This window comes from Gordonia sp. KTR9, assembly GCF_000143885.2.
Classification (GTDB): Bacteria; Actinomycetota; Actinomycetes; order Mycobacteriales; family Mycobacteriaceae; genus Gordonia.
Genome location: NC_018581.1, coordinates 4,188,638 through 4,303,980, shown reverse-complemented (window position 1 = coordinate 4,303,980; position 115,343 = coordinate 4,188,638). Strand labels below are relative to the sequence as shown.

Sequence of the window (115,343 nt, the reverse complement as noted above, 5' to 3'; positions counted from 1 at the left end):
CGAGTTGTAGACCTCGGTGTGCACGTTGTGATGCGGGAAATCAGCGTCGGCGAGGCCCTTGTGCACGGCATCCATGAAGGGCCCCGGCCCGCACATGTAGGCGACGTGCGAGGCCGCGTACGGGGCGAAGGCCGTCGACAGCGCGGCGGCACTCGGCAGGCCCTGCAGTGACTCGAGCCAGTGGATGACGGTGAGCCGGCCGGGGTGGGCGGTGAGGAGTTCGCGGAGCTCGGCGGCGAAGATGACGTCGGCGACATCGCGATTGGCATAGAAGAAGACGATCGGCGCATCACCCTTCGCGAGGGCGGCCTTGAGGATCGACATCACCGGTGTCACGCCGCTGCCGGCAGCGATGAGCAGGAGCGGATCGTCGTAGGACCTGGGGGTGAACACCCCGGACGGTGGCAGCACCTCGACCTGGGTGCCGGGGGAGAGGTGGTCGCACACCCAATTCGATCCGTACCCGTCGGCCGTGCGCTTCACGGTCACCTTCGGCTGCGGGTCGGTGAACGGCGACGATGCGAGCGAGTAGCAGCGCGCGACCGATCCGGTCTGCTCGCTCGGAATCCGGAGCGTCAGGAACTGCCCCGGTTTGTAGTCGGTGAACGCCTTCGCCGAGGCCTCTGGCACCTCGAAGGCGATGGACTTGGCCTCGGCCGTCTCGTCGATCACCTCGGACACCGTGAGGATCACGCTGCGTGAACCGTGAGGGGTCAGGTCAGACATGTGCGCAGTCTCCGCCGTCGAGGACCGGCACTCCGGCCCAAATTAGAACACGTTCTACTTCAGCCTAGCGCAACTGCCTCGGGTCCCACGAGGGGCTCCGGCGACACCTGGGCGACCGTTGCCAGCGTAGTCATGCCAGGGAGGCAACGCCGTCGGCCATGGTCCGTGCGCCGGACTCGATGAGCGCCTCCAGGTCGGCGTCGGGGTCGTCGAGCCACTTCTCATATGCCGCGAGTGCGGCGCCCAGGCACAGCCAGCCGACGGTCTGCGGCAGGTGGTCGCCGACTCCCACGCCCAGCCGGGCGGCGCAGAACTCGGCGATGACCTGCCGCCAGTCGGCGTAGACGATCATCGAATGTGCTTGCAGTGCAGGCACGCCGAGCAGGAGTGACATGCGCCGGCGGTGATTGTCGAGTTCCTCGGCGGGTACCCGGTTGAACGAGACGAGCGCGTCGACGAGTGCTTGTGCGATGGGCGTCTCCGGCGGGGTTCCGGCGAGGAGCGCTCGGAGTCCGTCGAGGTGGTCGTCGAATTCGCCCCAGGGGATCTCGTTCTTCGACGAGTAGTAGCGGAACAGCGTGCGCCGGGCTATGCCGGCCGCCTCGGCGATGTCGTCGACGCTCGTGTCCTCGAAGCCCTGGATGGTGAAGAGATGAATCGCCAGTGCGCTGATCTGCGCGCGTGACGTGATCGGGCGCCGGCCCGGCGGCGTGCGTGCGGGCGGATCGTCGTGCGGCGTCGTCGTCATCGGAACCTCACCCTATGGGACCGGTGTCGTGTGGGGCGAGGCAACCGTTCACCTGGCCGTTCGGACAGTTGTCGCGCGTCCTCTGGATTTCTGCACCGAGTGCCACTATAGTCTGTCGTGATCCGCATCACTACCCGATCAACCAGGAGGTATGGATCATGGCAGATCAGTCCGCCGCGACAGCCCACGGCTCGAACGACACCGAGCTCCTCGCCGAGTCGCTCGTCGAAGAGGTCTCGATCGACGGGATGTGCGGGGTCTACTGATGTCAGCCCCGACATCGAATCCGATCTCCGGCGACCGTTCCGCGGTCGCCGGGGTCCGGTTCGACACCCCAGCCGACGCCCCGGGTTTCGACACGCTCGAGCCGTGGCAGCTCAATCCGAAGGTGGCGCTGCGGCCGGAACCGTTCGGCGCGCTGCTGTACCACTTCGGCACTCGCAAGCTGTCGTTCCTCAAGAACCTGACCGTCGTGGGCATCGTGAAATCCCTCGCCGACCACGACTCCGCAGAGGCCGCGCTCCTCGCCGCCGGGATCTCGCCGGCCCAGCGTCCCCTGTATCTGCAGGCGCTGACCGCGCTCGCCGACAGCGGCATGATCGTGCCGCGCCCCGCCTGACCCCGGCCAGTCGGACGACCCCCGCACGACGATGTCGACCGGCAGCAGCCCCGTTCGATCCGCATCGGTGCGACCGGTGCCCGCCCCGACCGCCCGGCCTGGCGCCCCAGCCCTGAACTGCCAGCCCCGAACGCAAGGACCTCAACGATGACGACCATCGAGATGCCGCCCACCGCAGTCGAATTCGCGAATTCGCTTCGCGCACCCGCACCGACAGCCGGCGAGGTGCCGAAAGTCGGTCGGCTCGTCGACCAGTTCGAGAAGGGCCTGGACGCGCCCATCTGCCTCACCTGGGAACTGACCTACGCGTGCAATCTCGCGTGTGTGCACTGCCTGTCGTCGTCGGGCAAGCGGGACCCGCGCGAGCTGTCCACCGAACAGTGCAAGGCGATCATCGACGAGCTGCAGCGCATGCAGGTCTTCTACGTCAACATCGGTGGCGGCGAACCGACGGTGCGTCCCGACTTCTGGGAACTCGTCGACTACGCGACCAGTCACCAGGTGGGAGTGAAGTTCTCGACCAACGGTCTGCGGATCGACAAGAAGGTGGCCGCGCGACTCGCGGCGTCGGACTACGTCGACGTCCAGATCTCGCTCGACGGTGCCACCGCGGAGGTCAACGACGCGGTCCGCGGTCCCGGTTCCTTCGACATGGCGGTCCGCGCGCTCGAGAACCTGTCCGAGGCCGGTTTCGCCGACGCCAAGATCAGTGTCGTCATGACACGGCAGAACGTCAGCCAGCTCGACGAGTTCAAGGCGCTGGCCGACCGCTACAACGCCACTCTGCGCATCACCCGACTGCGTCCCTCCGGCCGTGGCGCCGACGTGTGGGACGACCTGCACCCGCTGCCGCAACAGCAGCGCGAACTCTACGACTGGCTTGTCGCACACGGTGATCGGGTGCTCACGGGCGATTCGTTCTTCCACCTGTCGGCGTTCGGTTCGGACTCCGGCGGAGGCCTGCCGGGACTCAACCTCTGCGGTGCGGGACGCGTGGTCTGCCTGATCGATCCGGTCGGCGACGTGTACGCGTGCCCGTTCGCGATCCACGAGAACTTCCTCGCCGGCAACATCCTCTCCGACGGCGGCTTCCAGGAGATCTGGCAGCGGTCGGATCTGTTCACCGAGTTGCGCGAGCCGCAGAATGCCGGGGCGTGCACGAAGTGTGCGCATTTCGACGCCTGCCGCGGCGGGTGCATGGCGGCGAAGTTCTTCACCGGGTTGCCGCTGGCCGGACCCGACCCGGAGTGCGTCCAGGGATACGGCGAAGAACTCCTCGCCGGAGACCGCATGAAACCGACTGCGAACAAGGACCATTCGCGTGGAACGCCGCTGACCCTGATGACCCGTCGTCCCGACGGTGACCTGACGCCGGTGGCCTCGCGCCCCACGAAGTCCTGTGACGAGAACCCGCTCGCCGGGTTCACCCCTGCCGCGCGGTAGTCCGCCCGCGGTACACCACGGGCGCGCCGTCCTCACCGATCGGCGCCCCGTCTCCATGAGTGCCGGGTAGGCGCTCATGCCAGATGAATGAGTAGGAAAGATCATGGTTGCCAACCCCTGGGCGAGAAACCCCTGGTTCGAGACCGTCACCGAGGCACAACGACGGGCCAAGAAGCGTCTGCCGAAGTCGGTGTACTTGTCACTGGTCGCCGGCACCCAGGCCGGCATCACCGTCGACGACAACGTCCGTGCCTTCTCCGAACTCGGCTGGGCACCGCACGTCGTCGGCGCACAGGCCGAGCGTGAGATGACGACAACGGTCATGGGGCAGGAGATCTCGTTCCCGGTGATGATCTCGCCGACCGGTGTGCAGGCGGTCGACCCCGAGGGCGAGGTCGCGGTCTCCCGCGCCGCGGCCGCCCGGGGTACCGCGATGGGGTTGTCGAGCTTCGCGTCGCACTCGGTCGAGGAGGTGACCGCGGTCAACGACAAGGTCTTCTTCCAGATCTATTGGCTCGGCAGCCGGGACGACATCCTCGCCCGCGCGGAGCGCGCGAAGGCGGCAGGCGCCAAGGGCCTGATCGTCACGACCGACTGGGTGTTCAACGTCGGACGGGACTGGGGCAGCCCGGAGATCCCGGAGAAGGTGAACCTGAAGGCACTGGTGCGTCTGGGGCCGGAGATCGCGGTGAAGCCGCGCTATGCACTCGACTGGGTCAAGGGCGGCAAGATCAACATCCCCGATCTGTCCGCGCCCAACCTCACGCCGCAGGGTGTGCCGGGGCCGACCTTCTTCGGGGCGTACGGGTCCTGGATGAACACCCCGCCCCCCACGTGGGAAGACCTGCAGTGGCTGCGCGAGCAGTGGGATGGGCCGTTCATGGTCAAGGGCATCACCCGCCTCGACGACGCCAAGCGCGCCGTGGACATCGGTGCGACGGCACTGTCGGTCTCCAACCACGGCGGCAACAACCTCGACGGCACCCCGGCCACGATCCGTCTTCTGCCCGACATCGCGGCAGCGGTGGGCAACGACATCGAGGTCCTGCTCGACGGCGGCATCCGGCGCGGCAGTGACGTCGCCAAGGCGCTGGCGCTCGGCGCCCGCGCGGTCATGATCGGCCGTGCCTACCTCTGGGGTCTCGCGGCCAACGGCCAGGCCGGTGTCGAGAACGTGCTCGATCTCCTACGCATGGGACTCGACGGCGTACTGATGGGGCTGGGACACAAGAGCGTGCACGAGCTCTCGGCCGGCGATCTCGTCATCCCGGACGGGTTCAAGCGGTCGTTCGGCGACGCCTGAACCGTGCTCTGCGCGGCCGAGATCGTGCCGGTGAGAACGCTGGGGAACCATAACTAGAACGTGTTACAGTTCTGCCATGGGACAGTTCGACGGCAAGGTCGTCTACATCACCGGCATCGCCCGAGGTCAAGGTCGTAATCATGCGATCCGGTTCGCCCGCGAGGGGGCCGTGATCGTCGGCCTGGACATCGCGGGTCCGATCATCGATCACGCGACCTACCCCGCGGCCACCGCCGACGACCTCGCCGAGACAGTCCGTCTCGTCGAGGGCGTCGGCGGCAAGATCATTGCGCGGCAGGGTGACACGCGTGATCTCGCGTTCCAGCAGCAGCTCGTTTCCGACGCCGTCGAGCAGTTCGGTCGTCTCGACCACGTGGTCGCCAACGCCGGTGTGCTGACGTGGGGCAAGGTCTGGGAGCTCACCGAGGAACAGTTCACCGACGTCATCGACATCAACCTCGTCGGTGCGTGGAAGACGTTGAGGGCCACCATCCCGGCGATGCTCGAGGCGGGCAACGGGGGGTCGATCACCGTCATCAGCTCGGTTGCGGGCCTCAAGGCGATGCCGCTGCAGGCGTCGTACTCGGCGTCGAAGTACGGACTCGTCGGACTGACGCAGACGACGGCCAAAGAGCTCGGGCACCATCGCATCCGGGTGAACAGCGTGCATCCCTACGCGGTGGACACCCCGATGGGCGTGGCCGACACCGAGGCCCACCGGATCTTCGGGATCCCCTGGGTCAACCCGCATTTCACGTCGATCCTCGACTACCACCCGGTCGCCGCCCTCGACGAGATCTCCGACGCGGTGCTCTACCTGGCCTCCGACAGTGCCAAGGGCATCACCGCTGCCGAGTTCCAGATCGACATGGGGCACTCGAAGGTCTGACGCGCGCGGCCGCCAGGCCACCGAGTCTGCGACCGGTGAACCTCGACTCGACTGATGGACTTCGATCGAAGTCCATCGGTCGAGTTGAAGTTCACCGGTCGAAAATCAGTCGGCCCAGAGCGTCGACGGGTCGGTCGCCTCGGTGGTCGGGCCCGCCGGAGTCTCCGGCTTGGTGCGCGAGAAGCGCGGAGCCACCTGGGCCTGGGTCACGCCGTCGATGTCGACGAGGTTGGCACGCGCGGCCATGTGTGCGTCGGCGGGCGCCTCGGCGAAGGTGAGGACCGGCGACGTGCAGGCGTCGGTTCCCTCGAAGACCGCGGCCCAGTCGTCGCGGGTGCGGGACTTGAAGGTCTCGGTGAAGACCTCCTTCAGCTTGGGCCACTGGGCGATGTCGTTCTGCTCGGGCAGGTCGGCGTCGGCGAGTTCGAGCCCCTTGAGGAGTTCGGCGTAGAACTGCGGCTCGATCGCGCCGACCGCCATGTACTTGCCGTCGGAGGTCTCGTAGACCTCGTAGTACGGGGCGCCGGTGTCGAGGAGGTTCACGCCGCGGGTGTCGCTCCACAGGCCGGTACCGCGGAACGCCCAGATCATCTGTCCGAGAACGGAAGCGCCGTCGACCATGGCGGCGTCGACCACCTGTCCGCGGCCGGAGATCCCACGCTCGAGCAGCGCCGCGAGCACGCCGACGACGAGGAACATCGACCCGCCGCCGAAGTCGCCGGCCAGGTTGAGCGGCGGCACCGGACGATCGTCTGCGCGTCCGATGGCGTGCAGCATTCCGGTCAGCGAGATGTAGTTGATGTCGTGCCCGGCCAGCTCCGCGCGCGGCCCGTCCTGACCCCAGCCGGTCATGCGTCCGTAGACCAGTCCCGGGTTCACCTTCTCCAGATCATCGGGTCCGAGCCCGAGCCGCTCCATCACACCGGGGCGGAAACCCTCGACGATCACATCGGCCTTGGCGACGAGGCCGAGGATGGTCTCCCGGTCGTTCTCGTCCTTGAGGTTCGCCTCGACGACGCGTCGGCCACGAAGGAGGGCATCGGCGTTGCGGCCCGGCTTGGGCAGCGAACCGGGCCGCTGGACGCGCACGACGTCGGCGCCGAGATCGGCCAGCAGCATGGCGGCGTGCGGGCCGGGCCCGATACCGGCGAACTCGATGACCCGGATCGAACTCAGTGGGCCGGCCTTGCCGCTGTTGCGTGGTATGGCACTGCTCATGGGGTGTCGTCCTCCCGATCGTTGTACTGCGCACTGTGTCAGGTGTCACTGGATGCACCAAGCATTCCATAACCGATCGAACGCTCGTCAGAGTGGTCCTGGGCGGGATCCGGGCGCGTTTTTCGCTTCGTTTTTCGGGCGAGGCCGACATACGCGCAAGCACCATCGCTAGCATTGGTCGAATGACAGGGCCATCGATGTTGGGGCAGTGCAACTGGCCAGACCTCGATGGGCAGGTGGTCACCCTGCTGGTGCCCCTCGGCTCGGTCGAGCAACACGGTCCGCACCTACCGCTCGACACCGACACGCGCATCGCGGCTGCCATTGCGGACCGCGTGTGCGGGCGATCGGACCATCCCGGACTCCTGCGGGCCCCGGACCTCAACTACGGCGCCAGCGGCGAGCACGAGGGCTTCGCCGGCACCATCTCCATCGGGCACGAGGCGCTGCGCGGGCTCCTCGTCGAATACGGCCGCAGTGCGTGCCGCTGGGCGGCGCGTGTGGTGTTCGTCAACGGGCACGGCGGAAACACCCGGACCCTGATCGAGGCGGTGACCCGTCTGCGGTACGAAGGCCGGGACGTCGCCTGGTTCCCGTGCGCCTTCGACGGCGCCGATGCGCACGCAGGTTTCACCGAAACTTCTGTGCTGCTGCATGTCTCGCCGTCGGTTGTCGATCCCGACCGCGCTGTCGCGGGCAATCGGGAGCCGGTGGGCGCGCTGCTGGGTGCGATGCGGTCCGGTGGTGTCGCCGCCGTGAGTCCCAACGGTGTCCTCGGTGACCCGGGGGGCGCGAACCCCGACGACGGTGCGCGGCTGGTCGGCGACGTCACCGAACGTCTGTCGGCCGCCCTCGGGTCGTGGCAGGTCGACGATCAGGGGCGTCTGGGATGACGGCCCTCGACGACTCGGCTCCACGTCGGTGGGCCGAGAACCAGGACGCGGGCGCCGACGGCCCGGCCCCCGGCGACGACTCCGGCGCCGCCGACCGCGAGAGCGATGCGACCGCGGACGCCCCGGCGGTGACGCACACCGGTCTGCCCGACGGGTTCCAGGTGCAGATCGACCTCCGGTGCGCGAAGGCCGGTGACTTCCGCTACCTGGTCGGCGGATCGCCGACCCGACTGCTGCGCATGTCCGACACCGCACTCGGAATGACCTCCGAGGACGGACGAATCGAAGTGTGCGACAACGTGACCCGGCGTCTGGCGCGCGCCCTGCTGGACGCGGGGATCGCCAACCCCCGGCCGATGTTCGGCCCGCAGCCCGAGGACGTGACCGTCGTCATCCCGGTGCGGGACAATCAGAGTGGGGTCGACCGCCTCCTCGAGGCCCTCGATGGGCTGGCGGTCATCGTCGTCGACGACGGCTCCATGACGCCGATCGAGGTGGACCGGCCGACCGCCCGGGTCCTACGCTTCGACGACAATCGTGGCCCGTCCGCGGCGCGCAACGCGGGCGCGGCGGCGGCGACAACCGACTTCGTGGCGTTCCTCGACTCCGACGTCGTGCCCGACCCGGACTGGCTCACGATCCTGCTCACGCACTTCTCCGATCCGACCGTGGGTCTCGTCGCGCCGCGGATCGTCGGACTGCAGTCCGAGGCGATGACGGCATCGCTGGCCGAGCGATACGAAAACGGCTGGTCGTCGCTGGACATGGGGCCAGAGGAGTCCGCGGTGGCGCCGTCGACCAGGACTCCGTATGTGCCCAGTGCCGCGATGGTCGTGCGGCGCAGCGCTTTCTGCGGATTCGACGAGTCATTGCGCGTCGCCGAGGACGTCGACGCCTGCTGGCGGATGCATGCCGACGGGTGGCGGATTCGGTACGACCCGGTGGCACGTGTGGCCCACGAGCACCGCACCGACCTGCGCTCGGTGCTGTCGCGCCGTTGCTTCTACGGCACCGGTGCGGCGCACCTCGCCTCCCGGCACGGTGACCGCGCGGCGCCGATGAAGATGTCGGTCCCGATGGCCGCCGCGGTCGTCGCGCTGCTGTCCCGGACCCGCTTCGGTGCCGCGCTGGCGATGATCATCCTCACCCACCTCGCGGTCCGGATGCGGCGCCGGCTCGGTGACCTGCCCTCGGCGCCGCTGGTGTCCGCGCAGATGACCGGACGGGCGGCCGGGTTCGGGTTGCTGCAGGCCGCCGATGCGATCTGCCGTCACTACTGGCCGCTGGCGTTGGTGCTCGCCCTGGTGTCGAAGCGGTTCCGCGTTCTCGCCGTGCAGGTGGCGATCGTGGAGGGGGTGGTGTCCTGGGTCCGGGACCTGCTCGCCGATCCGACCAGTCCGCCCACGCTCGGCCCGCTGCGGTACATCCTCATGCACCGGCTCGACGACCTCGCCTACGGAGCCGGCCTCTGGCAGGGAGTCATCGCTCACCGAGACCCGGAAGCGTTGCGCCCGGTCATCTCTCGATGACAGCGGCCGAACGGCCGATCACCGCCGACGTCGTCATCGTCGGTGCCGGCAGCGCCGGATGCGTGCTCGCCGAGAGGCTCTCCCGCGAGCCCGGTCGCACGGTCGCCCTCCTGGAACGTGGGCCCGCGGGGCTGCCCACGCCGGCGGATCTGGACCTGCGGCGACTACCGATAGACGACGCCGCGCCGCATGCGGTCCGCCACGAGACCGACCTCGGGGTGTCCGCGGCCCGCGGGTCGGCGCTCGGCGGCTCGTCGGCGGTGAACGGCGGCTACTTTCTGAGGTGGCATCGAGACGACTTCGGCTCCTGGCCGGCCGGATGGGAGCCCGACGCCATCGCCGGCGCCTACGACGAACTGGACGCCCCGACGGGCACCATGGGTGTCGGACCCGTGCCCGACAGTGAACTCGGGGACGCCGGAAGCGCTTTCGAACACTACTGGTCGGTGCGGGCGCCGGTGCGTCCGATCGCGCAGCGGTGGCCGGTGGTGGGCCTGAACCGGGTGCTCACCAACCGGAGCGGACTCGCGCGCCGGTCGGCCGCGGACGCCTATCTCGTCCCCGCTCTGTCCCGCCCCAACCTGCGGGTGGTGACCGGATGTGCGGTCGACCGCCTGGTCGCGGTCCGGGGCGCGACGGTGACGGGAGTGCGTGCGGGACCGCTGGAGGTGAGCGCAGGAGAGGTGATCCTCGCTGCGGGCACGCTCGGGACCGCGGGAATCCTGCTCCGATCGGAACTCGGGGACCTGCCGTGGCCGGACGTGGCCGGCCGCTCGGATGTGCGGTCGCTGACCGCCGGGGAACATCGGGGTCTGGCGGTGTCGTACTCGAGACGATCGCCGGCGGATGCGGGCATGGTCCTGCCGACGGTGCTGCACACCGACGAAGGCCTCGAGATACGCTGCTACCGAGATGATTTCGCCACCTACATCCGCGGGATTCCCGCGGGTGGGCCGATTGTCGAGGTGACCGCGATGCGGCACTCGCCGGTACGTCTCGTCGCGGAGCGCGCCGGGGTGCGGATGGCGTTCGACGAACCCGACCCGGACACGGCCACGGCACTGAGGGCCGGAGCCGCCGGGGTCGTGGAGATGCTGCAGGCGCCCGAGTTCGCCGACATCGTCGTACCAGGGAGCGTGCGGATCGCCGATCGGGCCGGGTTCTCCCAGCACGCCTGGGGGACCATGCCGATGGGGGACCGGACCGATTGGCTGGGTGGCGTCTTCGGGGTCCGTGGACTGCGGATCGTCGACGGGTCCATCCTGCCGAGCAGCGGTCGCAGTGGTCCGCACGCGACGATCATGATGATGGCGTGCCGGATCGGTGGCGTGCTCGCGCAACGGTGACTCGACGAGGCCGAACGCTCGCGGTCCGGTCCCATCCTTATCTACGCTGAGAACATGTCTGCCCCCACGCTGTCCGATCCCGCCGTCCGCGCTTTTCTCACCGACGGCACCAAGACCGGGCACCTCGGATACACCGCCGCCGACGGACGACCGCTCGTCGTTCCGGTGTGGTTCGTGCTCGACGGTGACCGGATCGCCTTCAACACCGGTGCCACCACCGCCAAAGGCCGCGCGCTGCTTCGTGATCCACGGGTCGTGATGTCGATCGACCTGCCCGAGCCGCCCTTCGGCTTCGTGCAGGTGCAGGGCCTGGCGCGCATCACCGAGGACCTGGACGATGTGCGTCGCATCGCTTCGCTGTGCGGGGCCCGGTACATGGGCGCCGAGCGGGCCGAGGAGTTCGGGGCGCGCAACGGCGTGCCCGGCGAGCTGGGCATCTGGATCGAGCCGAGCAAGGTCATCGCGAGCCTCGATGTCACCGCGTGAGCGCAAGCCCGCGTTCCTGACGCCGACGCTGTCCAAACAGTGCTGGGGGTTCATGATCGGGTCGGCGCTGTTCGCGCTGGGCTCGGCTCCCGGGCTGGCGCACGTGGTGGGTGCCGGGTTCGCCAACGGCTGTTACTTCGTCGGCGCGTGGTTCTTCACCGGGGCAGGGTTCATCCAGCTGGTTCGCAGCGGAACCGTGGCCGAGCTGCAGTCCTCGGCGCCGGGGTCGGTGATCCGTGCCGAATGGCTGAGCGCGGCAACGCAGTCGGTCGGCACGATCCTCTTCAACGTGTCGACCACGGGAGCACTCCTTGCACACACGATCTGGGGAGACCGGCACCTCGTCTGGACCCCCGACGCCGGCGGTTCGGTCGCCTTCCTCATCAGCGGTGCGGTCGCCTTCGTCGGGTACTCCCGCGCCACGGGGCGCCGATGGGATGCCCGCGACCGCGACTGGTGGTCGGTGCTGATCAACTGGATCGGGTGCGTGGCCTTCGGGGTGTCGGCAGTCGGGGCGTTCGTGACCAAGGGCGGCGTCACCGCCGACGCCGTGGCGGCCACGGCCGGTACGTTCGTCGGTGCGATCTGCTTCTTCCTCGCGTCGCTCGTCGTACTCCCGAAGCGGCACAACGTCTCCCGCTGAGTGCGTCAGCCCGGGTTCAGTCCGGCTGCGGCGCGTCGGCGTCCGCACGTTCGTCGACGGCGTTCTGGTGGGCCGAGAGCTCCCGGTCCAGTGCCGTGTCGAGAGCGCGGTCGAGGGCGGCGTGCGCGTTCTCGGTCCCGACGCGGCGCATCACGCCCAGCAGGTTCACCGCCCAGGCCACGTCGTCGTCGTTCTCCGGCAGCCAGCCCGGGCCCTTGCGCCGGTCGACCTCGTCGTGAGCGGCCGCGAGCAGGATCTCGGCCGCCTCGTTGATCTTGCCGGTGAACCGTTCGTGGACGTCGGCAAGGGTGGAGATCTGCATGCCCCGTCGTACGAGCCTGGCCAGGTTCCCGATGATGCGTTGATCGACGGCCTCGTACACCCCGTCGCGCGCGGTCTCGGCGATCACCCCGGCGCTCACCAGCGCGGCGACCTCCGCGTCGTCCAGCAGGCCGAACCGATCGTCGAGCTCGGCGCGGGTGATCTCCGGACGCGACGTACTCGACCAGTGCTCGTCGAGGATCTCGTTGAGCTCCAACGCATCCCCGATGCGAGCACCCGGATTGGTCATGAACGTGGCGATGTGTTTGAGCGTGAACCCGCTGCCGAGCAGCTTGTTGATGGCCCGCAGATTGCGAAGGTGCTTCTCGGTGTAGATGGCGACGCGTCCGCGGCGGAGCGGCTGGGGGAGCAGCCCCCGTTCCTGGTAGCCACGGATGTTCCGGGTCGTGGTGCCGGACACGCGCGCCAGGTCGTCGATCCGGTACTCTGTCATCCCCTCACTGTAACGCTGCGGCGGCCGGAGTCCGAGCCCCCTCGTGGACGAGGATCCGGTAGTCGCGCAACTCGACGCGGCGCAGCTGGCCGACATACTGCGAGGCGAACCCCGGGTACATCGTCGCGTTGAACCCGTCCTCCGTCAGGTACCAGCTCTGGCAGCCCGAATTCCACGTCGTCGAGGTCAGCCGGCGCTGGATGTCCCGGTTGTATCGGTCCTGCGCCTCCGCGCGGACGTCGAGCGCCTTCCACCCGTTGTCGAGCAGTTGGGCGACGGCCCCGGTGATGTAGTCGATCTGTGCCTCCATGTAGACCAGTGCCGAGCTGTGGCCGGGACCGGAGTTGGGGCCGAACGTGAAGAACAGGTTGGGGTAGCCGGACACGGCGACGCTGCGGTAGGCGAATGCGCCCCGCTCCCACTCCGATGCCAGCTCGCGCCCGTCGAGACCGGTGATCGGGATCGGCGTCCCGGTCTTGGAAACGTCGAACCCGGTCGCGAACACGATGCAATCGAACTGATGCTCAACACCTTCCACGGTCCGGATGCCGCGTTCGGCGATCCGGGCGATCGGCCAGGTGACCAACTTGCAGTTGGGTCGCTGGAGGGCCGGGTAGTAGTCGCTGGTCATGAGCAGTCGCTTGCATCCCGCGGCGAAGTCCGGAGTGAGTTGCCTGCGCAGCCACGGGTCGTCGACCTGGGACCGCAGGTGCAGCCTGCTCACCGCCTCGACGACGCGGGTCAGGGGCGTGTTCCAGACGACCCCCAGTGCCACCGTCTCGTGACCCCAGAACCAGAGCGAACGCGCAAGACGCTGGGTGCCCGGAATCGAGCGATAGAGCCGTTTGGTGGCCTCGCGGGTCCGGGCGTCGGCACGGGGCAGGACCCAGCCCGGCGTGCGCTGGAAGACCTTCACCGAGGCAGCCCGGTCCACCAGCTCCGGAACGATCTGCACCGCGCTGGCCCCGGTGCCCACGACAGCGACCTTCTTCCCGGTGAACTCATAGTCATGATCCCAACGCGCGCTGTGGATCTTGTGGCCCGCGTAGTCCTCGATGCCGGGGATGTCGGGTAACGAGGCGTTCGCGAGCGGCCCGGAGGCGAGGACGACGGCGCGTGCCCGTACCGGCTCGTGTCCCTCGGCGAAGGTGACGGTCCACAGACCTTCCTCGGCGGAGTACTCCAGCCCCGACACCGTGTGGCCGAACCGGATGTGGCGGCCGATCCCGGAGTCGTCGACCATCGAGCGGATGTAGTCGAGGATCTCGGCACTCCGCGAGTAGGTGTGTGACCACTCCGGATTGGGGGCGAAGCTGTAGGAGTACAGGCGCGACGGGATGTCGCACGCTGCCCCCGGGTAGGTGTTGTCGCGCCAGGTACCGCCGACCCGGTCGTCGCGTTCGAAGATCGCGAAGTCGTCGATCCCGCGATCCCGGAGGCGGATTCCCGCGCCGATACCGGCGAAACCGGCGCCGATGACGGCCACCGAGGTGTGCATCGCCACCCCCTCAGGCCGTCGGCTCATAGGTCAGTTCCTGCGACCACGTCGGTGTTCGGTGGACCAGGCCGAACGGGATGCGGTCGGTCAGCTTCACCATCGAGTCGGCGAACAGGTGGTAGGGCACATTTCGCCGGTTGATCACCGCCGCGCCGTGGTATGCGACCACCTGGAACATGGGCAGACGCCGCACGTATTCACTTCGATCGCCCACTGCCCGATAGCGCTTCATCGCGCTGTAGAGCCTTTCCTCGTCGACCCCCATCGCGACGATGTTGTCGCGCATCTTGTTCAGCAGCGGAACGTAGCTGAGTGCCCCGATCAGGAACGTCGGCTTCACCCATCCGCCGACGAAGTCGATCGTCCGCTTGCGCAGCCCCGCATGCCCGAGGATCTCCATGACCTCGAAGTCGACTGCCAGATGGCGGGATTCGTCGGAGTTGATCCGCTTGAACACCTCCTGGGCCACCGGGTCCTTGACCTCGTCGGTGATGAACTTGATGAGGGCGCCGTCGAGCGCGACCTCGAGCATCGGGATCACGGTTCCCAGGAAGGACAGGGACATGTCGTCGGAGTGCCGGTCGAGCCAGTTGATCACCAACTGCACGTTCACATTCGGCGACGGGATCTCGTCGCCGTCCAGCATCCCCCACCGCCGCATCAGTGCCAGTTCGGCATTGGCGTGTTTCTGCTCCTCGGCGTGGAAATGCTCGTAGATGCTCTTGAGCGTCGGGGTCGGCGCCTTCTTCGCCATCGCCGCGAAGCCCCGCGCACCGACGTTCTCGATCCACATGAGGTCACTCATGAAGGGTTTGAGCTTGGCGTGCAGGTCCGGTTCGATGAGTTCGGCCCCCGGTGCATCCCAGTCGATGTCGGCCAGAGCCCATTGACGGTCCTTGATCTTCTGCAGCATGTTGTCGAGGTCGATGGCCATGACAGTCCTTTCGAGTGGTCGTTCGGCTGAGGTCTGACGCGTCAGGACGACGGCAGGAGACGGTTGAGGAGTCCGAGCCCGCGGACGTAGGACGCGGGGAAGTGTCGTTTGAGATGCCAGATGACCCGGGCATCCAGCTGAGGCAGGACGTACAGTCGGCCGAGATCGTGGGCATCGAGTGTCGACGCGGCCACCCCGGCCGCCGACACCCCGGTCCAGCGCATCAGCGCCCCTGCGAGATCCTGTGCGTCAGAGGTGATCCGGCCGTCCCGCGCCACATTGGTCTTCACGAAGGTCGGGCACAACACCGTCACACCGACGCCGGAGTGTGCCAGTTCCGCCGCGAGCGTCTCGCTCAACGAGACCACGCCTGCCTTCGACACGTTGTAGGGCGCCATCACGGGCGCTGCGGCGAAACCCGCCGCCGACGCGACGTTGATGATCCCGCCGCGGCCTGCCGCGCGCAGCATGGGTGCGAAGAGTTCGCATCCGTACACGACGCCCCAGAGGTTGATCCCGAGAGCCCAGTCCCAGTCGTCGAACCCGATGTCGCCGACCGGGCGGCCGCCGATGCCGACCCCCGCGTTGTTGATGACGAGTGTCGGCGGACCGTCGAAGGTGTCACGGGTGAACGCCACCAGTGAGCCCACCGCATTCCGGTCCGCGACGTCGCAACCGAAGGCGTGGGCCACGCGGCCGGTCCGGCTGGTGACGAGGGACGCGGTCTCGTCGGCGCTTCTCTCGTCGATGTCGGCGCAGATGACCTCGCCTCCGCGCCGGCCGAGTTCGAGTGCGAACGCGCGACCGATGCCGCTCCCGGCGCCGGTCACGACAGCTCTGGCATTCTGCGACAACGGGTTCCGGACGAATCGGTGCCGGATGCCGTCGACTGCGGTGATCATGACGCGTCCGACACGATGCGCACAGCCGAGGTGGCCGGCGCCGGTGCGTGCCGGTCCGCCGCTCGGTCGGTCAGGAACTCGCCGACCCGCCGCAGCGCGGCGTCGGCCTCGGGGCCCAGGCGAGGGAGGGCCTGGAAGACGTGCATCATGCCCGGCCAGATCTCCAGCCGGCTGTCACCGCCGTGCGCGCGGAGTTCATCGTGCAGGTGGCGCGCGTCGGCGCTGAGCATCTCGGCACCACCGGTCTGGACGAGAAACGGCGGAAGGTGTCGCGCCGGTGTGAAGTCGAGCGAGAGTCGTGGGTCGTCGGCGGCCGCGTCACCGGTGTAGAGGCCCACCAGGCGCGCCGCTGCCGCCGCGGTGATCGCCGGGTCCCGCCGGATACGCTCCTGATCGCGCGCCAGGCCGAAGGTGAGGTCGATGAGCGGAGAGAACAGGATGACCGCCGAGGGTTGCTCGACGTCGGCGACCGCCCGCCGGAGGGTCAGATCACAGGCCAGGTGTCCACCCGCGGAGTCGCCGGCGACGACGATGTCCCCAGGTGCGAAGCCCTGTCGAAGCAGCCAGTCGAATCCGTCGGCGACGTCGTCGGCGGCCGCGGGAAAGCGGTGCTCGGGTGCCAGTCGGTAGTCGACGACGAACACCGGCAGATCGGTGGCCAGCGACAGCCGCGCGGCGAGAGAGCGGTGCGTGCGTGCCGAACAGATCGTGAACGCGCTGCCGTGGATGTAGTAGATCGCGGCTCGCCCGCGTCGGACTCCCGGACCGAGGACCCATTCCCCGGAGATCCCGTTCTCCTCGACGTTCAGCACGGTCGTCCCGGACGGGGTACGCCCGAGCGTGCGCATGATCGCGGCGATGAGTCCACGCGAGAGCCGGATACCCAGCGGGTTCAGCGGGATCACCCCGGTGAACGTGCCCAGACCCCACCTCGTCGCGTGGGCGGTGAGCGTTGCCCGCGTGGAGGCCTCGCTCGGCAACGGGGTGGGCGTCGACGTGGTGTGCATCAGCTCACACCATCAGCAACTGTGCCATTTGTCAATGGCATGGTTGCTGATGGTGACGAGGTGGTGCCCGGTCGACATCACACGGACACCGACAAAAGACCGGGCCGCGCGATGTCCTCGCGCGGCCCGGTCGTTCACCAGTGCGTCAGCTGCGTGCGCTGCCCTCCGGAACGGCGGACGCGGACTCCGCGGCCACCGGGCCGTCGGGGGCGGCCTGCGTGTCGGTCACCTCGATGTCGCCGGTCATCCGCGCGATCGCCGCGCGTCCGTAGATCAGGTGCGCCGGCACGAATTTCATCCCGAGCCAGTAGAGGAGCATGCCCGCAGCGGCGCCCATGAACCAGGTGAAGCTGGCCTGGTACACCGTGCCGAAGATGACGACGCTGATGGGGAGCACCGACGCGATGATGGTGGCGCCCACGGCAACCGGGTTCCAGCCGTTGCGGTACCAGTAGGTGCCCTCGGGCTCCATCGTGAACAGATCGTCGACCTCGATCCGTTGCTTCTTGATGAGGTAGAAGTCGGCGATCAGGATGCCGAACAGCGGACCGATGACCGCGCCGAGGGTGTCCATCGTGTAGTGGATGGCGGTGGGATTGTTGAAGAGATTCCACGGGGTGATCAGCACCGAGCCGACCGCGGCGATCATGCCGCCGGTCCGCCAGCTGATCTTGGTGGGCGCCACATTCGAGAAGTCGAAGGCAGGCGAGACGAAGTTCGCGACGATGTTGATGCCGATCGTGGCGATGGCGAAGGTGAGCACGCCGAGCACCGCCGCGGTGGTGTTGTCGATGCGATCGACGATGTGGACCGGATCGGTGATGATGTTGCCGTCCTCGTCGGTACCGATGACGGTGACCGCGGCAGACACCGTGCACACCACCAGGAGTGAGAAGAAGAGGAAATTGACCGGGAGTCCCCAGAAGTTGCCCTTCTTGACCTCGCCGAAGGTGCGGCCGTAGCGCGAGAAGTCACCGAAGTTGAGCATCGGTCCGGAGAAGTACGAGACCACGAGCGCGAACGCGCTGATCATCATCGTGATCGACGACCAGCCGGAGAGCCCGTCGCCGACCGACAGGTCGAGGCTCACGTTGTCCCACCCGGCCTCGACGACGAGGTAGGCCGCCAGCGCGATCATCACGACATACACTGCGGGACCGCAGAAGTCGATGAACTTGCGGATCGTCTCCATGCCGTTCCAGAAGACGAGGGCCTGCAGGACCCACATGAGGATGAAGCCGGCCCAGCCCAGCGCGGACAGGCCCAGGAAGCCGTGCTGCTCGACGTCGCCCCAGGGTTCGAGGCCCGGCCAGAACTTCAGCGCCAGCAGGCCGAAGGCGACCGACGCCAGGTAGGTCTGGATGCCGTACCAGACGACCGCGATCACGCCGCGGATGATCGCCGGGATGTTCGCGCCCTTGACGCCGAAGGACACCCGGGTGGTCACGGGGTAGGGGACGCCGGCCAGCTGCGAGGGCTTGGCGACCAGGTTGCACAGGAGGTTGACGGCGATGATGCCCACCAGGAGTGCGACGAGGACCTGCCACGCCGCGATGCCCAGGGCGAAGAGGCTGCCCGCGAACACGTATCCACCGACGCTGTGCACGTCGGACATCCAGAAGGCGAAGATGTTGTACCACGTCCACTTCTGTTCTTTCAGTGGCGCGAGATCGGTGTTGGTGAGCCGGTCGTCATACGTGGACTTGATGACGCTCTCGCCGGCGGCGCCGGAGTGGGACGCAACCGACGGGGCCGCAGGCGACGGCCCGGGGTTCCCGGTGGGCGGTGTGGACATGGGTGCTCCTGGTCTTCCGATCAGCGGTGGGGGTCGGATGTCGTGCTGGCGGCGCTGATGGGAAGAATGTAGGAACGCTTTGTTACCCCACGATGAACTGGCAGATATATTCCGCCGGGGATGACCCGGGTGTCAGTCGTGGCGGACGTCGAGGAGTGCGGCGGTCTCGATGACGGCGCTCTCGAGGCGCTGGTGATGACGACGGGCGACGTCGAGGACCGACGCGGTGTCACGGTCGGCGAACGCCGCGAGCAGGTCGGCGTGGTCGGTGTTGAGTGCGTTCTGGGTATCGGCTGTCACCGATCTCATCACCTGGAACGGTTCGGTGAGGTTCCAGGTCGCCTCGAACATGTTGAGCAAGCGTGGCATCGCGCACGGCGCGGTCAGCGCGCGGTGGAACTCCCGAGAGATGTCGTGAAACGCCTTGCCGTCGTTGAACTTCACCGCGGCCAGCAATTCCGCGTGACGGGCGCGGGCGGTCTGCAACGACGACTCGTCGATGAGGCCGACCGATCGGGCGAGCGCGGCCTGTTCCAGGGTGCCACGGACGAAGTAGATCTCGCGCAGCTCCTCGGTGGACAGTTGACTCACGCGATATCCGACCCCCTGCCGGTGGACCACGAGGCCCTCGCCGACAAGGGTTTTCAGCGCCTCGCGGACCGGGATCGGGCTGACGTCGAAAGCGTCGGCGATCTCGCCGGGTGGGAGCTGGGTGCCAGGCGGCGCGCCGCCGGACAGGATCAACCGACGCATCTCCTCCAGCACGTTCGCACGTGCGTTGCCGGTGCGCGTCTCGGCGAGCTGATCCAGCAGCCGGTCGGTCATGCGCCGGTTCATCGCGACGATCCGGGGCGGGACGGGTGGCGCGCGATCCAGTCGGCCACCGCCTCGGTGAGCCGATGCTGATTGTGTCGCTTGACGATCTCGTGACCTTCGTCGTCGAACATCAGCATCTCGGCCACCGCCCCGCGTGCCTGGAGTTCGGCGACGATCTGCTGCGACTCGCTCACCGGGACGTTGGTGTCGTGCGCCCCGTGGACGACGAGCAGTGGTGCGCGGACCGCGTCGATCCGGTGGATCGGCGAGAGGTCGGCGAGAAGTTCCCGGTCGGACTCGGGATGCCCGTACTTGGTGTAGGCCGCGACCGCGATCCACGGTTCGGTGTTGCGGAAGAACGATTCGAGGTCACTCATGCCGCAGATCGCGATCCCGGCGGCGAACAGCTCGGGGTGGAACGTGAGGCATGCCAGCGTGAGATAGCCGCCGTAGGAACGACCCGAGCAGTACACCGCATCGGGGTCGGCGATTCCCTGTCGGCACAGGAACTCCGCGCAGTCCGCGGCGTCGTTGATCCCGGCGTACCGCCCGTACCGGTCGTCGGCATGGGCGAACAGCCGGCCGTATCCCGACGACCCGCGGACGTTCGCGGCGAAGACCGTGATCCCGGCGTCGACGAGCGGGCCGAACAGGAACTGGTAATCCGGTCGCGACTGCCCCTCGGGGCCGCCGTGGAAGTACAGGAGGGTGGGACCCGGCGTCACCGAACCCGTCTTGTCTCGCGCGCGGAACAGGAAGCCGGACAGCGGCATACCGTCGCGCGCGGAGAACTCGAGGAGTTCGGGCCGGAGCAGGCACGAGGGTCCCTCACCCGTGATGACGTCGTCGCGGACGGGATACACGGCCCGGTTGGCGACATCGACGAGGTGGACCAGGGGGGAATGTTGCGGACTCGACACCGTCACGGTCACCACCGAACCCGCCGCACTGATGGAGAGGTCGGAGGCCACCTCGCCGGGCAGGTCGATGGGTGGGTGCAGGGTCTGATCGGGCAGGGTCATGATCTGCAGCTCGCTGCGCCCCTGGACATTCCACAGCAGCGCGACGGTCGACTGGTCGTGGCTGACCGCGAACTCATCGAGTCCGATGTCGACGCGCTGGGCCATCACCCGGAACCGCACCCCGAACTTGCTGACCTCGACACCGAGGAGTCGTGGGAACTTGGCGTCGAAGTCGCTGCGCACCAGCGCCTGGACGCTGTCGAGGTCGCGTGTCGGTTCGTTCGGGGCGTGCACGAAGACCAGTGAAGAGTGGTCGAAACCCTGATCGAGGACGTAGCCCTGATCGGTGACCGCGCCTGGATCCTGCGGTAGGAGAGGGGTCATCGAGATCTCGTCGTCGCCCGAGTCGGGCTGACGGCGCAGCAGCAACATGTCGTGGTAACCGCGCGGACCGACCCGGACGAGGGTGGCGCCCTTCCACGAGTCGATGAGCACACTGCCGACGCGCTGATCCAGGGTGAGTGTCGTCGCGGTTCCCGGATGGACGCGTAGGGCGTGGGAGGTGCCGTCGGTGTCGATGGCCGTGATGAGAACCCAATCGGTGTCCCATCCGACGAGACCCACGGTGCCGAACGAGCGGCCGTCGGGCCGCGTCGCCGCGATGCGGTGGGCGGTGTCGTCGTCGGGATCTGTCGTGACGACCCAGACCTGGTGGTGCTCGCCGCCGCTGGGGGCGATCTCCACGGCCAGCCAGCGACCGTCGGTCGAGTGCACCACCTTCCGGACGGGCCCGGTGGACCGCAGCTTGACCCACCGCAACTCGCCGACACCGTCCCGGGAGAGCGAGCGCTGCGCGGCCCGTGGATACCCCGTCCCTTCGTCGACGATGTAGGCGAACGCGCTCCCGTCAGGCGAGAGCGAGGCGCCGTAGGTCTTCCATCCGCGGTCGTCGAAACGCAGCGAGGTCACCGTCGTGCGTTCGCTTCCATGGTCTGCAACCACATCTCGAGGAGCGCGACCTGCCACAGCTCGTTGCCGTCGAGCCTGGTGCGAATCCGGTTGGGGTCGGCGAAGAGTCGATCGAGCGCCGCCGGCCGGTACAACCCACGGTCGCGGGCGGCCTTGGATCGCAGCGTGTCCGAGACGAGGTCGAGGACACCGCCGGTGAGGTGGCGGATCCCCGGCACCGGGAAGTAACCCTTCGTGCGGTCGATGACGGCCGACGGCAGCAGCGCCCGGCTCGCCTCCTTGAGCACGCCCTTGCCGCCGTGCGCGAGCTTGAGATCGGGGGGACAGGTGGCGGCCAGTTCGACGAACTCGTGATCGAGGAACGGGACGCGGGCTTCGAGTCCCCACGCCATCGTCATCGTGTCGACGCGCTTCACCGGGTCGTCGACGAGCATGACGGTGGTGTCGAGGCGAAGCGCCGCGTCGACGGCGGTCGCGGCGCCCGGTGCGGACTGATGGGCCGAGGCGAACTCGAAGCTGGGGTCGTAACCGGCCTCGGGGAGATAGTCGTCGGCGAGGATGCCGCGGATGTCGACGTCGTCGCGGTCGAAGAAGACGTCGGCATAGGCGCGCGTCGTCTTCTCGCGGGTCACGTCGAGAAGTGGGGGATACCAGCTGTACCCGCCGAGGATCTCGTCGGCGCCCTGCCCGGACTGGACGACCTTGATGGACTTGCTGACCTCCTGCGAGAGGAGATAGAACGCGACGCAGTCGTGGCTGACCATCGGTTCACCCATGGCCGCGACCGTGTCCGGGATCGCGGGCAACAACCGGTCGGTCCCGATGTGGATCTTGTGGTGGTCGGTGCCGAAGGTGTCTGCGATGAGATCGGAATAGGCGTACTCGTCTCCCGATTCTCCGGCCGCGGAGTCGAATCCGATGCTGAAGGTGGCGAGGTCGGTCTGGCCCTGTTCGGCGAGCAGGGCGACGACGAGTGAGGAGTCGACGCCGCCGGACAGCAGCACCCCGACGGGTACGTCGGCGACCATGCGCCTGCGCACCGAGGTCCGCAGCGAGTCGAGCAGCTCGTGCTGCCACCGCTTCTCGTCCCAGTCCCGGCGGTCGGGGTGCGGCTCGAACGCCGGTTCCCAGTAGCGGCGTTCGGTACGCCGGCCGTCGGGCCGGATCGTCAGAACCGTCGCGGGCGGGAGCTTTCGGATGCCGTTGTAGATCGTGTGGGGCGCCGGCACGACGGCGTGGAAGCTGAAGTAATGGTGCAGCGCCACGCGATCGATCGAGGTGTCGACGTCACCGGCGCACAGCAGCGCCTGCACCGACGAGGCGAACCGGAGGCGCCCGGGGGTGTCGGCGAGGTAGAGCGGCTTGATGCCGAGCCGGTCGCGGCCGAGAGTGACCACGCCGGTGTCGGTGTCGACGATCGCGAAGGCGAACATGCCCATGAAGTGGTCGACGCAATCGGGACCCCAGGCGTGGAACGCCTTGAGGATGACCTCGCTGTCGGCGTGGGAGAAGAAGGTGTAACCCTTGCCCTCCAGTTCGGCGCGCAGTTCGTGGTGGTTGTAGATGCAGCCGTTGAACACCAGGGCGAGGCCGAGCGTCGGGTCGATCATCGGCTGACTGCCCTTCTCGGTCAGGTCGATGATCTTCAGGCGCCGATGGCCCAGCGCGACAGAACCTTTCGAGAAGACGCCGGAGCCGTCGGGGCCTCGGCGGGTCATCTCGCAGGTCATGGCATCGACAGCCGAGACATCCGGGGCCGTGCCGTCGAACCGGATCTCACCGCAGATTCCGCACATGGGTCGCTGGTCCTCCTCGTCGCTGCCGCACTCCGATGCCACTGGTGCTCTGGCGCACCGGGCGGAGGCATCCTCCCACCCTAGGAGGCCGGGGGCCCGACGGCACCCCGGGCGGGGGCCGCTACTTCGGGGTCACCCACGTGGTGATGTCGCAGTGCACGACCTCCACGCCCCTGGTGTCGACGATGCTCACCGACACGGTGACGTCGGTGCCGGCGGTGATGGCATCGAAGTCGACGGGCTCGGCGAGCCGCGCCTCGGCGGTCAAGCGCGTCGTCGCCTTGGTCAGGTAGCTCGTCTGCATCGCCTTGGGTATCCAGCGATGGGACGTCGGTGTGGTGGCCTCCATCAGCATCCCCATCGCGGCCTCGGCGAGATTGCAGGCGGCGATCGCGTGGAAGGTGCCGATGTGGTTGTGGACACCGAACCAGTTGGGCGCGGTGACCTTGCAGTAGCCGGGCTCCATCTCCTGGACGAGCGGTAGGACGGTGCCGAAGTAGGGGACCTTCGCGACCATCCCGAGGGAGAACAGAACGTTCCCGAGAGGATTGGCCGGCAGCCTCTTGCGCAGGGCGAAGGTGGGGTTCGTCGAACTCATGCCGGTATCTTACTCATGAGTCAGTTCATTCCCCGGTGTCGGCGTCCGGCGTGGATTTGATCGTGCTCCCGACCTGATGCATACTGTTCGGGTTGCCTTGACCGGCGGACGCAGGTTGTGCCGTGTGCCAGCCCAGCGGTCGCGGACAGGTGAATGACTCCCAGGCCCGGTCTACGGGGACTGGGCGTGTAACGCGTGCGCCGATATCGGTTCACGGTCCCGACACGCCCGACTGCGGGTGCCGGAGCAACCAGGCTCGTACAGGTACGAGCCAACGTACAACGACAGATGAACAGCGTCGATTGCCGTATCTCACACGGTGGTCATGTGCTCAGCCGGCGAGAGCTCGGTCCGGATCACGCGGTGTTTGTCTGTCGAGAACAACTGACGGAAGAGGACACAGCGTGGCGGGACAAAAGATCCGCATCAGGCTCAAGGCCTACGACCACGAGGCGATCGACGCTTCGGCGCGCAAGATCGTGGAGACCGTGACCCGTACCGGGGCACGCGTCGTCGGCCCGGTGCCATTGCCCACCGAGAAGAACGTGTACTGCGTCATCCGTTCGCCGCACAAGTACAAGGACAGCCGCGAACATTTCGAGATGCGTACCCACAAGCGACTCATCGACATCCTCGACCCGACACCGAAGACGGTCGACGCGCTGATGCGCATCGACCTCCCGGCCAGCGTCGACGTCAACATCCAGTAGGACGGGGGCGAGATAAATCATGAGCAATCAGAGTTCGACCAAGGGAATCCTGGGCACCAAGCTCGGCATGACCCAGGTCTTCGACGAGAACAACCGCGTCGTCCCGGTCACTGTCATCCAGGCCGGCCCGAACGTGATCACCCAGCTCCGCAGCGCGGACCGTGACGGCTACACCGCCGTCCAGCTCGCCTACGGCGCGATCGATCCCCGCAAGGTGACCAAGCCGGTCGCCGGCCAGTACAGCAAGGCCGGGGTCACCCCGCGCCGCCACCTGGCCGAGATCCGCGTCAACGACATCAGCGAGTTCGAGGTCGGTCAGGAACTGACCGCCGAGATCTTCGCCGACGGCGCGCTGGTCGACGTCACCGGCACCTCGAAGGGCAAGGGTTTCGCCGGCGTCATGAAGCGCCACGGCTTCGCCGGTCTGGGCGCCAGCCACGGTGCCCACCGTGTGCACCGCGCACCGGGCTCGATCGGTGGCTGCGCCACCCCGGGTCGTGTGTTCAAGGGCATGCGCATGGCAGGCCGCATGGGTAACGACAAGGTGACCACGCAGAACCTCACCGTCCACAAGGTGGACGCCGAGGCCGGTCTCCTGCTGATCAAGGGAGCGATCCCGGGTCGCAAGGGCGGCATCGTGATGGTTCGCGACGCAGTGAAGGGTGGTGCCAAGTGAGCACCGAGACCGCTACGAAGCTGACGCTGGACGTCAAGACCGCCGACGGCAAGACCAACGGAACCGTTGACCTGCCCGCCGCACTCTTCGACGCCCCGGCCAACATCGCGCTGATGCACCAGGTCGTCGTGGCCCAGCAGGCCGCGGCACGCCAGGGCACGCACTCCACCAAGACCCGCGGCGAGGTCCGCGGCGGTGGCGCCAAGCCGTACCGCCAGAAGGGCACCGGCCGTGCGCGTCAGGGCTCGAACCGCGCGCCGCAGTTCACCGGTGGTGGCACCGTCCACGGCCCGCAGCCGCGCGACTACAGCCAGCGCACACCGAAGAAGATGAAGGCGGCCGCCCTGCGCGGTGCGCTGAGCGACCGCGCTCGCAACGAGCGCATCCACGTGATCACCGAACTGGTCTCGGGGCAGCAGCCCTCGACCAAGTCGGCGCGCCAGTTCCTGGAGAGCCTCTCCGATCGTCGCAAGTTCCTGGTCGTCCTCGGCCGCGAGGACCTGACGGCGTGGCTGAGCGTGGCGAACCTGCAGAACGTGCTGCCGATCGCGCCGGATCAGCTCAACACCTACGACGTCCTCGACTCGGACGAGGTGGTGTTCAGCGTCGAGACGCTCAATGCCTTCATCGAGCAGAACACGGCGGATGCCAAGGCTGCCGTCGAGAAGACAGCAGAGGAGGCCTGACATGTCGACCATTGCCGACCCGCGCGACATCATCCTGGCGCCCGTGATCTCGGAGAAGTCCTACGGGCTCATGGAGGACAACGTGTACACCTTCCTGGTGCACCCGGAGTCCAACAAGACCGAGATCAAGATCGCGATCGAGAAGATCTTCGGCGTCAGTGTTGCCAGCGTCAACACCGCGAACCGACAGGGCAAGCGCAAGCGGACCCGCTCCGGCTACGGCCAGCGCAAGTCCACCAAGCGCGCCATCGTGTCGCTGACCGCAGACAGCAAGCCCATCGAGATCTTCGGGGGCTCGGTCAGCTGACCGGGGCCTTCGAGAAGGACTAGAGACTCATGGCTATTCGTAAGTACAAGCCGACGACCCCGGGTCGTCGTGGGGCCAGCGGCTCCGACTTCGCCGAGGTCACCCGTGACCACCCGGAGAAGTCGCTGGTGCGTCCGCTGCACGGGCGTGGTGGCCGAAACGCTCACGGCCGCATCACCACTCGTCACAAGGGTGGCGGCCACAAGCGTGCCTACCGTCTGATCGACTTCCGTCGTAACGACAAGGACGGCATCAACGCCAAGGTCGCTCACATCGAGTACGACCCGAACCGCACCGCGCGGATCGCGTTGCTGCACTACGTCGACGGCGAGAAGCGCTACATCATCGCGCCCAAGGGCCTGAAGCAGGGCGACGTCGTCGAGAGCGGCTCGACCGCCGACATCAAGCCCGGCAACAACCTGCCGCTGCGCAACATCCCGACCGGTACCCAGGTCCACGCCGTGGAGCTGCGCCCGGGCGGCGGCGCGAAGATGGCCCGCAGTGCGGGTTCGTCGATCCAGCTGCTGGGCAAGGAAGGCAGCTACGCCACCCTGCGTATGCCCTCCGGCGAGATCCGTCGCGTCGACGTGCGCTGCCGCGCCACCGTCGGCGAGGTGGGCAACGCCGAGCAGAGCAACATCAACTGGGGCAAGGCCGGCCGTATGCGCTGGAAGGGCAAGCGCCCGACCGTCCGCGGTGTCGTGATGAACCCCGTCGACCACCCGCACGGTGGTGGTGAGGGCAAGACCTCCGGTGGTCGCCACCCGGTCAGCCCGTGGGGTAAGCCCGAGGGCCGCACCCGCAAGAACAAGGCCAGCGACAAGCTGATCGTCCGTCGCCGTCGTACCGGCAAGAACAAGCGATAACAGGAGGAGGTAAGAGAATGCCACGCAGCCTCAAGAAGGGCCCGTTCGTCGACGACCACCTCCTGAAGAAGGTGGATGTCCAGAACGAGAAGGGCACCAAGCAGGTCATCAAGACCTGGTCCCGTCGTTCGACCATCATTCCCGACTTCATCGGTCACACCTTTGCCGTCCACGACGGACGCAAGCACGTGCCGGTGTTCATCTCGGATTCGATGGTCGGGCACAAGCTGGGCGAGTTCGCCCCCACCCGTACCTTCAAGGGTCACATCAAGGATGACCGGAAAGCGAAGCGCCGGTAATGACTACGCAGACCGATAATCCGACAGCAAAGGCGACCGCCAAGTTCGTGCGCGTCACGCCGATGAAGGCTCGTCGTGTCCTGGACCTGGTCCGCGGCAAGAACGTGGACGAGGCCCTCGACATCCTGCGGTTCGCCCCGCAGTCGGCGTCCGAGCCCGTGTACAAGGTCCTGGCAAGTGCCGTCGCCAACGCGGAGAACAACCTGGATCTGGATCGCCGGACCCTGGTCGTCGCCACCGCGTTCGCCGATGAGGGTCCGACCCTCAAGCGCTTCCAGCCGCGCGCACAGGGTCGCGCGTTCCGTATCCGCAAGCGCACCAGCCACATCACCGTGGTCGTGGAGAGCTTGCCGGAGAAGGCAGCCGGCGGCCGTGGCCGTTCGCGTCAGCCGAAGAAGAAGGGAGCCTAGACAGTGGGCCAGAAAATCAACCCGCACGGCTTCCGTCTGGGCATCACCACCGACTGGAAGTCGCGGTGGTACGCCGACAAGCAGTACGCGGACTACGTCAAAGAGGATGTCGCCATCCGCAAGCTCCTCTCCACGGGGCTCGAGCGGGCCGGCATCGCGAAGGTGGAGATCGAGCGCACCCGTGACCGGGTTCGCGTCGACATCCACACCGCGCGTCCGGGCATCGTCATCGGTCGCCGTGGCGCCGAGGCCGATCGCATCCGCGGCGACCTGGAGAAGCTGACCGGCAAGCAGGTCCAGCTGAACATCCTCGAGGTCAAGAACGCCGAGTCCGAGGCCCAGCTGGTGGCCCAGGGCGTCGCCGAGCAGCTGAGCAACCGTGTGGCGTTCCGCCGCGCGATGCGCAAGGCGATCCAGTCGGCGATGCGTCAGCCGAACGTGAAGGGCATCCGGGTCCAGTGCTCGGGTCGTCTGGGCGGCGCAGAGATGAGCCGCAGTGAGTTCTACCGCGAGGGTCGCGTGCCGCTGCACACGCTGCGCGCCGACATCGACTACGGACTCTACGAAGCCAAGACCACCTTCGGCCGGATCGGCGTGAAGGTGTGGATCTACAAGGGCGACATCGTCGGTGGACGTCGTGAGCTGGCCGCGGCCGCTCCGGCGGCCGAGGATCGCCGTCCGCGCCGGCCCAGCCGGCCCCGGCGTAGCGGTGCCTCGGGCACCACTGCGACGAGCACCGACGCCGCTCGCGCGGCCGAGGCCGCTCCCGCCGAGGCCACCGCTGGTGCGGCTGAGAAGCAGGAGGGCTAGGCCATGTTGATCCCCCGTCGGGTCAAGCACCGCAAGCAGCACCACCCCAGCCTCAAGGGGCAGGCCAAGGGCGGCACCAAGGTGACGTTCGGCGATTACGGCATCCAGGCTCTGGAAGGCGCGTACATCACCAACCGTCAGATCGAGTCCGCTCGTATCGCGATCAACCGGCACATCAAGCGTGGCGGCAAGGTCTGGATCAACATCTTCCCGGACCGCCCGCTGACCAAGAAGCCGGCCGAAACCCGCATGGGTTCGGGTAAGGGTTCGCCCGAGTGGTGGGTCGCCCCGGTCAAGCCGGGTCGCGTGCTGTTCGAGATGACCTACCCGAATGAGGAGATCGCTCGCGAGGCCCTGCGTCGCGCGCAGCACAAGCTCCCCATCAAGACCAGGATCGTGACCAGAGAGGAGCAGTTCTGATGGCACTCGGAGTTGCTGCGAACGAGCTTCGTGAGCTCAACGACGCTGATCTGGTCGATCGCCTGAAAGAGTCGAAGGAAGAACTGTTCAACCTTCGGTTCCAGATGGCCACCGGCCAGCTCGACAACAACCGTCGCCTGCGGACCGTGCGTCGCGAGATCGCGCGCATCTACACCGTGATGCGTGAGCGGGAGCTGGGCCTGGCGTCCGGACCGGATGGTGATGACGCATGAGTGAGGACCAGAAGGTGACCGAAACCCAGACCGAGGAGCGCGCACGCCGCAAGGAGCGCATCGGCTACGTGGTCAGCGACAAGATGCAGAAGACCATCGTGGTCGAGCTGGAAGATCGTAAGAGCCACAAGCTCTACGGCAAGATCATCCGGACCACGAGCAAGGTCAAGGCCCACGACGAGAACGGCGATGCCGGCGTCGGCGACCGTGTGCGGATCATGGAGACCCGCCCGCTGTCGGCGACCAAGCACTGGCGTCTCGTCGAGGTGCTGGAGAAGGCCAAGTAGGCCTTCTCCCAACGAGATCTACCGACACCGGCCCGTTCCCCCTGGGGAGCGGGCCGCTTGTCGTCTGGCCGATCCCTGAGGAGCTCTGGAGCCTGCGGAGGTCGGCCCACGATCCCTGAGGAGCTCCGGAGCCTGCGGAGGAGCGTCACGAAGGGTGGTCTCAACGGGGGATTGACCGGCTGAGCCGAACGGTGTGAGGGTGAGATGCGATGCCCACCACCGATCTCGCGACAGCCGAATCCCGCGCACGACCCGCCTGGGTCCGGCGGGCATTCGAATCCGACTCGGCGGAGCCGGACCTGGATCGCGTTCGCCGGGTGGGGGCACGGTTCCTGGGTCTGGGTTTCATCGGTTACCCGGTGGTCTCCGTGGCGGCGATTCTCGCCTCGGCGCCGCTCACCGACGCCTGGTGGCCACCGTTGAGCATCCTGCTGTCGGTCGGACCCGGAATCCTGTTGATCGCGGCGACCTTTCGGCCGGGCACGGCATGGCTCACGCCGCTGGCGCTGACGTCGTGGGTCGGTTACATCCTCGGGCTCGGGTTGTGGTTCGTCGCATGGAACGGCTCGACGCTGGCGGATCCGGGTGGCACGGCCCAGTGGATGGTCGCCTTCTGCGGCATGCCGAGCATGGTCCTGATGCTCGTGCACCCGCGTCTGGCCGTGCTCGGTCTCGTCGCGTCCTCGACCCTCGCGCATCTCTCGCAGCAGCTCGGCCGGTTCGGCGAGGTGACCTCCGACGCGCCGGTGGAGATCCTGTGGTCGCTGATGTTCACCGGCGTCTTCCTCGCGGTGGTGCTGGTGGCCACCCGGACCGGGCGCGAACTCGACGAGACACGCGAAGAGACCTACCGCACCGCGGCCAACGTCGCCGCCGCCTCGGCCCGCGAGGTGGAGAAGGAGCGATTCGACGCCATCGTCCATGACCGGGTCATCGCGTCACTGCTCGCCGTCCGGCCCGGCCGTCCCGATGATCGGCTGGCGGCGCAGGCCGCGTCGGCTCTCGAAGAACTCGCGCGTGTCCCGGGGCCGGATGATCCGGTCGCCGCGAGCGAGGTCGAGGTGATCCGACGCATACGGTCGGCGGCCGCAGACGTGTCGGAACGGTTCGACGTCGAGGTCGTGGACGGCGACGCGGACGGGGACGATGGGTGGCCCGAGGCGGTCTCCTATCCGGTCGAGGTCCTCGACGCGGTCGTCGAGGCGATGTCGGAGGCGCTGCGGAACGTCGCCGGGCACGCTGGGGACGATGCCGAATGCGCCGTCATCGTGCAGCTCGGACCCGACTCGCTGAGCATGGCGGTCGTCGACAACGGTGTCGGGTTCGACCCCGACGCGGTGGCGGCCGGCCGGCTCGGCATCGCCGTCAGCATCCGTGGCCGTCTCGCACGACTACCGGGCGGCCATGCGCGGGTGCAGAGCCGCGCCGGCCGGGGGACCACGGTGCAGATCCTGTGGGAGCGGCCGTGAGACGCGAATGCGCCCGGGGCGTCGACAGCGCTCAGCGCGGCGAGGTCGTGAACGCTTTCGGGATCGGCTCCCGGCCCCTGTGGCTGATGATGGGGGTCCTCGCCTGCGGCTACTTCGCCGTGACGCTGTACGCCGACTCGACCGTCTCCGGGTGGTGGCAGTGGATCGGACTGTTCGCCGGTTTCGTGTTGTTCGTCGTCGCGGGGGTGTCGATTCTCGACTCCCCGGGCGATCCGCTGCCCACGTCGACGACCATCGCCGTCGCCGGGCTGGCCGTCGCGGCGGTGGCCGCCACGCTGTTCTCGCTGCCGTTTCCGCCATCGCACGTGATGCAGACCGGGCCGCCGATGGGCGCGTCGGTGATCATCCTGGCCTTCGTTGCGGTGCGCGGCCGTCCCCTGGCCGCGTGGCTCGCCAGCGCCTGCATCTCGGTCATCGCGGCCGTGTGGGGCGCGGTCTCGACGGCGGGGGCGCTCTGGGGACTGTCCATCACCCTGCCCGGCTACGCGATCATGATCATGGGTTCGCTGTTCTCCGTCATGCTGCGCCCCATGGCCAGGCAGATCTACGAACTCCGGGAGGCCAACGAACGTCAGGTGGCGCTCGACGCCGCCGCGGCGGCGGCCACCGAGGTGCGGGACCGGCGACTCGCCGCCCTCGACGAACGGGCGCGTCCCGTCCTCACCCGTATCGCCAACCGTGAGTCCTTCACCGCGGACGAGGTCGTCATGGCCCGCCTGCTCGAGGCGCAGTTACGCGACGGCATCCGTGCCTCCGGGCTCGACCTCCCGGTGGTCCGGGATGCGGCGTGGCGCGCACGACAGCGCGGGGTTCGCGTGGTCCTTCTCGACGACGGTGGGCTCGCGGCGCTCGACGAAGCGAATGCGGCGACGGCGCGCGAACGGCTCGCCGTCGCCGTCGCCGAACTGCTGGACGAGGTCGACGACGGGCGGGTGACGATCCGCATCCAGCCGCCGGGGCGCGACGTGCTCGCCTCGGTCGGCGTGGACGCCGACCATCGCACCGACCGGATCGAGTTCGACCACCGCATGATCGTCTCCGCCGATACGGCGCGGGAGACGCCGGCCTCGGGCAGGTGACGTCGCGGGTCAGGCGTTGCCGGTACGCAGCCATTCCAGGACGGCGGGAGTCACCGGTGCGGTGGCGTCGGCGTACTCCGGATGCTTCTTGAGGAATGCGGCGACCAGGGGGCACACGCCCACGATCGTGAGGTCGCGTGCGCGGGCGTCGTCGAGGGCCTCGGTCACCAGGATCGTCGCGAGGCCGCGTCCGCCGAAGTCGGGGTCGACCTCGGTGTGGAAGAACACCCGCGCGGTCAACGGGGCGTCCTGAGTGCCGGAGACACGGTCGCGGTACTCGGCGAAGCCGGCCAACGTCTCGCCGCCGGGCGTCTGGACCAGGATGTCGTACCGGTTCTCCTCGGGATTGTCGCGCACCGTGGTCTCCGCGCCGGTCTTGTCCGCGGTCATCGCTGCACCGTCACGATCGGGCCCTGCACCGACCAGGGGAAGTTGATCCACTTGTCGGTGGTACGCCAGGTGTAGTCGGGGACCGTGATGGTGTGCGGTTTCTTGTAGAGCACGGCGTTGCGGACCTCGGCGACCCGGCCCTGCTCCTGACAGAAGTCGTTGACCAGTTTGAGGGTCTTGCCGGTGTCGGCCACGTCGTCGACGACGAGAACACGCTGGTCGGTGAGGCCGCTCGACTCGAGAAGCGACGGCAACATCACGGGTTCGGACAGTGTCTCGCCGACGCCGGTGTAGAACTCGACGTTCAGCGAGATCATCAGCTTGCAGTCCAGGGCGTAGGCGAGGGCGCCGGCCGGGATCAGGCCGCCCCGGGCGATGCCGAGGATGATGTCCGGGGCGAACGCGTCGTCGGCGACCTGCTGGGCGAGCTCACGGCACGCCACGCCGTTGAGCTCCCACGTCAGGATCTCGCGCTCGGGAGATGTGGTGGTCATGAGAACACTCTTCCAGAGGGTGCGCGACGACGCGTGACCGAAGTCCATGTCGGCGCAGTCGTGCGGCTCGTCGGTCGAGCGATACACGCACCGCGGGTGCGTCGAACGCGGCGAGGAGGAGGAAAGGCCACGTCGTGCGAGGTCGCGGACACGACGTAACCATTCGACCCCGACCGCACGACATATTCGTGGAGGACAGACCGAGTCAAATTCGTCGGGAACTCTGATTCGTGCGTAAGTTTGTTGTCGTGGATGCCTAGCGTCAGATCCTTGCCGCCGTCCCATCGGTGGCCGACGACGTGCGACGCTCCGGTTGTCCATGTTGCCGCCCTGTTGTCGACGCGTAGAGGAAGACATGTCCGAGGCCAGTGGTCAGCGACCCTCCGTCGCGTCCTACGCGCCGCGTCATCAACGGCAGGATTCGCCTCTTGCGCCGCTGCCCGAAGACCCGTTCGTACTCCCGGACCCGGTCGAGGAGCAGCTACGACGCTGGCGCGCCGAGCGGTCGAATCCCGCGCCCCCCACCGCCGAGGACGGTGATGCGGCCGAGCCGTCGCCCAACGGGCACGTGACCGTCCCGGCCGAAGAGTCCGCACCCACCGACTCCGCAGAGTCCGCACCCACCGACTCCGCACCCACCGACGGCCCGCCCGTCGACTCCGAGCCGGCCGATCCCGCGTCCGCCGACGCGGCACCCACTGCCGAGGCGCGCGCTGCTGACGCACCCACAGCCGCGGGCCCGCCGGTGAGCACGCGCCCCGTCGAGTCGCGGCTGAATCCGTCGCCCGTCGCCCGTGCTTACGCGCCACCGCCGGTCCCGACGACCCCGCCGCCCCCACCCGCCGAACGGAACGGACATGTCGTCCGGCCGGCGCCGAACGGCGTGGCGGGACGGGTGGTCCCCGAGTGGCAGAGAGGACCCGTCGACGGGTCGGAGTCGCACACCGTCGCATTCCCGGTCGCCGACCCGGTGCGGGAACCTGCGCCCGGTGACTCCGCAGGCATCGCCATCGAGGCGAGGAACCTGCACAAGAAGTTCAAGGACATGGTTGCGGTCGAGGATGTGAGTTTCACCGTCCCCGCGGGCAGCATCGTCGCGTTGCTCGGACCCAACGGCGCAGGCAAGACCACGACGGTGAACATGCTCTGCACGCTGCTCAAGCCCGACGGCGGGAGCGCCACGGTCAACGGCCACGACGTCTCGCACGACGCGGCCTCGGTCCGGAAGTCGATCATGCTGACCGGCCAGTTCGCCGCACTCGACGAGGCGCTGACCGGCCGCGAGAACCTCGTGCTGTTCGGACGCCTCCTGGGCCTGGAGAAGTCGGCCGCGCGGGTACGCGCCGACGAACTGCTCGATGCGTTCTCGTTGACCGACGTCGGCGGCAAACGTGTCCGCGAGTACTCGGGCGGCATGCGCCGCCGGATCGACATCGCCTGCGGACTGGTCACCGCACCGAGGATCGTGTTCCTCGATGAGCCGACGACGGGGCTGGATCCGCGCAGCAGACTGGAGGTGTGGTCGCTCGTCGAGAAGCTCCGCGACTCCGGCGTCACCATCCTGCTGACCACCCAGTACCTCGAAGAGGCCGACGTCCTGTCCGACAACATCGTCGTCATCGACAAGGGCCGGGTCATCGCCGAGGGAACCTCCGACGAGCTGAAGGCATCGACCGGTGCGGCCTACTGTGAGGTCACGCCGGCCGACCCGGCCGACCGTGCCCGACTTCGCGACACCCTGGCCGACCTCATCGCCGACCACGTGCAGAGCGCCGACGACCACTTCGTCGCGGTGCCGGCCCCCGATGGTCCGGAGACGCTCGTCGAGGTCATCCAACGGACGGCAGCCGCGGGTATCCCCCTCTCCGACGTCGCGATGCGCCGGCCTTCGCTGGACGAGGTGTTCCTGGCGTTGACCGACCCGCGGCGGGACCGGAGTTCCACCTGACATGACGACTTCTGACGTACTGCGGTCGGGGGCGACGTCGGGGTCTCCGACGACCACGCTGATCGAGCCGCGCGTGCGACCCGTGCAGCAGTGGTGGGCGCTGTCGGGGCGCGGGATCTCCAAGGTGTTCCGGGGCGGCGAGGTCATCTTCGCCTTCATCTCGCCGGCGTTTCTCGCCATCTGTTTCTACGTGCCGCTGCGGAGCATCGTCGAGGTCGCGCCCGGCGTGAACTACGGCCAGTTCCTGATGCCCATCATCGTGCTGCAGTCGGTGAACTTCGCCGCGTCCTCGGCGGCGATGCGCGCGGCCTTCGACGGGGTGCAGGGAATCAACACCCGCTTCCGGGTGATGCCGATGTCGCCGCTGATCCCGATGCTGGCGCGGACCGCGACCAACGGTGTGCTGCTGGTGATCTCGCTCATATGCGCGGCCGTCGCCTGCCTGATCATCGACTGGCGGCCGGGCGGTGGGGTCTGGGGGACGCTCGGTCTGTTCGGCCTGGCCTTCCTGATCGGAGCCCTGTTCTCGTGGGCGGCCGACGGTCTCGGGCTCGTCGCCGGCAGCCCGGAGGCCACCAGCCAGGCTCTGGCCCTGCCGACCCTGATCCTGGGCATGATGTCCACCGGATTCGTGCCGCTGGAGCAGTTCCCGGAGTGGATTCAGCCGTTCGTGCGCAACCAGCCCATCTCGCAGTTCGCCGACTCGATGCGTGCCCTCGACGCCGGGACCGCCACGTGGCACCAGTTGCAGCCGTCGCTGTGGTGGTGCGCGGGGCTGGCAGCGACCGCACTGGCGTTGCTGGCCGTCAGCACGCGGAGGACTCGCTGATGAGCGCCGCCGGAGTGGGCGCCTCCACCGCGGAATCGACCGCGCAGCGGCATTTTCTGACGACCGCGCCCACCGACGTGCCGACGGAGTCCTCGTTCCGGGCGTGGTGGCGTCAGAGTCTGCCGCTGGCCGGCAGACAGATCGTGGTGTTCGTGCGCGACGTCCCGACGCTGATGCAGGCGTTGCTGTTCCCGGCGCTCAGCATGCTCATGTTCAAGGTCGTGCTCGGCGACGCGATCGGGTCGGCGACGGGTCAGAACAGTGCGTACGGCACTGTGCCGCTGGTCATCCTCGTCGGCGCGATGTTCGGCTCGATCGCCTCGGCGACCCGACTGAACCGGGAGCGGGCGACCGGACTGCTCGCCCGGCTGTATGTCCTGCCGATCCACCGGGCGGCGGACCTCACCTCGCGGGTGATGTCCGAATTGGTGCGGATCCTGGTCACGACGCTCATCCTCCTCGCCGCCGGCCACCTCATCGGATTCCGATTCACGCAGGGGCTGGGTTCGGCGATCGGGCTCGTGCTGGTCGCGCTGGCCTACGGCACCGCCTTCGCGACCCTGACGCTGGCACTCGCCGTCAGCGCGCGCCCGGGGGCGCCGATCGTGCCGTATCTCGGTCTGGCCTCGAGTCTGTTGATGTTCTTCAACTCCGGCTTCTCCCCGATCAGTGCTTATCCGGAGTGGCTGCAACCGATCGTCGCGAATCAGCCCATGACACCGGCCATCGAGACGATGCGGGCGTTCGCGGCGGGTGGCCCACTCGCCGAGAATCTCACGAAAGTCGCTGTTTGGACCGTGCTGATTCTGGTCATTTCCATTTATCCGGCTCTTCGCGGTTATCGGAAAGCCGCGAGGGACCGATGATCACGAACCGATCCCATACCGTCGGGGTAACGAATGACACCCGGTATGGCCCCAATGGGGTCGATGCCGAGCGTGTCAACATCCCCCGTCGGCACATCGGCGCTGGTCAGTGGCTCTTGTGCGGGATCGGACGGGATATCGGCGCCGTCCCCTCGCCACGCGCGGGCACGCCCAAGGGCGTAACAAGGAAGGTGGGTACGGCGATGGCATTCACAGAGGCTGGCCCTGCATCCCGGTTTCATCAGACCCCCTCGCGTGAAATAGGATGGAGATTCTGTGTCGGCGTCCGATGTGGAGGGTCTGAACGATTACCAACGGCAGTGTCGTGAGGTCTAATCGACTGCAGGACTAGCGAGGGAGTGTTCAGAGGACGTGGCAATCGCCGATTACCGTGCTGATACGCCGGGTGACGTGGACGAGACCATTGCGGTCCTTCCGCTCACCGCGGCGCAGCGCGGCATGTGGTTCGCCGAGTCGCTGTCGTCCGAGTACTCGGTCAACATCGCTCAGTATGTGGACATCCGCCATGCGCCGGGCGGATTGGACGTCGAACTCTTCGCACAGTGCTGTGTGGAGGTCGGCAAACTCGTCGAGTCGCCGTTCGTCCGTCTGACCGAGATCGACGGCATCCCGATGCAGTACGTCGACGTCGACTTCGACCAGACCGTGGACATCCTGGACTTCCGTGGCGAGCCCGACCCGGTCGCGGCGGCGATGGAATGGATGCAGGCGGAGTACCGGCAGCCGGTCGATCTCCTCAACGACCAGTTCATCATCGTCTCGATCCTGCTCATCTCGGACGAGCGCACGTTCTGGTACAACCGTGCCCACCACATCATCATCGACGGCTATGCCGCACTGTCGATCATGCGTCGCACCGTCGACCGCTACAACGCTCTCCGCCGGGGCGAGGAGCCGCGCGACAAGCCGCCGGCCACCATGGCCGACATCGTCGCCTATGAAGAGGCCTACCAGGGCAGCACACGGCGGGAGACCGACCGCGCACACTGGCTCGAACGCGTCGCGGATCTGCCGGAGCGGGTGACGCTGTCGAAGGTCGGGACCTCCGGGTCGCTGTCGTTCGACAACGTCGTCGCCGGCGCCGCCCTGGACCCGGATCGGCAGCGCCGGTACGAGGCCCTCGCCGGGGAGCTGAACAGTTCCCTCGCGGTCGTGATGACCTCGGCGTTCGGCGCGTTCCTCGCGCGGATGAGCAACCACGACGACATCGTCCTGAGTCTTCCGGTCACCGGCCGTGCCACCGCCAAGATCAAGATCTCCGGTGGCATGGTGTCCAACATCCTGCCGATCCGGCTACGCGAGGTGTCGTCGAAGTCGGTCCGCGAGCTGATCGCGACCGCGCAGCTCGAACTGACCGGCGCGCTGCGCCACCAGCGGTACCGGTCCGACGACATCCGTCGCGACGCCGGTCTCGACCAGAGTTCGGTCTCGTTCGGACCCACCATCAACATGGTGTTCTTCGACGAGCAGGTCGCCATCGACGGCACCGACATGGAGTACCGCATCCTCACGTCGGGCATCCTCGAGGACCTCCTGATCAACCTGTATCAGTCGAGTCCCGGTTCCCCGCTCGTCGTCGACCTGCACGGCAACCCGCACCTGTACTCACCGGCCGAACTCGAAGCGCTGCACGGGCGATTCCTGACGTTCCTCGACCGGTTCCTGTCGAGCGAGGCGCTCGACACCCCCGTCGCCGATGTCGACTTGCTCGTGGACAGCGATCACCGGCTCCTCGACGCACTCCCGCAGTCACTGCCGCGGGCGACCACACCGACCCTGGTCGAGGTGTTCGACGAGGTCGCGACCGCCCACCGTCATCGGGGTGCGGTCTCCGACGCCGACGGTGTGACCCTGAGTTACGCCGAACTCGCGAGCCGTTCGGACGCGATGGCGCGCTCGCTCGTCGCACGTGGGATCGGGGCGGGCGATCTGGTGGGTGTGGCGACGGCGCGCGACACGAGCCTCGTGGTCGTCATGCTGGCCGTGCTCAAGGCCGGCGCGGGATACCTGCCGCTGGACACCGGCAACCCGGAAGAACGCCTGCGCTACATCATCGACGACGCCGCCCCGGCGTGCCTGGTCGTCTCCGACGGCGACCGGCCCGGATGGGCAGGGGAGTGCGAGGTCGTCGAGACCGGCCGGCTCCTCGCCGAGGCGCAGACACCGGGAGCCGCCGCGGTCGAAGTGCCGCGCGGTCCGGCGACGCCCGAGGCGACGGCCTATGTCATCTACACCTCCGGATCGACCGGGGCACCCAAGGGCGTCGAGATCGTGCACCGCAACGTGGTCACGCTGCTCGACGCGGCGTCGGCCGACTTCGACTTCACGCCCGAGGACGTCTGGTCGGTCTTCCACTCCTACGCCTTCGACTTCTCCGTGTGGGAGATCTTCGGGCCATTGCTCACCGGTGGACGCGCGGTGATCGTGGATCGGATGGTCGCCCGCGCGCCCGCCGAGTTCCTGCAGCTGCTCGCCGACGAGCAGATCACGGTCGCATCCCTGACGCCCTCGGCGTTCAGCATCGTGGCCGACGTCCGCCGCCGGACCGGGACGCCATTGGCGTTGCGCTACATCGTCTTCGGCGGCGAGGAACTGCGCTTCGACGAGGTGCACAACTGGTACGAGTCGTTCGGCGACGAGATCGAACTCGTCAACATGTACGGCATCACCGAGACGACGGTCCATGTCACCTACCGTCCGCTCGATCCCGATCTCGTGCGCGGCGAGAGCGCCAGCCTCATCGGCCGTCCGTTGAACTCGTTGGGCGTTCGGGTTCTCGACAACCGCCTGCGTCCGGTGCCCGAGGGCGCCGTCGGCGAGATCTACGTCGTCGGTGACCAACTCGCGCGCGGATATCGTCATCGCCACGGACTCACCGCAACCCGGTTCGTCGCCGACCCGCACGGGACCGGCGGGCGGATGTACCGCTCCGGCGACCTCGGCCGGCGGATCGGTACCGACGTGCAGTATCTGGGGCGCGCCGACACGCAGGTGCAGCTGCGGGGCTTCCGGGTCGAGCTGGGAGAGGTCGAGACGGCGCTGCGCGCGGTCGACGGGGTCACCGCGGCGGCCGCGGTCGTCACCGACGCGGCCTCGGCGGGCGGGGCGAAGCTCGTCGGTTACGCGGTCACCGAAACCGGTGGCGGGCTCGACGAATCCGCCATCCGTGAGCAGGTCCGCGCCCATGTGCCCGGGTACATGGTGCCCGATGTCGTCATGCTGATCGACGAGCTGCCCCTCACCGCGAACGGCAAGCTGAACCGGCACGCGCTGCCCGCTCCGGTGTTCGCGCGTGACGAACGGATCGCCTACGTCGCGCCGTCGACCCCGCGTGAACGCGAAGTGGTCGCGATCGTCGAAGAGCTGCTCGACATCGAACCGATCGGGTTGCAGGACAACATCTTCGCGCTCGGTGCCGATTCGCTGACCGCGGCCCGGCTGGCATCGCGGCTGCGTACCGTCGCCGGCCTCGACATCAAGCTGGCCAACGTCTTCGAGAGTCAGAGCCTCGGCGACATCATCCGGGTCGCGACACCGGTCACCGAGGACGCCGCCGGCCGCCGGCCGGAGCTCCTGCCGCAGCGGCGCCCGGACCGGATTCCGTTGGCATTCAGCCAGCGTCGTCTCTGGTTCATCAACCGGCTCGACCCGACCTCGGCGGCCTACAACATCCCGGGAGCGGTCCGGCTCGGCGCCGACGTCGACGCCGCCGCGCTGGCCGCCGCGATCGACGACGTCATCGCGCGACACGAGCCATTGCGGACCACGTTCCCGGACGAGGACGGGGAGACCTTCCAGTTCATCCACTCGGCGGAGGCGGCCGCCGCGGCCCGACTGTTCGACGTGGTCGACGTGGCGCCGGTGGACACCGAACGCCGACTCGCCGACTTCGCCGTGACCGGCTTCGACCTGAACTACGAATATCCGGTCCGCGCACGACTTTTCCGCGCCGTGGCGCCCGACGGAACGCTCGACCACGTCCTGATCGTCGTCATGCACCACATCATCGGCGACGGTGCCTCGCTCGGTCCGCTGATCACCGACGTCCTGACTGCGTACGCCGCCCGGCTCGCCCACCAGCAGCCCGCCTGGCGTCCGCTGCCGGTGCAGTACGCCGACTACGCGTTGTGGCAGCGCGAGGTCCTGGGGGAGGCCGCCGACGAGACCTCGCTGATGTCGGCGCAGCTCGACTTCTGGCGCACCGAACTGGCGGGGATGCCCGAACTCATCTCCTTGCCCACCGACCGGGCACGACCGATCCGGCCCTCCGGCGCAGGCGGTTTCGTCGACACCTTGCTCGACGCCGACACCGTCGCCCGGCTGCACGCGGTGGCCGCCCAGCACGGTGTGACCGTCTTCGCGATCTTCCACGCCGCGCTCGCCGTGGTGCTGTCGCGCCTCAGCGGCAGCGACGACGTGGCCATCGGCACCGCGATCGCGGGTCGGGACGAGCCGGAGCTCACCGACCTGATCGGCATGTTCGTCAACACCCTCGTGCTGCGCACCCGGGTGCACCCCGACACCGATCTCACCAGTCTGCTCAACGAGGCCAATCACACTCGCGCGCAAGCTCTCAGCAACGCCGACGTCCCCTTCGAGCAGGTCGTCGACGCGGTGGGGGCCCGGCGCTCCACGGCCCATTCCCCGCTCTTCCAGGTCGAACTGGTGATGCAGCACGACCAGGTCGAGCGGCTCTTCGAGGACGAGGCAGGGATCAGCCTCATCGACGCGCGTGCCCCGTTCGCCAAGTACGACCTCTCACTCAGCGTCGTCGAGTACTCCGACACCGGTGACCACGCCGGCCAGATCTCGGTGGCGTTCGGATACGCGCGTGATCTCTTCGACGAGTCCACCATCGAACGGTTCGCGCGTTACCTCCACGACGTTCTCGCCGCGATGGCCGGCTCGCTCGAGGCCGACGATGCGGGCCGGACACTGCGCGTCGACGACCTCTTCGCGTTCCCCGAGGCCGAGGTGGACACGGTTCGGGGGTGGTCACGCGGCGCTTCGCACGAGCTGACCGCGCCCGATCTGGCTTCCGCGCTGCTCGCCGGGTACCGGCAGGACCCCGACGCGGTCGCGCTGGTGTTCGCCGACCGTGAACTCACCTACGCCGAATTCGCCACGCGGGCAACGGCTCTGGCCCGTCAGCTCATCGACGACGGCGTCGGTCCGGATGTCGCGGTGGCCGTGTGCATCCCGCGTTCGGTGGAACTGCTGGTCGCGGTGCACGCGATCGTGCTCGCCGGTGGCCAGTACGTGCCGCTCGACACCGAGGCGCCGGTCGATCGTGCCGACTACATGCTCGAGACCGCCGGTGCACGGCGCGTACTGGTCGGGCCGGGGACTCGCCCCGCCGTGATCGACGACCTCGCCGACCGCGTGACCGTCACCTCGGTCGACGCCTCGGTCGATTCGGATGCGCAGGGCGGAACCTTCACGCCGGACGAGCGTCGCGGAATCCTTGGACCGGAGAACGCCGCGTACACGATCTTCACCTCCGGCTCCACCGGACGGCCCAAGGGCGTCGTCGTGTCGCATCGCGCGATCGTCAACCGACTCGACTGGATGCAGGAGCACTACACCCTCACCCAGCGCGACGTGGTGCTGCAGAAGACGCCGGTGACATTCGACGTGTCGGTCTGGGAGCTGTTCTGGCCCTTCATCTCCGGGTCCCGACTCGTGGTCGCGGTGCCCGGCGGACACGGCGACCCGTCCTATCTCGTCGACATCATCCAGCGCGAGGACGTCACGACGCTGCACTTCGTGCCGTCGATGCTGTCCACCTTCCTCGACGTCGTCGGCGCGGACCGGCTCGCCGAGCTGAGCTCGTTGCGTCAGGTGTTCACCTCGGGTGAGGCCCTGACCGCCTCGACCGCGGGTGGTCTGCGCACCGCCTTGCCCGCCGTCGGGTTGCACAACCTGTACGGGCCGACCGAAGCGGCCGTCGACGTCACCGAACACAACGTCCGCGGCTCGGAGACCGTCGTACCGATCGGTCGGCCGGTGCCGAACACGACGATCCACATCCTCGACCACCGGCTGCGGCCCCTGCCGGTCGGTGTGCCCGGCGAGATCTACCTCGGCGGCGTCCAGCTGGCCCGCGGATACGTGTCGCAGGGCCGGCTCAGTGCCGAACGCTTCGTCGCCGACCCGTACGGCCCGCCCGGGTCGCGGCTGTACCGCACCGGCGATCTCGGCAAGTGGAGCCCGGCAGGGGAGATCGAGTACCTGGGCCGCAACGACTTCCAGGTGAAGTTGCGCGGTCAGCGACTGGAGCTCGGCGAGATCGAGTCGGCGCTGATGTCGGTGCCCGGCATCGTCCACACGGCGGTGACGGTCGCCGATCTGGCCGCGGGACAGAGCCTGGTGGCCTACTACTCGCCCGACTCCGTCACCCCGGCCGACGCCCAGGCGCACCTGAACGGCACCGTGCCGGAGTTCATGGTGCCGACGATCTGGATGCCGCTGTCGACCATGCCGCTGAACTCGGCGGGCAAGGTCGATCGCAAGGCGCTGCCCGCCCCGGTGATCGAGACCGCCGAATTCGTGCCGCCGAGCACCGAGACCGAACGGGTGATCGCCCGCGTGTTCGCCGATGTGCTGGGCGTCGATCGGATCAGCGTGGCCGAGTCGTTCTTCGACCTCGGCGGCAACTCGCTGAGCGCGACGAAGGTGGCCGCTCGGTTGTCGGCCGACCTGGAGGTCGACATCCCGGTCGCCGCGGTGTTCGATGCGCCGTCCGTGCGGGCGATGGCGACGTTCGCCAGCGACCACGGGACCCCGTCGCGCCGTCCGCGTCTGGCAGCACGTGCGCACGGAGACCGGGCGCCGCTGTCGGCAGTGCAGCGCGGGATGTGGCTGATCAACCGCGCCGATCCGGCGTCGCCGGCTTACAACGTCGCGATGGCGCTGCGCTTGTCCGGACAGCTGGACACCGACGCGATCGGCGCCGCGATCGAGGACCTCATCGAGCGCCACGAGTCGATGCGGACGCGTTATCCGCTCGTCGACGGCGAGCCGATCCAGCTCGTGCTCGATCGGGATGCCGCGCTGGAGTTGCTCGAGCGCAGCGTCGTCGACGTCGACGGCGATCCGGTCCCGGTGATCGCGGACTTCACCGGACGCGGTTTCGACGTCACCGTCGCACCGCCGCTGCGGATGATGTTGCTGCGGCTCACCGAGACCGAGCACATCCTGGTGTTCGTCGTGCATCACATCACCGCCGACGGCGCCTCGATGCTGCCGCTGGCCACCGACGTGATGACCGCGTACTCGGCGCGGGTGGCCGGTCGTCGGCCGGATTGGCCGCCGCTCGCGGTCCAATACCTGGACTACACGCTGTGGCAGCAGGAGGCCCTCGCCGTTTCCGGACCCGACGGGACGACCGAGGCGGGCCGCCAGCTCGCGTACTGGACCGACCGGCTCCGCAACGCGCCGGCCCGGCTGGAGTTGCCGACCGATCGCCCCCGCCCGCGGACACCGTCCTTCGTCGGCGAGGAGGTGCGGTTCGACATCGACGGCGGCCTGGTGCACAAGCTGGAGGCCGTCGCGCGCCAGCACAACGCGACGCTGTTCATGGTGATGCAGACCGCACTGGTGGTGTTGCTGAGCCGGCTGACCACCCAGCGCGACATCGTGATCGGCACGCCGTTCGCCGGGCGGGGTCAGCCCGAACTCGACGGCGTGGTCGGGATGTTCGTGAACACGCTGGCCCTGCGGTCGCGACTCCAGGACGAGGAGAAGTTCGCCGAGCTCCTGCAGCGTGTCCGCGACGAGGATCTGGCCGACATGGCGAACGCCGAAATCGCGTTCGATACGATCGTGTCATCTGTACTTCCCTCGCCGCCCACCAGTTACAACCCGATCTATCAGGTGATGTTCGCCTACCAGAACTTCACCATCCCCACGCTCGACATGGATTCGATGACGATCGCGCCGGTATCCGAGCAGTTGACCCCAGCCAAGGTGGATCTTCAGCTCACGTTGTTCCCGGACGACTTCGTTGCACCGGCAGCAAAGGACGCTGATTCAATGACGGGCCAGTTGATCTACGCCGCCGACATCTTCACCAAGGGCACTGTCGAGACGTACGCGCAGCGCTATCTGCGCGTCCTCGAGGAGGTGTCGGAGAACCCGCAGGTGTTGGTGGGGGACATCGACATCGCCACCGCCGCCGAGCAGACGGCGGCCAGTGCGGTCGCCGACGCCGAACTCGCCGTCGCACTGCCCGATCTCGTCGCCCGGGCCGTGGCCGCACAGCCCGATGCGGTCGCTGCCGTGCACCAGGGGGCAGAGGTAACGTTCGCGGTGCTGTCGTCGATCAGTGATGCGATGGCTGCCGCTCTTCCCGACCCGGACTCTGCCCTCACCACCGCGCTGATGAGCCTGTTGCCGGGCCTGGCGGTGTCGGGGCCCGATGCGCTCGGTGATGTGCTGGGCGAACTCCGCGCCAACGCACTCCGAGTGGTGGACGGCGCGATGTCGGGAGCCGGGTCCCGCGGGAACGAAGCAGTGCAGTCGACCAAAGGAATGACTCAGACGTGACCGATGTCGATTCAACGGCCTCCAACATCTCTCTCACCTGGGGCTCGCGGCCTTCGACACTGCACCTGATCGCCTTCTCGGCCGGCGTCGCACCCTCCGAGACCGCCTACGAGGCGGCGTCCGGCCCGGTCACGTTCGGCGAGCTGTATGCGCGCGTGTCGGCGACGGCCGGCGTCTTCATCGCCCAGGGACTCGACACCGAGGCCGCGGTCGGCGCCGGGGTCACCCAGACCGAGGCCGCGCCCGGACGTGCGCCGGCCGAGATCGCCGACGCCACCCGGCGCGCGATCGCGCTGATCCGCGAGCGGGCGCTCGGACTGATCGGCAGCACCGATCTCGGGTCCCTGCCCGGACTGTTCCGCTCCGCCGTCGCGCGCCACGCCGATCGGCCCGCGGTCAGCGACGCGACCGGCGCCGTGCTGTCCTACCGCGAGCTCGACGAGCGGTCCGACGCGCTGGCCGACGGACTCCGCGCGGCCGGTGCCGGCCCGGGCAGCCTCGTCGGCGTCGCGCTCCCACGCCGGACAGACCTGATCGTGGCCCTGCTGGCCGTCCTCAAGACCGGAGCGGCGTACCTGCCGCTCGACCGCTCCCAGCCGGTCGCCCGCGCACAGTCGATCATCGACGACGCGGCGCCGCTGCTGGTGCTCGCCGACCCCGAGCTCGCCGCGACGTGGGATGTCATCGACGTCCGGTTCGTCACGACCGAGGACGTGATCCGTGGTGCGGCCCCTTCGAGACGCCCCTCCGCAGGCTCCGGGGCTCCTCAGGGAGCAGAGGGGGCAGCACGGACCGACTCGCTCGACGACCGGCTGCCGGCCTACCTGATCTACACCTCTGGTTCGACGGGCAAGCCGAAGGGCGTGGTCGTGTCGCACCGCGAGGTCGTCGCGCTGATGAAGGCCGCGTCCGAGGAGTTCTCGTTCGGCCCGGACGACGTCTGGACGCTGTTCCACTCCTACGCCTTCGACTTCTCGGTCTGGGAGATCTGGGGTCCCCTCGTCACCGGCGGACGCGTCGTCGTGGTCGAGCAGGACACCACGAGGGACCCGGAGGCCTTCGTCGATCTCCTCGAGACCGAGCGGGTCACGGTGCTGAGTCAGACGCCGTCGGCCTTCTACCAGCTCATCGCCGCACAGCGACACAGGCAGGCGTCACTCGCGTTGCGCTACATCGTGTTCGGTGGCGAGGCGCTGAGTTTCGAGCAGGTCCGGCGCTGGTTCGACGACAATCCGGCGGATCCCGCGCAGCTGGTCAACATGTACGGCATCACCGAGACCACGGTGCATGTCAGCTACCGCGCGCTGGACCGCGACGCGGTGTCGGCCGGTGACGCGTCGTTCATCGGGCGACCGCTGTCGTCGCTGGACATCCACATCCTCGACTCGCGACTGCGACCGGTGCCCGAGGGTGTCATCGGCGAGATGTACGTCACCGGAACACAACTCGCGCAGGGCTATCTCCGGCGGGCCGGGCTCAGTGCCACGCGCTTCGTCGCGAACCCGTTCGCGCCCGACGGTTCCGGTGATCGCATGTACCGGACCGGCGACCTGGCGCGTCGCGTCGGTGACGACATCGAGTACCTCGGTCGCGGCGACGCCCAGGTCCAGCTCCGCGGCTTCCGCATCGAATACGGCGAGATCGAGGCCGCGCTCGTCGGCCTCGACGGGATCTCGGCCGGTGCGGCCAGCGTCGTGGACCTGTCCGACCGGGGTGAGATCCTCGCCGCCTACGTGGTTCCCGAGCCGGGCGTCGAGGTCGACGAACAACTCGTGCGTCGGCGTGTGGCGACCCTGGTGCCGGAGTACATGGTCCCCGACGTCGTCATGGCGGTCGAGCGGCTGCCGCTGACCCAGAACGGCAAGCTCGATCGCGGCGCACTCCCGCGCCCCGTGCTCGCGTCGACAACCGAATTCGTGGCGCCCGAGAACGACACCGAGGCAGCCCTGCGGGACATCTTCGCGGAGGTGCTCGGTCTCGAGGACATCAGCGTCGTCGAGTCGGTGTTCGACGTCGGCGGCAACTCGCTGCTGGCCGCCCGCATCGTCGGCCGCGCCGCGGAGACGCTCGGCGTGGACCTCACGGTCCGTGACCTCTTCGACGCCCCGACGGTGCGGGACCTCGCGCTCGCCGCAGCCTCGAAGCGGCCGGGACTGCCCCCGATCGAACCCGTCGCCTCCCGCCCGGACCGCATCCCGCTGTCGCTCGCACAGCAGCGGATGTGGTTCATCAACCGGTTCGATCCGGCATCGCCTGCCTACAACATCCCGATGGTCCTGCGGCTGCAGGGCGGCGTCGACGCCGACGCCCTGCGCCAGGCGCTGCTCGACGTCATGACCCGCCACGAGGTCCTGCGTACCACCTATCCCGAAGCCGACGGCGACGCCTCTCAGCTCGTCCACGAGCCGTCGTCGGCGGCCGCGATGCTCGACTGGCGCGAGGTGCCGGAATCGGCCCTGCCCGAGGTGATGCTCGGCGGATTCGATCTCGTCTCCGAACTGCCTGTGCGCGTGGGCTTCTCCCAGATCTCAGATTCCGAGGCGGTCCTCGGGATGGTCGTGCACCACATCGCGTGCGACGGTGAATCCCTCGCACCGCTGGTGACCGATCTGATCACCGCGTACACCGCGCGGGTCGCCGGGAACGCGCCCGACTTCCGGCCGCTGCCGGTCCAGATGGCCGACGTCGCCCTGTGGCAGCGCCGGGTGTTCGGATCCGCGACCGACGACTCGTCGCTCATCGGTGCGCAGTTGCAGTACTGGGCGCGGCAGCTCGACGGGGCGCCCGACGTGCTGGAGTTGCCGACCGACCGACCGCGTCCGGCGGTGGCCTCGCAGCGCGGCGCGCGCATCGAGTTCAGTGTGCCGCAGGATGTTTCGGAGCGTGTCGCCCGTCTGGCGCGCGATCGCGGGCTGACCCCGTTCATGGTGGCGCATGCGGCGCTCGCGGTGCTGCTGTCGCGGCTGTCGGCAACCGAGGACGTCACCGTCGGCACGCCGATCGCCGGTCGCGGGCAGTCGATCCTCGACCCGATGGTCGGCATGTTCGTCAACACGCTGGTCCTCCGGACCGGAGTCGACCCTGCGGCCGGTTTCGGGCGGTTGCTCGACGACATCCGCCGCACCGATCTCGAGGCCTTCGCCAACGCGGACATCCCGTTCGAGGCGGTCGTCGAACGGGTGAACCCGTTGCGCACGGAGGCCTATGCACCGCTGGCCCAGGTGTGGCTCGCGTTCGACCAGTCGGCCATCGCCGATCTGGCCTCCCAGACGCTGACGATCGGGGAGGGCGGCGGACTGGCCGTGACCCCCGTCGAACCGCAGGACCTGTCCGCGCGGGTCGATCTCACCGTCGGGATCGCCGACAACGGGGACAACTGGCAGGGATCGGTGCTCTATGCGACCGACCTGTACGACGCCGAGTCGGTGCGTCTCTTCGCCGACCGGTTCGTTCGCCTCCTCGACACGCTGACTGCGGACCCCTCGGCTCCCGTCGGCGATGCGGACCTGATGACCGCAGCCGAACACGAGGCGCTCGCCCGCTGGGGCGGCGGTGCCGACACCGCTGCTCTGCCGGAGCCGGCCGTCACGGTCGCCGATGCACTTGCAGAGTCCTTCGCTCGCAATGCTTCCCGGGTGGCGATCCGGGCACACGGCCGCACTCTGGACTATGCCGAGTACGGTGCATTGGTCCACGCCTTCGCGCGGCGCCTCGTCGCCGACGGGGTCGGACCCGACGTGCCCGTCGCGGTCGGCGTGCCGCGATCGGTCGAGATGCTGGTGGCGATCCACGGGATCGTGCTCGCCGGCGGCACATACGTGCCGCTCGATCCGGAGGCGCCGGCGGATGTCGTGCGTCGGCAGCTCGCGCTCTCCGGGGCGTCGACGGTCGTCGTCGGCGGCGAGATCCCGGGCTGGGCCGAGTCACTGTCGAACCCGGGGACTCTCGTCACGGTCGATCTCGACTCGCTCGCCACCGCCGGCTCGGCTCGCGTGACAACTGCCGACCGTGTGGCACCCCTGCGCGGCGGACATCCGGTGTACACGTTGTTCACGTCCGGATCGACCGGGCAGCCCAAGGGCGTGACGGTCACGCATCGCGGCCTGCACGACATGCTGTCCTGGTTCGGCGCCTACACCGGCGACCCGGCGGACGAACGGGTGCTGGTCAAGACGCCGTACACCTTCGATGCGTCGGTCTGGGAGTTGTTCTGGCCCTTCGTCGCCGGCGCGACCGCCGTTGTCGCCGCGCCCGACGGCCACCGGGACCCGGCTCATCTGGCCCGCGTCATCGCCGACGAGCGGGTGACCTCCGTGCAGTTCGTCCCGTCGCTGCTCGCGGTGTTCCTCGACGAGACCTTCGATCCCGCCACCGGTCTGTCCTCGGTGCGCCAGATCTTCACCGGCGGTGAGGCACTCACCCCCGCGGTGGCCCAGCAGACCCTCGCGGCCGCCCCGCACGCGGTGATCGTGAACCAGTACGGCCCCACCGAGATGACCGTCGACGCGACGATCGCGACGCTGACCGAGCCCGTCGACGTCGTGACCGTCGGTCGGCCCGCGTCCGGCCTGACCGCACGCATCCTCGACGCACGTCTGCGCCCGGTCGCGCCCGGTGTGCAGGGCGAGCTGTACCTCGGTGGCGCGCAGATGGCCCGCGGCTATGCGTCCGCACCGGCCCTCACCGCCCAGTCGTTCGTCGCGGACCCGGCCGGACCCGCCGGTGCGCGGTTGTACCGCACCGGCGACCTCGCCCGCTGGCGCGCCGACGGAGACATCGAGTACCTCGGTCGGACCGACTTCCAGGTGAAGATCCACGGTCAGCGCATCGAACTCGGCGAGACCGAGGCCGTGCTGGCGGCGGCGCCGGGCGTGGTCTCGGTGGCCGCGGCGGTCACCACGACTCCCGCGGGCGATGCGCTCGTGGCCTACCTGACCGGTCACCCGGGTGACACCGTGGACGTCGAGGCCATCCGTGCCTTCGCGGGCGAGAGACTGCTCGCGCATCTGCGCCCCACGTTGTGGGTCGTCCTCGACGAGATGCCACGCAATGCCTCCGGCAAGGTGGACCGCCGGTCGCTGCCCGCACCGACCGTCGTCGAGTCCGAGGTCGTCGAGCCGGCGACCCCCGCCGAGCGCGCTCTCGCCGACGTCGTCGCGGAAGTGCTCGGCGCCGACCGGATCTCGGTGGTGGACTCCTTCTTCGACCTCGGCGGCAACTCGCTTGCCGCGATGCGGGTGGCGGCCCGGGCCGGTGCCGCACTCGGCGTCGAGGTCAGTGTTCGCGACCTGTTCGACGCTCCCAGCGTGCGCGAACTGGCGCAGCGTGTCGCCGACCGCGTGCCCGGCCTCCCGCCGGTGACGGCGGTCTCCCCGCGACCGGACGCGATCCCGCTGTCGTATGCGCAGCAACGGATCTGGTTCATCAACCAGTTCGACACCGCGTCCGCGGCCTACAACATCCCGATCGCGCTGCGCCTGCGCGGCAAGCTCGATCTCGCGGCCCTGCGTGCCGCGATGGTCGACGTCGTCGAGCGTCAGGAAGTACTCCGGACGGTGTTCCCGTCGATCGACGGCGCTCCGCGACAGGTCATCGGGGACGTCGCCGGGGTCGGGGCCGAACTCGACTGGGCCATCGTCGACGACGAGTCCGAGCTCTTCGCGGCTGCCGCCGGCGGCTTCGACGTCGCAGTGCAGCGACCCATCCGGATCCGGGTCCACCGCGTCGACGACCTCGAACACATCGTCCTCATCGTGATCCACCACATCGCCGGCGACGGCGAGTCGATGCGTCCGCTGGTCACCGACGTCGTGACGGCGTATGTCGCGCGCTCACAGGGGCGTTCGCCGGACTTCGCCGAGCTCGAGGTGCAGTTCGCCGATGTCGCGCTCTGGCAGCGTCGTGAACTCGGCTCGATCGACGACCCGGACTCGCGGGTGTCGGCTCAGGTCGACTACTGGCGCTCTGCGCTGGCCGGACTCCCCGAGGTGCTCGAGCTGCCCGCCGACCGCCCGCGTCCCAGGGTCGCGTCCATGGCAGGCGCCGAGGTGGGCTTCGAGATCGACTCGGCGACAGCGGGTCTCGTCCGCGAGCTCGCTGCCCAGCGCGGCGTGACCGAGTTCATGGTCATCCATGCGGCACTCGCGGTACTGCTGTCGCGGCTCTCGGCCACCGACGACATCGCCATCGGCACCCCGATCGCCGGTCGCGGCGACGCCGCTCTGGACCCGCTGGTCGGGATGTTCGTGAACACGCTGGTCCTGCGGACCGTGGTCGACCCGGCGCAACGGTTCGCCGACCTCCTCGACGTGGTGCGGGTCACCGATCTCGATGCGTTCGCACATGCCGACGCGCCCTTCGAGGCGGTCGTCGACGCGCTCGCACCGTCCCGGTCCGAGGCGTTCGCCCCGCTCACCCAGATCCTGCTGACCGTCGACCCCACGCCCGCGGATCCGTCCACGCTCGTCGCCGACATCGACGACCTGGCCGTCGAAGTGGTGGAGACCGAGGAGAACTCGGCGAAGGTGGACCTGACGGTCGGTCTGCGCGGCGGACGCGGCGGGTCTTGGATCGGTCGCGTCAACTACGCCACCGACCTGTTCGACGAGGCGACGGTCGCGCGGATGATGGACCGTTTCGCCCGGTTGCTGCACGAGCTGGTCACCGATCCGACCGTGCCGGTCGGGGACGCTGACCTGCTCGACACCGCCGAGCGCGACATGATCACCCCGGTCGGCCGCCGACCCGCGATCCCGGCCGTGCCGCTGGCGGAGCTGTTCGCCGCCGCGGTCCGGCGTGGCGGAACCGACCGCACCGCGGTCGTCGACCCCGACCGCACCCTCACCTACGGTGAACTCGACTCGGCGTCGAACCGGCTGGCTCGTCACCTGCTGGGCCAGGGCATCGGCCGCGGAACGCTGGTGGCACTGGTGATCCCGCGTTCGGTCGACCTCATGGAGGCGATCTGGGCAGTCGCCAAGACCGGTGCCGGATACGTGCCGATCGACCCGGACTACCCGGCCGACCGTGTCGCACACATGATCTCGGACTCGGGTGCGACCATCGGGCTCACCCGGACCGGTGTTGCCGACGTGAGTGCTTTCGGGGGGCGCTGGATCGACCTCGACGCCGACGTGGACGCCGTGTCGGCACACGACGACGCACCGGTCACCGACCTGGATCGCGGCGTCGCGGTGCGTACCGACGACACCGCCTACGTGATCTACACGTCGGGGTCGACCGGCTTGCCCAAGGGTGTGGCCGTGACCCACGGCGGCCTCGCGAACTTCGGTGCCGAGGCGGTCAAGAGGTCCGGGGTCACGCGGGAATCGCGTGTGCTCGGGTTCGCCTCACCGAGTTTCGACGCCTTCGTCCTCGAGTATCTGCTGGCCTTCACCGCGGGCGCGGCGGTCGTCTACCGTCACCGTGACGCGGTGGCCGGCGCGCCGCTCGCGGAGTTCATGCGCGAACAGCGGATCACCCACACGTTCCTGACCCCGACGGTGCTGTCGTCACTCGATCCCGCCGAACTCCCGCACCTGGAATCGGTGTGGGCGGGCGGCGAGGCCGTACCGGAGACGTTGCGCGACCGCTGGAGTCGATTCGTCGCCTTCCGCAATGTGTACGGCCCGACCGAGACCACGATCGTGATCACCGTCGCCCCGCCGACGCACGCCGGCGAACCGTTGTACATCGGGCCTCCCATCGACGGCATCGACCTGCTGGTGCTCGACGGTCGGCTCCGTCCCGTGCCGGTCGGGGTGGCGGGCGAACTCTACGTCAGCGGACCGGCTCTCGCGCGCGGCTACCTCGACCGCGCGAGTCTGACCGCCGAGCGCTTCGTCGCCGATCCCCACGGCGAGCCGGGGGAGCGGATGTATCGCACCGGCGACATCGTGCGATGGGCTCGTGACCGAGACGGCGCGCTGACGGTCGACTACGTCGGACGCAGCGACGACCAGATCAAGCTCCGCGGTCTGCGCATCGAACTCGGTGAGATCGAGAACGTCCTGACCGATCACCCGTCCGTGGCCTCCGCGGTCGTCGTGGGGGTCGACGCCGACGGCGGACTCGCCGCGAGCGGACAGTCGGTGGTGGCCGCGCTGGCCGCCTACGTGGTGCCCCGCGACACCGTCGAGATCGCTTCGCTGCGCGAGCATCTCGCGGATCGGCTGCCCCTGTTCATGGTGCCCGCGAGCATCACCGTCCTCGACGCGCTCCCGCTGACCCCGGTGGGCAAGCTGGACCGCCGTGCGTTGCCCGCGCCCACGATCGAGGTCGAATCCGACCACGTGGAGCCCGAGAACGCGGTCGAGCAGCAGCTCGCCTCGATCATCGCCGGCCTGCTGGGGCTCGAACGCGTCAGCGTCACCGACTCGTTCTTCGCCCTCGGCGGCGACTCGATCATGTCGATCCAGGTCGCGTCGGCCTGCCGCGCGGCGGGTATCGACGTCTCACCGCGGGACATCTTCGAGCACAAGACGGTTCGCGCCATTGCCCGTGCCGTCGGCGCCCGCGGCGACCGGGTACCCGCCCTGGCGGAACTGCCCGGTGGCGGCGTCGGTCCGATGACCGTCCCGCCGGTGGTCTCCTGGGTCCTGGAACACACCGACGACGTCTCGGACTTCGCCGACTTCTCCCAGTCGATGGTGCTGACCGCACCCGAGGGGCTCACCGTCGAGATCGCGCAGGAACTCCTGGCGCAGGTGGTCGACGTCCACCCCATGTTGGGTGCCTCGGTCGAACCCGGCGGGAGCGCGGGCGACTGGCGGATGCACACCGGCGTCGCGCCGCTGCAACCCGGTGCGGTGACCGCGATGACGAGTTCGGCGCCCGTCGGCGAACCCGGCTTCTCCGACACCGTCGTCGCCGCCTTCGAGGACGCCTCCGGCCGCCTCGACCCGACCGCCGGGCGGCTGGTCGCAGCCGTGCTGGTCAGCGCCCCGGACGGCGATGCGCGTCTCGTGGTCGTCATCCATCACCTCGGTGTCGACGCCGTCTCGTGGCGGGTGATCATCGAGGACCTGCTGACCGCCTGGGCGCAGCATCAAGGGGGCCAGGCGTATTCGCTGCGACCGGAGACGACCTCGGCGCGTGCGTTCACCGCGGCGCTCGACGCCCAGCGGGCCGGACGCTCGGACGAGTTGCGCTACTGGCTGGATCGGTCGCCGGAACGGGTCACCGACCTCGGTGGTGCCCTCGACCGTGCACGTGACCGCATGTCGACCACCGACACCGTCGTGCACACCGTCGGCTCGGCGGTCACCGAGGCGCTGCTGACGACGGTGCCGACCGCCTTCCGCGGCAACGTCAACGACGCCCTCGTCGCGGCGCTGGCGCGCGCGGTCCGGTCCTGGCAGCAGGCCCGGGAGATCGCGGATGACCAGCCGGTGACGTTGCTGCTCGAGGGCCACGGCCGGTACGAAGAAGCTCTGCTGCACGGAACCGATCCGCGGACCGTGGACCTGTCCCGGACCGTCGGGTGGTTCACCACCATCGCACCGCTGGCCATCGACGTGCGCGGCGACTCCGTGCAAACGGTCAAGGTCGCCAAGGAAGAGCGGGTCGGACAGCCCGACAACGGAATCGGCTACGGACTGCTGCGCTACGGCGACACCGAGCTGTCTCGTCGGCCGTTGCCGAGCATAGGATTCAACTACCTCGGCAACGTCGCCGGGACCGCATCCGCCGGCGAGAACGCCGCCGCGGACGATGCGGGCATGCCGTTCCTGCCCGACCCGGCGGCACCGCGACTCCCGGGCACGGTCACCGGCGCCATGGTCGTCCCGAATGTGTTGAGCATCAACGCCGGTACCGCGATCGGCCAGGACGGCCGGGAGTTCGTCGCCGGCTTCACCTTCCCGCGGGGGGTGCTCACCGCTGCCGATGTCGACGACCTCGCACGGCGCTGGGACTCCGAACTCGCGACGATCGTCGACGAGGTCGCCCGCGTCGGCGACCCGGGGCTCTCGCCGTCGGATGTCCTCGGCGCACGCGTCACCCAGGACGATCTCGATCACCTCGCCCGGCGGTATCCGGGTGCCGACGTGTGGCCGCTCTCGCCGTTGCAGCGGGGCCTGCAGTTCCAGGCCGAGCTCGCCGCGGCGGGCCGCGAGGCCGGGGCGGTGGATGTCTACACCGCGCAGGCGGTCGTCACGCTCAAGGGCGACGTCGACGCCGACCGTCTCGCCGAGGCCGTGCGCGAGGTCTTCGTCCGCCACCGTGTGCTGCGGTCCAGCTTCGTGCGCGTCCCCAGCGGTGAGGTCGTCGCGGTTGTTCCGGATACGGTCGACATCCCTTGGCGGACAGTTGATATCGAATCGACTGACACGCCGGGGGCCGGTGCCGGCCGGGACGGCGACAGCGGTGTCGCCGCGGTGGCCCAGGCCGAGCGCGTCACGCCGTTCGATCTCGAATCCGGCCCGCTCATGCGGTTCGTCCTCGTCCGCAGTGGCGCGCGGTCGACGCTGGTCGTCACCAGCCACCACATCCTGATCGACGGCTGGTCGAGCCCGCTGATCATGGCCGATCTGTTCGCGCTGTATGCCACCGGTCAGACCTACACCGGCACCGTCGCCGCCGAGGCCGGTGCGCAGGGGGACTATCTCGACTACCTGCGGTACATCGCCGCATCCGACACCGACGCGGGTCTGGCGGCGTGGCGCTCGGTACTGGCCGCGGTCGACGAGCCGACGCTTGTCGGCGCGGGCCGTGAGGCGACTTCCGATCAGCTGCCGCGCGACCACAGCGTACTGCTCCCGGCCGAGATCACCTCTGCCGTCGAGGATCTCACGCGTGCACGAGGGGTCACCGTCTCGACGGTGATGCAGTTCGCCTGGGCGGTGCTGCTGTCGCGCATCACCGGGCAGCAGTCGGTCGTCTTCGGCGAGACCGTCTCCGGTCGCCCAGCCGATCTGGACGGCGTCGAGACGATGGTCGGCCTCTTCATCAACACGCTGCCCGCCGTCGCGGATGTCGATCCGAACGCGCGGGCCGCCGACGTCCTCGACGCGCTGCAGGCCTCGAAGGTCGCGGTGCTCGACCACCAGCACCTCGGCTTGCCCGAGCTGACGGCCCTCGTCGGCCGCGGACAGCTGTTCGACACCCTCGCGGTGCACGAGTCCTACCCGGTCGACGCCCAGTCGCTGAAGCAGGGGGCCGACGCGGGCGGCATCGGGATCGAGGATCTCGACGCGACCGACTCGACCCACTATCCGCTGAACCTGGTGACCGGCGTGGTCGGCGACCGCATCGAGCTCAAACTGAAGTACCTGCCCGCGGCCTTCGACGAGCGACAGGTGCAGGTGTACTCCGATGCGCTGGTCCGAATCCTGACCGGTGTCGTCGCGGATCCGGCCATCGAGGTCGGGGCGATCTCGCTGCTCGACGACGCGGAGTACCGCCGCGAGATCACACCGCCGGTCACCCGCACGGCGAACACCGACTCGTCGCTGGTGGAACTGTTCGGCCGTTCGGTGGTCGCACATGCCGAGCGTCCGGCCGTCACCGACACCGAGACCTCGGTCGACTACCGCGAACTCGGCCGGCGGTCGGCGGCGATCGCCGCGTCCCTGCGGGCACGAGGCGTCCGGTCCGGGGATCTCGTCGCCGTGGCGACGTCCCGGGGCATCGATCTCGTCGCGTCGATCCTGGGTGTGCTGCGTTGCGGCGCGGGCTACCTGCCGCTGGACACCACCAACCCGGTCGACCGTCTGCGCTTCATCGTCGACGATTCCGCACCGAGCGCGGTGATCGTCGACGACACGACCGCGGACCTCGAGCTGTGGTCGCAACTGGGGGCGACACCGGTGGTGCCGGTCGGGCGGCTCGTGGCCGACGGTGCCGGTGCGAGTCCGGAAACCGCTGCGGTTCATCCCGATTCGCGCGCCTACGTGATCTACACGTCGGGCTCCACGGGGCGCCCCAAGGGCGTCGAGGTCACCCATCGCGATGTCGTCACGCTGATGGACACCGCCGCTGGTGATTTCGAGTTCGACGAGACCGACGTGTGGACGATGTTCCATTCGTACGCGTTCGACTTCTCGGTCTGGGAGTTGTGGGGACCGCTGCTGACCGGCGGCCGTCTCGTGCTCGTGGACCGTGACCTGGCCCGGGCTCCGGAGGAGTTCCTCGACCTGCTGGCGCGCGAACACGTGACCGTGCTGAGCCAGACGCCGTCGGCGTTCTATCAGCTCGCCGAGGCCCGCCGGCGCCGCAGGACCGCACTGTCGTTGCGCTACATCGTGTTCGGCGGCGAGGCTCTCAGCTTCGAACAGGTCCGCCGCTGGTTCGACGACCATCCGGGCGAGACCACGTCGCTGGTCAACATGTACGGCATCACCGAGACGACCGTGCACGTCAGCTTCCGTCCGCTCGACCCGCAGTCGGTGACGGCCGACGACGCGAGCTTCATCGGCCGCCCGCTCGGCTCGCTGGCCATCCACGTACTGGACGACCGTCTGCGTCCGGTGCCCGAGGGCATCGTCGGCGAGATGTACGTCACCGGTGGGCAACTCGCGCAGGGGTACCTGAAACGTGCCGGGCTGTCGTCGACACGTTTCGTGGCCTCGCCCTACGGTGAGCCCGGATCCCGGATGTACCGCACGGGCGATCTGGCCCGCCGCGTGGGCGAGGACATCGAGTACCTCGGCCGCGGTGACGCTCAGGTCCAGTTGCGTGGCTACCGGATCGAGTTCGGTGAGATCGAGGCGGCGCTCCTGGCCGTGCCGGGTGTGAGTGCGGCGGCCGCGCGTGTCGTCGACATCCCCGGCCGCGGTGAGCAACTCATCGGCTACCTCGTCCGCGACACGGAGAACGCGGTCGAGGTCGCCGAGGTCCGGCGAATCGCCGGCCGTGCGGTGCCGTCGTACATGGTCCCGGACCAGATCGTCGACCTCGAGACCCTGCCCCTGACGGCGAACGGCAAGCTCGATCGTGAGGCCCTGCCGGTACCCGACTCGGCCACCGTCGTCGAGGATGTCGTCGCGCCCGCCGGCCCGCAGGAGACCGCGGTCGCGCAGGTCTTCGCCGAGGTGCTCGGCGTCGACGAGATCGGGGTCACGACAAGCTTCTTCGACCTCGGCGGCAATTCGCTGTCGGCGACCCGCCTCGCCTCCCGCATCGCCGATGCGCTCGGCGCCGAGGTGTCGGTACGGGACGTGTTCGAGGCGCCGTCGGTCCGTGATCTGGTGACGGCCGTGTCCGGACGTGGATCCGGTCTGCCGCCGGTGACGGTCGTGTCGCCGCGCCCGGAGCGGGTCCCGCTGTCTTTCGCACAGCAACGCCTGTGGTTCATCAACAGGTTCGAGGCCGCGTCGTCGGCATACAACATCCCGATCGCACTGCGGTTGCGCGGCGACCTCGACACCGACGCGCTGCGGGCCGCGGTGGCCGACCTCGTCGCACGACAAGCCGTGTTGCGCACCACCTTCCCCGAGATCGACGGCGTCCCCCACCAGCGCATCGACGGTCCGGACGAGGTCGACCGGCTGGACTGGGCGGTCGTCGGCTCCCAGTCCGAGATCGAGTCCGCGGTGACCGACGGCTTCGATGTCACCGTCGACTGGCCGATCCGCGCCCGCCTGTGGCCGGTGAGCGCGGGTGAATTCGTCTTCGTGGTGGTCGTCCACCACATCGCCGCCGACGGCGAGTCGATGAAACCGATGCTCGCCGACCTGCTCACCGCGTACGGCGCCCGCGCCGAGGGCCGCGATCCGGTGTTCGCCCCGCTGGAGGTGGAGTTCGCCGACTACGCGCTCTGGCAGCACGACGTCTTCGGCTCGGCCGGCGACCCCGACTCGCTCATCGCCGCCCAGCTCGACCACTGGATCAGCAGGCTCTCCGGTGCGCCGGATCTGCTCGAACTGCCCACCGACCGGCCGCGTCCGGCCGTGGCGTCGCAGCGCGGCGCCCGGTTCGACTTCGAGATCCCGACCGAGGTCGGGACCGCGATCGAACGGGTGGCGGCCGAGCGGGCGGTCACCCCGTTCATGGTCGTGCACGCGGCCCTCGCAGTCCTGCTCGCGCGGCTCTCGTCCGGCGACGACATCGTCATCGGTACCCCGATCGCCGGGCGCGGGAAGGCGTCCCTCGACCCGCTCGTGGGCATGTTCGTGAACACGCTCGTCCTCCGGGTCCCGGTCGACGGCACCGAGTCCTTCGAGTCCCTGCTGGACCGCGTGCGAACGACCGATCTGGATGCCTTCGCGAACGCCGACGTTCCGTTCGAGACGCTCGTGGAGAAGCTGAACCCGGTCCGGACGGAGGCCTTCGCCCCGCTCGCCCAGGTGAATCTCACGTTCGACCAGTCGGCCTCGGCCGACTTCGCGATCGACGCCGAACAGGGCGGATCCGTCGGCGACCTGAGCTTCGAACCGCTGCCGCAGGAGGCTCCGGGCGCGAAGGTCGACCTGAACTTCGCGATCGACCGCGGGGACGACGGACGCCGGTGGGCCGGTTCGGTCATCTACGCGACCGACCTCTTCGACCCCTCGACGATCGACACCCTCACCCAGCGGCTCGTCGCGATTCTGACCGGTGTGCTGAGCGCACCGTCTCGTCCCGTCGGCGACACCGACCTCGTGCTGCCTGCCGAGTCGTCGCGTCTCGACGACTTCGCGGTGGGCGCGCGGGTCGAGGTGGGGGCACCGCAGACCGTCGCCGATCTCGTGGCGGCGAACGCCGCGTCGGCTCCCGATGCGCCCGCGGTCATCTTCGACGACCGCGTGGTCGACCAGACCGAATTCGCGGCGCGCGTCTCGCTGCTGGCCCGCGAGCTCGTCGACGCGGGTGTCGGTCCCGATGTCGCCGTCGGCGTCTGTCTCGACCGTTCGGTGGAGATCATGGTCGCGGTGCACGGAATCGTCGCGGCCGGTGGCCAATACGTTCCCATCGACACGGAGAGCCCGGCCGAACGCGGGCAGTACATCCTCGACACCGCGCGTGTGTCGACCGTCGTCGTCGGCCCCGGGCCGGTCCCCGCCGTCCTCGACGACTTCCGGGGCCGGATCCTGCGCGTCGACGCCTCGGCCGCGCTGCCGGATGCGCCCGTGCCTCCGGTGACCGATGCCGACCGTCTCGGTGTCGTGCATCCGGACAACGCCGTATACACGATCTTCACGTCCGGATCGACGGGACGGCCGAAGGGCGTCACCGTCACCCATGGTGCGCTGCGCAACACCCTCGCATGGTTCAGCGACTCGAACGGCGAAGGGCCGCATCGGTTCCTGCTCAAGACCCCGTACACCTTCGACGCCTCGGTCTGGGAGTTCTTCGGTCCGGTGTTCACCGCCTCGGCGGTTGTCGTCGCCGAACCGGGCGGACACCGCGACCCGCGTCACCTCGCCGGGCTCATCGAGCGCCACGGTGTCACCACGGTCAAATTCGTGCCCTCCATGCTCGCCGCCTTCCTCGACGGCGCCACCGGTGTCGGCATCGAGAGGCTCGCCGGCCTGCGCCGCATCTTCTCCGGTGGCGAGGCGCTCCTCCCGGGTCTCGCGTCGGGACTGGCCGCCGCGCTCCCGGATGCGTTGCTGGTCAACCAGTACGGCCCCACCGAAGCCGTCGTCGACATCACCTATGGCGCCGTCACCCGGCCGCCGGCCCAGAACATCCCGATCGGTACCCCGGTCTGGAATTCGACGGTGCGCGTACTCGACGCACGCCTGCGTCCGGTCCCCGTCGGAGTGGCCGGCGAGCTGTACCTGGGCGGGGTCCAGCTGGCGCGTGGGTACGCCTCACGACCCGGGCTCACCGCCCAGACCTTCGTCGCCGACCCGTTCGGGCCGGCGGGCGCGAGGCTGTACCGCACCGGTGACCGTGGGCGCTGGAACGCCGCGGGTGAGCTCGAATACCTGGGCCGCAACGACTTCCAGGTGAAGCTGCGTGGTCAGCGCATCGAACTGGGCGAGATCGAGTCGGTGCTGGGATCGGCGCCGGGTGTCGTGCACACCGCCGTGACCGTCGCCGCCCCGGCCGGGGGCGGCGAGCAGCTGGTCGCCTACCTGGCGGCCGGACCGGGCGTCGAGCTCGACGCCGACACGGTCAAGGACGTCGCGCGGCGCGGGCTCCCGGAGTTCATGGTGCCGACGACGTGGATGGTCGTGGACCGGATGCCGCTGACCACCTCGGGCAAGGTCGATCGTCGTGCGCTTCCGGCACCGGAGTTCACCGCCGGCGAGTACGTGTCCCCGGCCGAGGGCCAGGAGTCCGAGGTCGCCGAGATCTTCGCCGGGCTGCTCGACGTCGCCCGGGTCGGCGCGACCGACGACTTCTTCGCCATCGGTGGCACATCCCTGTCCGCGATGCGGCTGGCCGCCCGGATCTCCGACGCCCTCGGGGTCGAGGTGTCGGTGCGGGACATCTTCGACGCTCCGACGGTGCGCGAGCTGGTGGCGCGCACCCGCGAGCGCGGCCGGGCCCTGCCGCCGGTCGTCGCGGCGTCCCCGCGGCCGGACCGCATCCCGCTGTCCTTCGCCCAGCAACGGATGTGGTTCATCAACCAGTTCGATCCGACGTTGCCGACGTACAACATCCCGACCGTCGTCCGGATGGTCGGTGACCTCGACGTGGCGGCACTGCGCGCGGCGATCGTCGACGTCGTGGTCCGTCACGAGGTCCTGCGCACCACGTTCGCCCAGGACGACAACGGCCCGTTCCAACGCGTCTCGGCTGCCGACGAGGTCCCCGCGCGGCTCGAGTTCTCCGTTGTCACGACGGCCGAGGACTTCGAGCGCACGGTCACCCGCGGGTTCGACGTGTCCCGGGAGTGGCCGGTTCGGGCCTGCCTGTGGCAGGTCGACGCCGAGACCCACGTGCTGGGCGTCGTCACCCACCACATCGCCTCCGACGGTGAATCCCGCAAGCCGCTCGTCGCCGATGTCGTGACCGCCTACGTCGCCCGAAGTGCCGGGGACGCACCGGTTTTCGAGCCTCTGGAGATCCAGTTCGCCGACTACGCGATCTGGCAGCACGAGGTGCTCGGTTCGGCCGACGACCCCGATTCGGTCCTCGGCCGGCAGCTCGCCCACTGGACCGGACGCCTGGCCGGACTGCCCGACGTCCTGGAACTGCCGACCGATCACGACCGCCCGGCCGTCGCCTCCACACGGGGCGGGCGCATCGCGTTCGAGATCCCCGCCGAGGTCGCCGACGCGGTGAACTCCGCGGCACGTGCCCACGGCGTCACGCCGTTCATGGTCGTGCACGCCGCGCTCGCGGTGCTGCTGGCGCGACTGTCCGCCACCGACGACATCGCGATCGCCACCCCGGTGGCCGGTCGTGGATCGCGCGTCCTCGACCCGGTCGTCGGCATGTTCGTCAACACCTTGGTGCTCCGCTCCCGCATCGTCCCGGGAATGACGGTCGACGAGGTGCTGGCCCAGGTGCGCGCAACCGATCTCGACGCGTTCACCAACGCCGACATCCCATTCGAGACCCTCGTCGAACACCTCGACCCCATCCGTTCCGAGGCCTTCGCGCCGCTCGCGCAGGTCCTGTTCACCCTGGACCAGCCCGCCGCCGGTGGCGCCTCCGGTTCCGACGCGGCAGTCCTGTCCGGACTCACGATCACACCGGTCGAACCACCCGAGGTGTCGGCACAGCTCGACCTGGCCTTCGCGGTCGCCGCCGACGTGCCCGGCCGGCCGTGGACGGGAACCGTCATCTACGCGCGCGATCTCTTCGAGGCCGATACGGTGAGCGAACTCGCCGGTCGGCTGGTGGCCCTGCTGCGGGACATGACCGATTCCGGCCGTGCGACGCGCGCGGTCGGGGATCTCGCACTCGTCTCCGGGACCGACCGCGCACAGGTCGACGACTGGTCCGTCGGTGCGACACAGGAGTTCGGCGAACCCGTCATCCCCGCGGCCGTCGCCGCGCGGATCGCCGCCGACCCCGCCACGGTCGCGATCGAGTTCGAGGGCCGCCGACTCACCTATGGGGAATTCGGTTCGCGCGTGGCCGATCTCGCACGCACACTCATCGGGCTCGGGGTCGGGCCCGAGGTGGCGGTCGGGATCTGCATCGACCGGTCGGTCGAGATGGTCGTCGCCGTACACGCCGTGCACGCCGCAGGCGGACAGTACGTCCCGATCGACACCGCGGCTCCCGCCGACCGCGTGCAGTACATGATCGACACCGCGCGGGTGCGGCTCGTGCTGTCGGCGTCGGGTGCCCGACCGTCGGCCATCGAGGGTCTCGGCGATTTGGTCACCGTCCTCGACGTCGATGCCTCGAAGGCGGTCGGTGAGGCCGAGCCGGTCACCGACGCCGAACGGCTGGCCCCGCTCCGTGGCGACCACGCCGCGTACACGCTGTTCACGTCCGGGTCCACCGGTCGCCCCAAGGGCGTGACGGTCTCGCACGCATCCGTGATGAACCGCCTCTGGTGGGGACTCGGTGAGTTCCCGTGGGCGGTCGGCGACCGGATCGTGCAGAAGACGCCGTACACCTTCGATGTCTCGGTGCCCGAGCTCTTCGGTCCGTTGCTGACCGGGGCGACCATGGTCGTCGCCCGCCCGGGTGGCCACACCGATCCGGACTATCTCGCGGACCTGATCGTGTCCACCGAGGCCACCTCGGTCCACTTCGTGCCGTCGATGATGTCGATCTTCCTCGATCTCGTACCGGCTGCTCGGTTTGCCGAGATGTCCTCGCTGCGATGGGTTTTCGCCTCCGGTGAGGCTCTGCCGCCGGCGGTCGTCGCGAAGGTCGCGGCAGTGTTGCCGGGCGTCGCGATCGTCAACCTCTTCGGTCCCACCGAGGCGGCGGTCGAGGTGGCCGTCGCCGACGTCTCGTCGGCGCCCGCGCTCATCCCGATCGGGACCCCCGTGGCGAACACGTCCACCTGGGTGCTCGATGCCCGGTTGCGGCCCGTCCCGGCCGGGGTTCCCGGCGAGCTCTACCTCGGTGGCGTCCAGCTCGCGCGCGGCTACGCGGCGCGTCCCGACCTGTCCGCCGAGCGGTTCGTCGCAGACCCGTTCGGGGCGCCCGGTTCACGCCTGTACCGCACCGGCGACCTCGTGCGGTGGCGTGCCGACGGGACCCTGGAATATCTGGGCCGCACCGACTTCCAGGTGAAGTTGCGCGGCCAGCGTATCGAGCTCGGCGAGATCGAATCGGTGATCGCGACCGTCGCGGGTGTCGTGCACACCGCGGTGACCGTGGCCAAGGCGCCCACCGGCGCCGATCACCTCGTCGGCTACGTCGCCCCTGCGGACGTCGACCTCGACCTGGTCAAGTCGACCGTGGCCGCCGAACTGCCCGAGTACATGCGGCCGACGATCTGGGTGCGGCTGCCGCACCTCGAACTCAACACCGCCGGCAAGATCGACCGGAAGGCGCTGCCGGAACCGGACTTCGGGGTCCACACCGACGTCCACGTGGCACCCGCGACCGCGACCGAGGAAGTCCTCGCGTCCATCGTCGCCCACCTGATCGGGCTCGATCGGGTGTCGGTCACCGAGTCCTTCTTCGCTCTCGGCGGCGACTCGATCATGTCGATCCAGCTCGCGTCGGCGGCCCGCGCCGCCGGACTCGACCTGTCGCCGCGGGAGATCTTCGAACGCCGCACCATCCGCGCGATGGCCGCGGCCGCCGACGACGATGCGGCGCGGCTGCCGATGCTGGAGGAGTCCGAGCAGGCGGGCGCCGGTTCGCTCGCGGTGTCGCCGGTCGTGCACTGGATGATCGAACACGCCCAGGACGCAGCCGACTTCGCCGACTTCGTGCAGGCCGCAGTTCTGCGGGCGCCGGCCGGACTCGACGTCGCGTCGCTGGCCGGCCTGCTCTCGGCGGCCGTCGAGAGCCACCCGATGCTCAGCGCGAGCCTGGAACTCGTCGAGGGGGAGTGGCGATCGTCGGCCGGTGGCCGGTTCGACGCCGCGGACGCGGTCATCGAGGCCACCAGCACCGCCGCGACCGGCACCGAGGCGTTCGACGTCGATGTCCGCACCGCATTCGAGACCGTCTCGGCCACCCTGGATCCGAGTACCGGGCGCCTGGTGCGTGCCGCGCTGATCCACGATCGGGACGGCGTCGGCCGGGTCCTGCTCGTCATCCACCACCTCGGTGTCGATGCCGTGTCGTGGCCCATCCTCATCGAGGACCTGATCACCGGGTGGGCACAGCTCTCCGACGGTCGGGACATCGAGCTGCGCGCCGAACAGACCAGCGCGCAGGCGTGGACGAACACCCTCGCCGCGAAGTCCGGATCGTGGTCCGATCAGGTGGATCACTGGCTGGACCGGTTGCCCTCGCGACCCACCCCGCTCGGCGTCACGCTGGACCGCGACCAGGACCGGATGGCGACCGAACGGCACATCTCGCACGAGATCTCGCCGACGGTCACCCGGTCGGTGTTGACCACGGTGCCGGAAGCATTCGGCGGCAACGTCAACGACGTGTTGCTCGGCGCCTTCGCCCGGGCGGTCCGATCGTGGCAGTCGCGCCGCGAGATCAACGACACCGCACCGGTCACCGTCCTCACCGAGGGACACGGCCGATACGAAGAGGTGCTCGCCACCGGCGAGGCGGCGCGCCGCGCGGACCTGTCCCGGACGGTCGGCTGGTTCACCACGCTCGTACCGGTGCGCCTCGACCCCGGCGCCGACGTCGTGCACGCGGTGAAGGCGGCGAAGGAGGAGCGACTCGCGCAGCCGGACAACGGGATCGGTTTCGGTTGGCTCCGGTACGGACAGTCCGCCGAGCTGGCCGCACGTCCACTCCCGAGCATCTCCTTCAACTACTTCGGGGCCGGCGGCGGCGCTGCCGCTTCCGAATCCGAGCCCCTGCCGTTCACCAATGCGCCGGACGCTCCGATCCTCGGGTCGTCGGCGTCCGGACGGATGGTGGCGCTGAGTGCTCTGGGGGTCAGCGTGACCACGGCGCACGACGAGCAGGGAAACCGCCGGCTCGTCGCCGGGGCGAGTTTCCCGCAGGCGCTGTTCGCGGCCGACGAGGTCGCGGACCTGCTGGAGCTGTGGGCGGCCGAACTGTCGGCTCTCACGGACCTGGTGAACCGCGGCACCCGGATCGGTCTGTCCCCGTCGGACGTCCCGGGTACGCACGTGACCCAGCGCGATCTCGACGACCTGGCCCGCACGTACCCGGGCTCGGCGGTGTGGCCGCTGACCCCGTTGCAGCAGGGTCTGTACTTCCAGGCCCAGCTGGCAGCCGCCGGCGCGGACGCCGGTGCGGTCGACGTCTACGTGACCCAGGTCGTCCTGACGCTCGGCGGCCGGGTCGACGGCGAGCGCCTGCGCGGCGCGGCCGAGCAGTTGTTCGCCCGGCACCGGGTCATGCGCTCGGCCTACCTCCGCACCGGTGGCGGTGCCGTCGTCGCGGTGATTCCCGCGGAGGTCGAGATCCCCTGGCGGGTCGTCGAACTCCCGGCAGACGAACCGGGTGACACGGTGGCCGCGGAGATCCAGCGGATCGTCGACGCCGAACGCCTCACGCGTTTCGATCTGGGTCGCCCGCCGCTGGTGCGATTCGTGCTGGTGTGGCACGGCGATCAGGCGCATCTCGTGGTGACCAACCACCACATCCTGATGGACGGGTGGTCGGGTCCGCTCGTCCTGGCCGACCTCCTCGCGCTCTACGCCACCGGCGAGACCTACACCGGCCAGACCGGCGCGACCGGTCTCGACTTCGCCGATCACGTGCGGCGACTGGCTGCTTCGGATCGCGATGCGGGACTTGCCGTCTGGCGAGAGGTGCTCGAACCCGTCGAGGGACCGACCCTCGTGGCGCCCGGCCTGGAGGCGACCGACGACGAACTCCCCCGTCAGTACCGGGTGATGCTCGACGAGGAGACCACCGCGGGTCTCGAGGAACTGACCCGGACCGAGGGCGTCACCGTCGCGACGGTGATGCAGTTCGCGTGGGCCGTGCTCCTGTCGCGGATGACCGGCAGTCGCGTCGTCGTCTTCGGCGAGACCGTCTCCGGGCGCCCGGCCGATCTGCCCGGTGTCGAGACCATGGTCGGTCTGTTCATCAACACGCTGCCCAGCGTCGTCGACGTCGACCCGGCGTCGACCATCGTCGAGGTGCTCCGCCGGCTGCAGTCGTCGAAGGTGGCGGTGATGGACCACCAGCACCTCGGTCTGGCCGAGCTGACCGCCCTCACCGGGACGAACCAGCTGTTCGACACGCTGACCGTGCACGAGTCGTTCCCCATCGACACCGACGCGCTGTCGTCGCCGGACACGGTGCCCGACGGGCTGACCGATGGCCTGGTCGTCGCGGACGTCGACTCGCGCAGCACCACGCACTACCCGATCAACCTGATCACCGCCGCGGCGGGCGGCCGGGTGTCGTTGCAGCTCAAGTACCTTCCCGCCGCTTTCGGTGACGACCAGATCCGGGTCTTCGGCGACGTGCTGGTGCACATCCTGGAGACGGTCGCCCGTCGGCCCCGCGAGCTCACCGCCGACCTCGCGCTGGTGTCGGAGACCCAGGGCCTCGACGTCGCGGCGTGGTCTCGCGGAACCGAGGTCGAGATCAGCGGCGACCACACCGTGGTCGACCTGGTCGCCGACGCCCGCGCGCGTGCGGCCGACCGGCCCGCGATCCTCTTCGGCGATCGCGTCGTCGACTACACCGAGTTCTCGGCACGCGTGAGCACGCTTGCGCGCGAACTGATCTCGCTCGGAGTCGGTCCGGATGTCGCGGTCGGCGTCTGCATCGACCGATCGGTCGAGGTGATGGTGGCCGTGCACGCGATCGTGGCGGCCGGCGGCCAGTACGTGCCGATCGACACCGAGTCCCCGGTCGAGCGGACCCGGTACATGCTCGACACGGCCGGCGTCGCCCTGGTCCTGACCGGTCGGGACCGGCCGGAAGCGCTCGCGGACATCGACCTGCCGGTGGTCGTCGTCGACGCCTCGGGACCCGTCGACCTCGCGGTCGCGCCGGTCGGAGCCCGCGACCGGAGTCGGCGCGTGCTGCCGGGTCACGCCGTCTACACGATCTTCACGTCCGGTTCGACGGGACGTCCGAAGGGCGTCACCGTCACCCACGGCGCACTCCGCAACACCCTGGAGTGGTTCAGCGAATCGAACGGACCGGGCGAGCACGTCTTCCTCCTGAAGACGCCCTACACCTTCGACGCATCCGTGTGGGATTACTTCGGCGGCATCCACGCCGCATCCCCCGTGGTCGTCGCCGAACCCGGTGGGCACCGGGACCCCGTCTACATGGCCCGGCTCATCGAACGTCACCGCGTGACGACCGCGAAGTTCGTCCCGTCGATGCTCGCGGCGTTCCTCGACGGTGCGACCGGCGCCGGCGACGCCGACCTCGGATCGATGCGACGGATCTTCTCCGGCGGCGAGGCGTTGAGCCCCGCGCTGGCCGGCGGCCTGCTGCGGTTGCTCCCGGAACTCGGGTTGTACAACCAGTACGGTCCGACCGAGGCGACCGTGGACATCACCTACGGCCGCGTGGACGCGCCGGCGCCGAACATCCCGATCGGCTCACCGGTGTGGAACTCCACGGTGTACGTCCTCGATGATCGACTGCGTCCGGTACCCCCCGGCGTTCCGGGCGAGATGTACCTCGGCGGACCGCAGCTGGCACGCGGCTATGCCTCCCGTCCGGGCCTCACCGCCGAGACCTTCGTCGCCAATCCCTTCGACCCGCGCGGCGGACGGCTCTACCGCACCGGGGACCGGGCACGGTGGAACACCGACGGCGTCCTGGAGTACCTGGGACGCGCCGACTTCCAGGTGAAGCTCCGCGGACAGCGGATCGAGCTGGGCGAGATCGAGTCGGTGCTGGCCTCCGCACCCGGTGTCGTACACGTCGCGGTCGTCGTCGCGACCGCGCCCGGCGGGGGCGAGCAGCTCGTCGCCTACGTCGCCGGTCGTCCGGGAGACGACGTCGATCTCGACGCCGTCCGGTCCGCCGCGGTACGCGGACTGCCGGAGTTCATGCGTCCGACCGTCTGGATGGCGCTGCCCGAGATGCCCCGGACGACCTCGGGCAAGGTGGACCGACGGGCGCTGCCGCAGCCCGAGTTCGCCGCGGGCGAGTACGTGGCCCCAGAGTCTCCCGAGGAGACCGCGGTCGCCGGCGTGTTCGCCGAACTGTTGCAGGTCGACCGTGTCGGTGTCACCGACAGCTTCTTCGACCTGGGCGGGAACTCCCTGTCGGCCATGCGGGTGAGCGCCCGCGTCGGCGACGCCCTGGGGGTCGAGGTCTCGGTCCGCGACGTCTTCGAGGCGCCCTCGGTCCGCGCGCTGGTGGCGGCGCTGACCGGTCGCGGCTCCCGGATCGCGCCCGTGGTGGCGGTGTCACCACGGCCCGAACGGATTCCGCTGTCGTTCGCGCAGCAGCGCATGTGGTTCCTCAACCGCCTGCATCCGAGTGCACCCACCCACAACATGACCATCGTGCTGCGGCTGTCCGGCGACCTCGACGTCGAGGCGCTGCGTACCGCACTGGGCGACGTCGTACGTCGGCATGAGGTCCTCCGTACGACGTTCCCCGATGTCGAGGGTGTGCCCTACCAGCTCGTGCATCCGCAGGACTCGGTCGCCGGCAGGCTCGACTGGCAGGTCGTCGACTCCGAGGACGAGATCTTCGCCGCGGTGACAAGGGGATTCGACGTCACCGAGGAATGGCCGCTGCGCACGCGCCTGTGGCCGGTCGAGCCCGGCGAGTTCGTGCTCGCCGTGGTGTTCCACCACATCGGCGCCGACGGCGAGTCCATGGCACCGCTGGTGTCCGACCTCGTCACCGCCTACAGCGCCCGCGTCGCCGGGCACGAGCCGCAGTTCCCGCCCTTCGCCGTGCAATTCGCGGACTACGCGATCTGGCAGCACACCGTGCTGGGCTCGGTCGAGGACCCGGACTCGGTCGTCGGTCGTCAATTGGCCTACTGGGCAGAGCAACTCGCCGGTGTCCCCGACGTGCTCGAACTGCCCGCGGATCGTCCGCGACCGCCGGTCGCCTCCGGACGGGGCGCCCGCGCGCGGGTCGAGATCCCGGCCGCGATCGGCGAGCGGATCACCGAGGTGGCACGCGGCGCCGACGTCACGCCGTTCATGGTGCTCCACGCCGCGGTGGCGGTCCTGCTGGCACGACTGTCGGCCACCGACGACATCGTCGTCAGCACCCCGATCGCCGGGCGCGGCCAGGCCGAGCTCGACCCGCTGGTCGGCATGTTCGTGAACACGCTGGTGCTGCGCACCCTGATCGACGGCGCGCAGCCGTTCGAGCAGCTCCTGTCGGCGGTTCGCGACGTCGACCTGAACGCGTTCGCCAACGCCGACGTCCCCTTCGAGACGGTGGTCGACCGGCTCAGTCCCGTGCGCTCCGAGGCCTTCGCCCCGCTCGCTCAGGTCATGTTCTCGTTCAGTCCGTCGGCAACCGCCGCCGAGGCGCTCGGCGACGCGGCGGGGATCACGGTGACCCCGTATGCGGACGTGATGGTCTCCTCGCAGATCGACCTCTGGATCACGGTCTCCTCCCGGCCCGCCGGGGAGACCTGGCCGGTCAACCTCGACTACGCGACAGATCTGTTCGACGAGCCGACGATGCTGGAATTCGGCGAACGCTTCATCCGCCTGCTCGACGCGCTGACCTCGGCGCCCGACAAGGCGGTGGGCGATGCGCCGTTCGTCGCGGCCGAGACGACGGCCACCACCGAGTCCGCGGAATGGGGCGAGCGGGTGGACCTGCCACCCGTGCAGACGGTCAGTGACGCCGTCGCGGTACAGGCGCGGCGCACCCCCGAGGCCACCGCGCTCGTCTTCGGCGACCGCGAGGTCTCCTACGCCGAGTTCGCCGCCCGGGTCAACACGCTCGCCCGCGATCTGATCGCCGCCGGAGTCGGCCCCGATGTCGCTGTGGCCCTGTGTGTCCCGCGTTCGGTGGAGATGATGGTCGCGATCCACGCGGTCGTCGCGGCCGGTGGACAGTACGTCCCCGTCGACGTGGCCGCACCCGCCGATCGCGTGCGGTACATGTACGAGACCGCCGGTGCCAAGGTGCTGCTGGTCGCCGACGCGGACGGGGTCCGGAGCGCGGTGGGCGCCGCGACCGAGGTCGGTGTGCAGGTCATGACCGTCGATGCCTCGGCGCTCCTGGACGTCGATTCGGCGGCCGCGTCCCCGGTGTCCGACGACGACCGTCTCGCGCCACTGCGCGCCGACGACGCCGCCTACACACTGTTCACCTCGGGGTCCACCGGACGTCCGAAGGGCGTGACGCTGTCGCATGCGGCCGTGCTGAACCGACTGTGGTGGGGTCTGGACGCCCTGCCGATCGGCCCGGACGACGTCGTGATGCAGAAGACGCCGTACACCTTCGACTGTTCGGTGCCGGAACTGTTCGCGCCGTTGGCGATCGGCGCGCGCGTCGTCGTCCTCGCCGACGGCGGCCATCTCAACCCGCGGCAGGTCGCCGACGAGATCGCCCGCACCGGTACGACGATGGTGCACTTCGTGCCGTCGATGCTCTCGGTCTTCCTCGAGGTCGTCGACCGCGAGCAGCTCGCTGCACTCGACACCATCCGCATCGTGTCCACCACCGGTGAGGCGTTGCCGCCCGCGGTCGCGGCGCCGGTGCGCGAGTTGTGGCCCGACGCCTGGTTCTTCAACCTGTACGGCCCGACCGAGGCCGCGGTGGAGATCACCTTCGAGCGCATCCACTCCGTCGCCGCCGACGACCCGACCGTGCCCATCGGCATCCCGGTCTGGAATTCGTCTGCCGTGGTGCTGGATTCGCGGTTGCGGCGGGTGCCGCCCGGCGTGCCCGGGGAGCTCTACCTCGGCGGTGTGCAGCTGGCCCGCGGCTACGCCGCGCGCCCGGATCTGACCGCGGAGCGGTTCGTCGCCGATCCCTATGGTGAGCCCGGCACTCGCCTGTACCGCACGGGCGACCTGGTGCGCCGCCGCCCCGATGGCGTCCTGGAGTACCTGGGCCGCACCGACTTCCAGGTGAAGTTGCGTGGCCAGCGCATCGAGCTCGGCGAGATCGAGGCGGTCATCGCCTCCGCACCGGGCGTCGTGCACGCCGCGGCCACCGTGGCGACCGTGCCCGGTGGTGGTGAACACCTCGTCGGCTACCTCGCCGGCGCGCCGGGTGAGAGCATCGACCTCGATGCGGTGAAGGCGGTTGTCGCCGAGTCGCTCCCGGGATACATGCGGCCGACGGTGTGGATGCCCGTGGAGGACATCGCACTCAACACGGCGGGCAAGATCGATCGCCGCGCGCTGCCCGAACCGGTGTTCACCGCGGGCGAGTACGTCGCGCCGGCCGACGTGTCGGAGGCCGCGGTGGCGGAGGTCTTCGCCGACATCCTCGGGGTGGACCGCGTCAGCGTGACCGACTCGTTCTTCGATCTCGGCGGCAACTCGCTGGCGGCGATGCGACTCGTGGCACGAGTCGGCGAGGTCACGGGTGCCGAGATCGCGGTGCGCGACCTGTTCAACGCCCCGAGCGTCCGCGAACTGCTCCGTGCCAGCACCGATCTCGGTGCGGCGCGAGCACCGATCGTCTCCGTCGCACCGCGGCCGGAGCGGGTGCCGCTGGCATTCGCCCAGCAGCGGATGTGGTTCGTCAACCAGGCCGACACCACCTCGTCGGCGTACAACCTCCCGGTCGTGCTGCGACTGTCCGGGGCACTCGACACCGAGGCGCTGCACGCCGCGCTGATCGACGTGGTCTCCCGGCATGAGTCGCTGCGGACCACGTTCCCGTCGGCCGACGGCATGCCGTACCAGAAGATCAACCGGGCATCGTCGGTCGCCGCACGTCTCGACTGGCAGGAGGTGTCCTCGCAGGCGGAGATCGAGGCCGCGGTGTCCGCGGGCTTCGACGTCTCCACCGAGTGGCCCATCCGCGCACGGATCTGGGAGGTGGCCCCGGACGAGCACGTCTTCGCCGTCATCACCCACCACATCGCCTCGGACGGTCAGTCGATGACGCCGCTGGTGACCGATGTGGTCACGGCCTATCTCGCCGAGTCGGCCGACACCGATCCCGAGTTCGGGGAGCTGGAGGTCCAGTTCGCCGACTTCGCGATCTGGCAGCACGAGGTGCTCGGCTCGCCGGACGACCCGGACTCCGTCGTCGGCCGCCAGCTCGCCTACTGGACCGATCGTCTGGCCGGGCTGCCCGACGTGATCGAGCTGCCGACCGACCGGCCGCGCCCGGCACGTGCCGGGCGGCGCGGTGGTCGCGTGTCGTTCGCCGTGCCGGCCGCCGTCGGTGACCGGATCGCGAGCGTCGCGCAGGAGACCGGCACGACACCGTTCATGGTCGTGCACGCGGCGCTCGCCGCACTGCTCTCGCGGCTGTCGGCGACCGAGGACATCGCGATCGGTACCCCGATCGCGGGTCGTGGTCAGCGCGTTCTGGATCCGCTGATCGGCATGTTCGTCAACACGCTCGTGCTGCGGACCCGGGTCGACCGGGCCCGCGGTTTCGCCGACCTGCTCGAGGTGGCCAGGGACGCCGACCTCGAGGCCTTCGCCAACGCCGACGTCCCCTTCGAGGTGGTCGCCGACGCCGCCGGCGCGCAACGCTCCGCCGCGTTCGCGCCGTTCACCCAGGTGTGGTTGACCTTCGACCGATCCACCCTGCCCGAACTCGCCGGTTCCGATCTGTCGGTGGGCGAGATCGCCGGCCTGCAGGTGAGTCCGGTGACCACCGAGCGGATCCCGGCACGCGTCGACCTGCTCGTCGGGATCTCCCAGCCGGAGGGGTCGGGCACGGACTGGTCGGGCACCATCACCTATGCGGCCGACCTGTTCGACGAGTCGACGGTGTCGCGGATGGCCGATCAGCTCACCGCCCTGCTGGACGGAGCGCTGACCGACCTGGAGGCCCCGCTGGCCAAGATCGCGCTCGGTGACACCGTGTCGCCGGCCGAACTGGCCCGCGCGGCAGCGCAATCCGAGCCGCAACGGGAGACGGTGTCGATCGCCGACTCCGACGCGGTCGTGACCGGGGGACCGGGAACCGAGCCGGTCGTCCTGGGCGAACTGTTCGCCCGGGCCGCCGCGAAGTGGGGACCCCGCCAGGCCGTCGTCGACGCCGACAACGTCTGGTTGTCCTACGCGGACCTCGACGCGCGGTCGAACCGCTTGGCGCGCTGGCTGATCGGTCAGGGCATCGGCCCGGAGAAGCTGGTCGCGCTGGCGATCGGCCGGTCCGCCGATCTGCTCACCGCGATCTGGGCGGTGGCCAAGACCGGTGGTGGCTATGTGCCGATCGACCCGGACTACCCCGCCGAGCGGGTGGCGAACATGGTCGAGGACTCGGGCGCGATCCTGGGACTGGCCGTTCAGGCGTCGGGAACGCTTCCCGGCGAACGCTTCTCGTGGCTCCGTCTTGACGATGCGACGCTGTCCGCCGAGATCGCGGCGCTCTCCGACGCGCCGATCACCTCATCGGATCGTCGTGCACCGGTGCGGGTGGACAACGTCGCCTACGTCATCTACACCTCCGGCTCCACCGGGCGCCCCAAGGGTGTCGCCGTGACGCATTCGGGTCTGGCGAACTTCGCCGCCGAGGAGATCCGCCGCTCGGGTGCCGACGAGTACTCACGGGTGCTCGGATTCGCCTCGCCCAGCTTCGACGCGTCGGTGCTCGAGTACCTGCTCGCGACCGTCTCGGGCGGCGTGCTGATCTATCGTCCCGCCGACGCCGTCGGCGGTCCGCCGCTGCAGGACCTCATGATGCGGCAGGCGATCACCCACACGTTCCTGACGCCGACGGTGCTCGCGACCATCGAACCGCAGGCGGTCCCGGCGCTCCGGGTCGTCTACGCCGGTGGCGAGGCCGTGCCGCAGACGTTGAAGGACAGCTGGGCGCCGTTCCGGCGCATCCAGAACCTGTACGGCCCGACCGAGACCACGATCGGCGTCACCATCAGTGCGCCGATGGCCGTGGGGGAGCCGGTCTCGCTCGGCGGCCCGCTCGCCGGCGTGGGCCTGATGGTGCTCGACGCGCAGTTGCGTCCGGTGCCCGTCGGTGTGACGGGTGAGCTGTACGTCAACGGCGGCGCCTTGTCGCGCGGATACCTCGACCGCCCCGGTCTGACCGCCGATCGGTTCGTGGCGAACCCGCACGGTCACCCCGGTGACCGGATGTACCGCACCGGCGACATCGTCCGCTGGAAGCAGGACTCCACCGGCGCGCCGGTCATCGAATACTCCGGCCGTAGCGACGACCAGGTGAAGTTGCGCGGTCTGCGCATCGAACTCGGTGAGATCGAGGCGGTGCTCGCCGAGCACCCGGCGGTCCGCTCGGCCGTGGTCGTCGGTGTCGGCGGTTCGGTCGCGACCGCGCTGGCGGCCTACGTGGTCGGGGCCCGGACACCGGCCGGACCCGACGTCGATCCGGCGGAGCTGAGAGCATTTGTCGGCGAACGACTCCCGGCGCACATGGTGCCGGCCTCGGTCGCGGTGCTCGACGAGCTCCCGCTCACCCCGGTCGGCAAGCTCGACAAGGCGGCGCTGCCCGAGCCGGTCATCGAGGTCGGCGAGATCGTCGCACCGGAGACCGACGAGGAAGCCGCGGTCGCCGCGGTGTTCGCCGACGTCCTGGGGATCGAGCAGGTCAGCGTCACCGAGTCGTTCTTCGACCTCGGTGGCAACTCGCTGTCGGCGACCCGCGTCGCCGCCCGGGTGGGCGAGGTGCTCGGCGTCGAGACCTCGGTGCGCGACCTGTTCGAGGCGCCGACGGTGCGTGCGCTGGTGGCCGAGGTGTCCGGACACGCCGAGGCACTGCCGCCGGTCGTCGCCCGTCCGGACCGTCCGGAACTCGTACCGCTGTCCTTCGCCCAGCAGCGGATGTGGTTCATCAACCAGTTCGATCCGTCGTTGCCCACGTACAACATCCCGTTCGTGTTGCAGGTGCGGGGCACTCTCGACACCGAGGCGCTGCGCCGCGCGATCGTCGACGTCGTCGGACGGCACGAGGTCCTGCGGACCACCTTCCCGTCCGTCGACGGGGTCGCCCATCAGCTGGTCCATCCGGCCGACCAGATCGCCGATCGCCTGGACTGGGGCATCGCCGCCGATCAGCGCGGACTCGAGACCGCCGTGATGTCCGGGTTCGACGTCGCCACCGACTGGCCGATCCGCGTGCGGGTCTGGCACGTCGATGCCGAGCGTGCCGTGGTCGCGGTCGTCGTCCACCACATCGCCGCCGACGGCGAGTCGATGAATCCGTTGCTCGTCGACGTCCTCGCCGCCTACGACGCCCGGGTGTCGGGAACCGAACCCGACTTCGAGCCCCTCGAGGTCCAGTTCGCGGACTACGCCCTCTGGCAGCACGAGGTGCTCGGCGACGGGACCGATCCGAGCTCGGTCGTCGGGTCCCAATTGGCCTACTGGACAGACAAACTCGCCGATCTCCCCGAGGTGCTGAACCTGCCGTTCGACCGGCCGCGGCCGCTGCAGGCCTCGCAGCGCGGAGGCCGCGTCGGTGCCGCGATCCCGGCCGAGATCGGGGAGCGCGTCCGCGAACTCGCACGCGAGGTCGACGCGACCCCGTTCATCGTCGTGCACGCGGCACTGGCCGTGCTGCTCGCGCGTCTGTCGGCCGGCGAGGACGTGGCGATCGCCACCCCGGTGGCCGGACGCGGTCAGCGTGTCCTCGACCCGCTCGTGGGCATGTTCGTCAACACGCTTGTCCTGCGGGCCCGGGTGGACCCGTCGATGTCGTTCGCCGAGCTGTTGGAGCAGGCGCGCGACACCGACCTGGAAGCCTTCGCCCACGCCGACGTGGCCTTCGAGATGCTCGTCGAGAGGCTCAACCCGGTCCGGTCCGAGGCGTTCGCCCCGCTGGCCCAGGTGATGCTCACGTTCGGCCAGACGGCGCTGCCCGAGATGGGTGCGGACACCGCGCCGGCCTCGGTCGCGGGTCTCGAGATCGAACCGATGCCACCGGCCGACCCGCCGGCGAAACTGGACCTGACGATCGGTGTGTCCGTTCCGGACGGTGACGGGGACTGGCCGCTGTCGCTGGTGTTCGCACGGGACCTCTTCGACGAGGACACCGTCGCCCAGCTGGCGCGCAGGTTCGTCGGACTGCTCGACCAACTCACCGCGCACACCGACGATCCGGTGGCCGACGCCGCACTCCTCGAACCCGCCGAGGTCGAGGAGATACTCCGGAGGTCACGGGGTACGGAGACCGCCATACCGGCGGGATCGGTGGCCGATGCGCTCTCGTTTCGCGGGGCGCGGTCGCTCGACTCGATCGCGCTGACCTTCGCCGACCGTGAGCTCACCTACCGCGAATTCGGCGCCCGGGTCGCCGATCTCGCCCGCGAACTCCTCGGGCTGGGCGTGGGACCCGATGTCGCGGTGGCGGTCTGCATCGATCGCTCCGTGGAGATGGTGGTCGCCGTTCACGCGGTGACCGCGGCGGGCGGCCGGTACGTGCCCATCGACACCTCGGCTCCGGGTGACCGCGTGCGCTACATGGTCGAGACCGCGGGTGTGCGGGTCCTCCTCGTCGGACCGCGTCCCGTGGCGGCCGACCTGTCCGGCCTCGACGACGGGATCCGGCGTGTCACCGTCGATTCCGGGCGTGCGGTGGATCCGGCGCCGCCGGTCACCGACGCCGAACGCGTCCGGCCGATCCGCGGGGACGATGCGCTGTACACCCTCTTCACCTCCGGTTCGACCGGGCGGCCGAAGGGCGTGACCGTCAGCCACGCCGCCGTGGCCAACCGGCTGTGGTGGGGACTCGACGAGTACCCCTGGACCGTGGGCGACCGGATCATCCAGAAGACGCCCTACACGTTCGACGTCTCGGTGCCGGAGCTGTTCGCGCCGTTGCTGACCGGGGCCACGATGGTGATCGCCGAACCGGGCGGTCACGCCGACCCGCTCTACATCGCCGACCTGATCGCCCGCAGCGGTGCCACCTCGGTGCACTTCGTCCCGTCGATGCTGTCGGTGTTCCTCGATGTCGTGCCGGCCGAGACGATCTCCCGCCTGGGGACCCTCCGGTGGCTCTTCGCCTCCGGTGAGGCGCTTCCACCGGCGGTGGTGGCCCGCGCGCACCAGCTGCTGCCACACGTCCGGATCGTGAACCTGTTCGGTCCCACCGAGGCGGCGGTCGAGGTGGCCTACGCCGACGTGACCCGGGCACCGTCGATCGTGCCGATCGGCGTGCCGGTGTGGAACACGACCACGCATGTGCTCGACGCGCGACTGAACCCCGTCCCGACGGGAGTCCCGGGCGAGCTGTATCTCGGTGGCGACCAGGTGGCACGCGGGTACGCCGCGCAACCGGGACTTTCCGCCGAGCGCTTCGTGGCCGACCCGTTCGGCCGGCCCGGCTCACGGCTCTACCGAACCGGCGACCTCGTGCGGTGGAACACCGACGGGGAGATCGAGTACCTGGGCCGCACCGACTTCCAGGTGAAGCTGCGCGGCCAGCGCATCGAACTCGGCGAGATCGAGTCCGTCGTGGCGGCCGCCCCCGGCGTCGTGCACGCCGCGGTGACGGTGGCCGACGCACCGGGTGGCGGACAGCATCTGGTCGCCTATGTCGCGCCGTCGACCGTGGACCTCGAGGTCCTGCGCGACGCGGTGGCGCAGGCACTTCCGGAGTACATGCGTCCGACACTGTGGATGCCGATCGACGACGTGGTCCTGAACAGCGCGGGCAAGCTCGACCGCCGTGCCCTGCCCGCACCCGACTTCGCGGGGCTCGATGCCGACTATGTCGCACCGGCCAACGCGACCGAGGAGACCCTGGCGACGATCGTGTCCGGCCTGCTCGGGCTGGAACGCGTCTCGGTCACCCAGTCGTTCTTCGCGCTCGGCGGCGACTCGATCATGTCGATCCAGCTCGCCTCGGCGGTTCGCGCCGCCGGGTTCACGCTCACGCCACGAGACATCTTCGAGCAGCGCACCATCCGGGCGATGGCCCGGATCGTGGCCGGGGAGGCACATCGCCTGCCGGCGCTCGACGAACCCGCCGGCGGTGGGCACGGCGACCTGCCGCTGCTGCCGGTGATGTCGTGGATGATCGAGCATTCGGCGGACCCCGCCGACTACGCGGACTTCTCGCAGTACCGGGTGCTCCACGCGCCGGCGGGTCTCACCGTGGACGCGTTGTCGGAGTTGCTGTCCGAGCTCGTCGCGGTGCACCCGATGCTGTCCGCGCGTCTCACCCGTGACGGCGATCGCCCGCGGCTGGTCGCCGGCTCGGACGAGACCCCAGATGGTCGCATCGCGCCGTATGTGTTCGCCGAGTCCTCGGCCGCACCGGTGGGCAGTCCCGGCCACGACGCCGATCTGCGTGCCGCGCATGCCGAGGCGCTGGCACACCTCGATCCGTCGACCGGTGTGCTCGTCGCGGCGGGCATCGTCACCGACGTCGACGGCGTCGGCCGGATCGTCCTGGCGATCCACCACCTCGGTGTCGACGCGGTGTCCTGGCCGATCATCGTCGAGGACCTGGTGACCGGATGGGCGCAGCGGTCGGCGGGGCAGCCGATCGCCCTGCGTGCCGAGGCGACGTCCGAGCGGGCGTGGGCCCACGCGGTCGGCGCGCAGACCGACCGGCGGTCCGCCGAGCTGGCGTACTGGCTCGACCGGCTCCCGGCCCGGCCCACCGACCTCGGGGTCACCTTCGACCCGTCGCGGGACCGGTTCGCCACCGAGGTGTCGGTGGTCCACGCATTCGACGCGGAGGTGACCGAGGCGGCGCTGACCTCGGTGCCGGAAGCGTTCCGCGGCAACGCCAACGACGTCCTGCTCGGTACGTTCGCACGTGCGGTCCGGGCGTGGCAGGCCGCGCGCGGCATCGCCGACGTCGCACCCGTCACAGTGCTGGTCGAGGGACACGGTCGCAAGGACGAGATCGTCACCGCCGACGGCGAACGCGCGGTCGACCTGTCCCGCACGGTCGGCTGGTTCACCACCATCGCCCCGGTCGCCGTCGATCCGTCCACCGACGTCACCCACGCGGTGAAGTCGGCCAAGGAGGAACGCCTCGGGCAGCCCGACGGCGGTCTCGGTTTCGGTGTGCTGCGCTACGGCGCGGACACCGAGCTCGCGCAGCGTCCGCTGCCGAGCATCGGGTTCAACTTCTTCGGCGCCGGCCGTGCCGGACGCCCCGCCGCCGAACCCGCGCAGGACGTCATCCCGTTCACCGGTGCGCCGGGCGTACCGGGGATGCCGCCGTCGGTGTCCGGCGCGATGATCGCGCTGAACCCGTTGAGCGTCAACGTCGGTACGCGAAGCGACGGCGATGCCCGGCGCCTCACGGCCAACTTCACGTTCCCGTCGGCACTGTTCGGGACCGACGACATCACCGCGCTCGCCGAGTTGTGGGCCGACGAGCTCACCGCGCTCGCGCAGCACGTCGCCGTCGTCGGCGACCCGGGCCGGTCACCGTCGGATGTACCGGGTACGCCCGTCACCCAGACCGAGCTCGACGCACTCGCGGTGCGGTTCCCGGGCGCGGACGTCTGGCCGCTCACCCCGCTGCAGGCCGGTCTGTACTTCCAGTCGCAGATGGCGGTCCGGGACGCGGTGGGAGCCGACGACGGTGCCGTGGGTGTGGACGTCTATGTCACCCAGGCGGTGCTGCATCTCGGCGGGGACGTCGACCGGGCGCGATTGCGTTCGGCGGCAGAGGAACTCGTCGCGCATCATCGCGTGCTGCGCAGCGGATACCTGCGCACGGCGGGCGGCGCCCTGGTGGCCGTCGTGCCGCCGCGCGTCGACCTGCCGTGGTCCGAGGTGTCCCTGGAGCCCGGGTGTGACGGTGACGAGGCCGCGCGACGGGTACGCGAGATCGCCGACGCCGAACGGATCACGCCGTTCGATCTCGAGGAGCCGCCGCTCGTGCGGTTCGTGAGTGTCGAGCACGGCGCCGGGTCCGACACGACGCTGAGCCTGATCGTGACCAACCACCACATCCTGCTCGACGGCTGGTCCGGTCCGTTGGTTCTCGCCGACCTGCTCGCGCTGTACGCCGGGGTCGGCCCGTACACCGCAACCATCGCCGCCGACACCGACTTCGGTGACCATGTCCGTCGTCTCGCCGCCGCCGATCCGGCCGTGGGTCTCGCCGCCTGGCGGGACGTCCTCGCGCCGTTGGAGGAGCCGACGCTGGTGTCCGGGGTCGAGGAGGCCACGACCACCTCGCTGCCGCGTGACCACGAGGAGTGGATCGACGCCGGCACGACGGCGGCGATCAACCGGCTCGCCCGCGAACGCGGCGTCACCGTCAGCACGATCCTCCAGTTCGCCTGGGCGGTACTGCTGTCGCGGATGACCGGCAACCAGGTGGTCGCCTTCGGCGAGACCGTGTCGGGACGCCCGTCGGACCTCGACGGCGTCGAGGGCATGGTCGGCCTGTTCATCAACACGGTCCCGAGCGTCGTCGACGTCGACCCGGCCGCCCCGATCGGCGACGTACTCGCCGCGATGCAGGCCGACAAGGTCGCGGTCCTCGACCATCAGCACGTCGGCCTCGCCGACCTCACCGCGCTGGCCGGGATCGGGGCCCTCTTCGACACGCTGACCGTGTTCGAGTCGTTCCCGGTGGATTCCGACTCGCTGTCCACGGCGGACACGTCGCTGGCCGGCGGACTGCAGATCGTCGGCGTGGACGCCGGTGACTCGACGCACTACCCGCTCAACCTGGCCTCCTCGCCGTCCGGCGACCGCCTGCTGTTGAAGCTCAAGTACCTGCCGTCGGCCTTCAGCGACGACCAGGTGCGCGTCTTCGGTGCGGCGCTGCGCGAGATCCTGCGGACGACCGTCGACGATGCGGATCTGCCGACCTCGGCGATCGCACTGCTCGACGCCTCCGCCGCGGCCGAACTCACGCCGGTGAACGGTCCGGCGGCGCCGCGACCGCGTCTGCTCGGCGAGGTGTTCGCCGACGTCGCGGCCGAGCACGCGGACATCGTCGCGGTCACCGACGGCACCGGCGCGTCCCTCACCTACGCCGAACTCGATGAGCACTCGAATCGACTCGCGCGGTGGATGATCGGTCGCGGGATCGGTGTGGACACGGTCGTGGGACTGGCGCTCGGTCGCACCGTCGACCGCCTGGTGGGGCAGTGGGCGCTGGCGAAGCTGGGTGCGGCATACCTGTCGGTGGATCCGACGCTGCCCGCCGACCGCATCGCCCACATGGTCACCGATTCCGGTGTGCGCCTGGTGATCGCCTCTGGACAGGGAGCTCCGGAACAGGGCACCGCCGCCCCCGGTGACGTCGACTGGATCGAGATCTCCGCTCTCGCCGAGGCCGTCCGCGACATCGAGGGCGGTCCGCTCGCGCCCGGTGAGATGGTGGGAACCCCACGCCTCGATGCGCTCGCCTACGTCATCTACACCTCCGGGTCGACCGGTGTCCCCAAGGGGGTCGCGGTCACCCAGCGCGGTGCGCACGCCTTCGCGGTCGCCGAGACGCAGCGGTTCGGCATCCACCCGGGTTCGCGTGTACTCGGTTATGCCTCACCGAGTTTCGACGCCTCGGTGCTGGAATGGCTGCTCGCCTCGACCTCGGGTTCGACGCTGGTCTACCGCCCGGACGAGGTCGTAGGCGGTGAAGTGCTGACCGGTTTCCTCCGCGAGCACGAGCTGACGCACGTGTTCCTGACACCGAGCGTGCTGGCGACCGTCGACCCCGACGATCTGCCCGCACTGCGGTTGCTCGCCTCGGGTGGCGAAGCGGTCTCGGCCGCACTCGTCCGCACCTGGGCGCGCCGGGTCGCGTTCCACAACGCCTACGGGCCGACGGAGACGTCGGTGGCCGTCACGATCAGTGGTCCGCTCGACTCGGACGAGCCGGTGACGATCGGCGGCCCGGTCGCGGGCACCGGCCTGCTGGTCCTCGACCAGCGCCTGTCCCCGGTGCCCGTCGGGATGGCGGGCGAACTATACGCCACCGGTGTGTCGACGGCACGTGGCTACCTGCGCCGCCCGCAGCTGACCGCCGAACGGTTCGTCGCGTCTCCGTTCGGCGAGCCCGGCGATCGCATGTACCGCACCGGCGACCGCGTCCGGTGGGTGCGCTCGGCATCCGGCGAGCTGGTTCTGGAGTACCTCGGACGTTCCGACGACCAGGTGAAGCTGCGCGGCCTGCGCATCGAACTCGGCGAGATCGAGAACGCGCTGTCCTCGCATCCGGCGGTGAAGACCGCGGTGGTCCTCGGGGTCGGCGGATCGGTCGCGACCGCACTGGCCGCCTACGTCGTCCCGGCGTCGGATGAACCGGGTGCCGGGACCGCGACACCGGCTCTCGACACCGGCGAACTCCGGGATCATCTCGCGGATCGACTGCCGTCGTACATGATCCCGGCGACGATCACGGTCCTGGCGGACCTGCCGCTCACCCCGACCGGCAAGCTGGACAAGCGGGCGCTGCCGGCACCGGACATCGAGGCCGACGACCTCGTCGCACCGGAGACCGCGGCCGAGGCACGTGTGGTCGCCGTCTTCGCCGACCTGCTGGGCGTCGACACGGTGTCGGTGACCGGTGACTTCTTCGCCCTCGGCGGCAACTCGCTGTCGGCGACCCGGCTGGCGGCACGCGTCGGTGACGCGCTGAACGCCGACATCGGCGTGCGGGACGTGTTCGAGTCCCCGACTCCGCGCGCACTGGCCGCCCTCGGCGAGCATCGCGGCGGTCTGCGCGCACCGGTCACCCGGGTCGAGCCGAGACCGGCGGAGATCCCGCTGTCGTTCGCACAGCAGCGGATCTGGTTCATCAACCGCCTCGACCCGGCATCGGCGGCGTACAACCTGCCGATCGGCGTCGAACTCGGCGGGCAGCTCGACGTCGAGGCACTCGGCGCGGCGATCGGAGACGTCGTCGCGCGGCACGAGATCCTGCGGACCACGTTCCCGGCCGTCGACGGTCGGCCGACGCAGGTCGTCCACGACGCCGACGGTCCGGCGGCACTGCCCACGCTCGTCAAATGCGCCACGGAGGCAGAGCTGCTCGACGCGCTGTCCGCCGGCTTCGACGTGACCACCGAGGTGCCGGCGCGGATCCGGCTGTGGCGACGCGGTGAGGGCTCCTGGGTGCTGCTCGCCGTGCTGCACCACATCGTCGGTGACGGCGAGTCGATGCGGCCGCTGATGGCCGACGTGGTGACCGCCTACCGGGACCGTGCCGCCGGCCGGACACCGGAGCTGCCGCCGTTGCCGGTCCAGTTCGCCGACTATGCGCTGTGGCAGCAACGCGAGCTCGGCGCGGTCGACGACCCCACGTCGGTGGTCGGCCGGCAGCTGTCGTACTGGCTGCGACAGCTCTCCGGGGTGCCCGATGTGCTGGAGCTGCCCGCCGACCGGCCTCGCCCGACCGTGGCGTCGATGCGGGGGGCGCGGGTGGACTTCGAGATCCCGCACGAGGTCGCCACGCGGATCACGGCACTGGCGCGTGAGCGCGGGATGACGCCGTTCATGGTGGTGCACGCGGGACTGTCGGTGCTGCTCGCCCGTGTCACCGCAACCGACGACATCGCGGTCGCCACCCCCATCGCGGGTCGAGGGCGCGCCGAGATCGACCAGCTGATCGGCATGTTCGTCAACACCCTGGTCCTGCGCGCCGAGGTCGACCCCGCGATGAGCTTCGCGGAACTGCTCGAGGACACCAGGGTCGTCGACCTCGATGCGTTCACCAACGCCGACGTGCCGTTCGAGACACTGGTCGAACGTCTGAACCCGACCCGGTCGAGGGCGTTCTCGCCACTCGCGCAGGTCATGCTCACGCTGACCAACGCGGGCAACGCCGCCCCGGTGTTCGAGGCGGAGGGTCTGCGGGTGGCGGCACTCGAATCGCCGGTCACGACGGCCCAGCTCGACCTGACGGTCGCGGTGGTCGCCCGTCCGGACCGGTCCTGGTCGGCGTCGATGGTGTACGCGACGGACCTGTTCGACGAGGGGACCGTCGAGCTGCTCGCGCAGCGCCTGGTTACGCTCCTCGACGGGCTCACCGCCCGGCCGGACGCCGCGGTCGGGGAGTGTCCCCTGGTGACGCCCGCCGAACGCGACCGCGTACTGGCATGGTCGGCGGGCGCCGCGACGCGGCCGACCGGCGCCACCCTGCCGGGCATCATCGGTTCGCGGCAGGCCGCCGTCACGCAGGCGGGAAGCGGCGAGAACGGTGCCGTCGACGGCGAGGTCGGGTACAACGGTCGCGGTGGGTACGACGGTCGCTACGGTGACGGTGGTTCCGGTGGCGATGGTGCCGGTGGGGATGACTGACCGAACAGAACACTCGGGGGGAATGGGGAACGCAGGACGAGACGGCAGGCGACGAGGCGAGATGGAGGCCCAACGGTGACCGATGTGGTGCATGTGGCGACGAGGTCCGACGTACCGGCCATCGTGTTCGGTTCGCGTCGCGTCAGCTACGCCGAGTTCGGGGCGCGGGTCGACTCACTGGCACGTCATCTGATCTCGATCGGTGTCGGACCCGACGTCGCCGTGGCGGTCGCGATCCCGCGTTCGGTTGAGCTGCTCGTCGCCGTTCACGGCGTCGTCGCCGCCGGCGGTCACTATGTGCCGCTCGACATCGACGCGCCGCACGACCGCACCCGGTACATGCTCGAGACCGCGGGCGCACGGTTGGCCCTCGTCACCGCCGACTCGGCCGTCGAGTTGCCGGCCGATGTCACCGCGGTCGTGGTCGACACGACCACCGAGATCGACCTCGCCACCCCACCGGTGACCCACGACGAACGTCGCGCGCCACTACAGTCCGCCGACGCCGCCTACACGCTGTTCACCTCGGGGTCGACCGGTCGGCCGAAGGGTGTCACCGTGTCGCATTCGGCGATCGTGAATCGCCTGGAATGGATGCGGGACTGGTACTCGATCAAGGATTCCGATGTCTTCGTGCAGAAGACGCCGGTGACGTTCGACGTGTCGGTGTGGGAGTTGTTCCTGCCGTTCGCGGTCGGGGCCACCCTGGTGGTGGCCGAACCCGAACGTCACGGTGATCCGCGATATCTGGCGGAGGTGATCACGGCCGAGAAGGTGTCGGTCATCCACTTCGTGCCGTCGATGCTGTCGGTCTTCCTGGACGTACTCGGCGACCGCGTGAGCGATCTGTCGTCCCTGCGGTTGACGTTCACCTCCGGTGAGGCGCTGACCGCCCCGGTGGCGCAGGCGCTGGTGGCGGCGTTGCCGCACAACGAGGTCCACAACCTGTACGGCCCCACCGAGGCGGCCGTGGACGTGACCGCCCATCAGGTGCGGGCGGGGGAGACGTCGGTGCCGATCGGCGTCCCGGTCCCGAGCACCACGACCTTCGTCCTCGACTCGCGGCTGCAGCTCGTGCCCTCGGGCGTGCCCGGCGAGCTGTACCTCGGGGGAGTGCAACTCGCGCGCGGCTACGCCTCACAACCCGCGCTGACCGCCGAACGTTTCGTCGCCAGCCCCTTCGCGGCCCCCGCACGCGGGGATGCGGCGGGAAGCGCCGACGGTTTCGGCGAACCCGGAGAGCGTCTGTACCGCACCGGCGACCTCGTGCGCTGGAATGCGCGCGGGCAGCTGGAGTACCTGGGCCGTACGGACTTCCAGGTGAAACTGCGCGGACAGCGACTCGAGCTGGGGGAGGTCGAGTCCGTCCTCATGTCGGCGCCGGGCGTCCTGCACGGGGCCGCCACCGTGGCGAAAGTCTCCGGACAATCCCATCTCGTCGCCTATGTCTCGCCCGCATCAGTCGACGTCGACGCGGTGAAAACAGTTGTCGCGCAGGCGCTTCCGGCCTACATGCGGCCCACGGTGTGGATGACGCTGGAGCATCTGCCGCTGAACAGCGCGGGCAAGGTCGCCCGCCGGCAGCTGCCGGTCCCCGAACTCACCGTCGAGGAGTTCGCGGCGCCCGAGTCCGACGCCGAGACCTCGATCGCGGCCATCGTCGCCGATGTGCTCGGCGTCGATCGCGTCAGCGTGACGCAGTCGTTCTTCGACCTCGGCGGCAACTCGCTGTCCGCGGCCCGGGTGGCGGCGCGCGTGGCCGACCTGCTCGACGTCGACGTGTCGGTGGGCGACCTGTTCGACGCCCCGTCGGTGCGGGATCTGGCCGGCCTGGTGTCCGGGCGCGGGCGGAGCGTCCCGCGCGTCGCCGCCATGCCGCGACCCGCGCGGCTGCCGTTGTCGACGGCGCAGAGTCGGATGTGGTTCATCAACCAGTTCGACACCGCCTCGGCCGCCTACAACATCCCGATGGCGTTGCGTCTGACCGGAACCCTCGATCTCGACGCGCTCGAGGCCGCGGTCGGTGACGTGGTCGCCAACCACGAGATCCTGCGCACCACCTATCCCAGTGACGAGCACGGCCCGATCCAGCTCGTCACCGATCCCGACACGGCCCGCGCACGCCTCGACTGGCGGGCGGCGGACACCGAAGAGGACCTGTTCGTCTCGGCGACGACCGGCTTCGACGTCGCCACCGACCCACCGCTCCGGGTCCGGTACCTGCGTCGGGACGAGACCGTGGTGGACGTGGTGGTCACCGTGCACCACATCGCCTTCGACGGCGAGTCGACCCCGGTGTTCGTGCGCGACCTGCTGGGCGCGTACCTGCACCGTACGAACGGCGCGCCAGCGGTCGCCGCGCCCGCGGTCCAGTACGCGGACTTCGCCCTGTGGCAACGCGAATACCTCGGCGCCGCCGACGATCCGGGCACGCCGATGGGTCGTCAGCTCGCACACTGGCGCACCGTCCTCGCGGACCTCCCCGCGGTGACCGATCTGCCGATGGATCGCCCGCGACCGGCCGTCCTCGACACCGCGGCGGCGGTCGAGTCGGTGACCGTGGACGACGCACTCGCCACCGCCTTGGACGACCTCGCGCGCAGCCGCGACGTCACGCTCTTCATGGTTCTGCACGCCGCGCTCGCCGTCACCGTGGCCCGGCTCGCCTCGACCCGGGACGTCGTGATCGGTACCCCGATCGCGGGCCGTCCCGACGCCGCGCTCCACGACCTCGTCGGCATGTTCGTCAACACCCTCGTGCTGCGCACGGCCGTCGACCCGGCGTCGACGATGGACGATCTCATCGCCACGATCCGCGCCGCAGACCTGGACGCCTTCGCGCACGCGGACGTGCAGTTCGACGATCTGATCGAGGAACTCGCGCCGGAGCGGTCCACGGCCTACCCGCCGCTGGTGCAGATCGCCTACACCCTCGTCGCCGCCGGCGGACGGCCGGAGGAGATCGACCGGGTGGAGCTGTCGGGTCTGAGCGCCGAGCCGCTCGGGGTCGCCTCACCGATCGCCAAGTTCGACCTCACGGTCTCGGTGTCCGAACGCACCGGATCGTCGCCGATGAGGGCCGACTTCCTGTATGCGACCTCGTTGTTCGACCCCGCGACCATCCGCCGCTTCACCGAGGTCTGGCTGCAGGTGATCGCCGCGATGGCGACCGATCCCGCGCTGCCCGTCGGTGACATCGACATCGTCGGCATCGACGCCGCCACGCTCAGCGCACCGAGCCGGAACTCCGTCGGCGAGGCCGTGCCCGCCGCGGACGGCGGGGTGACCGAACCGCTGACCCTCACCGAGCTCCTCTCGCGGCGGGACCTCGACCCCCACCGTCCGGCGCTGGTCCACGACGGTGCGGAGGTCTCCTACGCGGAGTTCGAAGAGCGCACCAATCGCCTGGCGCGACAGCTGATCTCGCGTGGAGTCGGCCCCGGTGACGTGATGGCCGTCGGACTCGAGCGATCCATCGGATCGGTGGTCGCGGTGTTCGGTGTGATCAAGGCGGGTGCCGCCTACGTGCCGATCGACCCCGCCTACCCGAGCGATCGCATCGCGTTCATGGTGTCCGATTCCGGTGTCCGGCTCGGTCTCACCGACGCGTCGACGCGGAGCCGGCTGGGCGAATCATCCTGCGAATGGCTCGAACTCGCCTCGCTCGACGACCCGGCCGTCCCGGGCGGACCCGTCACCGACGCCGAACGTCGCGGGCCGGTGCGACTCGACGACCTGGCCTACCTCGTCTACACCTCCGGCTCCACCGGCCGCCCGAAGGCCGTCGGCGTGCCGCACCGCGGCATCGCGAATTTCGTCGCCGCGCTGACCGAGGTCACCGGGACACCCGCGCAGGCCCCCGACACCCGTGTCCTGCACGTCGCCTCACCGAGCTTCGACGCGTCGGTGCTGGAGATGATGTGGTCGATCGCGGTCGGGCACACCCTCGTCGTCGCACCTGCCTCGGAATACGCCGGCGACGCACTCGGGCGCATCCTCGAACGTGACCGGGTCACCGACACCCTCATCACCCCCACCGTGCTGGCGACCGTCGACCCGCGGCGGGGCCGCTTCGTCCGGAACCTCGTCACCGGGGGCGAGGCATGCCCGCCCGAGCTGATAGCACGGTGGGCCACACCGGAATCCACGCGCCGGATGTTCAACTTCTACGGGCCGTCGGAGGCCACCGTCTGGGCGACCACCGGACGGTCCGAGCCCGGCGCGCCGGTGACCATCGGGCGACCGGTCCGCGGCTTCGCCGCCTATGTCCTCGACGGCCGTCTGCATCCGGTCCCACAGGGTGTGGTGGGTGAGCTCTACCTGTCGACCGGCGACTCGCTGGCGCGCGGTTACCTCGGCCGGCCCGGCCTCACCGCATCGTCCTTCGTGGCCGACCCGTTCGCCCGCGAGCCGGGCCGGCGGATGTACGCCACCGGCGATCTGGTGCGGATCACCGCGGCCGGCGAGATCGAGTTCGCCGGACGCGCCGATCATCAGGTCAAGATCAACGGGCAGCGAGTCGAACTCGGCGAGATCGAGTCCGTTCTCGGCGATCAGCCGGGCGTCGGCTCGGTGGTCGTGACCGGCGTCGACGACGAACACGGGCGCACACGTCTCGTCGCCTATCTCGTGGGCGACGACACCGCGGGAGACGGGCGCCTCGATGCCGACGCGGTCCTCGCCGGGGCGTCGGACCGCCTTGCCGGACACATGATCCCGCACTCCGCGATGGTGCTCGACGAGCTGCCCGTGACCCCGGGCGGCAAGCTCGACCGGCGCGCACTGCCGGTGCCGGAGTTCACCACACCCGCCGACGGGTACGTCGCACCGGCGACGACCGCCGAGGAGACCCTCGCCGCGATCGTCGCGGGACTGCTGGGCCTCGACACCGTCTCGGTGACCGAGTCCTTCTTCGCGCTCGGCGGCGACTCGATCATGTCCATCCAGCTGGCCTCCGCCGCGAAGGCGGCCGGATTGCCTCTGTCGCCTCGAGAGATCTTCGAACAGAAGACCATCCGCGCCATGGCGCGTGTGGCGTCGGCGGGCGGGGACCGCGCCCCGATGCTGGCCGAGCCCGCCGGGGAACCCGCTGGACGGGTCGACCTCCCGCCGATCGTCTCCTGGCTCGTCGACGCCGCGCGGACACCGGCCGACTTCGCCGACTTCAACCAGTCGATGGTGCTCACCGCGCCCCCGGGACTCACCGTCGAGCATCTCGGCGAGGTGCTCGGGGCGGTCGTGGCCGCACACCCGATGCTCGGTGCACGCCTGGAGTCCGTCGGTGACACCTGGATCCTCACCGCCGGAACGCCGTTCGACGCCGACGCCTCGATCGTCGCGTCCACCACCGGCGCGGCCGCCGGCGAGCCCGGGTTCGCCGAGGCACTGGTCGAGGCGCATGCCGAGGCGGCCCGACGCCTCGACCCGGCCGCCGGGCGACTCGTCGCCGCCACGATCGTCACCGGCGCCGCACCCGCGGACTCCGACCACGCGGAGTCGAGCCGACCCGCACGAATCGTGCTCGTACTCCACCACCTCGGCGTCGACGCGGTGTCGTGGCCGATCCTGATCGAGGATCTGCTCACCGTCCACGCGCAACTGACCGCCGGGCAACCGGTGGCGGTGCGTGCCGAGGAGACCTCGCAACGTGCCTGGCAACGGGCCCTCACCTCGCAGCTCGGCGCCCGCCGGGCCGAAGCCGGGTACTGGCTGGACCGCTCGCCGGTCGCCCCCACCGACTTCGGTGCGGCGCTCGAGCCCGACCGCGATCGGTACGGCACCCTGACCTCGATCGTCCACCGCGTCGATCCGGCGATCGTCGATCCGTTGACCACGACCGTGCCCGAAGCATTCTCGTCGTCGGTGGTCGACGTCCTGCTCGCCACGCTGGCCCGCGCGGTCCGCTCCTGGCAGCGCGATCGCGGTATCGCCGACACCGCACCCGTCACCGTGCTCACCGAGGGGCACGGTCGATACGAGGACGTCCTGCTGGCCGGCCCCGAGCCGCGTCGCGCGGACCTGTCGCGCACGGTCGGCTGGTTCACCTCGCTCGCCCCGCTCGCCATCGATCCCGCCGACGACGTCGTCCACGCGGTCAAGGCGGCCAAGGAAGAACGCCTCGGCATGCCCGACTCCGGCATCGGCTATGGCCTCCTGCGGTACGCCGCCGGCGATGACACCACCGATGATGCGGCCGCACAACTGCATTCGCGTCCGCTGCCGACGATCGCGTTCAACTACCTCGGAACCCGCGGCACGACCGGACGGAGCGAGTCGCCGACGACGCCCGACGTGGCCGCAGCGCCCGGCACGCCGTTCCTGCCCGCACCCGACGCACCGTTCCTGCCCGCCACCGTGTCCGACGGGGTGGCCGCGATGAGCGTGCTGACGGTCAACGCGAGCACCGGCGCGTCCCCGGCCGGGCGAGTGCTCTCCGCGGATCTGCAGTTCCCCGCGGCGATCCTGTCGCCGGCAGACGTCGGCGACATCGCGCAACGGTGGACGGCCGAACTCGCCGACGTCGTCCGCCTCGTCGCCGACGGCGTCGACGTCGGTCTCTCACCGGCGGATGTCCCGGGTGCCGAGGTGACGCAGCACGACCTCGACACGGTGGCGGAGCGATTCCCCGGCGCTGCGGTCTGGGCCCTGTCGCCACTGCAGCGCGGACTCTACTTCCAGTCGCAACTCGCAGGTACCGACCAGCTCGATGTGTATGTGACCCAAGCGGTCCTGCACCTCGACGGCGATGTCGATCTCGAGCGGCTGCGCACCGCCGTGGTCGCACTGCTCGATCACCACCGCGCCCTGAAGTCGGGCTTCGTGCGCGTGCCCAGCGGGCACGTGGTGACCGTGGTGCCCGAAACGGTGCCGTTGCGCTGGCGCGTGATCGACGTGCCCGCCACCGACGCCGATGGTCTCCGGGCCGCCGTCCACGAAGTCTCGGCGGCCGAGCGGACCGAGCCGTTCGACCTCGCCGATCCGCCGCTGTTGCGTGCGGTGGTCGTGCGGCACGCGCAGGGGACCAGCGTGGTCATCACCAACCACCACATCCTCTTCGACGGCTGGTCGGGTCCGCTCGTGCTGGCCGACCTGCTCGCGTTGTACGCCACCGGCAGCCCCTTCACCGGTCGGGGAACGGGCGAGCGCACCGACTTCGCGGACTACCTCGCGCGCATCGCCGATGCCGATCTCGACGCCGGTCTCGCCGCGTGGACACGGATCCTCGAGCCGGTCGACGAGCCCACCCTGGTCGCCCCCGGCCTCACCGCTGCCTCCGTCGAGGACGACGGAAACGACACCGCGGCAGCGCATCTGCCGCGCGAGCACCGCTGGGTCCTCGAACCCGAGCTGGTCTCGGGGCTCGAGCGCACGGCGCGGCAGTCGGGGTCGACCATGGCCACGGCACTCCAGCTCGCGTGGGCGGTACTGCTGTCCCGGCTCACCGACAACCGGGTGGTCACCTTCGGCGAGACCGTCTCCGGCCGTCCCGCCGGACTCGACGGCGTCGAGTCGATGGTCGGCCTGTTCATCAACACCCTGCCCGCCGTCGTCGACGTCGATCCGGACGCCACGATCGCGGAGGTCCTCGGCCGGCTGCAGTCGGACAAGACCGCCGTCCTCGATCATCAGCACATCGGCCTGCCCGAGATCCTCACCGCCGTCGGGCGTCCGCAGCTGTTCGACACCCTGACCGTGCACGAGTCCTATCCCGTGGACAACGAGTCGCTGGCCGACGGCGCCGCCAGTGCCGCGGTGGGACTGTCGATCCGGGACGTCGAGGTCTCCGACGCCACGCACTATCCCCTCAACCTCGCGACCTCACCGACCGCATCGGGTATCGCGGTCCGATTGACCTACCTGCCCGACGCCTTCGCCGACGACCAGGTCGCCGTCTTCGCGCGGTCCCTCGTGCGGATCCTGCGGACGATCGCCGACGATGCGCAGACGCGTATCGCCGACATCCCGCCGATGTCGGCGGACGACGAGGCCCGCCTCGACACCTGGGCGACCGGCCCGGAACTGAGTCCGGCCGGTTCGCATGTCGCCGATCTCCTCCTCGAGCGCGTCGCCGCGTCACCCGACGCGATCGCGGTGGTGGGCCCGGCAGGGGAGTCGACCTACGCCGAATTGGGAAGCCGGGTGAGCGTTCTCGCCCGACGGCTGGTCGGTCTCGGGGTCGGGCCGGAGGTCGCGGTCGGGGTCTGCATCCCGCGGTCGGTGGAGATGATCGTCGCCGTCCACGCGATCCTCGTCGCCGGTGGGCAGTTCGTGCCGATGGACCCCGCCGCACCGGCCGACCGCATCGACTATCTGGCGCGTACCGCCGGTGTCGCGGCGGTCCTGGTCGGTCCGGGACAGACCCCGGTGGGTATCGAGGCGCTCGACCCCGGTGTGCCCGTGGTGACCGTCGACGACGACACGGACGGGTCGGCACCGCTCTTCGGCTCCGCCGAACGCGCCTCGGCGGTCGACGGGGCGAATCCGGCCTACACCATCTTCACCTCGGGCTCGACCGGTCGGCCCAAGGGCGTCACGGTGAGCCACGAGACGCTGCGCGCACACCTCGACCACGACCGCGGCGCCTACGATTTCGGGCCCGACGACGTGTTCCTGCAGGTGTTGGAGCTGACCTTCGATCCGTCGGTCGGCGAGATCCTGCGCCCGCTGCTGTCCGGAGGCCGACTCGTGGTCATGGAGCCCGGTGCGCATCGGGACCCGGTCGCCGTACTGCGGTATCTCGCCGACTTCGGCGTGACGTCGGCGACGCTGGTGCCCTCGATGCTCGCGGTACTGACCGAGGTCGCCGATCCCGGACAGCTGCGGGGGCTCTCACGGCTGCGTTTCCTGCACACGGGTGGCGAGGCGCTCCCGCAGAGCGTCGCCGAGACCGTGCGCGAGCTGATCCCGCACGCCCCGATCCACAACCAGTACGGGCCGACCGAGGCGACGATCTACGCGACCGTCGCACGGGTGTCGGGCGACTCGGTCTCCATCGGGCGACCCGTCGCGAACACCACCGCGCTGGTCCTCGACCACCGGTTGCGGCCGGTGGCACCGGGATTCACCGGCGAGCTGTACCTCGGCGGCATCCAGCTGGCACGCGGATACACCTCGCGGCCCGCTCTCACCGCCGAACGCTTCGTGCCGAACCCGTACGGCGAGCCGGGTTCTCGCCTGTACCGGACCGGTGACCTGGTCCGTTGGCGGGCCGACGGCGAGCTGGAATACCAGGGCCGCACCGACTTCCAGGTGAAGCTGCGCGGCCAGCGGATCGAGCTCGGCGAGATCGAGTCGGCCCTCACCTCGGCGCCGGGGGTCGTGTACGCCGCGGCCGCCGTCGTCGAGACCCCGGCCGGCCAGCAGCTGGTGGCCTACCTGACGCCGGCCTCGGTGGACCTCGACACGGTCAAACACTCGGTGGCGCAAGCGCTTCCGGAGTTCATGCGGCCCGGGATGTGGATGCTGCTGGACGAGATGCCGCTCAGCAGCGCGGGCAAGGTCGTGCGACAGCAGCTGCCCGCGCCGACCGTCGACGCCGCCGCGATCGTGCCGCTCGTCGGTGCGCGGGAGACGGCTGTGGCGGCGGTCTTCGCCGAACTGCTGTCGATGTCGGAGGAGAACGTCGGCGCCACCACGAACTTCTTCGAGATCGGCGGCAACTCGCTGTCGGCGATGCGGGCGGCCGCCCGGCTCGGTGACGCCCTCGGTGCCGACGTGACGGTGCGTGACGTCTTCGAGGCGCCGACGCCGCGACTGCTGGCCGAACGCCTCGGCGACCGTACCGGCGGACTCCCGCCGATCGTCGCGGTGAGCCCGCGTCCCGACCGGATTCCGTTGTCGTACGCCCAGCAGCGGATGTGGTTCATCAACCGGTTCGACCCGACGCTGGCGGCCTACAACATTCCGGCCGTGATGCGTCTGACCGGCGCCCTTGATCCCGCGGCACTCGGCGCGGCGATCGCCGACGTCGTCGCGCGTCACGAGATCCTCCGCACCACCTACCCCGAGGCCGGTGGCCGGCCGGTCCAGTCGATCGCCCCGGTCTCCGACATCACGGGTCGGCTCGACCACGAGTTCGTGTCGGCTGCCGACGGTCGCGACGGGGGTGAGGTCGTACTCTCCGCGGTTACCGCCGGCTTCGACCTGACCGTCGACTGGCCGGTGCGGACCCGGTTGATCGAGGTCGGAACCGATTCCGGGACAACGGAGTACATCCTCGCGGTGGTCCTGCACCACGTGGCCTCCGACGGCGAATCCCTGGGTCCGCTCGTCTCCGACCTCACCACCGCCTACCTGGCGCGGGCCGCCGGGGCGCCGCCGCGGTTCGAGCCGCTGCCCGTCCAGTACGCCGACTACGCCATCTGGCAGCGCCGCGCCCTCGGCGACGTCGACGACGCGGAGTCGGTGATGGGCGCCCAGTTGGACTACTGGGCCGCACAACTGGCCGGGATGCCGGACCTGCTCGAACTGCCGACCGACCGGCCTCGTCCCGCGGTCGCCTCGCAGCGCGGCGCACGCGTGCCCTTCACGATCCCGGCGGACGTCACCGCGCGGATCGACACCATCGCCGACGAGTTCGGGGTGACCCCGTTCATGGTGCTGCACGCGGCGTTGGCGATCCTGCTCGCCGACCTGTCGGGGACCGACGACGTGGCGATCGGCACGCCGATCGCCGGCCGGGGCGCCGCGGTGCTCGACCCGCTCGTCGGAATGTTCGTGAACACCCTCGTCCTCCGGACCGCACACTCGGGGGCCGACACGTTCGCCGACGTACTCGGTCGCGTCCGCCGCGTCGACCTCGACGCCTTCGCGCACGCCGACCTCCCGTTCGAGACCCTGGTGGACCGGCTCAACCCGGTCCGTTCCGAGGCCTTCGCCCCGCTCACGCAGGTGTGGCTCACCCTGGATCGCAGCGTGGTGCCCGAGCTGGCCGGACAGACGCTGTCGGCCGATCTCGGCGAGATCTCGGTCACCGCTCTCGATGCGGGCGAAGTGCCGGCGAAGGTCGATCTGCTGTTCTCGGTCGCGAAGGCCGCGTCGGGCGAGAGCTGGTCGGGCGCACTGCAATACGCCACCGACCTGTTCGCGGACTCGACTGCCGCCGGGTTCACGGCCCGGTTCGTCAACCTGCTCGACGCGCTCACGGCGACCCCGACCGCTCCGGTGGCCGCGGCGCCGATCCTGCTGCCGGGGGAGGCCGAGTCCCTGGTGCCGGTGCACGGTGGCGAGGCGGCCGACGCCGTGTTGCTCGGCGAGCTGTTCACCGAGGCCGGTACGCGGTACCGGCGTCGTACCGCGGTGGTCGACGCCACCGGCGCGACGTTGTCGTACTCCGCGCTGCACGCCCGGTCCAACCGCCTGGCGCGCTGGCTGATCGACCGCGGCGTCGGTCCGGAAGTGCTGGTGGCACTGGCGATTCCCCGGTCCGTCGACCTTCTGGTCGCGATCTGGGCGGTCGCCAAGACCGGCGGCGGGTACGTCCCGATCGATCCGGATTACCCTGCCGAACGGGTGGCGACCATGGTGGAGGACTCCGGCGCCCGGATGGGTCTGTCGGTCGCCGGCGTCGGGGCGCTGCCGGACGAGGGCTTCGAGTGGATCCGGCTCGACGACGCCTCGGTGCTGGCCGAACTCGACGCCACCCCGGACGTCACGGTGGAGCCGGCCGAGCTGGCCGGTCCGGTCCGCGTCGACAACGTCGCCTACGTCATCTACACCTCGGGGTCGACGGGTCGCCCCAAGGGTGTCGCGGTGTCGCACTCGGGACTGCGGAATTTCGCCGTCGCGAAGTCGCGGGCGATGGGCACCGAAGACGGGGCGGTCGTCCTGGGATTCGCGTCCCCGAGTTTCGACGCCTCCGTGCTCGAATACCTCCTCGCGACGATCAACGGTGGGACGCTCGTCTACCGCCCGTCGACGGCGGTCGGCGGTGCGGAGCTGCAGGAGTTCATGCAGCGACACGAGGTCGCCACGACCTTCCTCACCCCGTCGGTGCTGTCCACGCTCGACCCGGCTGTGCTGCCGAGCCTGCAGGCGGTGTCCGCGGGCGGCGAGGCGGTTCCGCAGTCGGTGATGGACGAGTGGTCATCGCACACCCGCATCCACAACGGCTACGGCCCGACCGAGACGACGATCATGATCGCGGTCGGCGAGGCGGCGACACCGGGCGACCCGGTCCGCCTCGGCGGCCCGTTGCCCGGCGTCGAGTTCCTGGTGCTCGACGCACACCTGCGACCGGTGCCGGTCGGCGTGGCCGGGGAACTCTACGTCCTCGGACCCGCCCTCTCGCGCGGCTACCTCGACAAGCCCGACCTGACCGCCTCGCGATTCGTCGCCAGTCCGTACGCGGGGTCCGGACGCCGGATGTACCGGACCGGCGACGTCGTGCGGTGGCGCGAGTCGCGCTCGGGCGCACTCACGCTCGAGTACTCCGGTCGGAGCGACGACCAGGTGAAGCTCCGCGGACTGCGCATCGAGCTCGGCGAGATCGAGGCGGTGCTGCGGTCGGCGCCCGAGGTGCGTTCGGCGGTCGTCGTCGGCGTCGGGGCGTCGGGGACACCGAGTTCGGTGGCGTCGAGCCTGGCCGCCTATGTCGTCGGGGACGGCGTCCAGGTGGACGCTCTGCGGGACCTGCTGGCCGCGCAGGTCCCCGCGCACATGGTGCCCGCGTCGATCACGGTGCTCGACGAGTTCCCGCTGACCCCGGTCGGCAAGCTCGACCGCGCGGCGCTGCCCGCACCCGAGGTGGCCACCGTCGAGTTCGTCGCGCCGGCCACCCCGGTCGAGCAGGCGATCGCCGACGCCTATGCCGAGATCCTCGGCGTCGAGCGGGTCGGGGCCACCGACAGCTTCTTCGACCTCGGCGGCAATTCGCTGTCGGCCACTCGCGTCGCGGCCGCGCTACGCGACCGCAACGGCTTCGACATCGAGCTCGCGTGGCTGTTCAACGATCCGACCGTGCGTGGTCTCGCCCGACGACTGGCCGACGGCAACTCGGTGAGCAGCGACGTCGTGATCACCCTCCGCGGCGAGGGATCGCGGCCGCCGCTGTTCTGTGTGCACCCCGCCGGCGGCCTCGCCTGGTTCTACGGTGGGCTCGCACCCCACCTGCGGGATCGGCCGATCTACGGGCTGCAGGACCCGCACGTGGTGACCGGAGAACCGAGCGTGACCGACGCGCGGGCACTGGCCCGGCGCTACGTCGAGGAGATCCGCCGCGTCCAGCCGAGCGGCCCGTACCACCTGCTCGGCTGGTCCGTCGGCGGTGTCATCGCGCACGCCATGGCCACCCACCTCGTCGAACTCGGTGAGAGCGTCGCCTACCTGGGGATCATGGACTCGCGGCCGGAAGACGAGCCCGTGATCGTCGGTCACGAGCGTCCGTCGACCGACGAGGACGCGTCCGGGAGGGTCGCCGAGTCCGGCGCCGCACCGGGGTCCACCGTCGCCGAGACCATCGAGCCCGACGCGTCGACGGTGGTCGACGTCCTGGGCGGCTGGCGGGATCTCTTCGATCTCGGCGACGACGTGCAGGCGTCCACCTCCGAGGAGGTCACCGCGATCATCCGGCAGCAGATCTCCGGCATGGGTCTGCTGGCGGAGGATCAGGTGGAGCGCATCATGGACAGCTTCGATTCCTCCACCCAGGTGGTCCTCGACTACCGGCCGGACGTCTTCGCGGGCGACATGCACGTCTTCACGGCCACGGAGGACAAGGACGACCCGTCCCTGCTGGCCGGTGCCTGGCGGCCGTTCGTGACCGGTGCGATCGACAACGTCGACGTCGCCACACACCACCTCGGGATGGCGAACGCCGACGCGCTGGCGGTCATCGGGCCGACTCTCGACGCCCAGCTGTCGCGGATCGACGCCACGGACGGTCGGGGACCGGAATGAGGGGATTTGCGTGACATCATCGACCTGACCTCGCCGACGTCCCGGCCGAGAGCCATTACGTTCGACAACAACAAATGCAGGCGGGTGACGACAGTCGCCGCGCCAACGGAGAAAGGACACCCATGACGAACCCATTCGACGACGAGGACGGCCGCTTCTACGTGCTCGTCAACGACGAGAACCAGCACTCGCTGTGGCCGACCTTCGCGGACATCCCCGCCGGATGGACCAAGGTCTTCGGCGAGGACAGCCGGGCGGCGTGCCTGGAGTATGTCGAGCAGAACTGGACCGACCTCCGGCCCAAGAGCCTCATCGAGGCCATGGAGGCGGACAAGGGCGGCGACGCCTGAGCCTCGGTTCGGGGGTTCGACACTCGCGATCTGCAAAGTCGGACTAGCTTGAATGTCGGGACAGTTGCATGTGGATAACAGGTAACGAAGCAACCCACTGGGTTCCTGTTTCAACTGCAGTCACAGCCGTAACATCGAAGTACAGCAGAGTTACGGGAATTGTTGTGGAATATCCCACACATGTTGAGCCAGTGTTCTACTACTTGAATGAGGTAGGGCACACTGGGTTGAAGGATCGCTCGGTGCCAACGTCAGGGGAGGCGCGGACACGGCGATCGACGCTCCACGGGCGGGAAGGCAGTAATCATGGACCAGCTACTTCTGGACGACATCCAGAACCGAGGGGCGATCACGCCCCATCTGACAGCAGTTCGGCTGGGCGATGAGGCTCTCACCTATGGTGAACTCGCCGATCGCGTCGAAGACTACGGAAACGTGCTCGCCGAGTACGGCATGTCGCCGACCTCGGCGTTCTACGCCGCTCTGATGCACTGCATGCCGTCGCTCGCCGACATCGACCCGGTGGACGCCAGGCTGCAGGTCATCGGCGAGATCCAGGCATGGCTCGGTCGCGAACGCGGCGAGGTGGCCTCGGTCAGGCCGCGGCTGCGCGCAGTCAGCTAGTCCCCGACACACCGATACCACGACGAGACCCGCCGAACGGCGGGTCTCGTCGTTTCTGTGGCGTCCATCTGCCCGGGCGCTGCTCAGCCGAGGCGCGGGCGTTCTTGTGTTACTACAGTCCGGCGAGGAAGAGGACGAGGAGCAGGATCGGGCCACCGACGACCATGCTGCCGGCGCCGGTCACGATGCCGGTGATCGCGCGGCCGGTTCCCTTGCGCTCCGCGGGGGCGCGACGGACCTGTCTGACGGCGACGGCCCCGGAGACCACGGCGACCAGACCGAGAACCGCTCCCAGGCCGAGGACGAGCGTCAGGGGAATCGAGATCAGGCCGGTGGTCAGCGCCAGCGATGCGGCCGGAGCGACGGGACGGCCGCCGACGGGCCGGGTCAGGTAGGGCGCCGGGCGGGGCGGAACCGGTCCGGCCGGTAACGGCATCGCGGCCAGGGACACCGGGCCGGCGTTCTGCAGGTCCCAGAAGTCGCCCACGGGCGGGAGTGCGGCATGTTCACGTGCGGGAGGCCTGGTCTGCACTCGGGTCGCCGACCGCGGAGTCGGTCTCGCCGCGGTGTCGATCCTGGTCGGGACCGGTGAGTCCGGCGTAGAAGTTCCGGCGGCGACGACGACGCGCTCGGGCTCCGGCTCGGTCGCGTCCGGGAGTTCGGTGTCGTCGAGATCGTTGACCAGTGGCCACCGCTCATGCCGTTCGGTCACCGGCGGAGCGAACGGTTGGGTGGGATGATCGGTACGCACGTACATCTCCTCGCCGTCCGGCGCCGGGGCGGAACCGCACCCGTCCGAGTGTAGGCGAGGAGGCGACGTGGGCCGGGGGTCTAGTTGCCCTCTTGCTGGCCGCTACCCATGCTGATCAGCTGCTGGATGGCGTCACCACTGAGCTTCCAGTCGCCGTCGACCTTCACGAAGCCGAGCTGGATGTCGACCGGTGCCGGCGAATGCGGGCTCTTCACGGCGACGGTCGCGGTGGCCTTGTCTCCGTCCTCGGTGACCTCTTTGACCGAGAACGCGTCCGGGGTGTACCCCGCCGCGGACGCACCCTTCGCGAACGCCATGGCGGCCGGCTTGGTCGCGGGGTTGGTGACGTCGATGACGTCGTCGAGCTCCTCGGACGAGGTGGCCGGATCGATGGCCTGGCGGAGGGTTTCCTGCGCGTCGTCGTTGCTGAGCCCGGTGACCTCGTCGACCGCGGAGCTGGCGGCGGTCTCGACCTGGCTGGCAGCGGACTCGACGGCCGTCGACACCGCACTCGTGGCCTCGTCGACGGTGTCGGTGGACTCCGAACAACCGGTGACGACGAACAACGCGGCCCCGGCGAGGGTGACGGCAGCGACGGACTTCCGGATCTTCATGCGACTCTCCTCGGTTGGGTTGCGTACTCCGCAGTGAGCCAACACTAACTCACCGCCCTCCGGAATTAATCGGACCGCGGTCCGGTTATGGTCTGCGTAACCACGACAAGGAGGCGCGACATGCAGTTCGGACTCTTCAGCGTCAGCGACATCACCGTCGACCCCACCACGGGTACGACGCCGACCGAGCACGAGCGGATCAAGGCGATCGTCGAGATCGCGAAGAAGGCCGAGGACATCGGTCTCGACGTGTTCGCACTTGGCGAGCACCACAACGAGCCGTTCTTCTCGTCGTCGCCCACCACGACCCTCGCCTACATCGCGGCGCAGACCCAGCGCCTGCAACTGAGTACTGCGACCACGCTGATCACCACCAACGACCCGGTGAAGATCGCCGAGGACTTCGCCATGCTGCAGCACCTCGCCGACGGGCGTGTCGACCTGATGCTCGGGCGCGGCAACACCGGTCCGGTGTACCCGTGGTTCGGGCAGGACATCAGGCAGGGCATTCCACTCGCGATCGAGAACTACCACCTGCTGCACCGGTTGTGGACCGAGCACGTCGTCGACTGGGAGGGACAGTTCCGCACCCCGCTGACGTCCTTCACCTCGACCCCTCGTCCGCTCGACGATGTGGCACCGTTCGTCTGGCACGGCTCGATCCGGAGTCCCGAGATCGCGGAACAGGCCGCCTACTACGGCGACGGCTTCTTCGCGAACAACATCTTCTGGCCGAATGAGCACTTCCAGCGGTTGATCAACTTCTATCGCGAACGGTACGAGCACTACGGACACGGCAAGGCCCATCAGGCCATCGTCGGACTCGGCGGGCAGTTCTTCATCCGGCCGAAGTCGCAGGACGCGGTGCGGGAATTCCGTCCGTACTTCGACAACGCGCCGGTGTACGGCCACGGGCCGTCGCTCGAGGACTTCACCTCGCAGACGCCGCTGACCGTCGGCAGCCCGGCCGAGTTCGTCGACAAGACGCTGACCTTCCGGGAGACCTTCGGCGACTACCAGCGTCAGTTGTTCCTCGTCGACCATGCGGGACTTCCGCTCAAGACCGTGCTGGAGCAGCTCGACCTGCTCGGCGAGGTGTTGCCGGACCTGCGGGCCGGATTCGCCGAGGGTCGCCCCGCCGACGTTCCCGAGGCGCCGACGCACTCGTCGCTCGTCGCCGCGCGCCGGGATGTCGAGGAAGGTGTGGAGGTGTCGTCGTGACCGCACTGCGGATCGTCGCGGTGAACGCGGGCCTGTCCGAACCGTCGTCGACGCGACTGCTCATCGACCGGATGGTCGCGGCGGTCACCGAACGACTCGGGTCGGGGCGCGCGGACGTCCAGATCGTCGACCTGCGTGACCTCGCCGGGGACCTCGGCCAGGCGATGACGGTCGGCTTCGCCTCGGGCGGGGCCCGCACGGCGCTCGACGCGGTCGAGGGCGCGGACGCCCTGATCGTGGCGACGCCGGTGTTCAACGCCTCCTACAGCGGGCTGTTCAAGATGTTCTTCGATCTCGTCGACATCGATGCGATGGCGGGTAAGCCGGTGCTGATCGGCGCGACCGGTGGCAGCCCACGACACTCGATGGTGCTCGATCACGCACTGCGACCGCTGTTCGCCTACCTGCGCACCGTCGTCCTGCCGACCGGCGTCTACGCCGCATCGGCGGACTGGGCGGGCGCCGGTGGGGACACCGCCTCGCTGAACGACCGCATCGACCGTGCCGCAGCCGAACTCGCGTCGCTTCTCACGCCGCGGGGCGGTGCGGGTCCGGTGGACGCCCCCGCCCGGGGACCGTCGATCGCATCCGATGCGGCCGGCGGCCGGCAGCAGGCGGTCGAGGCCGCGGGAATCGCGAACTTCGCGAGGTTGCTCGGCACGGCGTGATGGCCGGCTGAGAGTCGCCCGGTCGACAAACCCAGCACAGATGGACAGACGCGCCCCCGAATCGGGAGCGCGTTTGTGCATCCGTGGTGGGTTTGCGGTCTGTTCGGTTCAAGGGGTGGCGCGCCCGGGTGTGTTGTTCCGGGCGCGCAGACGCGAATGCGGTAGCGGCGGGGCGGGCAGGTACTGGGTCGATCCGACGTAACCGTGGACCTGCCCGAACCGTTCGCTGTGGGCTTCCCACTGGTCCCGGTAGGCGACGATCTCCTCGTGCGTGCGACCGATGAAGTTCCACCACATGACGATGTCCTCCGACAGCGGTGCGCCGCCGAGGAAGACGACGCGCGCGTCGGTGTCGGCGACGTTGGTCAGTGTGATCCGTCGCGCGCCGAGCCCGAGGTAGCCCAGTTCGGTGCGGGACAGCGGTGCCGCATCGGTTCCGGCGACCTGTATGGCCCCGGTGTCGACCAGGATGCCGTGTTCGTGGGTGGGATCGACGTCGATGTCGACCGTGGCGCCGGGCGCGAAGTCCAGCTGGGCGCCGGTCAGCGGCGTGAACGTGTGCACCGGCGAGCGCGTGCCGAACAGGTCTCCGAGGAAGACCTTGGCGGTCACTCCGCCGAGGTCGAGCGCGTCGGGCCGGTGGTGCGCGAAGTCGCGTGGGGTGTCGGCCTTGTCGGCCGGCAGGGCGACCCACAGCTGCACGCCGTGCAGAGTCGTGGTGTCGGGTGTCGAGACCTCCGTGTGCGCGATCCCGTGTCCGGCGGTCATCAGGTTGATCTCGCCGGGGCGGACCATCGCGTGGTTGCCCATCGTGTCCCGGTGCTCGACCTCCCCGGTGAACAACCAGCTGACCGTCTGGAGTCCGGTGTGGGGGTGCGGCGGAACGTCCATCCCGCCGCTGCTCGCGACGTCGTCGGGACCGTAGTGGTCGATGAAACACCAGGCCCCGATCAGCGACCGGGACCGCTGCGGCAGCGTCCGGTGCACGGTCATCGCGCGCGGCCCGCCGAGCGGTACGTCGCGGGCGGTGAGTACGTCCATGTGGAGGAGGCCCGAACCCGAGGCGATGCCGGCCCCGGCGCGGCATTCGACCTCGACGGGGTCCGTTTCCAGATTGCTCATGGATCCATTGTCCGCGACCGCGGCCCGGGCGTCCGCAGACCCGCGTCCACGGGAGCCGCCGGCGCCCTCAGACGAGCGTGGGGTCCTCGAAACGCATCGTGATCCGGTCCACCGAGCTGGACATGAGCGCATGTCGGCCGAGCCGCAGCGACCGCAGTTCGTCGGCGATCGGGTGGTCGCCGAGGGTCAGGCGCGCACCGCCGATCCGGGTGCGGGTTCCGCCGGTGGAGGTCAGGCGCCACGGTGTCATCCGGGTGATGCCGTCGAGCTGTGAGTAGGCGTGCAACACGGTGTCGGCGGTGGAGTCGGGGACCTTGATCCCCGGCTTCACGCTCAGGTCGGCGATGAGCGCGTCATCGGCGACGAGCCGGCCGTGTCTCGTGGCCGAGGAGTGGTCGACGTCGAACTCGGCGAGCGTCTTGGGGAAGCCCCAGATGCCTCTGCCGGCGGCCAGGGTGAACTCGCCGTCGACCGGGAGGCGGTGCACGAGCGCACGCGCGTCGCCTTTCAGCAGGGAACGCACTGCCCGGACCGGTGAGGCGGGCGGGGCGGTCGGGTCCTCGACGAGGAAACACACCCCGAACTCGTTATACGGTCCGAGATCGCCGTCGACGTAGTCGACGAACACGAGCATGCACATCGTGCGACCGGGCCGGATGCGCAGCGGCCGGAGGATGCCGGGCCGCGCCGACTGGGCGTCGATGGCCCGGGTGACGGCTGCGGTGTCGGCGGTGAACCCGGCGACGAAGCACCGGGCGTGCCGGATCTCGACCGGCATCGTCACCGTGGTGCCGAGGACGTCGTGGGTCGAAGGTGCGCTCACCTGTTCTCCTTCTCGGGGTGGGATCGCGACCGGTCGACGGCGCGGACGGGCCTGAATCGCGATTTCTAGAACATGTTCTAGTCTTGCACGGTCGCGGATGTCGCGAGGTGGCGATGTCCCCAAGAATGTGGACACAAACGGTTCCAGATTGGGACAGATCGTCGCTGGTGAGGTCGTCGACGGGGGATTGTGTCCGACTCGTCGGATACGTTCGCTGAGTACAACGTCGCAAAACGCTGTGTACTTGCTGAGAACCGGGTCGTCGTGAGGCAGGCGCAGCTGTCGCGGCCGATCGCGCCGACGGGTTCCGAGGGGGTGAACGCGATGACGACAGGACCGTCGGAGGATGGCGGGTCGCTCGTCCGCGTCGGGATGGTCGACGACCATCGATCGCCGATCTGGGGGATAGAGCGCGTGCTCGACCCGATCGCCGACATCTCGCTGGTCTGCGCTGCCTCGACAGTCGACGGTGTGCTCGGCGGGATGCCCCTCGACGTCGTCCTCCTGGACCTGCGCCTCGACGACGGCACGACGCCTCGCGAGAATGTCACCACCTTGTCCGCCGCCGGGGTCGCCACTGTCGTCTACACGTCCGGCGAGCATCCGGCTCTGCTGCGGTCGGCGGCTCGGGCCGGAGCGCTCGGCGTGGTCCTCAAATCGGCCGACGAGTCGGTCATCATCGATGCGATCCGGTCGGCGGCCCGGGGCAGGGCGGTTCTCACCACGGAGTGGGCCGCAGCCATCGACGGCGATCCGGAGCTCGCCGCGGTGGACCTGTCTCCTCAGTTGCAGAAGGTCTTGGCGCTCTACGCATCCGGGGAGACCTCGGCTCGGGTCGGCGCCGCCCTGGGGGTGTCCGCCGAGACGGTCAACGAATACCTCAAGAGGATTCGCCAGAAATACGCGGATGCGGGGAGGCCTACGCACACCAAGGTGGACCTGTTCAAACGTGCGGTCGAAGACGGCTGGTTGCCGGTGCCGCAGCGGCGCCGACGGACCAGCGGAGCGGTCTCCGACGACTTTCGGGGGCGCCGGCGGTGAGCGGAGTGCGAACCGCCCGCGAGTGGTGACACTGCCCGGAGGTCGGGGATGCCGACCAGAAGACAGAGGAGGGGAGCAAATGGGGAATCGGATGCGAGATCGGTTGGGACGGGCCGAGGTCCCCAGTTCTGGGTCTACCGACCAACACCACGGCCGACCTACCGTGGGACAACGATGAGAACGCGTGGAGCGTGCGGCGCGGGGGACGTCAGCGATGCGCTGATCGAAAAGGGGATGGGATCAATGACGGCGACCACACAGATCTTCGCGACCGGCGCCCTGCCGGCACCACGACGTGCCGATGGGCCGGACCTGATGGGGCACAAGCCCGTTGCGCGTCTGGCGGACTACCGGGGGAGCGGGGAGGTGGGCGCCGCGATCCCTCGACCGAGCCTGTCGGACCGCGAGATCGAGGTCTTGCTGGCATGGCTCGCCGCCGACTCCAAGGAAGATGCCGCGGCGCGCCTGTTCATCTCGGCGTCGACGGTCAGCACGCACCTTGCACGAATCCGTGCCAAGTACACCGCCGTCGGACGGGGTGCGCCGACCAAGACTCATCTCTTCGCTCGCGCTCTGCAGGACGGATACACGGGCCTCGACGCGTGGTGAGTTCCCGACCGATGGGCCGAGTCGGGTGACGCGGACGCCGGCCGGACCTCATCGCAGGTCGCGTTCGATCCGCGGCCAGGTCTGGTACAGGTCGTCCTGCCAGTAGCCCCATGAGTGGGTGCCGGCCGGGCGGAAGTTGACGTGCACCGGGACGTCGAGCGAACGCATGCGCTCGACCATCTGCCGCGTGCAGATGTCGATCGCGACCTCGATCCCGCCGCCCACGATCGCCTGGTTGGCCAGTGTGAAGCCGTCGCCCGCGATGCTCGGGTCGGCCAGCTTTTCGTGGACTCCCGGCGCTCCCGTGCCGGTGGTCATGTAGACCTTGCTGCCACGGAGTTTCGCCGCGTTCAGGTAGGGGTCGTTGGCCCGCCATCCGGGACCGTCGAGAGGTCCCCACATGTTGGTCATGTCTGCCTGGCCGCGGTCCTCGACGACCAGCCGGATGTACTGCTGCCCGGCGGGATCACTGGTCCGGGCGCACCCGCTGAAGGCGGCCACGGACCGGTACAGCCCGGGGGCCGCGATGGCGAGGTTGAGCACAGATGTCCCCGCCATGGAGATCCCGGCGATCGCGTTGACCCCGGTGGTGTCGAATTCGTCGTCGACGAGCGGTGGGAGTTCCTTGGTGAGGAAGGTCTGCCACTTGTTGCGGCCCAGCGCCGGGTCGTCGCGTTGCCAGTCGGTGTAGTACGAGTAGGCGCCACCGATCGGCGTGACGACGTAGGCGTGCTTGTCGCCGAAGTACCGCTTGTAGGTGGTCCGTGCGTCCCAGGTCGCGGAGTCCTCACCGCCACCTGCGCCGTTCAGCAGATAGAAGGTGGGGGCCGGCCGGGAGCGGTCCCGGGGAGTGAGAACGGTGACCGGAACCGTTCGGTTCATGGCCGCGGAGTGGACCAGCAGGGTCACCTGTTGTGCGCCGTCGCGGTAGGAGTCGACGATGCGGGAACCGTCGGGAGCCGACGGCGGTGCCGCGGAAGCCGGCGCCCCGGGCGCGGTCGCGAGGCCCGCGATGACCGCACACACCGTCATCACCCCGGCGAGCAGCTTCCAACCGTCGAGAGGTCGACGACCGTTTCCGTTCACACCGCACCCACTCGTTCTCGAGACGCACCCGTTCGCCGACGCACCGAACGGCTCCTCAGTCTATGGATCGTCGTCGGGGAACAGAACGCTACGACTGTCACCCGAAGGATCGAATCACGCCGGGACTAGAGGGCGACCTGGGCGAGGATCGGCGTCGTCGGCTGTGGCGAGCCGCCGGCCGGTTCGATGGTCACCGCGAGCACGCTCGACCCGCCCACGTCGTTCACCACCACGGGGGCGGTGTCGTCGCCGGGGATCAGGCCGGCCGGCACGGGTTGGTCGGCACCGCCCACCAACCACAACTGGTAGGTGCTGTCGGCCGGGATCGGAGTGCGCAGATCCCGCAGGAGCGCGACGGCCTGATCGGCGGACTCGGACGTCACCACCGCGATGGTCCCGCGGTCGTCGGCGAGTGGTTCGACGGTCACCGACGCGTCGGCTGCGGTGAGCACTCCGAGCACCTCGCGCTGGGAGTCGCTGAGCGCCGTCGTCGAGGTGGAGGTTTCCGGGGCGGTGGTGCGACCGATGAGCACGCCCGCTCCCAGCGCCACTGCCACCGTCACGGCCGCCGCCGCCAGGATCGCGGTGGCGCGTGCCGGACGCGGTGTGTTGCCATCGGCCCGGTGTTGGCCGCGGGATGATTCGCGGGGCCGCAGTTCGATCGGCGGCGGTGGCACGAGGTCGGTCTCCCCGGATCGGTCCGTGCCGGCCGGAGCGGCAGCGGGTTCCGGATCGATGGCGGCGCCGCTCGCGTTCTGCGGGCCGGGATCGATGCCCGCGGGCATGTAGGCCTCCGGGTTGAGCGCCGCGCCCTCGAAGACGTGATGCAACACCCGGTCCCGGAGTTCGGGCGGCGCGTCGAGCGCATAGGTCGTCGCGAAACCGGCCATGGCCGCGTGGATGTCGGTGATCTGCGCGTCGTAGGCCGCGCGCCGCTGCGGAGACAGGGCGGCTAGTTCCTGTTCGGCTCGGGTCGTCTCGTCGGGGGTCAGCGCGCCGACCGCGAAGAGCTCGACGTGATCGTCGAGCCAGGCGGACCCGCGGTCCCCGGACGTCGTATCGGGTGTGGTCATTGTGGGTTCAGGCGTCCTCGTGCGTCCTCAGGCAATTTCTCAACCGACGCAGGCCATCTCGAATCCGAGACTTGATGGTGGGTAAGGGGGTGTCGGTGTGCCGGGCGACCTCGGGATAGGTCAGGCCTCCGAAGTACGACATCTCGATGCAGCTCCGTTGCAGTTCCGTGAGCGTACCGAGACATGTTCGTAGCGTACGCGCCTCGTCGGTCTGCACAACGACCTCGAGCGGAATGTTCCGCGGTGTCTCCACCGACACCGCGCCGTACTGCGACATCCGCTGTTGTTGCAGCTCCTCGGAGCGCACACGATCGACGGCCCGCCGGTGGGCGATGGTCATCATCCAGGTGATGACCGACCCGCGCCCGGGCTGGTACTCGGCAGCCTTCTGCCAGTACTGCAGGTACGCCTCCTGGACGATCTCCTCGGCGTACTGGCGGTCGCGCACGACCCGGAACGCGAGACCGTAGATGCGCGAACTCGTGAGGTCGTACAGAGTGGAGAACGCGGTTCGATCGCCCGCCGCGGCCGCGGCCAGCAGTTCCCGCAACATCCCTGCCTCGCCCCCGCGTCCGTGGTGCGCGTGGGCGGCCGCGCTGCCATCGTCCGGTGTCACTGGTCCACGGTAACGAACACATGGGGATTTCTCGGCCGATCGTTGATCGCGGGTATGCCGATCGTGAATTCGCACAGCGCTGACTCGGAGGTCATCGATTCGCGGAGCGGCGGTACAGGATGAGCGAGGCAGGTATGCACACCGCCAGTATGACCAGGGCCGAACCCACCGAGTAGCCGACCGCGTGGTCGGCGACCCATCCGGTGGCCTCGGGGAAGGTCGGGGGCGCCTCGTTGCCGAAGAGCTGCCGGGAGGCGGTCGCCACTGCGGTCACCGGATTCCACTCGGCGATCGCACGCAACGGCCCGGGCAGGCTCTGGGCGGAGATGAAGGCGCTCGACAGGAAGGTGACGGGGAACATCCACAGGAAGCCGATGCTCTGCGCGGCTTCGACATTCGGCGCCGCGAGCCCGGTCACCGCACCCACCCACGCCATGGCGAGCGCGAACAGGCCGATGATGCCGAAGGCGAGGGCGGCGTCGCCCGCGCTGCCGTACACGCGCCATCCGATCGCCAGGCCGCAGGCGACCATCACCGCGAGACCGACCACGCCCAGGAGCATGTCGGAGGTGACCCGACCGCTGATGACGCCCAGCCGGGACATCGGCAGCGACCGCAGCCGGTCGACGATGCCGTCGGAGGTGTCGTTCGCCAGACCGACGGTGGTGAAGGCCGCGTTGAACACCACGGTCTGGGTGAAGATGCCGGCCATCAGGAATTCGCGGTAGGAGCCCCCGCCGAAGGTCGCGCCGAAGACGTAGGCGAACAGGAACACGAACATCAGCGGCTGGATGGTGGCACTGATGAGCAGTGTGGGAATTCGCTTGACGGTGAGCAGGTTCCGCTCGACCAGTACTGCGGTGTCAGTGAGCATGGAGTCGATCCGATCGGGTCGTCGGGGCGTGGGAGAGGTCGGGATCGGCGTCGGACACCTTCGGGATGACGGTGGTGTCGGCGTCGGCCGTCGCCTGTGCTCCGGCACCGCGGTCACCGCTGCCGTCGCTCGCCTGCGTGTTCCGCTCCGTGAGCGCCAGGAACACGTCGTCGAGGGTCGGGGTCGCGACGGTGGCGTCGACGACGTCGATGCCGACGGCATCCAGTGCCCGGACGGCGGAGACCGCGCTGCGCGTTCCCTCGTCGACCGGTACCGACCACTTCGTGACTCCGGCAGCCGTCTGCTCGGCGAGGGGTGCGTCGGTGCGGTCCGGGTCGTCGAGTCGTTCGGGCATCCCGAGTCCGACCTCGGCGAGTGTGGTGGCGACCAGCTCGTCGTGGTGGCCGTCGTCCGAACGCACCTCGATGGTGAGGATCGAGGCGCCGGTGGAGGCCTTGAGAGCGGCGGCGCTGCCCTGTGCCCGGATGCTGCCGTGGTCGATGACGGTGATCTCGTCCGCCAGCGCATCGGCCTCTTCGAGGTACTGCGTCGTCAGCAGTACGGTCGCACCGCCCGCGACCTGTTCGGTGATGACCTCCCACATCTGTCGGCGACCTCGCGGATCCAGCCCGGTGGTCGGCTCGTCGAGGATCACCAGTGACGGCCGGTTGATGAGGGCACCGGCGAGGTCGAGCCGCCGGCGCATGCCGCCGGAGTAGGTGCGCATCGGTCGGTCGGCCGCGTCCTGGAGCGCGAGGTCGGCGATCAGTTCGCGCGCCCGCCCGGAGGCCTCGGCCCGCGACAGTCCGTAGAGCTGCCCGACCATCCGCAGGTTCTCGAAACCGGTCAGGTTCCCGTCGACGGCCGCGTACTGGCCGGAGACGCCGATGATCTTGCGGGCGGCACCGGGATCGGCGATGGCGTCGACCCCGTCGACGACGACGGTGCCCTCGTCGGGCTTCATCAGGGTCGCCACGGCGCGGACGGTCGTGGTCTTGCCCGCCCCGTTGGGTCCGAGCAGCGCGTGCACGGTGCCCGCGGGCACCGTGAGGTCCAGGCCGTCGAGGGCGTGAACGCGGCGGCCACGGCCGAACAGGCCGGTGCGGAATGTCTTTCGTAGGCCGCGCAGTTCGAGGGCGTTCGGCGCGGGGGTGACCGTGTCGGTGGACATTCCGCCGGGAGTCGTGGCCGGCGATGCGGTGTCCGCCGAGGTCGTGTCAGCCATACTGTGCCGCCCCATGTGTGACCTCCCTTTCAGTGTTCTGTGAACGTTCCATCGACCGGATCAGACTGGCGGGCCTCATGTCTCGCCAGTTCTCCTCGACGTACTCCAGGCACTCGTCGTGACCCGACGGACCGAACACGACGCGCCAGCCGTCGGGAACGGGGGCGAAGTCCGGCCACAGGGAATGCTGGTTCTCGTGATTGACGAGGACGCGAAAGGTCCCCTCGGTGTCGTCGAACGGGTTCGTCATGATTCCTCCTCCTGTGCTGCGATTCCCGGTGTGCCCGGGCCAGCCTCGATTGCGGTCATCCACTCGGAGACGTTCTCCGGCAGCAACATCCGCGCGTGGGTACTGCTGGCCTCGATCTCGACCACGCGACCGGTGACCTTGGTGTGCCAGCCGGCGGCGGCGGGTGGACCGTCGTGGGCGTCCACGGTCGCGGTGACGAAGGTGAGGTCACCGTCGAAGACGCGGGGCTGCCAGTTCCGCGCCAGCGGTGACGCGTGCCGGAACACCTCGTGGACGGTGGTGAGGGTCTCCTCGGACAGACCGCCGAGTGCTCCGCCCGCGGCGGAGATGATCCGGAACGCGTCGGCGACCGTGGGTTCGGCGGAGTCGCCGTCCGGGGTGACGTCGTCGGGGACGTCGAGTCCGAACTCGCGCATCAGCTCCGCGATCGACGCCTCGGTGTCGAGGTCGGGCCGTTCGGCGACGACATAGCTGTCGAGCAGGACGAGCTGCTCGACGGTCTCGCCGGCCTCCTGCAGCTGAACGGCCATCTCGTGGGCGATCAACCCGCCCAGCGACCAGCCGAGCAGGTGGTAGGGCCCCTCGGGTGCGACCGTGCGCAAGCGCGCGACGTAGACCTCGGCGAGGTCGGCGATCGTGCGCGGGCACGGGTCGCCGGCCAGCGCCGGATGCTGCAGGCCGTAGACCGCGCGGTCGGCGGGCAGGTGGGGAAGCAGCGAGGTGAAGCTCCAGGACAGGCCGATCGCCGGATGCACCACGAACAGTGGTGCGGGAGCGTCGTTTCCGGCGTTCTCCGGGACGCGGCGCAGCGGCAGCAGTGTGTCGAGGCCCGACGTCGACGGACCGTCGGTCCGGTTCGGATCCGCCTCCCCGTCGAGCAGGTCGGCGAGTTCGGCGGGACTCGGAGCCCCGAACAGCGTCTGCGCCGCGACGTGGTGCCCGGTGAGTTCGGTCAGTCTGCTGGTCACCGCGGTGGCCATCAGTGAGTTGCCGCCCAGGTCGAAGAACCCGTCGTCGGCGCCGACGGCGTCGATGTCGACCTCGAGGACCTCGGCGAAGACGCGGGCGACGGTCGCCTCGGTCCCGGGTGCCGGCGCTCTCCCCGAGGCGGACACGGCCGGCGTCGGCAGCGCCGCGCGGTCGAGTTTGCCGGTCGGGGTCAGCGGGATGTCGTCGAGCACGGAGACCGACACGGGCACCATGTGCCGCGGCAGACGACGCGCCACCCGGCGCCGCAGATCCGCGGGGTCCGGATCGGACCCGCGGGTCGCGGTCACGTAGCTGCGCAGGATCGCCGCGGTTCCGGTGCCGTCCACCAGCGTGACGGCGAAGTCGACGTCGGGTTCGGCGGCGAGCGCGTCGTCGATCTCACCCAGTTCGATGCGGAACCCGCGGACCTGGACCTGGGTGTCACTGCGGCCGACGTAGGCGAGCTGCCCGTCGGCGGTCCAGCGGACCAGGTCTCCGGTGCGGTACATCCGCTGCCCGGCGAACCGCGGTCCGGTGACCATCGGAGCCGGGACGAAACGCACGGCGGTGAGCCCGGGTCGACGGTGATAACCGCGCGTGAGCTGGACACCCGTCAGGTACAGGTCCCCGGTGACGCCGGGCGGCACCGGGTGCAGTCGATCGTCGAGGACGAGCGCGCCGACGCCGTTGTTGGGCGTGCCGATGGTCAGCGGGGTGTTCGGGGTCAGCGAACGGCTGCCGGTCGTGATGATCGTCGTCTCGGTGGGGCCGTAGACGTTGATCATCGTGCGACCTGGCGACCAGCGCCGCACGAGATCGGCCCCGTAGGCCTCGCCACCGACTGCGAGAGCGCGCAGGGACGGCACAGCGGCGGGATCCATGCTGGCGACCGCGGCGGGGGTGATGAACGCATGCGTCGCCTGGCGCGCACTGATCACGTCGCTGAGCGCGGTACCGCCGTAGACGTACGGTTCCACGATGGTCAGCGCCGACGAACCGGCCAACGCGAGGAGCATTTCCAGCACCGAGGCATCGAAACTCGGTGAGGCGAAGTGCAACACGCGTGACGTGGGTCCGGGATTCATGCGCTCGGCGAGCTCGTCGTGCACGGCACGCAAGCCGCTGTGCGGGACCAGCACGCCCTTGGGCTTACCGGTCGACCCCGATGTGTAGATGATGTACGCCAACTGATCCGGACGGATCGTCGACTCCCGCTCGGCGTCGGTGATCGGTGCCGGCGACGAATGCTTCATCCGGGTCCGGGTCGGCGCCGCGTCGAGGACCAGGGTCGGTACGTCGTCTCCGGCCGAGCTCTCCCGGATGCGTTCCCAGGCGGACGACGTCGTCACGAGCAGCTGCGCGCCGCTGTCGTCGAGCATGTGCGCGATCCGATCGGCGGGATACTCCGGGTCGATCGGGACATACGCGGCGCCGGCCTTCACGATCGCCCAGATCGCCACCAGGGAATCGATGGAACGGCTGATCGCCATCGCGACCACCGGCTCCCGGGACGACCGGACGTCGGGACCCACGGTTCCCGGCTCGTCGTCCGTCCGTGCGTAGGCGCCGACCCCGCGGCCGAGCAGCACCCGGGCCAGCCGGTTCGAGCGGGCGTCGAGTTCGGCATACGTGAGTGTCTCGGGGGCGTCGCCGTCCCCGGTGGGCTGCCCGATGACGGCGAGTCCGTCCGGGTGACGTCGCACGGCGTCGGCGATCAGCACGTCCAGCGTCGTCGGCGCCTGGCCGCGCGGGCCCAGAGCGGGGGTGCGTTCGGCGACCTCGAGTGGGTCGGTGATGCGGATGTCGCCGATCGCGCGCCCGGGATCGCCGAGCATCCCGCGCAGCACACGCATCAGACGTGTCCCCAGCATCTGGGCGTCGTCGTGGCCGTATCGGGCGGCGTCATAGGTGATCTGGACGGCGGCGTCGGTGTCGGCATCGGTGGCACCCAGGCCGGTGACGGTGAACTGCAGGTCGAACTTGGCTGCGAGTGAATCGAATTCGGCCACCTCGGCGAGGAGTCCGGCGTCCATCGGGACGGCGGCCCCGGCGAGGGAGTC

At 69.5% G+C, this 115,343-nt stretch carries 60 protein-coding genes and 1 pseudogene (2 of these 61 running past the window's edge); 35 read left to right on the top strand and 26 right to left on the bottom strand.

The genetic code is table 11. The features are described from left to right. Positions 1-726, bottom strand: the 5' portion of a protein-coding gene (locus KTR9_RS19990; protein WP_014928750.1) for a ferredoxin--NADP reductase. Its footprint begins 333 nt before the window's first position; only the first 726 of its 1,059 coding nucleotides appear in the window; it begins with the start codon at positions 724-726; its stop codon lies off the left edge, out of view. A gap of 130 nt (positions 727-856) precedes the next feature. Continuing rightward, positions 857-1,474, bottom strand: coding sequence for a mycofactocin system transcriptional regulator (mftR, locus tag KTR9_RS19985; protein WP_014927873.1), 618 nt, complete (start codon positions 1,472-1,474; stop codon positions 857-859). Between the two features lie 158 nt (positions 1,475-1,632). Between mftR and mftA the strand changes: the two genes are divergently transcribed. The 5 genes from mftA to KTR9_RS19960 all read left to right on the top strand — a co-directional run bounded on the left by mftA (position 1,633) and on the right by KTR9_RS19960 (position 5,728). Then, a complete protein-coding gene (mftA, locus tag KTR9_RS19980) occupies positions 1,633-1,740 on the top strand; it encodes a mycofactocin precursor MftA (protein ID WP_010842291.1) in 108 nt (35 codons plus the stop codon). Continuing rightward, a complete protein-coding gene (mftB, locus tag KTR9_RS19975; protein ID WP_010842290.1) occupies positions 1,740-2,093 on the top strand; it encodes a mycofactocin biosynthesis chaperone MftB in 354 nt (117 codons plus the stop codon). The genes mftA and mftB overlap by 1 nt, the downstream gene beginning before the upstream one ends. A 147-nt stretch (positions 2,094-2,240) precedes the next feature. Further along, positions 2,241-3,536, top strand: coding sequence for a mycofactocin radical SAM maturase (mftC, locus tag KTR9_RS19970; RefSeq protein WP_010842289.1), 1,296 nt, complete (start codon positions 2,241-2,243; stop codon positions 3,534-3,536). A gap of 103 nt (positions 3,537-3,639) precedes the next feature. Continuing rightward, entirely contained in the window at positions 3,640-4,839 is a 1,200-nt protein-coding gene (gene mftD / locus KTR9_RS19965) for a pre-mycofactocin synthase MftD (RefSeq protein WP_014927871.1), read from the top strand. A 76-nt stretch (positions 4,840-4,915) separates the two neighbouring features. Next, positions 4,916-5,728 (top strand): mycofactocin-coupled SDR family oxidoreductase, encoded by an 813-nt coding sequence (locus KTR9_RS19960; RefSeq protein WP_014927870.1) that lies wholly within the window; start codon positions 4,916-4,918, stop codon positions 5,726-5,728. Positions 5,729-5,833: 105 nt separating this feature from the next. Here KTR9_RS19960 and KTR9_RS19955 read toward each other — a convergent pair whose 3' ends face one another. Then, positions 5,834-6,946 carry a CaiB/BaiF CoA transferase family protein gene (locus KTR9_RS19955; protein ID WP_014927869.1) on the bottom strand — a complete coding sequence of 371 codons (1,113 nt, stop codon included), beginning with the start codon at positions 6,944-6,946 and terminating at the stop codon, positions 5,834-5,836. A 182-nt stretch (positions 6,947-7,128) separates the two neighbouring features. Between KTR9_RS19955 and mftE the strand changes: the two genes are divergently transcribed. From mftE to KTR9_RS19930, 5 genes are read left to right on the top strand one after another with little or no spacing between them, the layout of a single operon-like run. Further along, entirely contained in the window at positions 7,129-7,839 is a 711-nt protein-coding gene (mftE, locus tag KTR9_RS19950; RefSeq protein ID WP_238553947.1) for a mycofactocin biosynthesis peptidyl-dipeptidase MftE, read from the top strand. Further along, positions 7,836-9,368, top strand: a complete 1,533-nt coding sequence (gene mftF / locus KTR9_RS19945; protein ID WP_010842284.1) for a mycofactocin biosynthesis glycosyltransferase MftF — start codon at positions 7,836-7,838, stop codon at positions 9,366-9,368. The genes mftE and mftF overlap by 4 nt, the downstream gene beginning before the upstream one ends. After that, positions 9,365-10,714 carry a mycofactocin system GMC family oxidoreductase MftG gene (gene mftG, locus KTR9_RS19940; protein WP_014927867.1) on the top strand — a complete coding sequence of 450 codons (1,350 nt, stop codon included), beginning with the start codon at positions 9,365-9,367 and terminating at the stop codon, positions 10,712-10,714. The genes mftF and mftG overlap by 4 nt, the downstream gene beginning before the upstream one ends. A 54-nt stretch (positions 10,715-10,768) precedes the next feature. Further along, positions 10,769-11,200, top strand: coding sequence for a PPOX class F420-dependent oxidoreductase (locus KTR9_RS19935; protein ID WP_014927866.1), 432 nt, complete (start codon positions 10,769-10,771; stop codon positions 11,198-11,200). Beyond that, positions 11,187-11,843: a hypothetical protein gene (locus KTR9_RS19930; protein ID WP_014927865.1), complete on the top strand. Its 657-nt coding sequence runs from the start codon at positions 11,187-11,189 to the stop codon at positions 11,841-11,843. The genes KTR9_RS19935 and KTR9_RS19930 overlap by 14 nt, the downstream gene beginning before the upstream one ends. Positions 11,844-11,859: 16 nt before the next feature. Here KTR9_RS19930 and KTR9_RS19925 read toward each other — a convergent pair whose 3' ends face one another. The 10 genes from KTR9_RS19925 to KTR9_RS19880 all read right to left on the bottom strand — a co-directional run bounded on the left by KTR9_RS19925 (position 11,860) and on the right by KTR9_RS19880 (position 23,895). Further along, entirely contained in the window at positions 11,860-12,618 is a 759-nt protein-coding gene (locus tag KTR9_RS19925; RefSeq protein ID WP_014927864.1) for a MerR family transcriptional regulator, read from the bottom strand. Positions 12,619-12,622: 4 nt separating this feature from the next. Next, the gene (locus KTR9_RS19920; RefSeq protein WP_014927863.1) at positions 12,623-14,116 is read right to left on the bottom strand and encodes a flavin-containing monooxygenase; all 1,494 of its coding nucleotides are present in this window, start codon (positions 14,114-14,116) and stop codon (positions 12,623-12,625) included. Positions 14,117-14,126: 10 nt separating this feature from the next. Next, positions 14,127-15,050 (bottom strand): hypothetical protein, encoded by a 924-nt coding sequence (locus KTR9_RS19915; protein ID WP_014927862.1) that lies wholly within the window; start codon positions 15,048-15,050, stop codon positions 14,127-14,129. Positions 15,051-15,091: 41 nt separating this feature from the next. Continuing rightward, positions 15,092-15,952, bottom strand: a complete 861-nt coding sequence (locus KTR9_RS19910) for an SDR family NAD(P)-dependent oxidoreductase (RefSeq protein ID WP_014927861.1) — start codon at positions 15,950-15,952, stop codon at positions 15,092-15,094. Continuing rightward, complete coding sequence (locus tag KTR9_RS19905; protein WP_014927860.1) at positions 15,949-16,959, bottom strand: alpha/beta hydrolase; 1,011 nt, start codon at positions 16,957-16,959, stop codon at positions 15,949-15,951. Before KTR9_RS19905 ends, KTR9_RS19910 begins: the two co-directional genes overlap by 4 nt. A gap of 145 nt (positions 16,960-17,104) precedes the next feature. After that, positions 17,105-18,754: an NCS1 family nucleobase:cation symporter-1 gene (locus tag KTR9_RS19900; RefSeq protein ID WP_014927859.1), complete on the bottom strand. Its 1,650-nt coding sequence runs from the start codon at positions 18,752-18,754 to the stop codon at positions 17,105-17,107. 132 nt (positions 18,755-18,886) lie between these two features. Continuing rightward, entirely contained in the window at positions 18,887-19,579 is a 693-nt protein-coding gene (locus tag KTR9_RS19895; protein WP_014927858.1) for a GntR family transcriptional regulator, read from the bottom strand. An 8-nt stretch (positions 19,580-19,587) separates the two neighbouring features. Then, positions 19,588-21,501 (bottom strand): S9 family peptidase, encoded by a 1,914-nt coding sequence (locus tag KTR9_RS19890; protein ID WP_010842273.1) that lies wholly within the window; start codon positions 21,499-21,501, stop codon positions 19,588-19,590. Further along, the gene (locus KTR9_RS19885) at positions 21,498-23,297 is read right to left on the bottom strand and encodes an N-acetylglutaminylglutamine amidotransferase (protein ID WP_014927857.1); all 1,800 of its coding nucleotides are present in this window, start codon (positions 23,295-23,297) and stop codon (positions 21,498-21,500) included. Before KTR9_RS19885 ends, KTR9_RS19890 begins: the two co-directional genes overlap by 4 nt. 121 nt (positions 23,298-23,418) lie before the next feature. Beyond that, positions 23,419-23,895 (bottom strand): hotdog fold domain-containing protein, encoded by a 477-nt coding sequence (locus KTR9_RS19880; RefSeq protein ID WP_010842271.1) that lies wholly within the window; start codon positions 23,893-23,895, stop codon positions 23,419-23,421. A 404-nt stretch (positions 23,896-24,299) separates the two neighbouring features. Between KTR9_RS19880 and rpsJ the strand changes: the two genes are divergently transcribed. The 13 genes from rpsJ to KTR9_RS19815 all read left to right on the top strand — a co-directional run bounded on the left by rpsJ (position 24,300) and on the right by KTR9_RS19815 (position 32,168). Further along, positions 24,300-24,605 carry a 30S ribosomal protein S10 gene (gene rpsJ / locus KTR9_RS19875; protein WP_003938093.1) on the top strand — a complete coding sequence of 102 codons (306 nt, stop codon included), beginning with the start codon at positions 24,300-24,302 and terminating at the stop codon, positions 24,603-24,605. A 19-nt stretch (positions 24,606-24,624) separates the two neighbouring features. Continuing rightward, a complete protein-coding gene (rplC, locus tag KTR9_RS19870; RefSeq protein ID WP_014927856.1) occupies positions 24,625-25,281 on the top strand; it encodes a 50S ribosomal protein L3 in 657 nt (218 codons plus the stop codon). Then, positions 25,278-25,967, top strand: coding sequence for a 50S ribosomal protein L4 (rplD, locus tag KTR9_RS19865; RefSeq protein ID WP_010842269.1), 690 nt, complete (start codon positions 25,278-25,280; stop codon positions 25,965-25,967). Before rplC ends, rplD begins: the two co-directional genes overlap by 4 nt. A gap of 1 nt (position 25,968) precedes the next feature. Continuing rightward, positions 25,969-26,274 (top strand): 50S ribosomal protein L23, encoded by a 306-nt coding sequence (rplW, locus tag KTR9_RS19860; RefSeq protein ID WP_010842268.1) that lies wholly within the window; start codon positions 25,969-25,971, stop codon positions 26,272-26,274. A 29-nt stretch (positions 26,275-26,303) separates the two neighbouring features. Continuing rightward, positions 26,304-27,140 carry a 50S ribosomal protein L2 gene (rplB, locus tag KTR9_RS19855; protein WP_010842267.1) on the top strand — a complete coding sequence of 279 codons (837 nt, stop codon included), beginning with the start codon at positions 26,304-26,306 and terminating at the stop codon, positions 27,138-27,140. Between the two features lie 17 nt (positions 27,141-27,157). Further along, a complete protein-coding gene (gene rpsS / locus KTR9_RS19850; protein ID WP_004020551.1) occupies positions 27,158-27,439 on the top strand; it encodes a 30S ribosomal protein S19 in 282 nt (93 codons plus the stop codon). Beyond that, positions 27,439-27,849, top strand: a complete 411-nt coding sequence (rplV, locus tag KTR9_RS19845; RefSeq protein ID WP_004020550.1) for a 50S ribosomal protein L22 — start codon at positions 27,439-27,441, stop codon at positions 27,847-27,849. Before rpsS ends, rplV begins: the two co-directional genes overlap by 1 nt. Positions 27,850-27,852: 3 nt before the next feature. Continuing rightward, positions 27,853-28,659, top strand: a complete 807-nt coding sequence (gene rpsC, locus KTR9_RS19840) for a 30S ribosomal protein S3 (RefSeq protein ID WP_004020549.1) — start codon at positions 27,853-27,855, stop codon at positions 28,657-28,659. 3 nt (positions 28,660-28,662) lie between these two features. Then, a complete protein-coding gene (gene rplP, locus KTR9_RS19835) occupies positions 28,663-29,079 on the top strand; it encodes a 50S ribosomal protein L16 (protein WP_004020548.1) in 417 nt (138 codons plus the stop codon). Continuing rightward, positions 29,079-29,312, top strand: coding sequence for a 50S ribosomal protein L29 (rpmC, locus tag KTR9_RS19830; RefSeq protein ID WP_004020547.1), 234 nt, complete (start codon positions 29,079-29,081; stop codon positions 29,310-29,312). Before rplP ends, rpmC begins: the two co-directional genes overlap by 1 nt. Then, positions 29,309-29,599, top strand: a complete 291-nt coding sequence (gene rpsQ / locus KTR9_RS19825) for a 30S ribosomal protein S17 (RefSeq protein ID WP_004020546.1) — start codon at positions 29,309-29,311, stop codon at positions 29,597-29,599. Before rpmC ends, rpsQ begins: the two co-directional genes overlap by 4 nt. 209 nt (positions 29,600-29,808) lie before the next feature. Continuing rightward, positions 29,809-31,068, top strand: a complete 1,260-nt coding sequence (locus tag KTR9_RS19820; protein ID WP_014927855.1) for a sensor histidine kinase — start codon at positions 29,809-29,811, stop codon at positions 31,066-31,068. After that, positions 31,065-32,168, top strand: a complete 1,104-nt coding sequence (locus KTR9_RS19815; protein WP_014927854.1) for a hypothetical protein — start codon at positions 31,065-31,067, stop codon at positions 32,166-32,168. Before KTR9_RS19820 ends, KTR9_RS19815 begins: the two co-directional genes overlap by 4 nt. A 78-nt stretch (positions 32,169-32,246) precedes the next feature. Here the strand turns inward: KTR9_RS19815 and KTR9_RS19810 are convergent. Next, positions 32,247-32,558, bottom strand: a pseudogene (locus KTR9_RS19810) (GNAT family N-acetyltransferase); the annotation flags it as partial. Next, on the bottom strand, positions 32,555-33,052 hold the full coding sequence (locus KTR9_RS19805) for a phosphoribosyltransferase (protein ID WP_014927852.1): 498 nt from the start codon (positions 33,050-33,052) through the stop codon (positions 32,555-32,557). The pseudogene KTR9_RS19810 and the gene KTR9_RS19805, both read right to left, overlap by 4 nt. A 355-nt stretch (positions 33,053-33,407) precedes the next feature. Between KTR9_RS19805 and KTR9_RS28020 the strand changes: the two genes are divergently transcribed. From KTR9_RS28020 to KTR9_RS19765, 8 genes are all read left to right on the top strand, one after another. Then, a complete protein-coding gene (locus tag KTR9_RS28020; protein WP_014927851.1) occupies positions 33,408-35,000 on the top strand; it encodes an ATP-binding cassette domain-containing protein in 1,593 nt (530 codons plus the stop codon). A gap of 1 nt (position 35,001) precedes the next feature. Continuing rightward, positions 35,002-35,829 carry an ABC transporter permease gene (locus tag KTR9_RS19795; protein ID WP_014927850.1) on the top strand — a complete coding sequence of 276 codons (828 nt, stop codon included), beginning with the start codon at positions 35,002-35,004 and terminating at the stop codon, positions 35,827-35,829. Further along, positions 35,829-36,695, top strand: a complete 867-nt coding sequence (locus tag KTR9_RS19790) for an ABC transporter permease (RefSeq protein WP_010842260.1) — start codon at positions 35,829-35,831, stop codon at positions 36,693-36,695. The genes KTR9_RS19795 and KTR9_RS19790 overlap by 1 nt, the downstream gene beginning before the upstream one ends. Before the next feature lie 372 nt (positions 36,696-37,067). Next, positions 37,068-45,263 (top strand): amino acid adenylation domain-containing protein, encoded by an 8,196-nt coding sequence (locus KTR9_RS19785; protein ID WP_014927849.1) that lies wholly within the window; start codon positions 37,068-37,070, stop codon positions 45,261-45,263. Next, positions 45,260-85,471, top strand: a complete 40,212-nt coding sequence (locus KTR9_RS19780) for a non-ribosomal peptide synthase/polyketide synthase (protein ID WP_014927848.1) — start codon at positions 45,260-45,262, stop codon at positions 85,469-85,471. Before KTR9_RS19785 ends, KTR9_RS19780 begins: the two co-directional genes overlap by 4 nt. Before the next feature lie 75 nt (positions 85,472-85,546). Beyond that, entirely contained in the window at positions 85,547-99,367 is a 13,821-nt protein-coding gene (locus tag KTR9_RS19775; RefSeq protein ID WP_014927847.1) for a non-ribosomal peptide synthetase, read from the top strand. Positions 99,368-99,489: 122 nt separating this feature from the next. Continuing rightward, positions 99,490-99,717 (top strand): MbtH family protein, encoded by a 228-nt coding sequence (locus KTR9_RS19770; protein ID WP_010842256.1) that lies wholly within the window; start codon positions 99,490-99,492, stop codon positions 99,715-99,717. 306 nt (positions 99,718-100,023) lie between these two features. After that, positions 100,024-100,341 carry a hypothetical protein gene (locus KTR9_RS19765; protein WP_010842255.1) on the top strand — a complete coding sequence of 106 codons (318 nt, stop codon included), beginning with the start codon at positions 100,024-100,026 and terminating at the stop codon, positions 100,339-100,341. Positions 100,342-100,453: 112 nt separating this feature from the next. On the opposite strand, the gene KTR9_RS19760 is transcribed toward KTR9_RS19765, so the two are convergent. Beyond that, positions 100,454-101,092: a hypothetical protein gene (locus KTR9_RS19760; protein ID WP_044508140.1), complete on the bottom strand. Its 639-nt coding sequence runs from the start codon at positions 101,090-101,092 to the stop codon at positions 100,454-100,456. An 80-nt stretch (positions 101,093-101,172) separates the two neighbouring features. Beyond that, positions 101,173-101,706 (bottom strand): hypothetical protein, encoded by a 534-nt coding sequence (locus KTR9_RS19755; protein ID WP_010842253.1) that lies wholly within the window; start codon positions 101,704-101,706, stop codon positions 101,173-101,175. Between the two features lie 120 nt (positions 101,707-101,826). Between KTR9_RS19755 and KTR9_RS19750 the strand changes: the two genes are divergently transcribed. Both KTR9_RS19750 and KTR9_RS19745 read left to right on the top strand, forming a co-directional pair. Next, on the top strand, positions 101,827-102,927 hold the full coding sequence (locus KTR9_RS19750) for an LLM class flavin-dependent oxidoreductase (protein WP_014927844.1): 1,101 nt from the start codon (positions 101,827-101,829) through the stop codon (positions 102,925-102,927). Next, a complete protein-coding gene (locus KTR9_RS19745; RefSeq protein WP_014927843.1) occupies positions 102,924-103,595 on the top strand; it encodes a CE1759 family FMN reductase in 672 nt (223 codons plus the stop codon). Before KTR9_RS19750 ends, KTR9_RS19745 begins: the two co-directional genes overlap by 4 nt. Positions 103,596-103,703: 108 nt before the next feature. On the opposite strand, the gene KTR9_RS19740 is transcribed toward KTR9_RS19745, so the two are convergent. Together KTR9_RS19740 and KTR9_RS19735 are read right to left on the bottom strand one after the other, a co-directional pair. After that, positions 103,704-104,717 carry a pirin family protein gene (locus tag KTR9_RS19740; protein ID WP_014927842.1) on the bottom strand — a complete coding sequence of 338 codons (1,014 nt, stop codon included), beginning with the start codon at positions 104,715-104,717 and terminating at the stop codon, positions 103,704-103,706. A gap of 67 nt (positions 104,718-104,784) precedes the next feature. Beyond that, the gene (locus KTR9_RS19735; protein ID WP_014927841.1) at positions 104,785-105,540 is read right to left on the bottom strand and encodes an acetoacetate decarboxylase family protein; all 756 of its coding nucleotides are present in this window, start codon (positions 105,538-105,540) and stop codon (positions 104,785-104,787) included. Between the two features lie 324 nt (positions 105,541-105,864). On the opposite strand from KTR9_RS19735, the gene KTR9_RS19730 reads away from it, so the two are divergent. After that, complete coding sequence (locus KTR9_RS19730; protein ID WP_238553945.1) at positions 105,865-106,581, top strand: DNA-binding response regulator; 717 nt, start codon at positions 105,865-105,867, stop codon at positions 106,579-106,581. A 243-nt stretch (positions 106,582-106,824) separates the two neighbouring features. Continuing rightward, positions 106,825-107,190, top strand: a complete 366-nt coding sequence (locus KTR9_RS19725; protein ID WP_044507140.1) for a response regulator transcription factor — start codon at positions 106,825-106,827, stop codon at positions 107,188-107,190. A 48-nt stretch (positions 107,191-107,238) separates the two neighbouring features. On the opposite strand, the gene KTR9_RS19720 is transcribed toward KTR9_RS19725, so the two are convergent. The 7 genes from KTR9_RS19720 to KTR9_RS19690 all read right to left on the bottom strand — a co-directional run. After that, a complete protein-coding gene (locus tag KTR9_RS19720) occupies positions 107,239-108,276 on the bottom strand; it encodes an alpha/beta hydrolase (RefSeq protein WP_014927837.1) in 1,038 nt (345 codons plus the stop codon). 125 nt (positions 108,277-108,401) lie between these two features. Further along, positions 108,402-109,349: an anti-sigma factor gene (locus KTR9_RS19715; protein ID WP_014927836.1), complete on the bottom strand. Its 948-nt coding sequence runs from the start codon at positions 109,347-109,349 to the stop codon at positions 108,402-108,404. Positions 109,350-109,356: 7 nt separating this feature from the next. Next, positions 109,357-109,965 carry an ECF RNA polymerase sigma factor SigK gene (sigK, locus tag KTR9_RS19710; RefSeq protein ID WP_010842244.1) on the bottom strand — a complete coding sequence of 203 codons (609 nt, stop codon included), beginning with the start codon at positions 109,963-109,965 and terminating at the stop codon, positions 109,357-109,359. Positions 109,966-110,056: 91 nt separating this feature from the next. After that, positions 110,057-110,839 (bottom strand): ABC transporter permease, encoded by a 783-nt coding sequence (locus KTR9_RS19705; RefSeq protein ID WP_010842243.1) that lies wholly within the window; start codon positions 110,837-110,839, stop codon positions 110,057-110,059. Continuing rightward, the gene (locus KTR9_RS19700; protein ID WP_014927834.1) at positions 110,829-112,079 is read right to left on the bottom strand and encodes an ABC transporter ATP-binding protein; all 1,251 of its coding nucleotides are present in this window, start codon (positions 112,077-112,079) and stop codon (positions 110,829-110,831) included. Before KTR9_RS19700 ends, KTR9_RS19705 begins: the two co-directional genes overlap by 11 nt. Continuing rightward, positions 112,057-112,314 (bottom strand): MbtH family protein, encoded by a 258-nt coding sequence (locus KTR9_RS19695; protein WP_010842241.1) that lies wholly within the window; start codon positions 112,312-112,314, stop codon positions 112,057-112,059. Before KTR9_RS19695 ends, KTR9_RS19700 begins: the two co-directional genes overlap by 23 nt. Then, positions 112,311-115,343, bottom strand: the final stretch of a protein-coding gene (locus KTR9_RS19690; protein ID WP_044507138.1) for a non-ribosomal peptide synthetase. It continues 10,785 nt past the right edge of the window; only the last 3,033 of its 13,818 coding nucleotides appear in the window; the start codon falls outside the window, past its right edge; the stop codon is at positions 112,311-112,313. Before KTR9_RS19690 ends, KTR9_RS19695 begins: the two co-directional genes overlap by 4 nt.

Bases quoted from the DNA above. Each gene is read 5' to 3' on its own strand.
- KTR9_RS28020 (WP_014927851.1), top strand. From the start codon at position 33,408: ATGTCCGAGGCCAGTGGTCAGCGACCCTCCGTCGCGTCCTACGCGCCG.
- rpsQ (WP_004020546.1), top strand. From the start codon at position 29,309: ATGAGTGAGGACCAGAAGGTGACCGAAACCCAGACCGAGGAGCGCGCA.
- rplP (WP_004020548.1), top strand. From the start codon at position 28,663: ATGTTGATCCCCCGTCGGGTCAAGCACCGCAAGCAGCACCACCCCAGC.
- KTR9_RS19795 (WP_014927850.1), top strand. From the start codon at position 35,002: ATGACGACTTCTGACGTACTGCGGTCGGGGGCGACGTCGGGGTCTCCG.
- KTR9_RS19935 (WP_014927866.1), top strand. From the start codon at position 10,769: ATGTCTGCCCCCACGCTGTCCGATCCCGCCGTCCGCGCTTTTCTCACC.
- KTR9_RS19895 (WP_014927858.1), bottom strand. From the start codon at position 19,579: ATGACCGACCGGCTGCTGGATCAGCTCGCCGAGACGCGCACCGGCAAC.
- mftF (WP_010842284.1), top strand. From the start codon at position 7,836: ATGACGGCCCTCGACGACTCGGCTCCACGTCGGTGGGCCGAGAACCAG.
- KTR9_RS19700 (WP_014927834.1), bottom strand. From the start codon at position 112,079: ATGGGGCGGCACAGTATGGCTGACACGACCTCGGCGGACACCGCATCG.
- KTR9_RS19910 (WP_014927861.1), bottom strand. From the start codon at position 15,952: ATGATCACCGCAGTCGACGGCATCCGGCACCGATTCGTCCGGAACCCG.
- rplW (WP_010842268.1), top strand. From the start codon at position 25,969: ATGTCGACCATTGCCGACCCGCGCGACATCATCCTGGCGCCCGTGATC.
- mftR (WP_014927873.1), bottom strand. From the start codon at position 1,474: ATGACGACGACGCCGCACGACGATCCGCCCGCACGCACGCCGCCGGGC.
- mftA (WP_010842291.1), top strand. From the start codon at position 1,633: ATGGCAGATCAGTCCGCCGCGACAGCCCACGGCTCGAACGACACCGAG.
- KTR9_RS19740 (WP_014927842.1), bottom strand. From the start codon at position 104,717: ATGAGCAATCTGGAAACGGACCCCGTCGAGGTCGAATGCCGCGCCGGG.
- KTR9_RS19805 (WP_014927852.1), bottom strand. From the start codon at position 33,052: ATGACCACCACATCTCCCGAGCGCGAGATCCTGACGTGGGAGCTCAAC.
- mftE (WP_238553947.1), top strand. From the start codon at position 7,129: ATGACAGGGCCATCGATGTTGGGGCAGTGCAACTGGCCAGACCTCGAT.
- KTR9_RS19930 (WP_014927865.1), top strand. From the start codon at position 11,187: ATGTCACCGCGTGAGCGCAAGCCCGCGTTCCTGACGCCGACGCTGTCC.
- KTR9_RS19880 (WP_010842271.1), bottom strand. From the start codon at position 23,895: ATGAGTTCGACGAACCCCACCTTCGCCCTGCGCAAGAGGCTGCCGGCC.
- mftC (WP_010842289.1), top strand. From the start codon at position 2,241: ATGACGACCATCGAGATGCCGCCCACCGCAGTCGAATTCGCGAATTCG.
- rplV (WP_004020550.1), top strand. From the start codon at position 27,439: ATGACTACGCAGACCGATAATCCGACAGCAAAGGCGACCGCCAAGTTC.
- KTR9_RS19820 (WP_014927855.1), top strand. From the start codon at position 29,809: ATGCCCACCACCGATCTCGCGACAGCCGAATCCCGCGCACGACCCGCC.
- rplB (WP_010842267.1), top strand. From the start codon at position 26,304: ATGGCTATTCGTAAGTACAAGCCGACGACCCCGGGTCGTCGTGGGGCC.
- KTR9_RS19695 (WP_010842241.1), bottom strand. From the start codon at position 112,314: ATGACGAACCCGTTCGACGACACCGAGGGGACCTTTCGCGTCCTCGTC.
- KTR9_RS19905 (WP_014927860.1), bottom strand. From the start codon at position 16,959: ATGCACACCACGTCGACGCCCACCCCGTTGCCGAGCGAGGCCTCCACG.
- KTR9_RS19705 (WP_010842243.1), bottom strand. From the start codon at position 110,839: ATGCTCACTGACACCGCAGTACTGGTCGAGCGGAACCTGCTCACCGTC.
- KTR9_RS19915 (WP_014927862.1), bottom strand. From the start codon at position 15,050: ATGGCCATCGACCTCGACAACATGCTGCAGAAGATCAAGGACCGTCAA.
- mftB (WP_010842290.1), top strand. From the start codon at position 1,740: ATGTCAGCCCCGACATCGAATCCGATCTCCGGCGACCGTTCCGCGGTC.
- rplC (WP_014927856.1), top strand. From the start codon at position 24,625: ATGAGCAATCAGAGTTCGACCAAGGGAATCCTGGGCACCAAGCTCGGC.
- KTR9_RS19730 (WP_238553945.1), top strand. From the start codon at position 105,865: ATGACGACAGGACCGTCGGAGGATGGCGGGTCGCTCGTCCGCGTCGGG.
- KTR9_RS19755 (WP_010842253.1), bottom strand. From the start codon at position 101,706: ATGAAGATCCGGAAGTCCGTCGCTGCCGTCACCCTCGCCGGGGCCGCG.
- KTR9_RS19750 (WP_014927844.1), top strand. From the start codon at position 101,827: ATGCAGTTCGGACTCTTCAGCGTCAGCGACATCACCGTCGACCCCACC.
- KTR9_RS19920 (WP_014927863.1), bottom strand. From the start codon at position 14,116: ATGCACACCTCGGTGGCCGTCATCGGCGCCGGTTTCGCCGGTATCGGC.
- KTR9_RS19955 (WP_014927869.1), bottom strand. From the start codon at position 6,946: ATGAGCAGTGCCATACCACGCAACAGCGGCAAGGCCGGCCCACTGAGT.
- rpsS (WP_004020551.1), top strand. From the start codon at position 27,158: ATGCCACGCAGCCTCAAGAAGGGCCCGTTCGTCGACGACCACCTCCTG.
- KTR9_RS19900 (WP_014927859.1), bottom strand. From the start codon at position 18,754: ATGTCCACACCGCCCACCGGGAACCCCGGGCCGTCGCCTGCGGCCCCG.
- KTR9_RS19765 (WP_010842255.1), top strand. From the start codon at position 100,024: ATGGACCAGCTACTTCTGGACGACATCCAGAACCGAGGGGCGATCACG.
- mftD (WP_014927871.1), top strand. From the start codon at position 3,640: ATGGTTGCCAACCCCTGGGCGAGAAACCCCTGGTTCGAGACCGTCACC.
- KTR9_RS19715 (WP_014927836.1), bottom strand. From the start codon at position 109,349: ATGACCACACCCGATACGACGTCCGGGGACCGCGGGTCCGCCTGGCTC.
- rpmC (WP_004020547.1), top strand. From the start codon at position 29,079: ATGGCACTCGGAGTTGCTGCGAACGAGCTTCGTGAGCTCAACGACGCT.
- KTR9_RS19925 (WP_014927864.1), bottom strand. From the start codon at position 12,618: ATGACAGAGTACCGGATCGACGACCTGGCGCGCGTGTCCGGCACCACG.
- mftG (WP_014927867.1), top strand. From the start codon at position 9,365: ATGACAGCGGCCGAACGGCCGATCACCGCCGACGTCGTCATCGTCGGT.
- KTR9_RS19770 (WP_010842256.1), top strand. From the start codon at position 99,490: ATGACGAACCCATTCGACGACGAGGACGGCCGCTTCTACGTGCTCGTC.
- KTR9_RS19960 (WP_014927870.1), top strand. From the start codon at position 4,916: ATGGGACAGTTCGACGGCAAGGTCGTCTACATCACCGGCATCGCCCGA.
- KTR9_RS19790 (WP_010842260.1), top strand. From the start codon at position 35,829: ATGAGCGCCGCCGGAGTGGGCGCCTCCACCGCGGAATCGACCGCGCAG.
- KTR9_RS19725 (WP_044507140.1), top strand. From the start codon at position 106,825: ATGACGGCGACCACACAGATCTTCGCGACCGGCGCCCTGCCGGCACCA.
- KTR9_RS19885 (WP_014927857.1), bottom strand. From the start codon at position 23,297: ATGTGCGGAATCTGCGGTGAGATCCGGTTCGACGGCACGGCCCCGGAT.